Source organism: Planctomycetaceae bacterium, from assembly GCA_041398825.1.
Taxonomy (GTDB): domain Bacteria; phylum Planctomycetota; class Planctomycetia; order Planctomycetales; family Planctomycetaceae; genus F1-80-MAGs062.
The window spans coordinates 346,028-461,370 of sequence record JAWKTX010000002.1; the positions used below are offsets into that span (position 1 = coordinate 346,028).

Here is a 115,343-nt window from a genome sequence, read left to right on the forward strand (position 1 = left end):
AAAATGAATCATGAATGTCGGGCGATGTGTCCGAAACAGCACCTCCTGTGGGTTCTCTTTCTCTTCGAACACGGCAATCCTTGAAGAGTGTCGACGGTACTCCGGGGCCCTGATCGCGACGGCATCAAATTGATTGTTGGTTCCGTTTGCTCGCAGCGAGATATGTTTTGGCCCCAAACCCGGCGGTAGTGATTCTGACCATTCGATGACGTCCGCTGCGGTACCGGAGTAAAGAACTGAAAAATGGGCGAATGAAAGGACGGTCCTGGATGTGGATGGGCTGGATGTATTGCTGGTCATTTCCGGACCGGGACCGAACGTTCGCAGGCGGATTCTTCGAAAGGCCACTTCACCTGACTGATGCTGCAGTAGAATGTGGCCCTTCAACTGCGTTCCGGCACCTGGATTCCGTTCGGCGATTGCGGGATCACTTATCTGCTGTTTCCATTCATCGGAGCTGGAAGTGTATTCAACGACGAGTCGATCATTGAGCCAATGCTGGACACTGCTGCCGCGGCAAATAATGCGGGCTGTATTCCATTCCCCCAATGGTCGTTCGGCATCCTCTTTCGGTGCTGCAACCCCGTAGAAAGAACCGGTACGGTGCGTTGGGGATCGAATTACCGGATGGTTCGGGGCAATCAACTGATATTCATTTCCGTCCACCAGAGTTTCTTTTTCCTCGCGGTAATAGATCCCGCCGTTCGCCTGATCTCCGGAGAGTCGCCATTCCGCTTCCAGTTCAAAATCAGCAAACTCAGCTTCAGAAACTGCCATGCCGCGTTCTGCCGTCGCGACCAGAATCCCATCCCGAATCTCGAACGGCCCCAGCGCCAGCCATCCTGTCGCTTGCTGACCGTCAAACAGATCAATCCACGGCGAGGATTCTATACCCTGTTCAGCGGAAGCGTCCGTGTTCGATTTTTCGGGAGACGCCGCGAATTCAGACGTTGGACTTGTCGAGTTACCATTGCGTCTTCTCGTGGACACCAGTTGCATTTCGGAACTCGTAATCCGCAGGATCGACTGACCGTCTCTGACGATTTCAAAACGCTTAGGATCATGCACAAGAGTGTCACCGTGTTTGACCGAGAATTCGTGTTCACCAAGGGAGACAACAATTTCAAGATTCCTCGGATCACTGGCACCGGCGACACGAATTGTGTGTTCCGATCCATCCACCGTCAGCGTGAGTTCACCGCCCTGAGACTCGAGCCATTCGTCGTCCACTTCGACCGCAACCACATGCTCGCCGCTCTTCAGGTAGAAGATGGTGTATCCATAGACAACGAGAAATGTCAACACGGCCGTCAGCACCGCAGCCAGTCCCCATTGACGCAGCAGGCTGGGTTCCGGCACCGGTTGAAGTCGACCATTTTCAAAACGATACTGGCGGCGAAATGCCGGCGTCCTGCTGTAGGAATTCAGCGCCTTGAGTAATCGTCGCGCGTAGGTATTGCCGGGCTTGAGTTTCAGGAGACGGCGAACAAGCTGCTCCAGCCCTTCTGTCTGGTTTCGATGTTCTTTATCCCGGATTTCTTCCAGTATTTGTTCTGCTTCGAGCTCTCGCTTCCGCGCGACATTCAGGAGCTTGTCCATGTCTTCAGTACGCAGAAGTGACGGCACATCGTCCAGCAACTGAATACAACCTGGGTAGTCATGGCTGGCAAACATCTGTTGTGCGGTTTGATGTAGTGCCGCCAACCCCGCCGGACTCATGGCCCGAGCCTCTGCCTGCACTTCAGGTAATCGCGTGCGAGCCCAGGCCGCGGCGTCTTTTGCTGCAGGCGATGTCGCTGCCGCCAACTGTTTCAAGTCCTGAATCGCTGTCGCGTACTGACCTTTCTGGAGCATCATTTCAATGTGCGACTTCAGGACGTCAAAGCGGGAAGTTCCTTGTTTGATCGGTGGCGACAACTTCGAATGACCTGCCACAGGCTTTTCCAGCAGTTTGCCTATCGCATTGGCTACGTCACGCATCGACTTGAAGCGTCGTTCAGGTTCTTTCTGCAGCATCTTGTAAACGATGTCTTCGATCTCTTCGGTGACTTCACCGCGCAGCTGCTGCACCGATGGTGGACGATCTCGCAGAATCCTGACGAGAAGTTCGGGAAGAGTGCCCTCGAAGGGCAATCGCCCTGTCAGCATTTCGAACAGGATGACGCCAAGGCTGTAGATATCGCTGGCGACTCCGACTTTATCCTGCTGCCCACGCACCTGTTCGGGTGACATATAAGCTGGCGTACCAATCAGCAGTCCCTCCTGCGTCACTTTTGTTGAAGCCGAAGGAGTGATTCGCCGGGCGAGCCCAAAGTCAGTCACAATGGGTCGCTGTCGCTCGTCAATGATGATATTTCCCGGTTTCAGATCGCGATGGATCACTCCGGATTCGTGAGCGTGCTGAACGGCATCGGCAATCACGCGAACCATCTCTAACGTCGTATCCAGTGACAAAACAGTGGATGCCTGAATGAGTTCGTCGAGCGGAACTCCTTCGATAAAATCCATGGTGATGTAGGCCGTGCCTCCGATTTCACCGGCATCGTAGACTCGACAAATATTGTTGTGATTCAGCCCAGCTGCTGATTTGGCTTCGCGCGTGAATCGCGTCAGAAAATCAGCCTCCTTCGCAACCGCGGGTTTTGGCATCTTGAGCGCCACGCGACGATCCAGAGTCGTGTCCAGAGCCAGATAGACCTGCCCCATTGCTCCCTGGCCCAGAGGCCTCAGGAGATCGTATCGGCCAAATTTTCGAACTGTGAATTCCGAAGCGGTGTCACGTTGCCGTACACCGGGTGTGATCGTTTCTCGCCCCGACGAACCGGTTGCCCGAGGATCGATTCTGGTCGATGCCACCTCTTCATTCGACGAGGCCTCGTCACGGAAAACGCGTCGAAGCTCTCCTGCAAATTCGGGGAACGCGCGAAGCAACGCTTCCTGATCGACTTTATGTCCGTCGCGTTTTCGAGATTGGTACTGCTGAATCAAACGTTGCAACTTGCGCTGCCGAGCAGATTGTCCATCACTGCGATTCTGGTCACCCATTTGCATCACTCACAATCAGCCCGAAATTCCTCGTCCGGACCGGAACATTCCCGTGCAAGCCTACCCTGGGGACTGTTCGAAGACTCTCAGATCAATCGCCCAAAGCCCCGTGGGCAGGTTCACAATGCTCGTTCATGTTCAAATGCAGATGACACTCCCGCATTGCCCGGACAAACTTCAGTCGCGGCAAATCCGCCACCGGAAGTGGGTCGCGGAAATGACGGCGATCAAGCCAGACTCGTCCGGTAGGTATTACGACGGGTATCTACGCGGCACTTTTTTCCGGGAATTGGTTCTACTGACGCATCTGCCAGAGCTGGCCAAGCAGTTCAAACATGGCGGGGTCATGGACCTTCAACTGCTGCTTGTCAAACGGGAAAAAGTCGTTCCTGCTGAAGTACGCTTCGGTGGCTTCTGCGAAGTATTCCATTGGATTGTTCATTCCGTAGGCTCTTTCGAAAGTTCGCCGCCCCCCAACGCCGTGGAATCGTTCAACGCTGTCATAGCTCCCGCTGTTCTTCGCCCGGTCGTAGGCTTTCATAACCTCCGGATTATTGAAGCCCTTTGGAAGGAACAAGTTGTGGTATGCATGAGCAAGTTCATGAAGGGCAAAGTTGGGCATCCTGACAAGCTCCTGTTCAAAAATCAGGATGTTCGTAAATTCCACAGCTTTCGCCATTTGGGGATCGCGACCGTTATCGATCAGCCACTGCCGATTGGGATGGAACGCGGCCCCTGCCTTCCCGTCTTCGTAGGTGGGCGAAAAATAGAGCGGAACCGATGTCAGCGATTCCACAGCCTTCTTCGGGACGTTTTTTCGGATCTCAACAAGCTGTAGTTTCAATAGCTGCATCGCCTTGCTGGTTTCGCCGCTGTACCTGGAAAGCAGAATCGGGTGGACGTGCACCTTCCAGCCCTCGATCTCCTGCACAGATCGGACAGGAAAGGTATCTTCGACCGTTGCTGGCGTTTTCTTTTCAGACGCAGTGGCCTGCGTTTGCAGTGCGCGACCTGACAAATTCCAACCGGTCACGGCGAACATCAGGAACAGCACGACACATCGACGAAAAGACATCTGTTTTCTCTGTTTTATGAAATGGCGAATTGATCAAGCTTGTCACGAAGTAGCTGGCCACCATTGCCCGCTGTATTGGGAAAGACGACGCGGCCGTGGCTAATCTGCACGCCCGTGGCGGGTTGATCGGCCAGCAGCAATGCCCCATCCAGATCCGCGTAGTCGAGCAGTGGCAGTAACTGAGCAGCGCTGCTGATACCAATCGAACTTTCCACCATACATCCCAGCATCGTCTTCATGCCAAGTGTTCTGGCATACTGCAGCATGCGCAATGCGGGCGTCATTCCTCCGCACTTGCAGAGTTTAACGTTGATCCCATGGAAGTATTCGCGGCACCGGGCGACATCATGCTCCGTCTGGCAATCTTCGTCGGCAATAATCGGTAATGCGGACTGCTCGAAGACCAGTTTTTTTTCTGCCTCCGACGCTGATGGCGACATCGGCTGCTCAATAAATTCGACTCCCAGGTCGGCCAGATGTCCTGAATTTTCAATTGTTTGTACGGCGGTCCAGCCACAATTGGCATCGACACGAAATGTCGAAGAAGTCTGCCGACGGAGCTGTCTGATGACTTCTATATCGTCAGCGGTTCCAAGCTTAATCTTGTAGCAGTTCCAGCCATCCATCGAGTTCAGTTTGCTGATCATCATATCGATCGAATCGATCCCGATCGTAAAGCTGGATTCCGGGACATGATCGATCGAAAGACCCCACCGATTCCAGGTGGAAGTCTTCAGTCGTTTTGCGAAAAGATCGTGAGCCGCAGCATCCAGAGCACTGAGTGCAAAATAATCGTCTGCCAGAATCTGCTTCATGATCGACCAGGTCGACTCGGGTGTTCCCGTCAGATACTGGTCGAGGTGTGGTCTGACTTTGTCCAGCGACAGCCGGATGGATTCCAGCGAATGCCCGTAGTACCTGTTTGCGGTGACTTCCCCAAATCCGCTGATGACATGGACCGGCGAAGCGTGGCCGCCGTTTGCTGTTTCTGCAGCATTGGCATTCTCTGTTAGTTTCAGTTCAACAATCAGGCTGGATTGTTTGGTGATGGATCCACGAGAGATTGTGAACGGCTGTGCCAGTGGCATTTGCACCGAGTGGGTCAACATCCGGATCGAAAGCGACGTGTCATCTGGTGTCACAGGTTTGCCTCTCTGACTTGAGCTCGTCATTCCATTTCGTTCAACAATTCTTTTCGCAGATGAATACAGGCCTGTACCAGTTTTTGAGCTCCGGTTCGATAGACATCACAGGCGGGGAGTCCAAATCGTTGTTCGGCAGCATCAATGGCCGCCAGAGCATCCACGCTGGTCAGGTAGCGCGTATTCACGGCTATTCCGATGGTCCTGCAGGGATGTCGAAGCCGTGCCATCGCCTCAAATGCACTGAGTTGCTGTTCCAGAGGCGGGATAAGGACGCCATCCAGCCCCTTGACCTGTTCACGCCCCGCTTCAAAGCAGAATATCAGGCCATCTGGAGCGCTGCCGTGCAACAGGCCGACCGTGACGGCGGAAAAGGAAGGGTGAGAAATGGTTCCCTGCCCTTCAATCAGTAAGAAGTCATGGTGTTCGTTGCTTCGACAAAGTTCTTCTGCAGCGCCATTTACAAAGTCGGACACAACACAGTCGATGGGGAGACCATCGCCGGAGATCATCATTCCCGTCTGCCCGGTTGCCAGGAAACGAGCATCCTGTCCCGCTTCGGCCAAACCCTGCTGGACTTCGATCGCCGTGACCATTTTCCCGACACTGCAGTCGTGTCCAATTGTGTGGACTCGAACACACCCTTCGCGGAAGTTGTGACACTTTGCCGTCGATCGAAAACCGTTGCGTCGGACATCGATCAACAGGCAGCCGTGCTTCTCGGCGGCCGTGACATATTCAATGTCGTCGCAGAGAAAATCGTGCAGCCCTGAAACCAGATCCAGCCCGCGATTCAGGGCTCCCATCAGCAGCTCTCGCCACTGTTCGGGCAGACGACCTCCGGGGGGAGCGATGCCCAGATAGATCGAATCGACATCCGGGATTTCCTCCAGGGAGCCCACAACGGGTATGCCGCCGCCTGAGCCAAGCAACTGTTGGGCCGACTTTCCGGCTTCCTCCCGGTCAATGACCGCTACGACGTCACCAGTCCGATAGCGAAGCAGGCTCATTGCTGTTTTGGCGAGCCTGGGCGTCGAATAACCGTCCGTTAGAATTGCAATTCTCTTGTGTTGGCGAAGAGTCGTAAGGGCTTGTTCCTTAAACACAGATTTCTTCCTCGCCGGGATCCCCTGAACAGAAACGGACGGTGCATGGTAGATTGGTAAGACCTGATACCAAAGTCCGCCGTGAAAACTGAATTCTCGGACGGATTGCAGCGATTTCCGCAGGTCCCGGGAAGCCGGGGACAGTCCGAAAAAAATCCCGCCGGATCGGCCCTGCTGTGGTAGGTGCTGCGGAACGAGTCGTAGACAAACCTTGATTTCGTTAGTTTCGGTTCGGTTTACCCAGACCGAAAGGTCGAACGCTGCACGGTGGAGTCATGTCAAGTGTGCGGGTGTCGGAATCACGCAAGTGTCGGAATCTGCAATTTCCTGCCAATTGATCGATTGCCATTTGTTGCCCGGATGCATCCAATGGAGTCGGGGAAATGGGTCATACCCGGCTGGATGCCGGGTTCTTCGAGAATTCGTGAACTGAAGAATTGTTCGCGGTGAGGGGTCACTGCGACGCTGGGATTCAGGGTTCGCGATCATTCGTGTCAGACAATGGAAAAGCAATTCTTATTCGTCGACGTGGCTAATCCCACGTGGCTTGTGTATTTGGCCGTCCTGGTGATTGCTGTGTTCTTTCGCTTTTCGCGTTTGTTCACCGTGAGAAATCTGGATCTGGTGATGGTACTTGCACTTTCTGCATCTCTGGTAGTTGCCAGTGAGTGGAAATCACAGACGAAATCTGTGCCTGCGAATCCATACCAGCAGACTGCCATCAGCCCGGCATCAATCGAAGCGCAACAGCCAGACTCGGCAGATTCGAACGTGCTGCTCACATCCGCCGACGGCACTCTTCACCCTTCCGGTGCAGAATCGGTCAGTCTACCGTCAGCACGCGAAGAGAATGCTGAATCCGGGAAGATCGAATCCGACCACGCAAACGATGCCGCCGCAAAGCGAGACGGCAGTGTCACACCGGAAAGGGAAATTGCAGTTCCGGCCGGTCTGAATCAGACGGAACCGCAGCACGAGCGTCGCAGTCCGCAGTTTCATCCCGTCTATCACTGGTCTTCGGCCGTCCTGCTGGTCTTGTCCGTACTCCTGATGTTGCGGTTAGTATTTGACGAATCAATGACACGTCGCCCCCGGCTTGAACAGAATCTCAACCAGGCGGGACTGGCATTCCTGTGTGTCCCCGCGTTTGCACTGCTGATGGTCAGCGTATTCGTTGTGGAGCCGCCCAACAGTGCAATGGCCGCCGTGCAGCATGGCAAAGCATTACTTGAACGTCGTGAAGCTCCATCCGGCAGCAAAGCAGAGGAATCATTGCCACCAGCCCCCACCGAAACGCTGATTGCAGCTGGAGCGGCGGGCGTGGCACAATTATCGGGACAGTGGCAGCCTGAAGATGCGCGAGGTTACGCGCCTTCGGAATTTGAAAAGACCCTGGCGCAGACGCTTGTTGTCATTGCGCACACCATCGTTGTTCTGGGTCTGCTGCATATAGGCCGTCGGCATTTTGGAAGCCTGCAGCTGGGATTATCCATGTCCTGCCTCTATCTGCTCCTTCCATGCACTGCGTTCAATGTCCATCAGCTGAGTCACGTCCTGCCCGGCGCTTGTCTGACATGGGCGATTGCAAGCTATCGAAAACCAGTGGTGTCTGGTGTACTGCTGGGACTTGCCTGCGGGACGCTTTTCTTTTCCGTTTTCCTGCTGCCGGTTTGGGCCGCGTTTTATGGAAAGCGGGGCGGGCTGCGTTTCGCACTGTCGGTCATTTTCGTTGGGACCATTCTTGCCATCTGTTTGATGCTTACGTCCAGCAACACAGATTCATTCATCAGCAAAGTGTTCACGACGATGAACTGGACCGTGTACCGTTTGCTCGACGAAACAGGAGCAGCACCCGAAGCTCCCTTCGGGCAGTTGTTTGTCAGAATACCTCTGGCGGCGGTTTTCTTCGTGATGTTGACTGCAATGACTGTCCTGCCCAGAGCCAGAAATCTGGAAAACCTGCTCGCAAACTCCACAGCCCTGGTTGTCGCCGCACAGATGTGGTACCCGGAAGATATTGGAACATATGTTCTCTGGTATCTGCCGTTGTTGCTGCTGGTGGTTTTTCGGCCCAGACTGGATCGCTTCACGCCCCCGGATACAACGGACCGATCCCAGGCCTCTGCGTCGCCGCCCACAACCGCCGGTGCGCCTTCAAGCATAGCGATGTCGCGTTTGACGCTTTATCAGTGAAAAACCATCGCATCGACGCCATTCGCCCATTCAGACCGACGAGTACCCTGGATCCATAGTCATGGCGTCTCTGTGCCGATTGCAGCACCTTCCGTCACTCAGGGCAACCGAATTCCACCGTCACAGGCAGAATGTCGATCTCTCGAATGTCGGAGGCCGTTCAAGTGGCTTCCGGCCACGACTTGAAACCCCGGCGTAGTTGATTCAGAATGCACAGCAGACAGCTGCAGCGTGGATTCATCGAGGGTGGATCCGGCAAGAGATGAGTCTCAGCCGCTGGATTGTTCGTAGCTCTGGAAGTTGCCTGTGCCGGGCAGTGGAAAAAGTTGCGATCAGGCAAATGCTGAACGCTGTGCAAGGGTATGCGACTTCAAACAGGAACGAGCAAAGACGATGTCAATCGAACGTGCGGAACGACTGAAGAAAGAACTGACCGACAAGTGGGTTGTCGTGGCAGACGGTGTTCCTGAATTGAAGCGATTTGCAAAGTTCACCGGTCAGGTGAAGACCGTCAATATGAACTGCCGAGCTCTGGTGCAGTTCGATGGTCCGGTCGATATCGGCTGGTACGACATCGACCCAGGTTTTCTGACAGTCGTGGACGGGCCTCGACCAAAGGCCGCCCCTGCAAAGGTGGAAAAGCCCGAAAAAGCCCCGTCAGCTCCAAAAGCAGCACCCGCTGCTGGTGGCGGTTCTCCGCTGGATAAGATCCGCGCAGCCGGTGGGGCTGCGAAACCCTCTGGTGGCGGTAGTCCGCTGGACAAGATTCGAGCCGCTGGTGGTGCAGGGGCTGCCGCTGCTCCAAAGGCAACAGGCGGCTCTCCACTGGATAAGATTCGAGCCGCTGGTGCGGCCGGTGCTTCAGCAGCAGAGCCGGCCGCCACACAAGAGCAGTCACCAGCTCCAGCTCCCCCTGCCGCAGCAAAGCCTTCTGCGCCGGCCGCCGGTGGCTCACCACTGGATCGTATTCGAGCGATGGGTGCTGCAAAGAAGGACGATTGACCGTTGTGCTGCTGGGACCGTGATTCTGAGCTGTCGAAGAGTTCTGATGTTCCATCCTGTGTGAGTAACGGCTGTGCAGGCCACCTCGTGCTGAGCCGTGCGCAATGAGTCTTCGGTCCTGCTGAAGCCCTGAATACAAAAACGCCGGGCTGGTAATCGCGTGTTGCAGCGCGAGCATTGATCTTCTTTGACCGAGTTTGATCTTCCAGCAGAAACTGGTCTTTCAGCATAAAAGGGTGAACCTCATGCGGACGGCATGGATTGAATGCGCGACAGGCATCAGTGGTGACATGACGCTGGCAGCGTTAATCGACGCAGGAGTTGATGCAGGAGCAATCGCGTCGGCAATCGATTCTCTGGGGCTGCCAGACGTCCGGTTGCGAATCGAAACTGTCATCAAGAACGGTTTCCGCGCGAAACAGGTGTTCGTCGAACACCCGGAACAGCACTCCCATCGCAACTATTCTATCATTCGCGACTTAATCATCAGGGCAGGCGGGCTGAGCGATCGTCAGAAGCACCTCGCGTTGCAAATGTTTCTGTCAGTTGCCCAGGCGGAAGCCCATGTCCATGGAAGCACGGTTGAGGCGGTTCATTTCCACGAAGTGGGTGCGATTGATTCAATCGTCGATATCGTTGGCGTTGCTGTTGGATTTGATTTGCTCGGGGTTGATCGCATCGTCTGCAACCCGGTACCAACCGGGCGTGGCTTTGTTCGAATTGATCACGGAGTGTGTCCGATTCCAACGCCAGGCACGGTGGAGATTCTGAAAGGTATTCCGCTGGCCGACATCCCGATCAATGCCGAACTGACGACGCCGACCGGTGCAGCGATTGTGCGAGTGTTGGCAGATACTTTCGGTCCGCTGCCAGCGATGACCATTGAACAGGTCGGATCGGGCGCGGGTTCAATGACGTTTCCAAACCGCGCGAATGTTCTGAGAATCTTTGTCGGCACTCTGGTGTCTGATCCCAATCGGGACGTGGTTACGCTTCTGGAATCAAATCTGGATGATGTTTCAGCAGAAGTCATTGGATACACTCGCGAGCGTCTGGAAGTCTCAGGTGCGCTGGATGTGTTCACTACTTCGGTGCAGATGAAGAAGAACCGCCCGGGCGTCCTGGTCAGTGTGTTGTGCAAACCAGAACGAGCAGACCAATTGTCACAGATTCTGTTCAAAGAAACCGGAACGCTGGGAATACGCCGCACTCAGGTTGAACGTGCGGTCCAATCTCGGGAGCTGACGACGGTGCCGACAATCTGGGGACAGATCGCCGGAAAGCTCGCGTGGCATGGGGGCGGAGAGAAGCGTTTTGTCCCGGAATTCGAATCGTGCGCCTCCGCCGCTCGTCACCACAATGTTTCGTTACGTGATGTCTACCGACTTGCTGAATTTGCGTTTGCTGCGAGCGTAGCGAGCAGCCACGATCACAGCCACGATCACAGCCACGATCACAGCCACGATCACAGCCACGATCACAGCCACGATCACAGCCACGACGACGATACCCACCCGGGCAGAAGCGGTTCGCAACAGAACAACTGACTCGAAAGTCCGGCCTCATTCAAAAGCGAAGATGCTGCCCCGCACAGGTATCACCGGATTTCATCAGCGCGAACGATTCCGCTGCGAATCATCCCGTCCCCGCTTTGACAAACTGACCTGACCGGATCACATTGACTTCACATGCCTGTTGCCCGGCGAGAAGCATTTGCGGCCGGGCAATGTGCGGTCTTCATCCAGTCTTCAGATTGGCTTAATGTTCTCTTCAGGTAAGGACCTGATTTTAAAAGATTCTGCAAAAACAAGGCTTCCGGTGCAGGAACTTGCGATGCAAATTCGTTTCTCGACTCAGGCCTGCCTGCGAAGTCTTTTTCGCTTGTAATGCGGTGATTTATTTCCGTTGCTTAAGCGATGGTGTCGTCGCGGGCATGGCAAAACAGCAGGCATTTGACTTCGCCACGCTCACACGCAGTGGCGGATGCAATGCTCCAGGATCATGCGACATCCCTTCTGGCTTTGACTGCCTGACCATTCCCGTCTGATTCCTTTCTGATCGAGGAGTTCCCAATGGCTATTTCCTGGTTTCGCTCTGCGCGCCGTCAACGTTCCTCAAGCCCCTGGCAAGCAGTGATTCGTCAATGCGAAAATGTTGAAGAACGACTATTGTTATCTGCTGCCTCCGTAGATGGATCGGGCAACAATCTCACGAATCCGGAATGGGGAAGTGCTGGAGAAGATCTCCTTCGGATTGCTGATGCTCAATACCTGGACGGCATTGCAGAAGTCGCCGGGGCAAATCGCCCCAGTGCGCGTGCGATCAGCAACGACATCTCAGACTCCGGGGGGAATGACATCATCAGTCAGCGATTGCTGTCTGCGATGATCTACGCATGGGGCCAGTTTCTGGACCATGATATTACCCTGACGAAAACCGGAGACGGTGAAACCACGACAATTGAAATCCCTGAAGGGGATCCCTGGTTTGACCCGCAATTCACAGGAACTCAATCGATTACAATGCTGCGATCCGCCTTTAACCCTTTGACCGGTGACGACGTCGTGAATCCGCGACAGCAGTTCAATTCGATTTCTGCGTTCATTGATGGTTCGATGATTTATGGATCAGACCCGCAGACGGCGGGTTCTTTGAGAACATACGAAAACGGTCTGCTGAAAACGAGCGGTGACAATTTGTTACCGACCAATAGCGTGGAAGTATTCCCGGAGGGCCCCCTGCCGATGGACAACGCGAATCCATTTGTCAGTTCGGAGCAGTTATTTGCTGCCGGCGACGCCCGGGCAAATGAAAACATCGAATTAATCGCCCTTCAGACATTGTTTGTTCGGGAACATAACTACCAGGCAGGTCAGATCGCGCAGAAGGCGCCGTCACTTTCAGATGAAGAGATTTACCAACAGGCCAGATCCATCGTCATTGGAGAGATTCAGGCGATTACGTACAACGAATGGCTGCCCTCCCTTCTTGGTCCCGGGGCAATGACCCGGTACGACGGATACGATCCTCTGGTCAATCCAGGAATCAGCAACGAATTTGCAACCGCTGCGTTTCGTTTCGGTCACAGTCAGCTGGGCGATGATATTGAATTCCTGGATAACGACGGAATGGAATCCCGGGAAGCGGTTTCGTTGAGCCACGCGTTCTTTAACCCTGATCTGATACGCGAGACCGGGATCGATCCGGTATTGAAGTATCTGGCATCGGATCCGTCCGGTGAAGTGGATACTGAAATCGTTGACAGCGTGCGCAACTTTCTGTTTGGCCCTCCAGGTGCCGGCGGTCTGGACCTGGCCGCATTGAATATTCAGCGAGGCCGTGACCACGGTTTGGCTGATTACAATTCTGTACGCGAGGCCGTTGGCTTGCCACGTGTTCAGTCATTCTCCGAAATTACTTCTGACATCGGCCTTCAGCAGAAGCTCGAAAACCTTTACGGTGATGTCGACAACGTTGACCTCTGGGTTGGCGGACTCGCGGAAGACCATATCAGCGGCAGTAGCCTTGGCGAAACGTTTCAGACAATCATTGTCGATCAGTTTGAACGGCTGAGAGCGGGAGACCGACACTGGTACCAGAACCAGTTTTCAGGGCGTCTGCTGAACCAGATCAATCGAACATCGCTGTCCGAGATCATTGAACGCAATACGCAACTGACCAATCTGCAGAACAACACGTTCTTCTTCCGCGCTTCTATTTCTGGAACCGTTGCGCACGCAGGTAACGCCGGCGGCAGAAAAGTGCTGAATGAACGACCAGTCGCATCAGCAATTGTTCAGCTTATCAATGCAGAAAGTGGCGAGCTCACAGCATCGACCGTGACGAACAGGAATGGTCAGTATCGCTTCGCAGTGGAAGATGGTCTGAGGACCGGCGAATACCAAATCGTTATCGTTGACGACGATGGCACTGTCCTTACAGAGAGTAGGGTCATCTCGATTCAGAGTGGTGAAGACTTTGAACGTGCGAATCTGACGATTCGCTCTGCTCACCCGGTCAACCATCCGCACCCCGCGAATCAGCCACGCTCCGGTCGGCAACGTGGATCTGCGTCAGGGGCGAATCCTGCACAAACGCCGTTGGCCAGGGGATCGAAGGCCATGAAATCAGACTCGTCTGAAGCTGGTCCTGCTGATCGAAACAAAGTGTGTGAGAGCACTTTAGACACGAATCACACCATGCAGTCAGCAAAGAATCGAAGTGTCGTCGCACAGTCAGCTGATTTGCGCGTCATGTTGTCTGAAGAGAATTCTGCAGGCAGGAGTCCGTCAGGAGGGCTGGAATTGCTGGACCAGGTTTTTGGTCAGGGCTTACCCGACCTGCTGGCATAGACGTGTTGAAGCATGGCTGAATCGATATGAAGAATCCCGATTTCAGAAAGCGCCTCAACCACACTCAAGTTCACTCAACTGTTCGGAGGATGACCATGCCGGATGTAGCTCGATTCAGCTGTGACACAATGAACTATAAGTCACCTGTAATGTACGGATACCTGCGAGAATGGCGAAGAGCGAGCCAGAACACAAGTATTGATAACAGTCCGGACACAAGCAACTGAATCAGTCGTTCTGTGATCCTGACGAGAGCTTCTCCCCCGGCAATCACGGCCGCTCCGGCGTTGAAGCCGATATCTTCTCCTGAACGAACGTTCGCATCCCAGCGAAAACCCGGGCTCAGACGTTTGAGCTTATGGATCTCTGACTCAACCGCAAGGAATGTTGCCTTGTCCTCGACGTCAAACTGAATCAGTACACGGTCTGGCATTTCGTTGTCGCGCATCATGGACACGGAATGCACGCCGGGGCGTGCTTGAATTTCCGCCAGCCAGACGGTGTGCTCCCCAATAAACTCTGACACACGCAGGTTGCTTGCCACATACGTTGCCGCATCCCACACGAAGAAGACGACCGCCCATGTGAGCGGAATGGTGGCAATAAGGACCGCCGGTCGGTTGTCATCATACAATTTGCGAAGACGTCCCATGGGTCATCCGGAAAATCACGCCGAAAACTGTTGCGAGGATGAGGCTGGCAGTAGCAATCCGTCGGACCAATGTGAGACCTCAACTCTTATCGCAGAACGTTTCGAATAAACAGGGCAGCGACGGGTGATGCCGTATTCAGATCTGGTGAGATTCGCTGCTTCGGTTTATGCGGTTGTTAAGTCGCCTCAATCATCGGGATGAAGGTTCACAACGCAGGACGGCAGGGCCGCCTTCAAGCGAGTGGTGCCCGCTGGTGAAACAAGAGTATCCTGAATCCAGAGTTGTTTAAGATGAGTTGCGGAATAAAGCTGAGAGATACCTGTATCGTCGAGCTGCGTCTGCGCGAGAAACAGCCATTCAACGCGATCCAGCCAATGCAGATTCGAGAACGAATGCCCATTGATCGACGTCCCATCAAGGTCCAGGCACCAAAGGCAATGCAGCGAGTTCAAATGGTGCAATGACGTCTCGCTGATGCTTGTGCCATTGAGTCCGAGTACTTCGATCCTTTGGAGGCGGCCGATTGCTGGCACCGAACAGTCGGTGACGAGCGTGTTGCCGAGTTCCAGTACTTCAAGCGACTGGAGAGCGGACAAAGCGACCATGCCGGAGTCGGAAACGCGTGTGTTTGACAGATCGAGTTCGGTGATCGGCCCGATATCTGACAGGAGTCGAACGGTCTCGTCTGTTGCTTCTGTGCGGTAGAGGTCAATCTTCCATGCGTCAGCGTCGAGGTCCATCGCAAACGTGGCTCCGAGCGACTGCAACGCGTGCCGCGCCGCGAACGCTGTGCGATCTGGCGGTGGGTACGGCCACAATAAGCTGCCGCATTGTGGGCAAGTTGCGTCACCGAAATTCGATATCAGGAGCGGCGCGGAGTGGCCGCAAACATGGCACCGTCGTTTCGGGCTGTCGGGCTCCAGTGATGTCGACTTCATGCATGCGAAATCAACGTGCAAACCAGTTGATGCAATCGGATTTTGTGAATGAGAAGTTCAATGTTGAGTCAAGCATGTGCCGTCTGCACTTGCGTGGCAATGCCACGCCAAACGGATTGGCTCATGTGTTTGATGTCGATCATCTTTTAAACCGCCTGACTCTTTATCAGCGCAGTGAATCGCGTGATAACCTGAAATTGGCGGTACGAAAAACCGTTTTACGGTCATCTGGGAATATCACGCGCACTTCGAGGATATCGCGATATTGATACCGACATCCTGGCGGTCACGGTAATGCCCTGGAGTACGTGCGTCAAGGAGTTCTGCATCGGAGTGGGGAAGTCAATGCAGCGATTTGCGAACGTTGTGAGATCTGCTGAGCTTTCGGCAAGTGACGTGACCTGGTTTCCCCGTTCGCTGGAGCGGAATGCCTGAAGAATTTGAATCAAGCCAGAAGAAATCGTCGCCAGAGAATCCGCGGCATATTTTCCGCAAGGCGCGGTTGCCTCGGACTCTGAGTCGTCGGCGATAGTGGAAGTCACAGACGACAGAATGCTTGTTGGAAAAATCGACGCAGTGAGCCTCCCTTGCTGCAGGATACACAAAAGCTGATCCGAGCTCGTCACGATGCAGCTCGCACGGAACCAACCTATACGGGGCTTGTCGATTCGCGGCGTTCGTGGCAGCTGGGAGAAGATTGCGGCGACTTCCCGCGCGGGCACATCTATCGCAAATCCAGTTTCCCACACGCCTGTGACAGCCGTGTTGATTCGGAAAGTGATCTGTGTAGACTCAGCGGTATCAGAACAGCCTTTTCCTGTGGCGTCTGGCTTGTTCCGTCGCTGCGGTTGGCTCGTCATTGATCTGCGTGAAGAGCGGTTAGCAGCCTGTTAGAAAATGGGACTGGCTCGACAGGAGACTTCAAAACACGACGGTTTCAGCCGTTCAGCGTGCCTGTCCGAATTTTTTAACGGACTGTTCGGCGTTGGTGGCAGTTGAACGCGTTGCTGCGGGCAGCATTTTTTCCGAAGAGCGATCCGGCATCTTTATCATGAACAATTACAATTCTTCACGGCGTCAGTTTCTGCGAACCACGGCAGGTGGGCTGATCGTTTCCGCATCACTGGCTTCGCCGGATACCAGAGCGGCCGATGAAGCTCAGGCAACTCGCGTGAAGAATCCTGTCAGCGGGGATGTTCTGCAGACAAGAGGACAGTTGTCTGCTGATGGAACTCAGCTGCTTGAACAGCAACGGGCCATCCCGGTGGCCGGTCGGTCGGATGTGCTGGTGTGCGGGGGCGGCCCGGCGGGAATTGCAGCGGCACTGGCGGCGGCTCGATCAGGTGCTTCGGTGCAGCTGATTGAAGTGGCCGGGTGTCTGGGGGGCGTCTGGACGGCCGGACTGTTAACGAAGATTCTGGATGCGGAAAACAAATCGGGAATCATGGCAGAATTGCTTCAGGCGTTTGCTGATCGAGGCAGTTCTGTGGCCATTCAGACGCACGGAACCGTTTATGATCCGGAAATTGCCAAGCTGGTGCTGGAGGAACTGTGTGTCGCCGCCGGAGTGAAAATTCGACTGCATACTCGTCTGGTCGGAACAGTCACTGATGACCGGAATCGAGTCGTTGCTGTGTTGACGGAATCCAAATCCGGACGGGAAGCGTGGCGAGCTGACCGATTTGTGGACTGCAGTGGAGATGGCGATCTGGCTGCACATGCGGGCTGTCGTTTCGATGTTGGTATCGGAATCGATTGTGAGTGTCAGCCGATGTCGATGCTGGCACTGCTGACAGGTGTCGATCCGGATACCATCCGACCGTTCATTCGCGAATCCGGAGGTGCCGCGAAGTCGCGTCTGTTGAAGCTGATGGAAGACAACGGTGTGACGCCGTCTTATCGGGCTCCCACGCTGAGGCATCTTCATAGCGGCATCTACTCACTGATGACCAATCACGAATATGGTGTGTCCGCTTTTGACGCGAATGCCATTACGGAAGCGACCATTCGCGCCAGACGAGAGATCCACGAGATTGTTCAGGGGCTGCGGAAGCTGGGAGAACCATGGACGAACCTTGCTGTAGTCGCGACGGCCGAACAGATTGGAGTTCGTGAAGGGCGTCGCATCAAGGGACGCTATGAAATCACAGCGAAAGACCTGGCTGACGGACTGCAGCATCCGCAGGCCGTGTGCCGAGCGAAGTTTCCTATCGACGTGCACGCGCTGAGCGGTCATGGCAATATGGAGATTGACAGGGATTTCAAGAAAGGTGGTCTCAAACCCTACGATATTCCGTACCCGGCGCTCGTGGCGGCCGATGTCGATGGATTGCTGATGGCCGGCCGATGTATCAGCGGCGATTTCATTGCCCATTCCAGTTACCGCGTCACTGGAAATTCCGTGCCGATGGGAGAAGCCGCCGGGCTGGCTGCAGCAGTGTCCATCAAAAAGAACGTCATGCCCCATGAACTCGACTGGCAGCAAATCAAGCCATCCTGATCAGGAAGATGAGGCCTAACCTGTCCGTTGAAAAACCGGGACAGGCACGCAGGGCGACTGGAAACCGTCGTGCTTGAAGGTCTTCCGCTTGAGCCGGTCCCATTTTCAAAAGGCTGCAACGCAACGGAACCAAAGGGTTAACCTTTGGGGCGGCCGGTTTCTTATTCGGCCCCTGGAAGTGATTTGGATATTTTTCGGAAGTTGCCGCCGGTGTCAACAGCCACCAGCATCAGCGTGGACGCTTCACTTTTCAGCTCTCGCTTTGAGATTCGGAAGTGGACTTTCTCTTCGGCCTTTGTGAGCTGTTGAGCGTCGAGCATGATCAGGCCGTCTTCGGCAGATTCATCCACCACACAGGCAAATGCCAGTCCCTTGTCGTCCCTGATGTCCATCGATACGAGAATCTTATCTCGATTGACAGAGAGTGTTGATTCCATCTCTGGCTGCATATTGTCTGTGCGATCCACCTGCGGATTCAAAAACCGAGACGTCATCAGTAACCAGGTGTTTTCCCGAGAGAACTCTGCCTGTTTGCGCGGATTTCGCTGAAGTCCAACGTTCCAGCGAATGTCCCGAAACCCCCCGCCCATGATGTTGGTTTCCCTGCTTCGATGATGCCAGCACCCGAACAGGTGTCCCAGTTCGTGAACGATGGCACCATAGGCTTCTTCCATAAACTCACCTTTTGCGGCATTGGGTGTTGCCACGCCATAGGTGCTTCGGCCGACAACGGGAGTTCGATCGAAAAACTGTTGCCGCAGTGCATCGGGACTTCCTGCGCAGAACTCATCCTGCAGCATCCACGCGGTTACCACAACACGACCACCAAGAGGAGGCTTTGCAACGGCGACGTTGGTGACTCCGGGGAAAACTTTTTGGGATGGCCCGGTCTCCCAGGTTTCCGAAAAGATTACCACTGCATATCGGCGAGTATCTCCCATCCGGGCTTCGACAGCTTCGGCAACGAATTTCGCATGGTTGGGGGAGTCCTTCCGGGGCAGCTCACTGTAGTCCCGGGCATTTTTTTCTCCCCGAATCAGACGGACTGTCAGCCTTCCGTTGGCGTCTCGTTCAAACGCTGGCCCGTCTGTCGCTGCCCCCGCTGCCCTGAGCGCATTCGTGAACAATTCCAGGGCCAGTTCCATGGTCGCCTGAATTCGCTGTTCGTATCCGGGGATCGGCTCGCGATCCTTTGGCACGAAGTAGACGAGTCGGACCTTGTACTCCGACGAGTCTGGTGCGGTCGGAGCAATCCATTGACCGTCAGCGAACTTGCTGAAGTTTCCCCTACTATTCTTCTGGACCGTACCGCGATCAGCAAACAGTCTGTGAACGTTATTCGTTTCCAGATTGCGAACTGCAACGAACTCGTCAGTTCGCTCAACCTCCACGCATGCCGTTCTGCTTCCATTCGGAAAAAACAGAATCCACTGTCCATCGCCTGCGTTAACGAATTGCCGTTCACCGAATTGTGTCTGGAATACCCATTCCACCCGGTCGTCGGCAGCGCGTCCAGGTGAAGCCAACAGCAAGACAACAGCCCCCAGGAAAAACCTGAACATCATTGAAACTCCGCCCATGTTCCCCTGAAACCTGAAACCCGCACAGGGTGATCTGCACGATACCCGAGGTCGCGAGAAAAACAAAATGGTCTCAGAAGTTATGGGCGTTTCAGCCTTTTCGACCTGCAGATTCAAGGGGCGGTTCCGCAGGACTGCTGCGGGAACTGTTCATAACCTGCTGCAGTAAACAAGGCAGTGGCAAAACGCAGACAGGACCGTGCCCTGCGGGTATGGCGAGAGGATGCGGGCAACGCCATCCATCCAGATGGATTCATGAAAATGCAGCGTGGCCCCGGTTGCTTACAACCGGGGCCACTTAGCTTACCCATGTTTGCGACACCCATGTTTGCGACACCCATGTTCGCGCCGGCCGCGGCTTCATCCACTGAACCAGAATCAACATGCCAGTTGTGGCTGACACTATGGTTTGAGATCAAAATCGAAAGTGTTCTCACCGGGCTGAACTGTCACGGTGAGTTCGGACTGGATGTTGTAGCGGGCGGGGATCACGAACGTTTTGGACCTTGTCGGTGACTGTACAAGTTCATCACCTTCCAGTTCGGAATCGTCTTCGGCTTCCTCAGACCCTTCGCTTGCTCCGATCTCAACCCGATTCGGTCCGATTTTGCAGCCGAGAGTGTCCCGAATATAGGTCAATTGGTATCGACCGGATTCATCGGTTTTACCCATTGCTGGTCGACCATCTTCCGGTACAAATGTTACGGCAACACCCGGCAAAGGTTGACCACCAGCAGTGATGGTGCCTGACACCAGCCCCAGTTCCGGTTGGTCGCTTGCTGACTGACATCCGGCCGGGATGCAAAGTAGGGCGATGGTGAACAGGGTCGGCAAGACGACCCACGGCAAATTTGGAGATCGGTGGCGGGAGATATGTTCTGTCATCATGTTTATTCGGGATTTTGCAAAGAGACCCACAAACGCAGAATTCGCTTTTGTGGGCCGGTGATTGAATTTTGAACGGGACAGTGGCGTCGATCTAGAAATCGCCCACGACTTCACCGCCAGCCCTGGTGCTGATGCCCTGATAGATTGTCATGCTGATGTTTTCAGAAAGGAATCGAACGCTGCCGTCACCCATTAGGAACTGTGCCCCGCCAACGTGATGACTGCCAGCCGCTTCTTCGGTGTACTGGTTGATTGGGTCGTTGCCTTCGGCTGCAATCAGATATTCCGACATCTCTGTTGGGGGATTGCTGTCCGCGCCTCCGGAAAAGCAGTGCTTACGATCACTTCCGGCTCCGCCAAGCATATTGGCGTCACCGCCCGAATCGATGACTTCGCTGATGAAGATCGTGCTTGACAGCCCGTCCAGTACATCGCGAAAACGCACGCTGCTGCTGATGTAGAAAACGCCATTTGCGTTCATACATCCACCAGGCGAACGCATTCCAGCGGCAGTTGTGACCGAACCGCCGTAACAGTCGTCTCCGTTATAGCCAATCAGCGTCCCCATGTTTGCGTTATAATTTGATGGCGAATATCCACCTTTCTGTGGGCCCTGAGTGGAATCTGGTTGAGATGGACACCAAAAGATCGACATCACAGTTGCACCTGCGAGCATCTGCTTGGCACTTGTCGTGCCGCCAAGTTCGGAACCCAGCCCGCCATCGTTGGGCCCCTGGATTTGTTCATACATATTTGCCTGGTCGATAAACGGCAGGATGCTCGCATGCCATGTCCATCCGTGGCCATTGTAGGTCGTTCCGGCTGCGTTCAGGAGCACGATGCTTCCCGACGGAAGACATCGATGCACATCATGGTAGTTGTGCAGCGCCAGACCAATCTGCTTCAGGTTGTTCTTGCATTGTGTCCGACGCGCTGCTTCACGAGCTTGCTGCACGGCTGGCAGCAGCAGCGCTATCAGAATGGCAATGATGGCAATTACGACAAGTAGCTCGATTAGTGTGAATCCTCGTCGACGATTGAACAGAGATAAAGTCCTCAATTTCTCTGCAAATCCGCGCTGGACACATTGTCCATCGCAAGTACCCTGGCAGGCGAAAATGACCAGGACAGAAAGCCTCAGTGGCTTGTCCCTGATCGTCATATTTTCGCCCGACTCGGGGCGGAAATTTTAAGGCCCAATCGAGAAGAGTGTGTGAATGAAGAAGCATCCGACTGTTAATTTGATGTGAAGTGGAGGAATTAACTGTTTGTAATCTTTCAAAATTAATATGTCCGAGAAGCGTCGAACAGTTTCGAGGCGATGCCGGAGATCAGTTCACAGGATGGCCTGGAGCTTGCAATCGGGCCCGTTGACGTCAATGGCGGCTCTCCGTTTGGCGATAGATAATCGTCCACCACGGCCACGAAGAACTTCTTTTCGCCCCGTTTACCGTCGCTCGATTTCCACTCCATCGACAACACCCTGTGCCCATACACCAACGATGCAATTGGGGAGGTGATAAAACACACTCGCGTTCATCCTGGGATCGCTCGATGTCTTACCGTTGGGCAGTTTCCAGTGGCTTCAACTGAAAGCGAGTCATCTCGCCACTGTCGATCGCTGAAAACACGATGCCCCAGGCCGGGTGTTTCGCATCGTTGAAGACGCTTGCCAGATTCTGGGGCCGAGAAGCTTCGTCGTGAAAAGCCTGCGTCAGCACATCGGTTTCACTCATATCCGACTGATCATGGGCGTGAGCACGCAGCAGCACGTCAACAACTCTTGCCTGATCTGCTGAGAAGGAATACTTGGTGCCGCTCCACAGAAAGCGGTAGAACTGACCGGGCATGAATCTTTCGGCGGCCTCTTTGTTGAACCAGTCACTTCCCCGAGCAATCGCTTTTAAATTGCGTCTGACATCGACAGTGGCGAACTTGCCGGACTCAATCGTCAGGGAACCGCGTTGCGCATTGTATTGAGCGAACGTGTACGTGCCGGATTCCGAGTCGTAAACTGGTCTGTCGAGGTCGACATCCTTGAACATGTGATCAACCGTCTTGAAGATCTTTTCGTATTCGCCATTCGAGCTCGATCGAATGTCATTCAGCCAGCCGGCCTGAGTGTCAAACACCTGGACAAAGTATCTGCCGACTGGCAGTTTATGTTGTCCCGCTGGCAGCAGGACTGGCTGTCCGTCGATGACTCGGGGCCCCGCGCCAGTGATAGCGACAAACGTACCGGGATCAACCGATTCAATAATCAGACCCCCCCATTCATCATTGGCGGGGCCCAGCGTGTCGCCTTTGCCGATCTCAATCTTGGTGGCGTGGTGAGCGGGGTCAAGTTCCCATAAGCCGTTCGCTGCCTGAATCAGGTGAATTACGCCATCGCCGCCATCGTCGAGGCGTATCACGACAATTGCCTGGCCCTTGCCAATCGATTGGACGGAAATCACCGGCTTGTGAAATCGTTGAGCAACAAACTCAACCGCTTTTTGGCTGTCTTGCGGCGATAGAGCCACTGTATGTCGGGAGGAATTGGCATACAGCAAGTAGAAGGAAAACCCGATCACAAGAACCGGCAACCACCATTTTTGCAGCCCTGATTTTTGTGACGTTGGTACGAATAACGTCTGGAACTGCGGCAGGGTTCGACACTGACGCAGCACAAATCCAGCGTACGGAATCCAGCCAACTGTCGGAAGAATGGCAATTCCGATCAGAGTCTGACTGAAAGCGCTCGTTCGCAAAGCGGTCGCCCAGAAATACCCCAGAAAGATACAACCAAACAGCACGGAACTCAGCAGCCCCCAACTACGCAAAGGAAACTTCCCTGCATACCAGACTGCAACCGTTGCTCCACCCCACGCCGCCAACTGCACGACGGCAAATGTCGCGATGCGACTGATAAGTCCGTTGGTCGACTCGGCCCTCAGTAACGCCGGGGCCAGGGAAATCAGTGAATAGATTGCACCACCCAGAAAGAACAGAACGCAGATTAAGCCCAGACGTTTGGTTGCTGCATAGTGCAAGTAGTTTTCGAGCGGCACCTGAACAATCGCTGCACCAAACTGCACACCCACTGTTTGCGATGGCTGTGCCGGGCATGGTTGCTCCAGTTGCGACGAATTCGCCCCGACATTGTTGACGGGTGCCGCTGGATCATTCGCCGCAGCAGGCTGCAGACTATCTTTAATCAACAAATACATCAGCAAGCCCAGCGGCCCTAGTCCCAGAAACAGGGCGATCGCCATCACTTCTCGTGTGACCGCTTCGCGCGACAGCAGGATCGCCATCAGGATAGAGCCCGTGCTGCCGATCGTGAACACGATCATCAGCTCCGTCGGGCCGATTCCGACGTTGGGCGTGTTTTGGATCACGATCAGGAATGCAACAAACGCCGATGCCAGCAACAACCAGATTCTGCTTAGCGACCTCATCCAGTTTGGCACCAGCACTTTGCCGGACGGTCCCAATAGTCCGGTAGTCGTCAAAGGCGGAACCGAGGCCGAAGGTGCTGCCGCGGAATCGGCCGGCTGAACGGCAGCGGCAGCCTGAGCGGAAGTCTCACCAAACCGAGTTGGCATCTGCTGATTGATCAACGAATGTGAACCCGATTCCGTCGGATGCTGAATACGTGACAGGTGCTGGTCCAGAATCGCCACTACACCTTCCGCACTCTGAAATCGATGAGTCGCATCTTTCTGTAACAGGCACGTGATGATTTCAATCAGCCATGTGGGAATCTCAGGGTTCTGTCCGTCAATCGGGCGAGGCGTATCCTGAGTGACTCGCTTGATCACATGAGCAATACTGTCGCCTCGAAACGGACTATGTCCGGTACACATCGCGTACATCACACAGCCCAGACTGAACAGGTCGCTGCGATGGTCGACCCGTTCCCCGCAGGCTTGTTCGGGCGACATGTACTGCGGCGTACCACTGACTTCGCCCGTGCGAGTCACCGTAATGTCGTCGATGGCTCGAGCCAACCCGAAGTCGGTGATCTTGACTCGCTCGACACCGTTTTCCAGCAGAATGTTGGCTGGCTTGATGTCGCGATGAATCACGCCCTGCTTATGAGCGGCCGCCAGACCTTCGGCAATCTGCCGACCAACGCGCAGAATTTCCGCCAGCCGCAGCGTGCCGACTCGATCGAGCTTCTGCTGCAGTGACTGTCCCACCACGCATTCCATCACCAGATAGGGTGGCACCGGTTTGCCGTTGACGTCCTGATGAGCATCGTCAACCGCGTGAATGGTCACGACGTGCGGATGGCTGATGGCGGCGGCCGCCTGAGCTTCTCGCAGAAAGCGACGTCGAGAATTCGGATTGGCGGCCAGTTCGGGCAACAGCGCTTTCACAGCCACAATGCGGTTCAGTTTCAGATCGACCGCTCGCAGCACAACCCCCATGCCGCCGTGACCGATCACTTCCAGCACTTCGTACGGCCCAATCGTGCCCACCACACCTTCTTTGTCGGTCGGTTTCAGAAAACTGAGCGACACTTCGCTGGTTGGCCTGGGTCCGCCAGCAGGTTCTTCCAAAAAGCTGCCCGCGTCGTCGTAGGCTCGCAGCAACGCCTTAACTCGACGCATCAAATCCTGATCTTCGCCGCAGGATCTGCTGAGAAACTCGGCTCGGTCTGCGGGATCAGGCTGTTGCAAAGCCTGCAGAAACAGACCTTCGATCGAATCCGGGCTGATGGAAGAAGCAGCGGACGATTGACTGGGCGATACCGTTGTTTCGTCTGTGTTTGACTGGTCTGTGCCTGGCTGATCTGTGGCTGCCTGGCCTGCAGATGCGTCCGTGTTGAAGCCCGCGGGCTGCCGGGCAGAGTTTTCGGAATCGCCGCTCGCTGCGGACTTGTCTGGCTCAGTCATGGTCGTTCTCCGGTGAGGACTCTATTCCGTACACCACGCCATGCGATATCCATCCGTCGCGCGCCTCACGAAAGATACCGAAAGCACTCAAAACTTCACAAGTCCTGTGATTTCAGCTGCAGTGGCCCGAGTTCCGGCGGAACCGATCGAAGCCGCGCTAAGCGGCAGTCGCCGGAACGGCCTTCAGAATCCCGCACGATTCAGTCTTCGGTGGTCCGCAGCTTTTCGAACAACCATGCTCTGGCGAACGTCCACCAGCGAGAAGCGGTGGCACGCGAAATATTCAGAGCCAAAGCGACTTCCTGTTCGTTCAGTCCGGCAAAATAGCGTAGTCGGACCAGTTCGGCTTTGTTCGGATCGCTGGCTTCCAATTCCTGAAGCGCTTCATTCAAGGCGATTAAATCAACACCATCGGCGGCTGTTCGCTGAGCGACATCAACATCGGAAAGCTGTACCTGCATTCGATCACCGCCATGCTGAAGTTGCTTCTTTCTGCGTGCCTCGTCAACCAGAATTCTTTGCATTGCGATGGCCGCTGCTCCGAAAAAGTGGCGACGATTCTGCCATGTCGCCGTATGGCCATCAGCCACATCATTGGTGCCCACCAGCCGCAGAAACGCTTCGTGAACCAATGCCGTCGGCTGCAACGTATGGCCGGGCTGTTCGTTCTGCATCCGACTGGACGCCATGCGTCGCAGTTCGTGATAGACCAGCGGCAGTAGATCCGCAGTGGTGGCTCGGCCTGATTCAATCGCACTCAGAATGTACGTCACGTCTTCCATCAATGAAGCTGCTTTCGCTAACGCATTCGACTCAACTGATGATGTCCCTTGATTTGTCGTTGCAGCATGTGGGCGAAGCATACGAAAGCCGAATCGTTAGTGAGAGACTTCTCACTATCTTCTTTCGGCAATTGATCCCTCGCGGTCCCGTCGGATTCCTTTCTTCAACGGGTCGTTAGGTTAGTTTCTAATGGGGCTGGACAAGACAGAGTCAGAAAAAAAGGAGCGTTCTACGTTTTGTGTCGTTCTGCCCTGGCTCGTACACTCAGCGAGGATTCAGGGCTTAGCATCCTGTTGAAAACGGGACTGGCCCGAGCAGGAGATCTTAAAGCACGAAGGTTTCCAGTCGTCCTGCGCGCCTGTCCGGGCTTTTCATCGGACAGCTGGCATTGCGGCCGCCTTTTTTCTCCAGCGAGTATCATTGAATGGCGCGCGGCGGGCACGGCTGCGGGCAAGGTCCCATGCCGACGATTCCGGCCGAACAGCGATCGCCGATCCCGGCTGGCCTGGGTTCAAGTGGTTCCAGATAAAACGTCTGAATCAGTTCGCAAAGCTATGAGATCAGGCCTCAGGCGGCACTGCCGGCTTGAATACGAGGTCCACAGTTTGTCCTCAAGATTGCAACGCTAGTCGAGTCCGCTCACGTCAATGACGGCTGGAACTCCTTTCACAACTCGCCTTCGGTCGATTGATCGAGCAGATCAATCTGTATGGATCATCTGCGGAAGGGATCAATTTGAACCGGTTGAGCCCTCGATTCCGGCCGGATCCTGTCAGCCCGGTGGTTGTGAGTAAAACCCTGTGAACGGGGGTGGCGGTGGGGGCGTATCAGGAATTTTCCGGCCGTTCACCCCATCCCATTGTGTCTTCGTGGGTTGGTTCGAAAGTCCGCTCTTTCCGAAACAATTTTTAGTTTTATTCCGCCGCCACACGGCGAAGGATTGCTCATACCGGTTCTTCAGCGTAGCATCGAATTCGTTAGTTAAGCTGATTTAACCAATTCGCGCGGTGCGTCCTGTATTCATTCTCCCTGAGCGTCCTTAAGTGAATACCAACCAAGTGGAACTTTCACTGGTGATTCCGGTCTACAATGGAAGCCAGACCATTTGCGCCGTCGTCGATTCCATTCACGAAGTCTTCGCATCGCTCGCCCGTCGCAGCCCTCCAGAGCTTGAAGTGGTTCTGGTCAACGATGGTTCCGCCGACGACAGCGATTTGGTTTGCACCCAGTTGGTGAACCGTTTCAACGGGACGGTCGTCTTCGTCAACCTGGCACGTAATTTTGGAGAACACAGTGCCGTGCTGGCGGGCCTCGCAGAAGCACGAGGCCGTTACGTGGGAGTGCTGGATGATGACGGCCAGAATCCTCCGGCAGAACTGTTGCGGATGTGGGAACATCTCCAGGCCAGCGACCTGGATGTGGTCTACGGGCTCTATCGCGAGAAGAAGCATCACTGGTTCCGGAACCTTGGCAGCCGCTTTAATGACCGTATGGCCACATTGATGCTCAGGAAGCCGGCTGACATTTATCTCAGCAGTTTCAAAGTGATGAGCCGGTTTGTGGTAGATCAGATCATCCAGTACCGAGGGCCTTACCCCTATGTTGACGGTCTGATTTTCCGAACGACACGGCGCATCGGGCAAATCGAAGTCCAGCACGAAGAACGGCAGGCGGGTGCGTCGGGTTATAACCTGCGTCGGCTTGTCAGACTCTGGCTCAATATGTTCCTTGGTTTTTCTGTCACCCCGCTTCGCATTTCCGTCATCCTTGGATTGCTGACATCTGCGTTGAGCGTCCTGCTGATGGCGGGCATCGTGATTGATAAACTCTGGCTCAACCCGTCTGTTCCTGTCGGTATACCGACCATTCTGGCGCTGATCACGATGTTCAGCGGGATCCAGTTGGTCGTTCTGGGAATGATTGGTGAATATGTCGGCCGACTGTTCATGGACCAGAACGGGATGCCACAATCGATTGTACGCAGCGTGATCCGATCACCGGCGGCAACATCCTGCGAGAGTGCATGCTGTTCATCAATGCAAACGAGGCCCGAATCGGTCATCGTCGCTCATGATCGGCATAAAGAATCAGATGACATCACTTTGGAACTTCATGCAGGCTCTGCTGGAGTTTCCGAGTGATCCCTTCGTGCACGGACAATGCTCAGCCTCGATCATCCGAAGCGATTCAGAAAGTGCTTCGTGGAAAACGCATTCTGGTAACCGGCGGCCTGGGGTTCATCGGCAGTAACCTTGCGATTGAACTTGTTCGATGCGGGGCCAGGGTCACCATTGTGGATTTACCAAACGGTTCTTTCGGAGCGAACGAATTTAATATCGAAACTGTCCGCGGTGATATTCAACTGCTGGATTTTGATATTCGTGACAGCGAAAGACTTGCTCAGGCAGCACAAGGCTGCGACCTGATTTTCTGTCTGGCGGGGCAGGTCAGTCACGCCGAAAGTATGCGACAGCCTCTGCTGGATCTGGACCTGAACTGTCGGGCGCAGCTGGCAATTCTGGAATCCTGCCGACTGCAGAACCCGACAGCACGCATTGTTTTCACCAGTACTCGTCAAATCTACGGTCGACCAGAAACTCTGCCAGTCAACGAAAAACATCCCATCCGGCCCGTGGATGTGAATGGGATCAGCAAACTAGCGGCTGAACAATTCTACTGGCTTTATTATCGCCTGTACGGGATTCGTTCCACGTGTCTGCGGCTGACGAATACCTACGGCCCGAGAATGGATCTTCGTGACGCATCTAAAGGCTTCGTCGGAGTATTTCTCGCCAGGGCACTCCGGGGACAGTCCATTTGCATTTTCGGTGACGGTCAGCAAAGGAGAGACTTCAATCATGTGGATGATGTCGTTGATGCGCTGATTGTCAGCGGACTAAGCGAACATACGGGTGGCCGGATTTACAATCTTTCACATCCTCAGCCATACAGCCTGCTGCAGGTAACCGAGATTCTGTCGCGGCTATTGCCTGTGCCATTTGAATGCGTTCCTTTCCCTCCTGAACGCAAGGCGATCGATGTGGGCGATTACTTTGGCTGCTCAAGGCTGTTTCAGGATGTCACTGGCTGGCAGCCCCGAATTGATTTGCCGTCAGGACTTGCTTCAACAGTCGAATTTTTTCAGCAGCATCGACACAGGTATCTGGACGACGGGTGAAACGATGTGCCGTCATCCAGTATTTCCGTTGTCGAAGAATCTGACTCTTCAGAATCAGATTCGGAGAAATCTCACTGTCTGAAAGACCTGAATGAACCCAATGAATGGTGAACGTGCAAATCACTCGTCCGAACGGAGCTCACACGGTTCATCGTCCGCACGAAGTCAGCCTCCGCAGCAATCGCATGCCGGATCTGATCCGGTGCGTGCATTTGATTACCTGCGGGGCCATGCGAGAATGGAGCCGGAAATCTCAATGGCGATTGATCGCGTGATTCGTTCGGGCAAATTGATTCTTGGCCCGGAAGGCGAAGCATTCGAGAGAGAGTTCGCAGCATTTACTGGAAGCGAATTCGGAGTGGCCGTTGGTTCGGGAACCGATGCGCTGATTCTGGCGATGATGGCGGTTGGCGTAGAACCAGGTGACGAAGTAATCACTGTCGCAAATACGGCGGTACCGACGGCATCTGCGATTCGAGCGGTTGGGGCAGTGCCGCGTTTTGTTGACATTGATGCAGAGACTTTGCTGATGGATGTCAGTCAGCTGCCGAGCTGCATCACAGCAAAAACGCGGTGCGTGATTCCGGTTCATTTGCATGGGTTTCCCATGGATATGTCTTCGCTGACGGCTATCGCGAATGATCATGGCCTGAAAATTATCGAAGACTGTGCTCATGCACACGGAGCGGCCCGCGACGGTCGACACGCCGGCTGCGATGGTGACATCGGATGTTTTTCTTTCTACCCCACCAAGAACCTGGGCGCATATGGCGATGGTGGCATCTGCATCACCAGCGATCAGTTGCTGGCTGAGCGACTAAGGTCTTTGCGAATGTACGGTTTTCGCCGCGGACAGCCGGTCGCACACACGGATGGTCGCAATAGTCGCCTGGACGAAATTCAGGCCGCCATTCTGCGGGTCAAACTGCGACATCTGGAACATGCTGTCAGCAAACGACAGAAGAATGCACTGCAATACCGACGTCTGTTATCGCAGTGGCCGGAAATACTTCCACCAGCATCGAAAGCGGGAATTGCAGTTGCCTGGCATCAGTTTGTGGTTCGACTGGACGATCGCGATGCGATGGTGGCGGCCTTCGAGAAAAACGAAATCGGATACGGAATTCATTACGCCCAGCCTTTGCACACAATGCCGGCGTTCCAACGAAACGATGGACCAGTATCGCTTCCAGTGACCGAAGAAATGGCAAACCGAATTCTTTCACTTCCCATGTTTCCGGAACTTCGCTCTGATGAAATTCAAAGAGTCTGTCAGGAAATCACGCGCGTTCTCTGCGCAACTTCTGCCACCAAAGGCGCGATGCAATGAACCCGGATGAGTATCGGGTGATGGCGGAGGTGGAGCAGCGCCACTGGTGGTATCAGGGGGCACGCGAGCTTTGTGAGATTCTGCTGCAGTCGCCCCGATTTCAACTCCCCGAACGGCCGGCCGTTCTTGATGCCGGATGTGGCACCGGGCAGAATCTGGTAATGCTGAATGAACTGCTGAGTCCAGGGTATCTGGCGGGATTTGATATTGCTGAGGACGCCGTGACGAAAGCAGCACAGCGGGTTCCAGAGGCCGATGTTTATCGCAGCGATCTTTGCAGTCCCGGAACTCACCGCGAGACATTCGATTTGCTGTTTTCGTCTGACGTCCTCTACACCACGGGCATTGCTGCCGCGATGCCTGGACTGCGGATGCTGGTCGGTCAATTGTGTTCCGGGGGATTGTTTCTGCTGCATCTGCCCGCATTCAACTGGTTGTACAGCCGCCATGATATGGCAGTGCATACCGTGCAGCGTTTTCGCAAATCTGAAGTGCGAAGTTTGCTTGAAGACCTGGGGCTGCATTGTGAACTGTTGACGTACCGAATGTGCCTGCTGTTTCCGCTCGTTGTGCTTCAACGCCTGCCATTCATTGTGGGGCGCAGGCGGATGATGGAGAGAACGAGGGGCGGAGCGGGGACGCATCAAAACGTCACATCAGATCTTGCCATGCCTTCAAAATGGTTGAATTCCCTGCTGCATTCTGTCGTGCGACTGGAAAACCGCCTGATTAGACTCGGAATGCCCATGCCCGCCGGAAGTTCGTTAATTGCGATCGGGAGAAAGCCATGACTAGCGAGACTGAGTCTGTGCGGGCCGGGCTCGCTCGGACGTATTACCGGGGCGAGGTGAACGATACGGGTGAACGCCGAACGGCACTTGGGATTCTGCTGTTCGCGATCATCAGCGGCTGCGTTTTGATGATCCCCACGCTGACTGCTGGTCCACTGGTGCTGGACGAATACGGAACCTTCTGGATTATGGGGCACGATAATCCGTTGACCATGTGGCAGCGAAGTCTGGACTACGAAAACATTCCGCCACTGTCACCCGCGCTGCGAAGTGTTTCCTGTTATCTTCTTGGCCAGAATGAAGTGGCGTTCCGCCTTCCATCTGTTCTCTGGTACCTGGCCAGCATTCCCGCGGCCTGGTGGCTGGGCCGCCAACTTCTTGGGGTCGTCCCCGGATCCCTTTGTGCGCTGATCACTGCGTGGCACCCTCTGGCGATTGGCGAAGTACGAATCGCTCGTTGCTATAGTTTATCGTACTTCCTTGCTGGTCTGATGTTTGCCGTAACGGTTGCCTGGACACTTCGGCCCGAGTGCAAACGATTTGCACTGCTCTGGGTGACCTGTGCGGTAGGATTGGTTTGGTCGCACTACCTGAATGCCGGCGTCGTGATCCTTTCGCTGGCAATTCTGATCTGGGAACTGCGAGTTGAGTCCTGGACATCGCGTGGTCTGTTGTTGGCCGTTTCAGCCATTTTTACAGCATCACTGGTTCCACTTTGGAGGCCACTTTTGCGAATGTCCATCTGGGGTGAATCGTTTTCTTATCAGGATGATTCACCAATCCTGGAAATCATCAGCTCGTTTTGGTGGGCCGGTTTGCCTGCAGGTCTGCTTACCGGATGGCTGTTTAATAAACTCCTGCGGCGGTCGAAAGACAGACAGTTGCGACATAGTTCTCCTATGTTTCGATCTCTGTTCTTATGGGGGCTGATGCCCACCGTTGTTGTCGCGTTCTTGTGCCACGGAGATTTAGCCAGCCTAGCAAACCCCCGGTATCGGATTGGGGTTCAAATCGCCAGTGCCGGATTAATGGCAGCTTTGCTATCGCATCGTCGCAACGTTCGGTCATCTGTTATTGCTGTTGTCGTAATGCTGGCTGTTTCCTGGGGAACACAGGATCGGCTGCCCTGGGAAACAAAACGCCTGGGTACCGTGCAGGCGGCACAGTGGAAACGATGCGCGAACTACATTCAGGAGCATGGCGTGGCCCTGGAGCCGATTTATGTTCAAAGTGGACTTGGTGAAAGTTTTTTGATTCCGCAAATGTTTGACGACGATGTCCTGCTTGACTACGCAGGTTGTCGCATGGGACGGTTCTACATTCAGACGCCCCACCCAAGGATTGGACTGCCGTTTCTCTGGGACAAAGAACCTGAGATGGTTGCCAGTTACGCAGCTCGTCTAAAAGAACAGAAGGAACACGGCCCAAAACACCTGTGGGTTGCCAGCGCAGTCGACACGGATCTCAACCAAATCTCTCTGGAGGGATTTCAGAAGATCCTTGCAGCAAGTGGTTTTGAACTGGTGGAAACAATTCAGGAACCCACTGTTGTTCTGTTGAAATACGCGGCGGTCGAAGACTAATTACTCTGCGGCAGAGTCCGAACGAAGTTAGACCCACAAGTCATTCATTGACAGGGCTGAGGTTGTCTCACCGGGGCTGAACGCATAAGCAGGGAGTTTTCGTAGCCCCTGTTTGTTGAGGCGTCAGGTTGCGGGATGATCGGGATTCGCGTTTGGGCAAATCCGGTCATGCAGTTTGCGGGACGCAGAAGCCTTGTACGCTGCAACTGTTTCACGCAGCCTCAGGTGGAACCGCAATGACCTGATAGGGAACCTGCGGTGCCAGATGATCAACAGCGGCAGTGTCGTCAACAAACACAATTACATCCGAAGCGGGCAATGCACCGAATGACAGGTCTCCCGCCAGTCGCCATTCACGTTCAGAATCGAACTGTTCCCCCGATTTCCCGGTTCTCCTCTGGAACCATGGACGGTCGAATTCGTCCATTTCCTGCCAGTTGTTGTCATCACCATAGATGACCGGCCTTGCACCGAGCTCGAAAAGACAGCGTTTTCGCACAGCGATGCCCCAGGGTTCAAAATCAAAACGATGTCGATGTCGCCGGAAACAGTGTCGTTTGCGAAATTGTTCCAGTGGTACCTGGGTGAATGCGACCATCCGATATCCACCTCGAATCGCCTCGGATGATGCAAGAATCTTTCGATCCATCAGAATCCGCATTAATACGGCAAGTGCGGACCTGTTGGCCGAAGGTACACCAAGAATCAGTTCCTCGAACCAGGCCTGATCAGACTGATCAGGCCATGGGCCGCGTCGCGATCGCGTCCAGTGCAACAACCATTCTTCGGGTTTGTCCAACGGGCCGTCGTTCTCAGTCGCTGGCCCGCGAGAGCCCGAATCCCTGACCTCTTCAGCTGATTCCTGAGCCGACAGTGGATGATCGTCGACAATACCTGACGGAAACAGATACCACGGCACCAGAATGCGCCGGACCGGGTCGATTCTTTGCAGCGATTCGGAAGCATCCGGATGTTGAACGACATGGTGGATCAGGATGTCTGCTCGTTCATTGTCGACGGCATGGTGCCGCAGCAATTGTTGAGTGTGCCCTCCGGACCGCGCGTCCAGGACACAAAGTCGTTCGCTCACTACAAACAGAACCCGATCGATCAGGGGAAGCTGTTGCAGTCGGTGGATCGAAACGATCGAATCGCAGTCAGTACCCTGCAGACGATCCACTGGCTGAAGGATGCAGGAGAACTGCTCTGTCGCTATGCGATCTTCTGTTGGCTTGGTCTTTACGCTCGACGGATGCCTGCCGCAATCAATAACAATCTGCAGCACCGGAACTCCAAAAAGCCGGGCGGCCTGATGAACCAGTCGATTCACGTGAGTTCGGTGCAGATCGTGAGATTCAACAACGCAGACAATGTCCTGAACGGGATCCAGTCGCAACATCAGTGTTCGCAATCGCTCGAACCATTCTCCACAACGATCCAGTGCCGCAGGCAGGCGAGAAGAAACGACAGATACGCGTCGGGCCGTTGGTATGCCGCTCGGCCACAAACAGGAAAAATCACCCACCCACCGACGCCAGCATTCCGGGGAGACTCCGGTGAATGAATTTGTCACCTGAGGTGAAATGGGTGACTGGTCTTCTGCTGAGCTCGCCACTGAGTCGACCTGTTGACAAACGACCAAACTTCGGGGGCCCCTGGATTACGGTCCTGAAAACGTCTGAATTTCGAAGGAGCGAATTACCGTCCTACGCTGGTTGCCGGATATGGACCCAGGTATGAACATGCGGATCACCACGGAAGTACCAAACCACGTTTGGACCTTCAATTTGCCACACGTCCCAAACTCCATCGTTTCCGACATCCAGATTCTTGTACCAGGTGAAGTGAAGTCGATCAAAGCTACCTGCTTCGATGAGTTGCATTGATTCCTGAACGTCTTCACTGCGGAATGGTGCGAGGACGTCTGCCATGACTTTTCGGGCAAGGTCTTTCTGATCTGCGCTGAATTCCGAAACCGGAATTCCCGTGAGTTGTGCATCCTTTCCCCGAAGTCGAACGGTTTCTGAGGCCGCTTCGTCTCTTGGATCTGATCTCAACCCAAGGTTTCGCTGGCGGCCATCCAGGGCCTGGAACAGTTCGTTGGCCCGCTGGGCCTGATACCAGTAGACATTGCCGGGATGGTTCGGTTTCTCGTTAAACGATTCGTGGGCGTGTCCGTAAAAAATAGGGCCACCAAACGCTGCACCCTGGACGGAGTTGCCGTCCACGCGACGCGTGACGTGTCTACCGGTCAAAACGAACTCAAACCCGTCTCCGCTTGCGCCGTTCTCACCGGGTTGGCCAAAGACAGCGACAGTGCAACCACTGAATCCGTTCCTGCGATTGGTATTCCGATTGTCATGCTCGACCTGCTGCATGACGCGGTCCTGATACTCTTCACTGTGCAGACCTACAAAAATATCCCGAATCATTTGCTGCTGATCCGGAGTGAATGCATCACCGATGACCGCCTTCGTAATATGCCAGTTGTTGTCGACAGCGTTGCGCAGCGGGTGATCAAAATCAAACGCCATCAGCTTTTTTTGCTGGTCAGTTAATGTCTTGTAAAACTGTGCGACAAGCGTCTCACAGCTCTTCGTCTTCGGCGACGCAGCAGAACCCGCTGAGGCAAGAGGCAGGACCTGAAGCCCCGCCAGCGATGCGACTGCGACACTGGAAATCGCAGTGATTCCGGTTGCAGCCGTCTTCAGAAAACTACGGCGCTGAATAGGGTTGCGATCCGATCCGGAACATTCAGTCATGAAAAGTCTCCTCGGTTTGCAAACTGACGTCTCACACAATCAAGACAAGAATGGTCCCAGCATGGATGCGAACGCGGGGACTCAGGCATCGAGTTGCTGAATCCCCGGAACGATTCATTGCGACCTACCTTCCGGAAAATTGTTCCCACACTGCTGCAACGTTGCCGGCTTCGGTATCACCATCATGCAGGTAAACGCCGTAACGCAGGCTCAGTTTTTCCCCTTTCTTCAGATGAACCGGCATCGCTTCATGTTTACCGTTTGTGTACGCTTTTTCTCCAAACGGGCTCAGTGAGAATAAACCGTAATCGCGGACGTGGTAACGCGAAGGCCGAAAGTTGCCGGGATCGTCCATCAGGGTGACTCCCACGGTTTTCCCTTCAACTTCACCGACATAGTCAATCCATGGAAATGGCTTGCCCCAGCATTCCTTTGTTCCCTTTGTCCCGTCGCTGGAGACAACCCGGCCACCATTTTTTTCCTTCATGGACGGGGCGACACGAAATCCAAGCAGCCCTTCTTTGGTATCTTCAAAGATGGCCTCATTGAGATTCGTGGTGAATGTGATTTCGTAAACGAGCAGACGATTGCTGTGGATGGCGATGCGTGTCGTTTCGACAACCTGAGCCACCTTGTTTTCTGCGTCTCGCCACTCGTTGACGACTTCCAGGACAGCGGCAGGTCCGCCGGATTTCACAATTCGTGTGCTGGTGTTGACGATTGGGGCTTTCTCCGCCCAGTGCTTCTGTTCGTTGATTTCATCGACCGAGACCCAAAGTCCCTTATGGTGCGGATGGTCCGCATCCGACTGATCGTTCAATGCTCGGTTTATGACGGTACCTGAGGCTGTACGAATCGGAAGAAAGAAAGGTTTTGGCAGATCGCCGCCATAGTTGTACGTCGCAAATGCATCGCCATCGATTGCAACAGTGATCGTATCACCTTCGCCAACTTTGACAGTGACGTCACCCGCCATTACTTGTCCGTGAAGATTGGCAATGCCACCCAGAATCAACAGAACGAGGACCAGGAGTCGCCGTTTCAGGCATTGCCGGGTCAAAGCAGAACGGAGAGAATGGTTTGGTTGGGAGGCGGGAGAGATCACGGTCACTTGAGCACCCTTCATCAAAATTGCAGTTCGTCAACCAGGCCAATTCGTATTGGGCCTGCAGTGACTTTAACTTCTGGCTTGGGTAACTTCCAACGCAACGCGACTTCTGGAAGTCTGTCGGGAGGAGTTCAGGCTGATTCTGCCAGCCACTCGGACAACATTCTGAGCTCGCTTGAAGGGCATTGGTTCGTATGGCCTACATCGAAGACCTTTCCATCGTCTCCATTCAGCGTGAGGCGATTGAGATGGTACCCGAGTCACTCGCTCGTGAGTTGTTCATTCTGCCTGTTGCAATTCGTGATGGCTCGATCCACGTGATTCTCGCCGCAGACAGCGATGCTTCGGCTTCCGTCAACAGGCTTCAGCGTGTGTTGGATCGCCAGGTCACTTTTGATCTGGCGGACCGCATGGCAATCTGGTCAGCCATCGACGACCAGTATTCGCAGTTTTCGTCTGAAGGAACAGATCCAGAATCGAGGAAGGCGGAGCCGAGGAAGGCAGAGTCGACGGCTGCCGGGGGGCAGTGTCTGGAGTTGTCGGATCAGCAATTTCCCGCGGGGTTCCTGCAGTACCAGGCACGGATTGGATTTCGGTCTCAATCCTGTGTCTCTTTTGAGCTTTACACCGAACAGGATAATCTTGTTTTTGAAGATGGGAATTCGCGGTACATGGGGCCCGGGCGTGTTCGGATACAACATGGATGGCTTGATGTGCATTTTCCCTGTGATGGAATGCACAAGTTAATTGTGCGAGGTTCTCTTCCGGGAAACCAAATCTCACACGAAACCGCACTAAAGATCCTTCAGCAGGTTTGTCTGGTTTTTGACCTGCCCACTGAGACCGCTCACCGGATTCAGCTGCAATCGATCGGATACGGTGTCAATGTCGAGCAACCGGCGTCCTTCGTGCCCTGATTGCCATCTGTCGGCCGGAGAATCCAGCCTCGTTCGAGCTGCTCGACTGCGGATCGCGAGTGACACTTCTTTCGCTTTATCAAGACGCTCATTGGATGATCGGATTGGAAAGCCTCACATGAGCTTGCGCCCATCCGCACTGCGGCTAATGACGAATGGCTGCACCGGATCCACGTGAGTCGTTGCGCGTATTAAAGATGTTTGGCATCCGATTCAGGTGATCGGATTCAGGTGTTCAGTTGAGGGTATCGAATGCCGTCCCCATCTTCGTAAGTTTCCCCATCGTTAGATTGACGAGAATCGTCACAGCCTGCCATAGGTCTCCAGCTTGATTCTTTGTCGAAACATCTGACGCAGTTTTTCAGCAAGAGCAGGAACTGCTGACCGATCACGAAGCCGCAGAGGGCGACGTCCAACGTCTCCTGTTTGATCGTATTCGGGATTCCATTCGGTTTTCCCGGCGCTGAGGGTGCGAATGCTGGAAGTCATGGAAAGGTGATCATCCGTGGAAATGCTTGACGAAATTGTCAAAGAGTTTCTTGTCGAGAGTCATGAGAATCTCGATCAGCTGGACCGCGACCTGATGGCACTGGAAGAAGCGCCCAACGACAGGGATCGTCTTTCAAGCATCTTTCGAACGATCCACACAATTAAGGGAACATCCGGCTTTCTCGCATTTCCGACGCTCGAGCATGTAACGCATGTAGGCGAAAACCTGCTGGTGAAGCTCCGCGATGGAGAGATTCCGCTGACCGCTGACATCACCAACGGTCTGCTGGGAATGGTCGATGCCGTTCGCTCAATTCTGTCGAACATCGAAGGCAGTGCCAGCGAGGGTGGCGAAACATACGAAGAGCTCGTTGAAACTCTCGAAGCGCTCAAGTCCGGCGATCCGGGTGCTGTCGTAAGTGGTCCCGGAGAAATTCCTGTTGAGTCCGTTGTCGCGGAACTACAACCAGCCAAAAAAGACCCCGAAGCAGAAGCCAAAGCCGATGAAGACGGTGCGTCAGGGGCTACGTCTGCTCTCGCAGAATCCGTGTCAAAGGATACCGCCGCGGTATCTCTACCGACTCCGGCAGCAACGTCCGCCGCGCCATCCCGGACGCCTGCAAAACCGGTTAAACCAGCGGCAGAAGCCTCCGAATCTTCTTCCGCGTCCATCGCAGATTCGTCTGTTCGGATCGATGTCCATCTGCTGGACAAGTTGATGAACCTTGTTGGGGAGTTGGTGCTCGCAAGAAATCAGATTCTTCAGTTCAGTCAAAGTACCGAAGACGCAGGTATGGCGGCTGCGTCGCAGCGTCTGAACCTGATTACAACAGAGCTGCAGGAAGGAGTCATGAAGACTCGAATGCAGCCTATCCGCAATGCCTGGAGCAAGTTACCTCGGGTCGTGCGGGACCTGTCCATATCCTGTGGCAAAATGGTGCAGGTGAAGATGGAAGGGGCCGAAACGGAGCTCGACAAGACCATATTGGAAGCCATCAAGGACCCGTTGACTCATATCGTGAGAAACTCCGTTGACCACGGAATCGAACCTGCGGAAGTTCGTAAAGCAGCGAACAAACCGGAAGAAGGAACTCTCTGGCTGCGTGCCTACCACGAAGGCGGACAGGTCAATATTGAAATTGCAGATGACGGCGGCGGTATCAATGGCGAACGGGTCCGCAGCAAAGCGGTCGAGAAAGGTCTCATCTCCGCCGAAGCGGCTGCCCTGATGTCTGATCGTGAAGCGATGCAGCTCATTCTGCTGCCGGGCTTCTCCACAGCAGAAAAGGTGACTAACGTTTCCGGTCGCGGTGTCGGCATGGATGTCGTGAAGACAAACGTTGAGAAAATCGGCGGCACACTCGACATCCAAAGCACAATGGGGCACGGCACGACACTTCGAATCAAGATCCCGCTGACACTTGCCATTGTGCCAGCGCTTGTCGTGACGTGTTTTGAAGATCGGTACTGCATTCCGCAGGTGAGCCTGCTGGAACTGGTGCGTCTGGAAGGTGACCGCGCGCGACTTGACATCGAACTCATGCATTCCGTCCCCGTCTACCGTCTGCGAGGACAACTCTTGCCTCTCGTTTACCTCGACGAGGAACTTGGCCTTCGCGCTCGCCGCAACGATGATGAACACCGTTCGGCTGATGTGGTCAACATCGTTGTGTTGCAGGCCGAAGATCGTCAGTTCGGACTCGTTGTGGACCACATCAACGACACGCAGGAAATTGTCGTCAAGCCGCTTGGTCAGCACATAAAGTCCATCAGCATGTATGCCGGATCGACAATCATGGGTGACGGCACAGTATCTCTGATTCTGGATGTACTTGGAATTGCACAGCAGTCGCACGTTCTGGACGAACACACTGGCCGCCAGTTTATCGATGCAAACTCGTCCAGGGCTGAGCATAACCGCCATGGCGAATCATGGCTCATCGTGGATCCCAAAGACGGAACACGCGCGGCGATTCCACTATCGACCGTGGCAAGGCTTGAAGAGATCAATACCGAAACCATCGAAAAGACCGGACGACAGCAGGTCGTGCAATACCGTGGCCAGATTATGCCATTGGTTTCCATCAGCGAGTTCGGTCAGGTGGAACCGGATGAGAACAACGCCATTTCGCTTGTCGTCTACAACGATGGTCGCCGGAATGTGGGTGTCGTTGTAGGGCAGATTGTTGACATCGTAAATCAGGCCGAGATTCCAAACGACGGCACCAGCGATCAGGAAACCCGGATTATTGCAGGTCGCGTCACGCGAGTTGTCGACCTGGCTCAAATTGCGATGAATGCCTGAAAACTTACAGGCGACCCCAGGGATCTTCGAATCAAAGTCATCTCGTACCGGACGCAGAAACAATGTCAGAACAACGATCATACTGCACATTCCGTGTGGGCTCACTTTCACTGGGTGTGGAAGTGCACCGTGTCCAGGAAGTGATTCGTGCTCAAAGAATGACTCGCATTCCGGGAGCTTCACCCGTTGTGCGGGGCTTAATGAATCTGCGCGGCCAGATAGTAACCGCGCTGGATCTGCGGAGGCGTCTGAATTTGCCGGAGGTTGAGGCAACAGACCGATTAATGAATGTCGTCGTGCGGACCAGCGATGGTCCTGTCAGTCTGCTTGTGAACGAAATTGGCGATGTCCTGGTCGTCGACAAAGACCAGTTCGAACCGCCCCCCGAAACATTACAGGGGTCGACCCGGGAGCTGATTTCCGGCACCTACAAACTCGAAAACCGTCTGTTGCTTGTATTGAACCTGGACGCGGCACTTAAGCTGGCAGCGTAGTTTCGAATCTGTGTATCTAACTCGTTTACCCCCGGCCTATGATTTTCCATGACAGGTCTACAGATGCCAAAGTCAGAACAAAGGAGTTTGCTGCTGGTCATTCTGGCAGTGCCAGTCATCGGGTGCGCAGCACTTCTCATCCAGAGATACGCCGGCAGCGCGATCGAAACGCAGATTGTTGCGCTTCAAGATGCCTCTGCAGCCCTGAATGATCAGGTGATTGCATGTAACCAGACAATTGCACGCGTACACTCCGCAGACTTCTCAGATCTCGGCCGCCGCGGCACGCTGGAACAAACAGCGATACTCATCGAAGCCCTCAATTCGGGTGGCCAGGTTCGGACGTCTGATGGCTATCACGTCACTATTCTTCCTGAATCAGATCGGGATATACGGGCAGCTATATCATCCCTCGAGATCGCATTTAAAGACTTCGAAACATCAGCGGAACATTGCCGCGACACAGCGGAAACTCATGACTTTGTGCGGGATTCGATCAGCCTGAACTCCTGTTTTCGCGAAACGCTTGATGCCTATCGATCGCGGATCGAATCGCAACGCCAGGATTTCAAAAGCAGTCAGGCACTGAGCTTCTGGGTTCTCCTCACGGTCATGACTGTGACGGGTGTTCTTACCAGCCGATATCTGTTGAATCGACTGGTCGACGCAAACACCGCAGGCACCGCCCCAACGCTTGAGATTGCGCAGAGAATTCTGCAGTTCGCACGGGAGTTGAGTTCTGCAACGGCGGAATCCATTTCCAGTATCGACGAAATCTCCAAGTCTTCCCAGGTCGCTGCCTCTTCTCTTGGAACAGCGCTGAACACTGCACAGGAATCCTGTCAGATTGTTGGTTCTCTGGGGGAATACACCGACTCGGTCGCAAGGCTGATTTCGGAGATCACATCCATTTCGGAACAGACCAACCTGCTGGCCCTCAATGCCACCATTGAGTCTGCCCGTGCAGGAGACGCAGGGAAGGGATTCTCGGTCGTAGCAAACGAAGTCAAGCAACTCGCCAATGTCACTCACGCGACCGCGGACAACGTCATCAAACAGGTTAAGGGAATTCAGGCATCTTCGGATGCAACGATTCGGTCGACGCAGAATGCTCTGGAACTGATGCGGAAATCCAATGATTCGCAGAGCGATATCGCGAATGCAGTTGAGCAACAGCGTGAGATTCTCCGTCAGCTGGCCTGTCAGGCAACCGCATTAGCCAGTGAGGCAGAGTCTTTTGCGGAAGGGACCAGGCCGGTGAAGATCGCCAGGAACAGTGATGTGCAATGGTCACGGAGTTTCGGGCTGAGCTGAATCAAACACTCGAACACAAGTAACAACGAATCGCCAGTCATGGCCAGTCAGCACAACACGTCTTCGACGCGGAGCAGCTGGTCAGATTTCGAAAACAACCAATGACCGACAACTTAAAAATCAATTTTCATATGTCTGTACTCGGGCAAGCGTCATGAAGCTGATCACAGTGTATCTTCGTCGACTACCGCAATCCGCAAGAATCCTGATCGCAGGTACGGCCGTTCCTGCGTTGGTGATGATCGTAATGGCCCTGTCGTATTATCACCATTCTCATTCTGCTGCCGTGGATGCGTATGTTGACAGAGCTCGCACGATATGCAGGACTGGTGAATCGGTTCGCGAGAATGCGGAACACCAATGGGCCAGGGAAGTGTTTAGCCGTAAATCGCTCTCAGAGTGGGCCGAAGCCGGTAGGCAGGAAGATTTATTATCAACGGTACCTATCGTAACGGCGATGAACTCAATCTCCATGCACTCCGAAGAATCTGAGTTTGAATTTAAAGTGCCTGCGATTAACGCAAGGAATTCAATGAATTCCCCTGATGATTTTCAGTTGAATGCCCTGCAGGAACTACAGGATTCCGGGGCCAGTGAGCTGACGGTGAGAAACTCTCAGGACAATACGATCCATTATTTTCGGCCAGTGCATCTCCAGCAATCCTGTCTTATGTGCCACGGAAACCCAACTACATCACAAGAGCTGTGGGGGAACAACGAAGGAGTGGATGTGCTTGGCTATCAAATGGAAGGCTATAAAGAAGGAGACTTCTATGGAGCGTTTGAGATTATTCAATCACTTGACCCAGCCGATGCTGATGCTCGTTCTGCCTTGAGCAATGCCGGGTTACTGGCGATTCCAAGCCTTGCCGTTTGCGCTGTCTTATCTCTGCTTGTTCTGTCGACCGTACGGGATGACATTCGCTGTAATACCGCTGCGATTGGGGAAGAGGTCAGCATCGAAGTTTCGAACAACACTGCAAGTATTGCGTCTGCAATTGAACAACTGTCAGCCAACATCAGTGACATCGCAGGAGGAGCCGCCTCGGCGTCCGGATTTGCACGAAACGTCGTGGAACGGGTTGAAACCACGAATGAAAAAGGCGTCGCACTGCATCAGAACAGCGAAGAAATCGGAAACATTGTTCGACTCATTGAAGGCATCGCAGAACAGACCAATCTGCTGGCTTTGAATGCCACAATTGAAGCGGCCCGTGCGGGCGAGTCGGGGAAAGGTTTTGCCGTTGTCGCAGGTGAAGTCAAAGAGCTCGCACGAGAGACCTCAAAGGCAACGTCGACAATCACTCAAAAAATTTCCTCAATCCAGAACGCCTCCGGGCAGTTGCTTCAGGAGCTTGAGAATGTTCGACAGGTGATACGCCAGATCGACGACTCCCAGAGCGCCATTGCAACAGCTGTACACGAACAGCAGTTCACAACCGAAGAAATTGGTCGCACGATTCATGCCGTACTTGAATCGAGCCGAAGGCTCTCTGATCGCCTGACACGACCAGAAGCCTGATCTGAATTTGAACCGTCCTGAAGAAGTCAGCCTCTACACATCGGCAACCTTTCATTACAGAGATTCGACCGGAGCAAATTTGATGTTCACCCGTCGCCTTTCACTCACCGCCAGAATCTATGTTCTGACAGGTATATTCACGGTTTGCATGGTTGCCAATGCCGCATGGTCTTACAGAACCACCAACAGGATTCGAATTGGCGGTGACGAATATTCCAAAGTGTCAGACATGAAGGACCTTCTGGCAGACATCCTGCCTCCCACTCATTACCTCATTGAAAGCTACGTCGGGGCGTTTGAGCTGCTTCATTCTCTGGAGGACGTCGAATCGGATGACATTCTGAATTCAAAGATCCGAAGAATTGAGGAACTGGAATCGGAGTTTGATGCGCGGAATGATCATTGGCTGGAAACCCTGGCAGAATCGGAAACGCGTGACCTTCTATGTGGGCCAACCACCACGACAGCACGCGAGTTCTATTCAATTTGTCGCTCTTCATTGCTCCCCGCCGCAAGAAAGCGCGACACAGGAGCGGTTGAATCCGTTTTCTATAAACAGCTCAAACCGGCTTTTGAAAGCCATCGAAATGCCGTTGAGACACTGGTTACTTCGGCTCAGCGGAATTCCGACGCATTAGAAGCCTCGGCCATGACGCTCGTCAGCAGTGCGACATTCTGGCTGGTCACCGTTGCCGGGGTCCTGCTGGCAGCGTGCGTTGCCTTCGGTCACTACACCGCAATTGTTGTGGCTGTTTGCCTGCGAAAGTCTGCATTCGCATTGCGCGACGTTGCCCGCGGCGATCTTTGTTCTGTTGGCGAAAAGATGCAGAAGAACGCCATCGAGACGACACACCAGGCCACGCTGGCCAGCGGCGCCGCGGAAGAGGTCAGCACTAACGCTCAGGCTTTGGCAACGGCCGTTGAGCAGTTCAACAGTAGTATTAAAGAAATCTCCGGCAATACGTCCAATGCCGCCTCCGTTGCAGGTGCTGCAGTGGAAGCGGCCAATCGTACCAACGCCACTGTCACCAAGCTGGGTGAAAGCAGTGCGGAGATTGGGAACGTTATCAAAGTCATCAACTCCATCGCAGAACAGACAAATCTGCTTGCCTTAAACGCCACCATTGAAGCCGCGCGAGCAGGTGAAGCAGGGAAGGGATTCGCTGTCGTCGCAAATGAAGTGAAAGAACTTGCGAAGCAGACAAGTGAAGCGACTGAAGACATCATTCGCAAAATCGCCATGATCCAGGACGATACACACCACGCAGTGCAGGCGATTGGTCAGGTCACAGGTATTATCAGGCAGATTAGTGAAACCCAGAACGCAATCGCGAGTGCCGTGGAAGAGCAGTCAGCCATGACTGGAGAAATCAGCCGAAACATCTCGGAAGTTGCTTCAGGAAGTGGCGAAATTGCACACAACATTACCCGTGTTGCCGCGGCTGCTGAATCAACATCTACCGGCACTACGGAAACACTCAGGGCTGCCAGTGAGATCGAATCAATGGCAGATGACCTTCTTGAGCTTGTTGGTGAAATCAGTGCGAAGATAAACCGCTCGCACGATTACCACGCTGCAAAACAAAGGTCGATCAGTAACAGCAATACGAGCAGATCGAAGTCGGGTGCGAACCAGTTCTTCTCGCTGGATTAGTACGATCCTGGTCACCGCGTTATGGCGACTGTTGCGAATTGCGGAGACCCGGAATTTGAAGTGCTGTCACCTTCGGCTTTGGAGAAACGCAAGAGATGTCCGTCGGCGACAATCTCAGCCAGGCAAATCCTTTGTCGCGCACCCAGCAAACTTCTGTTCCCGGACGAAAATTGACCACATCTCAAGACAGCTGATCGAATTCATTCTGTCGACCTCGTTGCCTGATAGCATCACAGACACCGCGGGCCGCTGATCGCAACGAAAGATTCAGTTGGCAACCAGAAAATGACTACTACAGGACCATGAAATGCTAGCTATATTCAAAAGTCAGACGGCGGCAGGTCGACTCTATCGCCTGACAGCGGCACTCATCGCATTGATGCTGGTCAATATATTCTACCTGGCCAATGTTAGTCGGTCCCTTCTGGTTAATGGTGAGCACTATCAATCGATCATCGAAGGGAAAGATGTTTTCGCGGATATACTTCCACCACCCGAGTTCATCGTTGAGTCGAATCTGATCGTTCACGAAATGCTCATAGCACAGGAGTCTGATAACACGGAGCAGTTCCTGCGGCTGAAGGGCGAGTTGGCAGAGCGTCAGTCAGAATACTTTGATCGACACAACTACTGGAGTGAAAACCTGACGATAAGTGACCGGGATGTTCAGGATGGGCTCCTGCGTGACTCGTTTGATCCCGCAAGACGGTTTTATGAAACTGTTGAGAATGAACTGCTTCCGGCTCTTGAAAAAAAGGATCTTGCAAGGAGTCGGGAACTTCTGGCCGGAAGCGTTGACGCTTTGTACCAGACTCACCGCATCGCTATTGCCAAACTCGCCAAGACTCTGGAACTGAAGCACGAAGCCGTCGAAAGCAAAGTGTCAAGTTTATTGAGTGGTGTTTATACGATTTCAATTACAATCGTCTGCCTCACTGTGATTCTGGCGGTCTATATGACACGCCGAATGGTGACTGGCACGCTGAATCCGATTCTGAATACGGGCTCCTTCGTTTCGCGGCAGGCCCATGAACTGGCTGATACTGCTGTCTGCATATCAGGAGCAGTTCATCAACTGGAATCGAGTATCCGGGAGATCTCCTGCAATGCATCGGAGGCGGTTTCCATCACTCACCGCGCATCTGACTCTGTTGGTGAAACCAGCAAGGTCCTGAATAACCTCGGCTCCAGCACGACCGAAATCGGGGATGTTGTTCAGGTCATTCAGCAAATCACTCACCAGACGAACCTGCTTGCATTGAACGCAACTATCGAGGCTGCAAGGGCCGGTGAAGCGGGTAGAGGGTTTGCAGTCGTGGCAACAGAAGTCAAGGAACTTGCACAACAGACGAGCGAAGCGGCTCATTCTATCGTGCGCCATATCGAAACGATACAGGCAGAATCCATGGCAGCGATTACGGCTGTTGAACTGGTCGACGAGGTGATGCGTTCGATTCGCGACAGCCAGTCCGCAATCGCAGGTGCTGTTGAGCAGCAGTCTGCCATGACCGCCGACTTAGGCCGGACGGTTTCTCAGGTGGCCTCCAGCAGCAATAAAATTGCGACAACGGGCGAAGCATTACAGTCTCAGGGACTTCTGGCAGTTTGCTGATACCTTTCTGCCGCGTCAGCCGGATTCAAACTGCGAATGAATTGACTCCATTTCGAAACTGTAATTTGCGGTACGCAGTCTGCGGGAATCTCGTGAACTCAGTTTCGAAACTAGCTCGGCGGATCGGGTATTCACCCGGTGTTGCAGGCCATCAGCCTGTTGAAGAACGGGACTGACTCGAGCAGGAGACTCTGAAACACGACGGTTTCCAGTCGTCCCGCGTGCCTGTCCCGGTTTTTCAACGGACAACTATCGGCTCGCTGACGAACTCCCCGAAGGTCAATCTGACGCGTCAGTGAGGCGAGCTTTCACCGGGGAGTGCTGGCTCTCCGGATGCTTTTTTCAACAAGCTCTCCTCGATGATGCCGGTGCGAGATCCTCGGCGAGATCAAATTTACAGCCGTCCGGCGTGGCTGTCCCGATTCTTCATCGGACAGCTAAAGGTTCACGCACAGAAGTGTCGGGTTTTTACTTACATGATCCTGTGTATTCCTGATGCCAAATGAGAACAAACGAGACTATTTATGCTACTTTTTAACGCTCTCAACTAGTGTATTGAGCTAAGTAATAGTAGTGAAGGACGTAGGTCAATAGCTAGATATTCCTGGTGCGGGTTGTGATTCAGAGGCCAGGAACGCACTGCATAACAGAGACTCAATTCATCCACGAAGTTCTTTAGGCTTTCGTCACTTCGCTTGCATGGTTTGCCTGCGTTGGCTATGGCGAATATCGACTGATTACGAAGGACACATATATGCATGCCCTGATTATTGATGACTCCCGGGCAATGAGACGAATTCTTCGGCAGATCGTAGAACCGCTTGGTTTCAGTATTGTCGAAGCCGGAGACGGTGCAGAGGGGCTGGCTGTGCTCCGGGGATACGCAGACATTGAAGTCACTCTTGTCGACTGGAATATGCCAGTCATGAATGGTCTCGATTTCGTCAAAGCTGTCAGGGCTGACAGCGGCTGGCGGGATATGAAACTGGTCATGGTGACAACGGAAACGGAACCCGGGCAAATGGCCAGAGCACTGATGGCGGGTGTCGACGAGTTTGTAATGAAGCCATTCACCTCGGACATACTTCTGGACAAACTCCGGCTGATTGGGGTTTCCGGGGTTCAGGTTACCAAATAACTCGACAAATGAAGGGTTTTGAAATCGGGAGTTTACGATGAAATCCGGCAGTACCGTGGAGGAACCAGTCATTGCAGAGACTCTGCGGGAGCTGATTCGCGAGAAAACCAGTGATCTGCGAATGCTGCCGGACAACGCGCTACTTGCTCTGGATATCGTCAATCGGCCCGACTGTGACATTTCTGAGTTCAGTGCTGTCATCGAACGCGATATGAAACTGGCATCGGATGTTCTTGCGATGGCAAATTCTGTTGCGTTCTGCCGCGGGCAGAAAGTGTCAAGCCTTCGCATGTCGGTCGTGAGACTTGGCTTCAGGCAGTGTAGAAACCTTATCGTGAGCACGAGTTTGTCGTCGCTGATGAAGAGTATTTCGCTGAAGGATCAGTGGACGCGAAGTGCTCTGTGGAGACACAGCCTGTTAACCGGGGTGGTTGCGATAAATATCAACAGGACTCTGTGCGTCGGGTTTCAGGGAGAAGAGTTTGCCGCCGGGTTGATCCATGATTTTGGTCGATTGCTGTTCGCCATCAGTTTACCCGATCGGTTCAGCATTATTGACCCGCTGGAGTTTGATGAATCTGAAGATGTCGTCCACAAAGAGAATCAGTCGACCGGATCGAATCACTGTGATCTGGGTGCCTGGTTTGCGCGAGGATGCCATCTTCCGAGTGAACTGGTTGACGCAATTCAGTTCCACCATACACCGTCGGACGCGGTGCGAAATAAACGACTGGTTGCACTGACGGCGGCGTGTGATCACCTCGCAAATCATATCCAGAGGCTGGGCGGGCCGGATGGCTATGACTTCCGGCAGAACAGTGCTCTTCTGGTGCTGGAGTCTTGTGGTGTTGCCGATGCTGCTGAGCGGTTGTTGCAGTCATCTGAAGAGCTGATGGAAACAATCATGTGTGATGCCCTGACAATGGGTGCACTCTGATGCAGTCGGTTTCAGTTGTCTACGGATTAATGGGTGATGTTATTCACTGGGTGCGGCGCACCTATGGAGATTTCTGATGTCAAGATTCATTCGGGTTCTGCTTGCAGATGACTCGACGGTCACGCGGCGGATACTGATGGAAGCGATCTCCGGCGAAAGCGATATGGAAGTAGTCGGTGCTGCTCAAAACGGTGAAGAAGCTGTCGCTCTTTTCAATGCTCACAAGCCGGACGTCGCTCTGTTCGACGTGGATATGCCGAAACTCAATGGAATTGAGGCATTGAAAGCGATTCGGATGACGTGTCAGTCTGTTCCAGTCATCATGTTCAGTACGTTGACAGTCAGGGGGGGCGAAGCGACTCTGGACGCCCTTGCTTCCGGGGCGTCAGATTATGTCGCGAAACCCACAGGTGTCGGGCACGTCGACAAGGCAATGGAGTATCTACGGAGCGACGTGATTCCAAAATTGCGACAGTGGGGCAAGGTCTACAAATCAAAGCGTGAAAGTGCCCCGTCAGCGCCAGTGTCTTCTGCCGCTTCAAGGCCGTCAGCTGCCGTGGCGATTCGCCCGGCTCGGTTATCTGACGGGCGACCACCGATCAAAACGTCGGGAAAGAAGAGGAACGGTCCAATTCATGTTCTGGCCATCGGTGCGTCAACCGGTGGGCCGAATGCACTGGCAGAAATCGTTGCAAAGCTTCCTGCTGATCTGGGCGTGCCGGTCCTGATCACCCAACATATGCCACCGTTATTTACGCAGCTTCTGGCTGAACGCCTGGACCGTTGCTCCGGCCTGACTGTCCGCGAAGGATATGACGGAGCTGTCGTCAAACCCGGCCAGGCGTGGGTTGCTCCCGGCGACCATCATATGGTTGTCGCACGCGCACCCAGTGGGGTTGTCCTCAGGCTGAATCAGGCAGCGCCGGAGAATTCGTGTCGACCGGCAGTTGATGTCATGTTTCGTTCCGTCGCTCAGGTGTATGCCGGAAATTCGCTGGCCGTTGTGCTCACAGGTATGGGCAAAGACGGCGCCGCGGGATGTCTGCAGCTGAGCAACGCGGGTGGTGGGGTCATTGTTCAGGACGAAGATACATCCATCGTCTGGGGTATGCCCCGCGCAGTGGCTGAGGCTGGAGTCGCAGACGCTGTGCTTCCTCTTGGCGAAATTGCACGGGCAATTGTAAGTCGTATTCGTGGCTCATCGCCGTTGCTTGCATCTGCGGCGGGTGCTTAGCAGATATTAAGTATACCTATATCGACTGGTTACAAGACCTGATTAAACACGGAATGCCCTGATTTCCGGTACAGAGAACAGTCGGAGATTCTTCTGTAGTGCCAACCAAAACGATGCTGCACTTTGTGCTTGCTGCAATACTGGATTGATACCATGCCTTTGGCTCCACCAGATATCAGTTTCCTGAAATCTCTGATTGAGGAGAAATCCGGAAACATCATTTCAAACAATCAGGACTATCTTCTTGAATCAAGACTTGCCCCTGTTGCTCGAGACATCGGGCTGAACGATATCGAAGGCCTTGTCGCGGAACTGCGAAGGCGGCCTTCAGGCTTGTTGCACGATAGAGTCGCCGAGGCGATGACGATCAACGAAACGAGCTTCTTTCGTGATATGCTTCCGTTTGAAGCATTGCGTTCGGAAGTTCTTCCCCGCCTCATTCGGCAACGGTCTGTGTCAAGAAAACTCAACCTCTGGAGTGGAGCCTCGTCCAGTGGGCAGGAAGCCTACAGCCTTGCAATTTCTATTCGTGAACACTTCAACGAGCTGGCATCCTGGGATATCCGTATACAGGCGACTGATTTATCGGAGCAAATGGTTCAGAGGACACGTGAAGGGATATATAGCCAGTTTGAAGTGAATCGTGGATTGCCGTCTCACTATTTGTTGAAGTACTTTAAACGGAATGGAACCCAATGGCAGGTGAAAGAAAATCTGCGTGAGATGGTTGATGCCCGGAAAATGAATCTTGCGTCGGCGTGGCCGAGTACAGTTCAGTTTGATGTAATCTTTCTCAGGAACGTTCTGATCTACTTCGATCAGAAATCAAAAGAACGGATTCTCACTCGTATCCATCGGGCCCTGCGCCCGGATGGTTATTTATTTCTGGGTGGTGGCGAAACGTTGATCACTTTGAACATTCCGTTCGTGCGTGAATCTGTAGGTAAGACCGTCTGCTTCAGACCGGTCACAGCTTAGGACCCAATCCTTATGTCGATCGATGCTCATACTTTGCAGCAGGTGGTCAATGACGTCTGCGCAGGCATGCTGGGCCTGTCAATGGAGCCAGCAGAGGCTGTTTCATGCGATGAGGCAGATGCGCTGTCTGCTGTCATCCGAATCTCGGGTGGCTGGAACTCCCTGGTTCAGGTCCTTACTCCGATGACAACGGCCCGCGTCATTGCATCCCGGATGTTTGCCACAGATGAATCGGACCTGACAGAAGCAGATATCCTGGATGCGGTGGGAGAAATCGTAAACATGGTTGGCGGGAATCTGAAAGGAATCGTGGAAGTCGATTCAAGTCTTTCCCTTCCATGTGTTGGGCAGGCAACCGGCGAAGCGCCGTTCGGTGATGACTTTGAAGGTATCTCAGTCACGAATCGGTGCGAAGGAGATTCCCTCGTCGTTCGACTTCTGGATCCGACAGCCGTTGGCTAGTCGCCGTCCGGACCGGGATCACACTCTGTTTTTTAAACACTTAGTTCACAAAACCCGCGAATCAGCCGGGCCATTTTGGGGGGAGTCAGGGGTATGAAAATTCTTGTCGTGGATGACAGTAAAGCAATGCGAATGATCGTGATCCGTACATTGAAGCAGACTGCTTTGGGTACGTTCCAGACTCTGGAAGCAAACAACGGTGCAGAGGCGCTTGCTGTGATTGCTGAGCACAAACCAGATCTGGTTCTTTCGGACTGGAATATGCCGGAAATGAAAGGCATTGACCTGCTGAAGAGCCTTCGGTCATCAGGTAACACAACAACGTTCGGCTTCATCACATCTGAAAGCAGTGCTGAAGTCCGGAAAGAAGCGGAAGACGCCGGCGCATCCTTTCTGGTCACCAAGCCTTTCACACCAAACTCATTCGAAGCGGCGATTAGTCCGGTTCTCGCGTAGAGATTCTTTCGGCTGCATCCCACGCATTTGTTTTCGAAGAACTGAGGTTATTCCATGTCTGACAACATCATTCCTACACTTGATTCCGTTGAAAAAATGCTTCAGTGCCTGCTTGGCGAGAGCGTTCAGGCGAAGTCAGCACCGGAGGGTCCGGATTTGTCAAAGCCCTACGTCCTGGCTCAGTACGCCGACGAAGCGGGTAATGTTCGACGGGTTGTGCTGTGTGACTTGTCACTTGCCAATTCCATCGGAGCGGCATTTTCTATGATTCCCGCAGCAGTGGCAGCAGATGCCACAAAGGCCGGAAACGTTGCGGACAATATCAAGGTGAATCTGCACGAAGTGCTTAACGTTTGCGTGAACTTATTCACGGAGAATTCGAAGGAACGACTCACGTTAAGCAATGTGGAGGTGCACTCATCACCAGATGCGACCCCGGCACTCTCCACGTCGGCGCCATTCACTGTGAATGTGCCTCGATACGCAAATGGAACTATGCTTGCCGGAGCACTGTGAGCCAGTTGACTGATTTTGGCAGCAGAACGCCGGCAGTTTGCCGAACTTCTGCTGTGTGAATTTCGGGCAAAGCGTTGAGAAGCCGCTGGATATGAATTCAGACAGCTTTGCCCGAGTTCATCCGGAGAATGTAAGACGCACCTGGTAACAGTTTCATTACCAGGCTGGACGTTGGTTTCTCTCTCTCAGTGGATACTGAGCCGGGACATCCCGGCTTGCTGGCTGGTGAAATCTGTGCCGGGCCAGGACGCTCTGTCAGGCAGCGTTTTTGTCGCGTTGTCTTGACACAAGTTCTGCAGCTGAGAATTCCTGAGTCTCGCAATACGGGCACTGCGCGGAATAAACGACTCGCGCACACGTTGGACACTCCCGCGGTCCGACGGTAATGACCGCTTCTCTGACGGCAAGCCGTCGGCCGATTCGATAAAAGAGCACACTGACAAGCAATGCCATGATACAGGACAATCCGCTGAAGAAGTAATTCAGCAGCGCAAAGTCGATGGCAGCGGCGCAAACAAGGCAGATGGCCATTGCACCCAGAAAAGTTTTTTTCCGCGGGGTTGCGTCGGTTTGGCTGTAACGGGTACTCAGATTCGCCAGTGCCTTCAGTCGCAGCGATCCTGCTGCACTGGCCGCCGGACTTTGAATTGCATTCAGCAGGCGTTCGACATCATCCAGAAACCGGTAGACATCATCGTCGCTGAAGACTCTCTGGTGGGCCCATCGATTTCGGTACTCACGCAGTTCGCTCACCAGACATCGCTCTGCGAATGACAGCTCATGCCGGAATAAATCGTTCCAGTGGTCCCACATGTAGACTAGAATCGCATGCGGATCGGAGAAGCTGGCGATAATTCGATCTGCGTCTTCGGCGCGCAGTGTCCTCACGCGGGCTGCAACGTAGGGTTGCAGTCCGGCGACCAGCTGATTCAGACCTGACGAAATCATGTCATTCATTGGGGCCCACCGTAGCTGAAAGTTGAATTGACCGCAAAAACTTCAGCTACGACAAACGTCGATTTCTTCGCATTCTATTCGTCAAATGTTGCCTGAATTCAACATTCAGCAGATTCTGCGCGGCCGGTTCTGACGGCTATAACGATTGCACAGATAATGCCTGCTCAAAACGGCTCCACAATTCCTCAATGGGCTCAATTCCAACACTGAGGCGGATGAGCCAGCGTGATACACCACAAGATTCGACAAACGGAAGTTCGTCATAGTGGGCCAGAATTGTATAGGGGCACGCGAGTGTGAAGACGGTTCCAAGATTCGGCCCTTTGCAGACACTCAGGGCATCGAAAACGGCGGGAGCTGCGGTTTCCGCATCGTGCAGAAGAATCGACATTAAGCCGCCAAATCCACCATCGGGTCTGCGCAACTGTTCGTAGTTACTGGCAGGTGCGCTGCAATCATCAGAGTCATTCATCAAGGAATGATGCAGGGAGGGGTGCCAGACAAACTTCACTCGAGGATGCTCAGACAGTCGCCTGGCAAGTTCTGTGGCATTTTGATTGATTGCGTTCACACGGTCTGCCACATCGCGGGAATTCGCTTCCAGTGCGTCGATATCCACGTCTGCAATCAGGCATTCGTAGTGTTCGTCCAGTGCCTGTTGGAGTTCTTCGGCTCGGGCTCCATTGGGGTTGAGCGTCAGGCTGCCTGCAAGCAGATCCCCATAACCACTGAAGTACTTTGTGAGGCTTGTCACCACAATGTCAGACAGGTGCAGGACGTCCAGATTCAGACATGCGGCGAGTGTGTCGTCAATAACGATCAAAAATCCGAACTGATCGGCCAGATTGCGGAGACGATGCAGATCCGGGCAGGTGAGCAGTGGATTGGCTGGGGTTTCGCAGAATACTGCGCTCACGGGACTTCTGCGCAGGACTGTTTCCAGCTGGTCGATGTCGCCGGAACTACCAACCGGGAAGAACTCGCAGCGGGACGGATGGAAACGCTGCTGGATCTTCAGAGTGTCGACGTAGGGAAAGCCGAACTGCACGCTGGGGGCACCAGTATAGACCTTTTGAACGGTCCGCCACGCTGACATCATCGCTGACATCCCCGAGGGATAAAGACGGACATTCTCCGCGCTTGTTCCTTCGAAGTCAGCGACGCGTTGCCGAACGATGTCTGCTGAAGGAGACGTTCCAAATGTGATTCTGGTTCCCTGAGTGATCTGCACAGCCATTCGTGATGAAATGATTTCACCTGTGTGCTGCCAGTACTGCTTGAGTAACTTTTCGTCACCACCGCTGGCGGCAACCCCCACGACATCCTGACCAGGTATGGGAACGACACGGCACTGCCCACCGCCTCTGTTTGCAACGTACCCGGCTGCTTCCAGGGCGGAATGTCTGGACGGGAAGATGAAACCTGCTTTGCCAAGCGGCTCGAATGTCTGTCGAAACAATTCGCGAACCATCGGATTCAGGCAAAACCGTGGGTATGCCGATTTCAGCTGGCCGATAACCGACTGATCGCCTTCTTCGTAGGCGACATTATGACGCCAAAGCGGAAGGCATGCTGAAACAGCATGGATCGAATCCGGCATCGGAAGGCCGAGATGTTCGGCCTTGAAACGGGGGGATTTAAGCAAATCGACAGGCATGAATGGGATTCAAAGAGGACAAATCTGAAGTCAACGGCACGATGCTTTGTGTTCACTGCGCGACATGTTAGTCGATAAGACGGTCAGTGTCGTTACAGCCAACGACCACAAGACCCGGCTTCCGAATTGAAGCAGGATCAAATTGCCACGGGAAACCATTCCCTGCAGGTCCAAAAGATTTCGGGATCGCAAGGACTGCCCACAACCGGTAAGTGTTGGCTATTGCACTTTCTGGTTGTGAGCAACCCGGTAGCCGCTTGAAGAATGGAACCCGATGCATCAGCGATAGACCGATGGCCTGTAAAACGTCTCTCGCTCACTCAGGATTGCCTTCGCAGGTTTGATAAAGGCGGCTAAATTCGGTCTGCCAGACGTTCCGCCAGTCGTTTGAGAGCGGGACTCACATCCAGTTTTTCCAGATGAACGTTCAGAAGGCTGAAGGAATCCTGATTGGCGATCGCCGCTTTGATGGCTTTTTCCAGATCCCCTTCTGTTCGAACTTCAAATCCCCAGCCAGCCCCAAGCAGTTCCGGCATCCGGTGATAGTTCCAGTTGTGGATGTCGTTAAACGGCCCTTCCTGAATGAAGCGTTCTGTCGAATAGCCCTTGTTGTTCAGGACAATGACGATGGGGTTGAATCCACGCCTGACGGTGGTGGAAAGTTCCATGCAAGTCATTTGAAATGCGCCATCCCCTACCAGAACGAGGGGCCTGAGGTTGCGGTTCGCAACCTGAACTCCGACGGACGCCGGGATCGAAAACCCCATCGAAGTGTAGTAAGCGGTGCTCAGGAATTCTGTGTGTCGGCTGATTGACAAATCAGCTGCGGCAAACATGGAATCGCCGGTGTCGGCAACAACGACCATGGATTGGTCCAGAAGGCTGTTGATCTTCTGAAATAATCTCCTGATTGTAATTGGTTGATCGTTCTTTGGGGACCATGCAGGAACTTCGGGAGGACGAACTTTCGGAGCAGCTCGCACCGGGCCAATCTTCTTCGAAGCCAGGTGTGTGACGAAGTCGGTGAACAGGACATCATGGAAGTGGTGATGCCGGATTCTCAGTTTTTCGCTGGTCGCATAAATGCACCGGCCGGGATCCAGTCGTGCTGTAAAGATCCCCAGATTGATATCAGTCATAAAAGCGCCCAGCAGGATGACGCAGTCGCTCTCTTCCACATAACGTCTTACCTCATCACGGCCCATGGCGCCTTCGTAGACACCCAGGTAGAGAGGGTGTTTTTCGCTGACAACAGACTTTCCGAGCAACGTTGCACAGATCGGGATGTTATTTGCTTCCGCCAACTCGAGAACCTGCTCGCGCAGACCGAAACGATGTGTCTCAACTCCCGCGATGATGACAGGGCGTTTTGCGGCGTGGATGCTTTCCCTCGCTTCCTTCAGGCATTCCTGCAACGCATCGGGGTCACTGACCAGCGGAGTAACAACCGGAACGTGTGCGTGGGTTGCTTCTGCCAGGACTTTGTCCCGAGGAATCTCAAGAAATACAGGCCGTTTGAAGCGAACACAGGCTTCCAGGCATCGATCAATTTCACGAAACGCTGTCAGTTCATCTTCGAGCGAAGCGGTTGCAACGGTGATTTTTTCAAAGACATCACGTTGCGTGTTGAAGTCCCGCACGCGGTGATGAAGCAACGGATCCGAACGCCGTTCCGACATACCGGGCGAACCGCTGATCACAATTACCGGACTCTTTTCTGCGTATGCTCCGGCCACCGCATTACACAGACTCAGGCCCCCGACGCAATAGGTGACACAAACCGCACCGATACCATTGATCCGAGCATAACCATCGGCCGCATACCCGGCGCAGGCTTCGTTTGTGGTTCCAACGACATTGATGGGGCTGTCTTCCAGCATCCCGTAAAACTGCAGTACAAAGTCCCCTGGAATGCCGAAGATATCTCGCACACCATAGTCCTGAAGTCGCTGAATCAAATACCCCCCGATGGTCATTCGGGCCGCCGCTGTTGTGCTGTTCGAGGAAGGTGTAGAATCGGAGCTCCTGCGTGAATTTTTCCTGTTTGCGACAGCCGGTGCCTGTGACGCATTGGAACTTCTGGCTGCCCTGGTGGGTTTCTTCTTCGGAGCCATTTTTCTGCCTTTCGGGGTACGAACAAACAGGGGGCGGCCGCGGACATTGCTCGCTTTCGTTCCGCGCGCCACCCTAAACAACCGCCATTCGATTCCAGCGTTACTTGATTCTAGGCAGTTCCGTGACCGTCGACAGCGTCAGACTTCGTGATTCGGATTCGAAGCCAATGGATTTCGCCTTTGCCCTCAATGAGCCATAGTGGCTGCCGTTCCATTCAGCAACGGTGCCTGAGGGAGTTGAATCACGAGTGACTGTTGAGCAAATCGATGATCTTCTGGCGCGACTTCGAGCGTCGGTCAACCATGTCCAGAGCTGTCTTGCCATTTCTGTTCTTCAACCCGGGGGCGGCACCATTTTGAAGTAACAGCTCGACAGACAGTAATGCTCCAACGGAAGCTGCCCGCATCAGGGCAGTGACCGTATGAGTCGACTCACAAACGCGGTTTACATCGACGCCATGCTTCAGCAGGATCTGAATCGACTTCGGATTGACGGCAGCCTGAATCAACAGGGAGTGACGTGAAACGTCGGTTGTATTTGGCGGGAGGCCTGCGTCCAGCAGCAATCGCAGAAGCTTCGGGTTCTGGAAATTCATGTTCGGCAGCTGACCATCCACAACGGAGCTCAGATCATTGCCAACACGATCCAGTTCGTTTTTGATTTGCGGGATCAGTTGATCTCGCTCTGGTTTCGCCAGCAGTTGAAACAACTTCTGGAAATCGGGTCTTGCCCTGCTACTTTCGGGTTCGGATGGCGCAAGTCTCCCGGGTCCAGTTGTCGATGTTGGCAACTTTGCCTGGGGTGATTTTGCTTTTGCCCGAGATGACCGCGCCTTCGGTGAGGCTGACCGCGCCTTTGGTGAGGCTGACCGCGCCTTTGGTGAGGCTGACCGCGCCTTTGGTGAGGCTGACCGCGCCTTTGGTGAGGCTGACCGCGCCTTTGGTGAGGCTGATGGCAAGGTTTCGCCTGGCGGTGACTGCTTTGCGGTGTTGACGTCCGGAGGAAGGGATTCCAGCTTTTCCATCTGCTTCCGGACAGCGTCAATGCGGCTTCTGTTTCCGTTTTCCGTCGTTCTTCCCGGTCGCCACGCGGTTCCGGCGGCTTGCTGGCACTTTGATTTGGCAGATGCGGCGATCTGAATGCTGAGCCCTGTTGCCGCGGTAAGTTCGTCGAAGCATCCCGCGCCGATGCCATCCAGCATTTGCCCGTCCATTTCGAGCTTCAACGCAGCGAGTTCCTTCCGTGTCAGATTCCGGGTGGCATCGAACTCAAGGCTCAGAAGCAGCTTTCCGCCGGGGGAGAGAACGATTCTTGGGTAGCCGCCCCGCAAACCGGCTTCTTCGACGAAGGGAAGTTCGGTGTAATTCAGGGCCGAGTCTTGATGACAGGCGAAGCCATTGACTGCCCGAAATACGCTCGCCGATGAAATTGCCGTTCGGTCAAAACGGGCAATTTGCGCAGGCAGGACGTACTGAATCCTGGTTCTCATTGCTCTCTCCTTTCCTGTTTCGTCAATCGCCGGGGTGATTCTAACAAACCCAAAATGAACTGCGCTCGGCGGCAGATACATGCAACAAATGACCAGGCGGCAATCTGTACAGGAAACATTCTCCGGAATGCAGCTCCGAAATGGCCATTCTTCAGATGCTTTCAGGGATTTTGCCGGGCGACTTTAGACTTTGAAATGCGGTTGCTAGACTGCCCGGCTTTGATAAACCCAGACCAGTGGCGACATTACGCAGGTCGGCGATGCCTGGAATCAGGCCGCTCTGAACATGACGCGATGCCTGCACTTTGACGGCGACTTTACTGGAACAAACTGTTCATATGTTTTTCGGGAAGCTTGGAAACCTGGCCGCCAAACGGGCGCCGCTGATTGCGGCGTGCTGGATGTTGCTGCTGCTTGTTTCTTTTTTGGCTGCCCCCGAATGGTCCACAGTTGTTCAAAACGGCGAATTTGCGTTTCTTCCGTCGGATTCTCCGAGCCGACTGGCCGAATTGGGATTTCGAACGGCCTTTCCGGATGACATGCTCGAAAGCAGTGTTGTCCTGGTTGTGCGTCGCGAAGACGGCAGCGTTGATCGGGACAATGCCGAATTCAAAGCAGGGCTTCAGAATTCTGACAAGCTATTCATTACGGATGTCCTGGTTCCGGAACTTTACCTGCTGACGGGACTGAAGCGAGAAGCGGATGAGCTGTTATCGGAGGAAATTGAAGAGCAGGAACGGCGTTCGGCCGCGCTGACGAAGGAGCAGGTCGCAAGACAGGATCGACTGCGCGAGATCGTTCATGATATCCAGTGGTTTCAGGATCCCAAAATCGGCGACCTTCTGAACAGCGAAGATGGCAAAGCGTCGTTGATTGTTGTGCAGCTGAAGACTGAGTTCCTGGATCAGGCCAATTCTGAACTGGTCAATGCGATTGAGGAATTCATTGATCGGCTTTATCGCACCCCCGTACAGAATCCGGGGACTGCGACAGGAAACAATCAGTCTTCGTCTCCCACGATGCCAGCGGGCCTGGATGTTGCGATCAGTGGTTCGGCCACTTTCGGTCGTGACATGATCATGGAGTCGCAGAAGAGCGCGAAGGCCACCGAGAAATGGACCGTGATTCTGGTCGTCATTCTTCTGATCGCCATCTACCGCGCTCCATTGCTGGCGCTGATACCACTGATCACGGTTGCTGTTTCGACCACCGTTGCCATCAGCCTTCTGGCTATTGCCGCGGAGTATGGGTGGGTCAGTCTGTTCAATGGAATTGAAACTTATGTGACGGTCGTCGTCTACGGAGCGGGCATCGATTACGGTTTGTTCCTGATGGCTCGCTATCGAGAAGAACTGGATGACGGCGCAACCATAGAAGAAGGGGTCTCTCGTACACTGAAGACAATTGGCCCGGCACTGGCGACGAGTGCGGGTACATCAATCTTTGGTATTGGCATGATGATGTTCGCCGAATTCGGCAAGTTCCGTCAGGCGGGTTACGCCATCACGTGTGGTCTGTTCATTTGTCTGATCGCCAGTATTACGCTGACCCCTGCTGTGATTCGTTTGTTTGGTCGCTGGGCGTTCTGGCCAAGCATGATGACGCTGCACAACCGTGGTGAAGGTGGCTTTCTGGTAAAAGCCAGTTGGTTGACGCGGCTACAGAGAGCCAACTTGATGCAGACAGGCTGGCAACGCATCGCAAATCTGGTTCAGCAGCGTCCGGGGCTCACCTGGCTGCTGAGCATTCTGGGAATGCTGCCGTTCGCCATGATTGGTGTTATTTACTTCAGTCACCTGAGTTATGGTCTGTTGTCTGAATTACCGGATGATTCCACCAGTTTGCGCGGGATCCAGGCGATTCAGTCTCACTTCCCGGCAGGTGAAGTCGGCCCGGTTTACGTATTGCTGGAAGCGGAAGGGATCGACTTTCGCGAACTCTCTCGAGGTCCGGAGAGGCTTATCGAAAAGCTCTCCAGTTCACTTGAGGCGGACAAGCAACGTCTTGGAATTCACTCAGTTCGGTCATTGTCCTCACCCAGGGGAAACCGTGGATCAGTCAGACTGAACGCCGCTCAGGCCATCGGGCAACGAAAACTGGCGCGAGACTACTACGTGAGCAAAGAAAATCACTCCGTGACGCGTCTGGATCTGATTTTCGAAAACGACCCATTTTCCACGAGCAGCATTGCGGAATTCAGAAAACTGCGCGATGAACTGCCGACCATGCTGCCTGAAGAGCTGGCCAACGCCCGGTTGTCATTCAAAGGTCCCACTGCCAACGTCAGTGACTTAAAAGACGTTACCGACCGCGATCAGATTCGTATCGACCTCCTGGTGTTGGTCAGCGTCTATGTGGTCCTGGTCGCGTTACTGCGAAAACCGGGGATCTGTAGCTACCTGATTCTGAGCGTCTTTTACAGCTACCTCGCAACTCTTGGTATTACCTTCTTTGTCTTCTGGGCGATGGATCCTTCCGGCTTTACCGGAATGGACTGGAAGGTGCCACTGTTTCTGTTCACGATCCTGATTGCCGTGGGAGAGGACTACAACATCTTCCTGATGACGCGCATCGACGAAGAACGCAAGACGCATGGCCCGATTCGCGGCATCACGGTGGCTCTGGAAAAGACCGGAGGGATTATTTCCAGCTGTGGAATTATCATGGCGGGTTCCTTTTCGTCGCTGATGGCCGGCAGTCTTCTGGGCATGGATCAACTTGGCTTCGCACTGGCACTGGGCGTCTTGCTGGATACGTTTGTTGTTCGACCCATCATGGTGCCAGCGTTCATGGTGTTGCTGGCCCAGGGACGCTTAGGCCCCATGAGCCGTCTTGCAGGATTCCAGCCGGAAACCGTGGTGGAGCGTGAAGGAATGGCCAGCGATGGTTTTGACTCCAGTGGCATGGTTTCGGGCAGGGACAGCTCAGACAGTATGAATCCGATCGATTTCGATCAGGAAAAGACCGATGCGGTAAAGCATTCATGAGCAGTTTTAAGTTTCACCTGGATGCATCAGATTCGCAGACATCCGGTCGAGCTGGCCGATGGGTAACGCCGCACGGCGTCGTTGAGACGCCCGCATTCATGCCGGTGGGCACGCTTGGAACGGTCAAGGGGCTGCTTCCTTCGCAGTTACGGGATGCGGGGGCGCAAATGGTTCTTGCCAACACCTACCATTTGGCGTTGCGCCCCGGAAGCGAAATTGTGGCCGAACTGGGTGGTCTGCATCGATTTATGGACTGGGACGGTCCAATTCTGACTGACAGCGGAGGGTTTCAGGTCTTCAGTCTGGCCGCTATGCGAAAGCTCACCGATGAAAAAGCGGTCTTTCGATCCCACATCGACGGCAGCCTGCTGGAGCTTTCTCCGGAAACCGCCGTGAGGATTCAGGAGAATCTGGGGGCCGATGTCATTATGTGTCTGGACGAATGCCCTCCGTCCGGCGAATCAATTGAAAAGATCCGCAAAGCTGTCGATCGCACGACTCTCTGGGCAAAACGCTGTCGGGATGCCAAGGAGAGGTCGGACCAGGCCCTGTTCGGAATTGTTCAGGGGGGCGTGCACGAAGAAATGAGGCTGCGATCTGCAGATTCCCTCGTCAGCCTGGCATTCCCAGGGTACGCGATTGGTGGTTTAAGTGTCGGGGAGCCTCCTGAGGCGATGTACCGCACCCTGGATTTCACGGTTCCTGCCCTGCCTGTCCAAAAACCGCGATACCTGATGGGTGTCGGGCGGCCGGAAGACATTCTGGAAGCGGTTTGTCGGGGAATTGACCTGTTCGACTGCGTGATGCCCACCCGAAATGGCCGTAATGCAATGGCATTCACGAGTTCCGGCCCGGTTCGTTTACGAAATGCCGTCCACCAGCGGGATGACAGTCCACTGGACCTGGAATGCAGCTGTGTTGCGTGCACTCGCTACAGCCGGGCGTATCTGAGGCATCTGTTCGTTGCGAAGGAAATGCTGGGCCCGATTCTGCTGTCGCTTCACAACATCACATTTTACCAAACCCTCGTCCGTAATCTCCGGAAGGCGATAATCGCGGGTGTTGCGGGGGAGTTCCGTTCGAATCAACTTGCCCGCTGGCACTCGCAGCCCTAATATGCCGCGTTTTTCCCTGACAAATCGCCCACAGCTGGGTGATTACGTCGTAGAACGTCTGTTGTTCGTTGCTGGTTCTGCCAGTACTGAGCGGTAACAGGCGAACTTTGATGGCGAAGTCCGGACGTATCCGTGGGAAAGTTTCCTCCAGCGTGCAAAACATCAGGCAAATCGAGTGCTGAATTTTCAAACGTCGATCGAGAATGTTATCCCGCAGCTTTGGCGAACCTGCATTCTTGCTCAGGACGCCGTGAAGCCGGGCGAACCAAATCCTCTGGTGACCATGGGCCCGTTCCTGATCATTGGTGTGATGTTCTATCTGTTGTTCATGCGACCTCAGCAAAAAGAACAACAGAAGCGAGCCGCTGTGTTGGCAAACCTCAAAAAGAACGACAAGGTTGTCACCGCGGGTGGCATCATTGGAACGGTCGTGGAGGTGTCGTCGGACAACGCCAGGATTACTCTGAAGGTTGACGACAACACGCGAATTAAGTTCCTGCGATCCAGCATTCAGGGATTGCTGGAAGACTCCACAGATTCAAATTCTTCGACCTGATGGACTAAGTTCCAGCGGGCTTTTCGATATCCCCCTTTTCAACGGCTGACATCCTCAGGAACTTCTTCGATGTATCAATTCCTTAACGGATTGCTGACTCTGGCCTTGCAGGATTCTGAAGCGGTCGCAGCAGCAGCTGACACCGCTGCAGAAGCCCTGGAAACAGCCTCGAAAGTGGCTGAAACGACAGAGGCAGCTGCACCATCGTCCGGCATGACAGGAGTGCTGGTGCTGTTTGGTGTTCTGGCTCTGATTGTTCTTCCATTCGTGCTGGGGCAACTGCTCGCCAATGCACTCAAGGTGAAAGAGTGGGGCTTCCGAATCGGCGTCAGCCTGTTTGCACTGGTGCTGGGTCTGGCACCTTTTATCGGCTCCATCATGGCCGGACGGCCCGTCACTGAGACCATTCGTCTTGGGATCGACCTGAAAGGCGGGACCAACATCGTTTACAAGGTGAACGGAGAAGGTAAGGAAGTCACCAATGAAATTATGGACCGGATGGTGGGGGCCGTTGGCAAGCGAATCAACCCTTCCGGGGCAGAGGAAATCATGGTTCGTCAGGTCGGTACAGACCGGCTTGAAGTGATTGTGCCGGGCGAAGACCCGCAGACCGTGGCTGAGCTGAAGCGCAAGCTCACTACACTGGGTAGCCTGGAGTTCTTCATTGCAGCCGATCCCGTCGACGATCGTGAAATCGTGGAACAGGGACGCTCTCTGGATGTGGAAACAAAAGAACTACTGGACGCCACTGGCAACATGATCGCCGTCTGGCGACAAGCTTACGAAACCAATGGTGTTCCCAAGCCTCAGGAGGCACTTGTCAGCCGACCTGTTGAAAAGCTTCGATCTGTTGACGGAAAAACGGAGAAGTATCAGACCTTCGAGTACCTGCTTCTTGTCGACCCACCAGCTCAGCGAATTACTGGTGAGTACCTGGTTTCAGCAACGCCGGGGTATGCCCCCAACGGTGAAATTATCGTGAACTTCGTCTTCAATCAGGCGGGGGGGTTCCTGTTCCAGAACATGACCAGTGAGAACCTTCCGATCGAAGGACGGAGTCCACGCAAACTGGCGATCGTCCTTGACCGCAAGGTGTTTTCGGCGCCGCAGATCAATTCGGTCATTGCAGAGCGTGGTTATATCGAAGGTGGTGGGACCGGGTTTTCCGTGGAAGAAGCTCAGGAACTTTCTGATGTCCTGAACGCAGGTGCCCTTGAAGTTCCCATTGATCCAAAGCCATTGAGTGAAGCAACCGTCGACCCGACGCTGGGTGCTGATGTTCGAAATAAAGGCGTGAATTCGGTGATCATGGGCGGCGCGATCGTGGTCGTCTTCATGCTGTTTTACTATCGACTCGCCGGTGTCGTCGCTATTGTCTCTCTCGCCCTGAATATCGTCCTGGTACTTGGCACGATGGTGCTGATCAACGCGACATTCAGCCTGCCGGGGCTGGCTGGTATCGTTCTGACGATCGGTATGGCTGTTGACGCGAACGTTCTGATCTACGAACGCATGCGTGAAGAACTCAGCCGTGGATCCAGCCTGAGGATGGCCATCCAGAATGGTTTCGCCAAGGCCTTGTCGACAATTGTTGACGCCAACGTAACAACGCTGCTTACCGCCGTGGTTCTGTTCACGATCGGTACCGATCAGGTGAAGGGGTTTGCCATCACCCTGTTCATCGGTATCGTGATGAGCATGTTCACTGCCCTGTTTGTGGGTCGATTACTGTTCGACATTATCGAAAAGAAGCGATGGGCATCAAAGCTCAGTATGATGTCGATCGTCGGCAGTACCAACTGGGACTTCCTGGGCAAGCAAAAGCTTTGTGCCGTGATCTCGGTCGCCCTGATCGGAACAGGTCTGGTCGCATTCTTCTCACGTGGTCAGGAGAACTACGACATTGACTTCACCGGCGGAACCATGGTCACCATGCAGTTCACTGAAGATGTGAAGACGGAAGATGTTCGCGAAGTCCTCGCGACGCAATTCACAGACGCCTTCACACTGGAACGTCTGGCTATGGACGCGGACACCACAGAAGGAGTCGGTCGCCATTTCCGCCTGCGAACCACCGAAAGCGATTCCGGAATCACCAATCAGGATGATACCGCAGAAGCATCGGCCGAAGAACGCGTTCGCGGAAAAGTCTTTGAAGCATTCAAGGGCAACGGCGACATGAAGCTTCGGATGGTGACGATGGAATTCAGCGATATTCAGCCGATCGAGATCGCGGAAGGCGACGATTCCGTCGAAGCACTTCAGTTGAAGCGATTCGACGGTGGTTCTTCAGCCGATATCACGCTGTCTGACGAAGTTGCCGCCGGAACGGTTCTGGATAACCTGTCTGCCGCACTCAGCAGGATCTTAAGTAACGGCCAGCCCAGATATGGTGAACCGTCTGCATTGATTGAGATCGCAGGCGTTGAGGGTTCCGGAATGGAAGCCGCTGAAATGGCGGTACGCAAGTACTCAAAGGTGACTGTTCGGGCGATGCCCGCTGTTGAGCCGGATGATCTGAAAACCGCGCTGACAACCATGCAGGACAGTATGGCCAGAAGCCCGCTGTTCGACGAAGTGAACACGTTTGCCAGTGCTGTTGCCAGCGAAATGAAGAGCCGGGCTGTCATCGCGATTCTTCTCAGCATGCTGGTGATCACGGCCTACATCTGGTTCCGATTCCAGCATGTGACCTTTGGTCTGGCCGCTGTTGCAGCGTTGATTCACGACGTACTGTTCGTGATGGGCATGCTGGCACTTGTTTCCTACATCAATGGCACGCCGATTGGCAACCTGCTGCTGGTGAATGATTTCCGTATCAATCTGCCGATGATTGCCGCATTTCTGACTCTGGTCGGATACTCGCTGAATGACACCATTGTCGTCTTTGACCGTATTCGCGAAGTAAGAGGCAAGAATCCTCAACTGACAGCGGAAATTGTCAATCAGTCGCTCAATCAGACCCTGTCACGAACATTGTTGACCTCTTTGACAACATTCCTTGTTGTCATTGTCTTGTACGCGTTTGGTGGCGAAGGGATTCATGGTTTCGCATTCTGTCTGACTGTCGGTATCATCATCGGTACGTACAGTTCTATCTATGTTGCGAGCCCGATCCTGGTCTGGCTGATGAACCGCAGTGCGAAAGTTGCTGCAGGCAAGTAGTCTTTCGGGGCAGGTTGTTAAAATCGGCAATCAATATCGAAGCCCGGCTTTCTGATTGAGGCCGGGCTTTTTATCGTGAGCAATATTGCATCGTTTGCGTCTCATCCAGTCCACGCTCTTCGCAGCGTGGGCTTTCTTCATTTAGGTGCTCCTTTTCCGGATTGGAGTTCAGGTCGGAATGATCGAACCTACGCCACTAAACTGGTCGACTGTTGATGCAGCTGAAATGTACGAAGTTCCCCGCTGGGGGAACGGCTACTTCTCTGTCAGCAGCAAAGGCACGGTACTGGTCCATCCCGATCGTGATCCGTCACGCGGGGTCGATCTGAAAGAACTGGTCGAACGACTTCAGTTGCGCGGGCTGGATGTGCCGGTTCTCCTTCGGTTTAACGGCATCATCAAGGACCGGTTGAGCATGCTGCATCGCGTATTCAGCGATGCAATCCGTGAACACAACTACAATGGCACTTATGCCTGCGTTTACCCCATCAAAGTGAATCAGCAACGCGAAGTTGTTGAGAAGGTCGTCGAGTACGGTCGGGAATTTGGTTTCGGCCTTGAAGCGGGCAGTAAGCCGGAACTGCTGGCCGTCGTTGCGATGACGGAAGCACAGACTCCCATCATATGTAACGGCTTCAAGGATGCCGAATTTATCGAGATGGCGTTGCTGGCCCAGAAAGTCGGACGCCATGTGATTCCCGTCGTGGAAAAATACACCGAGCTCGAATTGATTCTGAAGTATGCAGAACGACTGGGTGTCCGGCCTCAAATCGGCATGCGAGTGAAACTGGCAGCGCGGGGGGCCGGCCGATGGCAGAGTTCGGGTGGATATCGATCCAAATTTGGTTTGCGTGCGAATGAAATTCTGACTGCACTGGATGAACTCAAGCGTCGCGGCATGGAAGACTGCTTCACGCTGCTCCACTTTCACCTGGGGAGTCAGATCACCAACATCCGGCAGGTGAAAGCTGCCCTGAATGAAGCGTCCCGTGTTTACACCGAGCTTGTGCATCGTGGAGCCGGCCTGAAATACATGGACGTTGGTGGCGGACTTGGGGTGGACTACGACGGTTCGCAAACAAACTTCGAATCCAGCATGAATTACACGCTGGAAGAATACGCACGCGATGTCGTCTACAGCATTCAGTCTGTGTGCGACGATGCCGGTGTTGCACACCCAAACATTATCTCGGAAAGCGGTCGAGCGATCTCAGCGTTCCACAGTGTGCTGGTCTTCAGCGTGCTCGGTGTGTCACAGCAGGGGACAGAAAGTTCTGCAGAATCGCTCTGCCCGGCAGACGACTCGTCACAGGCGCTGCAGGAGCTTTACCAAACCTATCGCAGCCTGAACCAAAGGAACGCTCTTGAAAGCTTTCATGATGCACAACAGGCTATCGATACCGTAATGACGCTGTTCAATACCGGGCATATGCCGCTGGATGAGCGTTGCCTTGGCGAAAATATCTATTTCGCGATCTGTAATAAGATCTGGGATCTGACGCATTCCATGGAATACATCCCGGAAGAGCTGGAGCGTCTCGACCGAATGCTGTCGGATAACTATTTCTGCAACTTTTCACTGTTCCAGTCGATCCCCGATTCATGGGCGATCAAACAGCTTTTCCCGGTGATGCCAATTCATAAACTGAATCAGGCGCCGACTCGGCATGCTGTCTTAAGCGATATCACATGCGATTCGGACGGGAAGATTGATCAGTTCATCGATCGACGCGACGTTCGTCGCACACTGATGCTGCACGACTTCAAGAATGCGCCGTATTATCTTGGAATCTTTCTGATTGGTGCCTACCAGGAAATCCTTGGCGACCTCCATAACCTTTTTGGGGACACCAACGCGGTGCACGTTGATCTGTCGGAAACCGGTGAGGTGATACTGGATACAATCATCAAGGGCGAAACGGTCAGCGAAGTGCTGGACTACGTTCAGTTCCGGGGCCGCGACCTTATCCATCGACTTCAGGTTGCTGTCGAAGTTGCCGTCCGGGAAGGCCGGATCGACCATCTGGAGGCTGGCAAGTTCGTCAAGTTCTACGAAGAAGCTCTCAATGGTTACACCTACCTTGAAGAACCCGACGGAGAATAAGATGACCGATTCACTCGACTCACTGCATCACATTGCAATCTCAGTCCCCAATATCGCGGAAGCCGTTGACTGGTACACAAGTACATTTCGATGCGAAATCGCCTATCAGGACGAAACATGGGCGTTCCTGAAGTTTGCCAATCTGCATGTTGCACTCGTGATTCCTGATCAGCATCCGCCTCACATTGCATTCGTGACGCCGAAAGCTGGCAGCTTTGGTGAGCTGAAAACGCATCGTGATGGAACGCGATCGCTGTACATCAGCGACGTCGGTGGCAACGCTGTAGAATTGATGGACCCCGACAGCGTCTGAGCAGTACTCAAAACCTCTCTGCCGCAATGAACGCTGTTCGTGTCGCCAGGTTCGTGTCGTTCTGTTCGCAGGAGCTCCAGCGACATCCAGAAGACAGGCGATTCTTGTTGCCTGTTTCAAAATCACCGTCGCCTGGAAAAGACCGCACTTCAGCGCATTCGGAAAGTTGACTACCTGCTGGCCGACCGTACGAAAGGCCAGCCGAGGTCAGGTTTACTGAATCGTCCGGGGCATACTGCTCGCGCTGATGTCATTGGTGGTTCTTCAACGGACTGTTCACGAAGAACGCCTGTTAAGTACCCGGCGCTTTGCGTTCGGCGGACGTGTAGTCGCAATTCGGTGACGAATGTGCGTTGTGTTGGATAGATCCGCGAAAGTCTCGACTATTCTGATGAACGGCCGAAGTACGCTTTTCGAAATCTGGTTTGATGACCATCATTCAGTCGGCCTGATGCTGACCCGTTGCCGTGGCAAATTAGAATTGCTTCTCTGGCTCGTCGTCTTTAATTGTCATTTTCGTATTCGCACTCCGATTCTGAAATGCACGATTCATGAAACTGCTTTCTTCTTCCCTGCCGGTTTCCATCGTCATGATTCTGGTGATGGAATTTACCTCGACCGATGTACTGGCGGGACAGGTTTCCAAAACGAGCGAGGCCTCCAATGCGAACTCGAGACAGGTTATTTCCCCCGACGGAATTCACGGTACGCTTGTCCTTGTCGGTGGTGGAGCAGTGCCTGAATCTGTTCGGGAGCTGTTGTTCAGGAATACAGCAAAGACAAACGATTCGGAATCTCGTTCGTTTTCCATTGTTGTGTTGGGTATGGCAGCAGACAACCCGTCGGCCGCCGCAGATCGCGCCGTTGTGTGGCTGTTGGAATCTTCTGCAAATACTGACCAGAAGAGCGATATCACTGGGTACTCGACCGTCGACGAGGAATTGATACAAGCGATCGATCAAGCGGATGCCGTCTGGATCTGCGGTGGGCAGCAGAGCCGACTGGCAAAGTCGATCGAAGGCAGTGGCGTCGAAGAGGCTCTGCATCGGTTACTCGACCGCAATGGAACGATTGCAGGGACGTCAGCCGGCGCGGCCATCATGTCCAGGGTCATGATAGCCTCCGGAAAGGATCAACCGCAGATTTCAAAAGGGATGGATCTTCTGCCGGGAGCCATCGTCGACCAGCACTTTACGCAACGGAATCGCATAGGACGCTCAAAACTGGCGGTTGCGGCGAACCCACACTGTTTCGGGCTTGGAATAGACGAAGATACGGCTGTGATCGTATCCGGACGCCAGATGAAAATCATTGGCCGCGGCGCAGCCACCTGTTTGCTGGCAAAGTGTGATTACCGGGATGAGGAAGTGGTTCGCCTGCAGGCCCCGGCGATCGCTGATTTGACTCAGTGGCGGCGGGCTGCAGCTTGTCGAACCCGGAATGCTGACCCTGGGTTGCCCCGTCTTGGACCGCCTCAGGTCAAAGAGGGCGCTTTGGTCATCGTTGGAGGCGGATCGATGCCGCCGGACATCGTCAATCGCTTTATCGAACTTGCCGGTGGGAAGGACGCGAAGATTGTTGTGCTTCCCACCGCCGTTCCTCGCGACGTCGCACGCAGACAGCGTATTCCCGGCTTTCTGGCCAACAGTTCCGCTTCAAGCGTCAGGATTCTTCCGCAGGTCTGGCCTGAAGAGATTGCATCCGAAGAATTCCAGCTCTCTTTGAAAGAAGCAACCGGCGTCTGGTTCGGAGGGGGACGTCAATGGCACTTTGTGGATGCCTACGAAAACACGAATGCCATATCCTTGTTCACCGACGTTCTTAAGAGGGGCGGGGTGATCGGCGGAAGCTCTGCCGGTGCAACGATTCAGGGTGAATTCCTTGTTCGAGGGCATCCGATTGGCAATACGGTGATGATGGCGGAAGGATACGAACGCGGTTTTGGTTTCCTGCCAGCAGTTGCGATTGATCAGCATTTCGTTCAGCGCGGTCGAATGCCCGATTTGATCCCGGTGATCCGGAAGCACCCTGAGCTGCTTGGTATTGGGATTGATGAAGGAACCGCTTTGGTCGTACAGGGGACGAAGGCTGAAGTGATCGGCCAGCATTCGGCTCACTTTCTGACCAGCGAGGCCATTCGGCAGATTGATGCCTCCGGCGTTTCAGAGACTCCGGCTCAGTCGTACTATCGCACGGTGGAAACGGGCGGAGCGATTGATTTCGGAGAGCTGATCCCTTCAGATGCCAAAAATTAACGGTCGTTGATGAGTCGGGCAAGACGCAACTCAAGGCGTCAGAAAGGCACGTTTCGCAGGTTCCTGCCTGGCAGCGATTCCTCACCGCCACTTCGGGTTCTTTTTCAGCGGGCTGCTCAGTCAGGTCAGGTGATCGACCAATTGATTATGGCGGTGGAACAGGAATCGCCCTGATCCTGGCAACGATTTGTGGCCATTGTTCGTGATTGTGCAGGACATTCATATCCGGGTCATTTTCGAGGTGGTCGAGATCATCGAAGCCACCATTAACGGACTTTTGCAGCAATTCCATCGCCTTCTCAATTCGCTGTTGGTGCAGGTCTGCGTCGGAAGTGGCTTCCGCAGCCCGCGCGACAGTACATGCCGTGTTGTATTGGTTGCTGAAGTCGTCCGGGTCAAGGGCGAGCGTTTCGTTGGCCAGTTTCAGACCTTCTTCGATTTGCCCCAGTCGAACCATAGTCAAGGCCAGTGTGTTCATCGTCGCCGGTTCTTCGGGATTTAACTGGTTGGCTCGAACAAGATCGTTCAATGCATCGGTGAGGCGATCAGCGCGAAGTAAATACGAGGCTCGTTGCAACAGTGCATCTCCGAGCATGGGATCAGCTCGCACGGCCTGTTCGGTGAATTCCAGCGCTTCATCATACTGGTGTTCTTTTTTCTTAACGTGAGCAGCCTCCAGTAACGACCACGCTGGTGATCGGCGAGTCGCGGTCACCATGGAAGTAACCGCATACCGCTGTACTTCCTTGTTCCTGTGCCGCAACGCTCGATTGAGTACTCGGTGAATTTCCGGGTGCGGCAATGCCGAGCATTTGCGGAGCATTGTGTCTATGTGTTGATAATCACTGGCGTGATCATCCGATTCTGTGGCCGCTTGGAGTTCACCATCGACAAGTTGGGCGATCATCAGGATCGATTCTTCGGATGCGTCCACGGCAAATATGTCCAGCGCGGTGGAAAGAACTTCACGTCTTGACGCACCAGGCGCACCTTTCCAGTTCATCACCAGGTTTCGCCAGCCTGGGAATTCGATACTCATCAGGTATCGAAGGAAATCCGTTCGCGTATGAACGGGCAATTCGTCAAATTGATCAACAATCTCCTGCACCTGAGAAGGATTCGCACATTTCAGGACCGCGCGGATGGTCAATGGCTGAGAGTTCTTCTGACTTCGGAGATGCCGCAGAAGATGAGACGTCCATGCTGGGTCCGGATATAAGGCGGCAAGGTCTGACGTCGTCGAATCGATCTGTTCAGCAGTCAGTTGAACGGCCAGATACTGCTTTATCAGTGAAGCATCTTCATCCGATTGAGCGCGGGAAATGTACTGAGCCACAATCTCCTGCGCGGCTGGATCCCTGATTTCCAGTAACGATGCCCGTGCGGCGGCATGAACTGCAGGGTTTGTGACTGCGGCAAGCCTTCCAAGAAGCAGACGCAGTGTCACCAAAGAGGCATTGTCCGCGACCGGATGGTCGGCAGATGTCGCTGAAGGCTCCGAATCGGGTGAACCGCTTAACCCGGGTGGCGCTGGAGCAACCTCGTTTGCGATCGAATTGCCCGGAGTCGCAATGACGCTTTCTCGTCCTGATGATACACCCAGCGGATTCGGTTGTTGTGCCGCGAGGAAGTACATTAACTGGCAGGCACTGTCGATCAACATGGGAGTCCATCGAGAGTCCCCGGACTTGACGGCCGCGTTCAGGATTTCGGTCCGAACATTCCGCTTATTGTCATTCCAGAGTTGTTCGACTCGTTCATCGACCGAATCGTGTTCGTTTGCCAACAAACTTACAACAGCCATGTCCGCTTCGTCATCTGATTCGATGACATCGACAATGGTATCAACCACATCCTTTCGACAGACCCGCGCGAGAAAGGGAAGGATGGTATCGCGCTGTTGCGGTTCGGAATTGCGGACAACCTGCAACAGCTGCTCGAGTTGATTTTCCGTCAGCGTGTCGATACCGGATTCCAGAGCTGCCGCACGAAACCGATCATCTTCTTCAATCATGGCTTTAAAGACATCGGGTTGTGGCATGTACAGGAACAATGACGAAGTTGCTGCCTGAATCGCTTCATTCTCAGTTGAATATGGACGCAACCCGGGATAGGCCCCCAGGTTGTCGCCCTGCTGGATCACCCCAACGAGTTCAATATTGCGAAATGGTTTCAGAGGTGACGTGTTGATGACGACGGTAGCCGGTGCCTCTGTGAGTGACCTGGATTGAAGAGCATCCAGCCAGTGAACAGCTGCGGTTGTAAACGACAGAATCCTTCCGGCGGATTTGTCGCGAGTGTTGTCAGCAGGATCTTCACCATTTCGGATTTCGGATTCATATTGGCGCGGGTCGTAAAATGGTGAACGCACACCGGTCCCCACAGGTTCGTCTGCGTCAGGTTCACCGGAGCCTATAGCGGCGATTACCAGGCGTCCTGTACCGTCTGCCTGCAGTCTTTGCAGGTGATCGTGGAGTGGCCACATGGCCAAAAGATCGAGCGACCTGGCAGAGCGAATAATGGCGACTGCATTACCGGGTCCGGAGCGTTCGACATCGAATGGATATGCGTCTCTTAGTTGTCGATTCAAATCGACGAATTCGCTCCTGTTTTCAAAGCTCCATTTGAGAACCAGAGGCCATTCGGAAGGTTCATACCGAATGGAATTGAACGACAGGACAACCGTGAAATTCTGTCCGGGCTGCATGACATGATTGGCTTGTCCAGAAACCTGAGCCCGCACACAGCGAACATTGGCCTCTCCTGTCAGCAATTCAAACTGAGATGCATCCACAGAGAGTGTTTGTTGAGATGTGTTTGTGACATCCATTGTCACGTTCAATGCAAGGGTATATCTGGCCGGAAAGATACTTAATGCACACTTGGTTTCCAGAAGCCGCATCGACAGACTGGATTCAGCGGGTTCCTCCGAAGCAGTCGTTGTCGATTGGTCGTTTGGCGACGCGGGATTAGCTGAGCTTAATCCGTCGGCATCTTCATCGAAGTTGGGCTGCGTTATCGTTGCCGGAGCCGCGCTTGGGGCGTACGCCGTAAACAGACTCGCTGTCGCCTCTGCTTGCAGAAGAGCTCCCAGGCAGACGGCCAGTCGCCAGTGCACAGCTAATTCCCGAATCGGTATGTGCCGAAGCCTTTGCACAATCAGTCCCTCACTTGTGGTCCACCACAAACGCACATCCCTCTGGTACCGAAATGATACCAGAGGGACGATTGTTTTCACTGCCAGTCTTGAAGTACCCCAACATTTCGCAACGAAGTGGACAATTGGGTGCGTGCAGGCTGACGTGTGGATGAAGCGGGGCGTTGTTGGCTGGACAATTCCCTTAGGTTTATCTCGCGGCTACGGAGTGTCGGAGAAAACAGTGACGGATTCAGATACATACAGTGGGTCCTTCATTTGACTGTATCTGACGACAGCGCTGATCACACCATTTCGGACGGGTTGATCTCCCTGCAGAATCAGTCGAAGTCTCATCTGTTCGCCCGGCTGAACTTTACTGATCGCGTTATAAATGACCATGTTCTGAGACTTGCTTTGCTGTGCAGGCTTACCATCTGCTGCGTCTGCAGACAGCACTCGAACCTGCGGCGGAAGCTGCACTCGTACTTCAACGTTGTCCGCGTCTGCTGTTCCTCGATTATCCAGTGTGATGGCAAACGTGAATTTCTCTCCCACCTGAACGGGGCCTTCCAGTGGGCGTATGTCCGCGCCGATGTTATGGATGTCCTCGACAGAAACGGTTCGTGTGGCCTGAGAACGGAAACCTGCATTTTCGATGACGTCAACAATACTGTTGAGTTGCCCCGACCGCTGGGCCTTCAGTTGAACGTCCAGAACGCGTTGTTTGCCGGGCGCAATGCGATCAATTTTCCATGTGATGATTCCCGTGCGATCATCATAGCTCCCCTCCGGAGCAGAAACGAAAGTCATCCCCGCGGGAATCTGTTCCTGAACGATGCAATTGGTTGCTTCGAAGTTGGAGTTGTTCGTGATAATGTTTCGGAAGTCAGCCGGGCGGCCAACAAAACGACGCTCGGGACCATGTCTTTCGACAGTAAGCTGAGCTCCAACAATTTCAATGACAGCATCATCCGTCGCTGTCGAAAGTCCGCTGCTGGCGACTTCCGCGGTCGGCCGGAATTCGCCCGGTTCAGACGCCACGACTGTTAACACAATCTCTTTCTTTTCACCTGCGGGCAACAAGGGAATCTCATACTCCAGATCATTGCCTTCCGGGTGCTTGAGTCCTGACGGAAGGACGCTTCGCAGTATGACATTCCTGGCATCACCACTGCCGTCGTTTCGAATCTCAAAGCGAAAATCAACTTCCTCACCCAGGCGAACCTCACTGGGCCCCGAAAGATCCAGTGCAAGGCGCGGCGCTGTAATCACTGTGGATGCACGCACCTGCGACTTGAAACGCACGGATGCAACCGAATCAATCGTACCTTCACCCGTCGGGACGACGGAAACTCGAATCTGCTGACGTTCATTTGGCTGAAGGCGGTCGAATACCCATCGTAGTTTTCGTGACGTGCGATCGTATTCTCCCTGCGGCACGGTCTGGTCGAGCGTCACGCCGCTTGCCATTTCATCTTCGACCGTCACTTCGTAGGCAGCTGTCTGACCATCGTTTGAAACCGTGATCACGTATTCCATGGGAACGCCAACAGTTGCCTGTGCCGGTGCATCTTTCCGCAGCGTCACGTGGGGCCGCATGGAATTTGTGAGACGATCGTCGTTGTTCAGACCAACTCCATCGGATGGCCCTGTGATCGGAGATGCGTTATCGCCCGGTGCGGGGAAGTCCAGTCTGTCGTTCGGCCGTCCCGTCGAGAAATCGCCAGATGGGGCATTGCCGTTTTCCTGAGTGCCACGATCTGGTGCGAAAGGATCAGACAGCGGGGTTCTGCGATCATTTCCCGATGGATTTCGCGGCGTAGGATCAGCTGGCTGAGAATCGAATCCCGGAAAATCATTTCGAGACGGAACATCGACGGGAGACATGTCGACGGGGGATCGAGTCCTGTCGGGCGTGGTTCGCGCGCCGTCGTTGAAGCGATCCTGTGGAATCAGAATGTCGTTGTCCGGCGAACTGCTGGATGGCCGCGCGTCTTCCCGGAAGAAGTCGATTTCGGGTTCGGCGTCCAGGTTCCCCAAAGGTTTATTGCTGTCCGGGCCAGCCGGTCTCGAAAACCTGGGATCCGGATTCTGGCTGGGAACGGGAGCTGGCGGCTGTGAATTATCCAAACTGTCAGGCCGTAAGACAGGATTGCCACTGCCATTTGGACGCGGCATCGGAACCGGGTCGAATCCTTGGAACGGATTCTCCTCAATGCCAGGTTGACGAATGGGGGGCGAAGCGCCGGATGAAGGTGATGAGGTCGGATCTCCCGTCGGAAACGGTTCCTCCGCTTCAAATGGATCGGGCGTAAATCCGCTGTCAAAATTATCGCCGGTAGTCCCGGGTTGTCGGGTTCCGTTGGGAATTGAATTTTCAATAGGTTCCAACCCCGGGGCCGGTCCAGGAATGGGGGCCGGACGAGTACCTGGGGCAGGACGAGGATTGGCAGTCGCCGATTCGTCTGCGCCGAAAAAGAGGATTGGCTCTCCGCCTCCAGTTCGAGGAGATGAACCTGCAGGCTGAGATCCGGCCCCGTCCTGTGCTGCGGCGGGGTTTCCCTGTGCAGGTTCGCCGAACGGATCAGGCTCGCCGTCGAAAGTAAATGCAGGCAACTCAGGCTCAGATGGCTCGTTCCCATTCAGATTCAGGGATTCAAAACGCGACCCATTGCTGGTGGATGGCGAACCATCAATTGGAAATGGCTGATCCTGCTGAAATCCAACAGTCTTGATTTCTGCCGTCTGATTATTGCCTGATGCAAGCATAACACCCGATGCATTTTCCTGCACGGGATCCTCCGCGTGAGGATGCTGGTGCGAGTGCCCATCTTCCTCCGCAACATCGCCGAATGGATTATCACCTTCGTACAGCTGGTTGCGTCGTACGGTTGTGTCCACAACTGCCATCGCGCCAGCGGGAGGTGTATTCGGAGTCGGTTCTGTCAATGATGTATCTGCGAATGTCGCATCAGAAAAACCAACATCCGCAGGGTCCTGCTGAGACATCAATCTGTCGAAGTCCGTTGTGGAATCGGGTGTCAGATTTGACTCGATACCGCCGGTTTCGATACCGGCAAATTCCTGGGCGTCCGGAGGCAGCGGGGTCTGCTGCCCTGCGTTTTGCAGTTGAGGCAAACGCTGTTGAACCTCAAGAACCACCAGGGTGCCAATCCCGATAATTCCGACGGCTGCGACGATCTTCCAGATTGAATTCTGCATTGGGAATCCCTTCCCCACCATGACGAGCGACAAGCGCAGTCCATCCCTGAATTGCGCGCATGTTCTTGAACCGACGTAGAAGTAGCAGAAACTGCCGATTTAGCAAAGACGTGTTTTTGGCAGGAAAATTGCTGGGTTTTCCTTCTCTGGTCCTTATCACTGCGGGCCAAACCATGAAGGATAATCGGGGTTGACGTCTTGAAGATGCCCGTCTGCGTCCACGGGAAAGTCCATCGGTTCACCAGCGAAGCTCAAGTGTTCGCTGTTGGCAACCTCGTCGAAACAAGCCTCCGAAACGCGTACCCTCGAAAGGTGCAACGTATCGGAGATCTGCACAACTCGGGCATTTTGCGGCTCAATCAGTCCAATCGTCTGCAACGCACACTCGATGGTCTCCCTGTCGGTGGGGAGAGTAATGGGAATCATGGCAGCTTCCGGGTGAAGCCCGGTCACGCAATTGATACGCGTAATATCGTGATTGATCTGGGCGACACAACGAGCCGTCGTAAACTCGGACATGCCGATCCCTGTGCCGTTTCCGTGTGTCGCCTGGGTAAGTGAACGGATCATAATGCGGCGACATCGAGCCAGATCACGGTCCGTTGCAAGATGATCATTGAATTTGCGACCAACCACATTTGCATCCATGCCCACACCACTGATGTCTTTTCCAATGCGATCGACGATGAGCAGATCACACTCCGGCAATGGCAGTCGTGGCAACCACTTGTTCGCCATTGTCAGCAATTCTGGCTCACGGCGGGCAAAGTTCTCCGGGGCAACTGCTTCAATCAGTCCGGTTTCATCCCGGCAGTTTTCCAGAATAGCCATCCCGCCGACGATGCGGCAAACCTGAAGAACCTTCTCTGCTACCGAAGCAAGTATTTCCGGAAAGCTGGTGTCCAGAATGCCCCGGTGGTAGATCTTTGCCCCTTCGTGTTTGCCCAGGCCAATCAGCATCATTTTGTGCAGACCAGATTCGACAGGGCCAACGAAGCGAGTATGCGGCTTCACGCGGTTGCATACAAAGACATGGTCAGCCTCCGCCGCATATCGATCAAAATGAACCGGCATGCCGTGACTGGTTTGAGCAACGACAACCGTTTCCATGGTCGCTCGAAACGGAATGCCGATGAATTCTTCGGTGATTCCAAAGCTGGCCAGCAATGCGAGCTGACCTTCCGGCGTTCCACCGCCATGACTGCCCATGGCCGGTACGATAAAAGGTTTCGCCCCAAGACGAAGGAAATGCGCGGCGACCTCTTTCAGAATGATGGCGATGTTCGCGATACCTCGACTTCCCGCGGTAATGGCCACTGACTGCCCTGGCTGAATCCGCTCGTTCAGAGAAAGCGAATCCATCTGTTGCCGGACAGTGGCAGGAATGTCGACAACCGTTGGGCTTTCAAATACCTGGTGGACATCACACATTCGGGGCAGTTGGGGCATTCGAAGACATCCTGCATTTGCGGAAGTAACTCAGCGCGGATAGCGTTGATGGGATCAGCATAATGCATTGCCTCTTCTCGGAACAGTAGACGACTTCTGTTTGTCGGCAACTGAATTTCCGGCCCGCGGGCCTTTCCGCGATCACGAATAGACAAGGTTAACTTCGGCAGGTCGCGGATGGATGCCGCTGAGGGCAATCAAGCGGGATTCGGAGGTTGCACTGCAGCGGTGTTGGATTCCGAGGGCGATGCAGATGGCGTGTCGGGCGTTTCTGAAGCTGCCGGAGTCACTGTCGTGTCGGGTGTCGCTGCAGATTCGAGGGCGGGGTCGTCTGGTGGCGCGGTGTCTGGTGGCGCGGTGTCAGCAGTTCGCGTTTCCGTCTCTGAATCGAGGGCTGGTTCGGGACTTTTTGTCGTCATTTCGGACGATTGGGATTCGCTGGTTTCCTGTTGGAATCCTGCCGGAGATACGAACTCTGCTGTGTCAGCAGCAAGCATGGACGGGGAAATACCGCCGTTTGCGACGTGCCTTCGCAGGGCATCGAAATAGCTGGGAATCGATTTTTCCACCAGAGGCATCAGTCGTGGCGCCGTCGAACTGTTGGCAAGGCTTGCCAGATAGTCCACCAGCACGGCTTTTGTTTCCGGGGAAGAGTGCAGCAAAAAGTGCACCCAGGCCCAGGCTTCTGCATAGTCTTGTCGGGTGAGTTTCTGGAAATCATGTTTCAGTTCCAGTTGGAACAGGTTGGGACTCCATGGCCTGTCCGCTTCGGCAGCAGTCGCACGATATCGGCTCGTCAGTTGAGCGACGTGGTCCGCATGAATTCCGCCTGGAGTTGTTCCTTCGACTTCAAAATACTCGGCTAACCCTTCGTCAAGCCAAAGGGGTACCGTTTGGAGACTAGCATGCAGGACACCGTGGGTGAATTCATGTCGCAAATCCTCCATCATTCGAGGGCTTCGATAAGAATACACGGCCAGCTCACGGTTTGTACCGACGAAATAGGCGCGACGAGGAGGTAGCTGGCTCCACGTTGACTGCATGTAGTAGCGATAGGTGGATTCGTCGCTGAAAAGATAGAGAACAACAGGGTCACGCTGCGGGGGCAGTTGCAGTGTCTTGTTGATCTGAGTGTGCAGAGTGTTCAGTTCAGTCAGGATAGGATCATCAGCTTCGATGGGTGAGTCTGACTTGATGACGAAGTACCTGGTTGTGAATGAATGCTGAGATGGCTTGTCCGCAGAAAAAGTCGTCCTGGGTGTCAGTTGGCATCCCGCAGTCAGAATGAAACCAAACGCAACCAACAGCCACCCTCCCCAATAGCGTGTATTCGCCCGAATCGACCTGATTCGACGAACCGGTTGCGCACTGGAAGGTGGTAGACGCGTCTGCATTCCGAAGAGTAATCAAGCAATATCTGAAGGCAGGATGGAACGACCCGTTTCGCTCGACTGTTGTTGGTGGCACAAGCGAGTGCTCTGAGGCAGGAGTCGAATCGTGGCAGAACAGGACCATTCGATCAAGCCACGTTGATCCATCCGAATACAGATGCGAACAATAGGATGAATAGGCAGTTTGCTTGGGTTGTTCGATCTGCGTAGATTGCCTGCGCCGTGTGGAATTCTTTCATTCGCATGAGTGAATTTAAAAGTCCATCGGAAAACGAACCCATTTTTTTGGGCCAGCGCCGGACCGACTGATGCGTTCGACATCGGTATGACCGTCAAGGTCTACGTCATCGGACCGACTGTGAAGGAAATGTCTACTGGATTCACCGGACAAATCAGGAATGCCCTTCCCATTGGTCGAATTGAAGGATGCTGATTTTCGGGAATGCGATTCCGGGCGATGCTGGTCAGAGCGAACCCCGGGATCGCACTCCTTTTGTATTCTTCCGGCCTGAACAGCCAACTGGTTAAAGGATTAACCTCGTGGGCGAAGTGAACCAATGTTGCTCCGTAAGCGAGCCAGATGGAATGAATGGAATGCCCCGTTCATTGCACAGGGATTGGTTCCGAAGAAGTCCGGTGGAAACCCGTACGCAGATTCATCTGGAATTGCTCGCCTTTCGGGATACGGCGCTGCGTACACTCGCCATGATCGCTCTTTGGTGGCTGGTCGTTTCTCAATGCCCTGGCGGCGAGTCACCGACGGCCATTGCCGGGCAACCAGTGAATCCCGGGCCGCGAGTTGATCCGGGGCAGACAGCGGGAAATTCGAAGGGGCCCGTCGATGCAAACGCTCCGCAGTTGCTCAAAGAACCTGCGCCGACTTCCGCATTCGCGTTTCCGCCTGAAGCTGAATCATCGCCACTGGTCGATTCCATCCTGGACCAACGTGGAACCACTCGACTGGACTATTTCCCGTCACTGGCGGAACGCTCGAACGATTCTCGGGTTCCTGTTGACCAGACATCGTTGAGTCAGATCATTCCCGAAACGACCAATGAGGTCCTTCCGACTCACGGGACACATACGAATTTCGTTTCGTTTCGGCAGCTCTTTGATGATCCGGCCAAATACAGTCCCTGCGAAACCGGATGGCAGCTACTTCCGGACGGGCTGCTCTACAAAACTTATCTGGCAGGCTACAAAGAACCGCGAATTCAGTACACGAATCTTTTCGACACGCATTCGAAGCGGCGTGTGACAGAAGCAGTTTTAGGTGGTCGTGTAGGCATCGTTCGCTATGGAACTTTTGGAGCGAACAATCCTCAGGGATTCCAACTGGATCTGGACGGAGCTGTGTTTGCTCGCGTACTGCCGGATGAAGTGAGCACCATGCTGGAAGGAGCGGACTTTCGGGTGGGGCTTACCGGAACCTGGCGACATGGTCCATTAGCTGCTCGAACAGGTTACTATCATATCAGCAGTCACGTTGGTGACGAATTCCTGCTGGCCAATCCGATGTTCAATCGCATCAACTACGTACGAGACTCACTTTTGTTTGGTCTGAGTTATGATGTCAACAGTGACATCACTGTCTACAGCGAACTGGGCGCTGCGCCAGGGACCCAGGGCGGTGCGAAAATGTTTGAACTGCAGTTTGGTGGCCAGTACACGCCCATCGCGACTCGTCCCTCGAATGGCGCCCCCTATGTCGGTATCCACACACACCTCCGTGAAGAATTCAACTTCAATGGAAGTCTTAATGTCGTCGCTGGATGGGGATGGCAGGGGCCGACCAGTCGCCGCCGTCTTCGAGTGGGAATGATGTACTACACTGGACCGTCGATGCAATTCTCGTTTTTTGACCGCTATGAGAATCTGCTTGGCGGCGGTATCTGGTTCGATTACTAACTCAGACCCCATGTTTCAATAATTCCAGCGCGTGATCTGATTCGCCGTCGCAGCCTTTGGCGTGAGCGGATTTGGGAGTTTGCTGACCGTTGAAACACCGGGACAGGCAGGCACGACGACAGGAAACCATCGTGCTTACAGGTCTCCTGCTCGAGCTAGTCCTGTTTTTCAACAGGCTGCTCAGCTCAGTGCTGTTTGAACACGACGAACTGATTCGAAGTCGTCGCCTTTCAGGGATGGCTGCTCACCCCATCACTGGGTTTTCGCACGAACCACCAGAACAGAACGCCCACGACCAGTGTGATCACTGTCCCCAGAATGCGAGCCGGGTAAAGTACGGTCATCATCACCGCAAAAGACAGGGTTGCTGCAACATAAATCACCGCAGCAAACAGACCGGGCAGTCGCGGTTTTGAGATATCGGCAGGGGTCGGCAACAGAAGACAGGCAACCGTCAGTGCAGAAGACAGGGCCAGAGTTGTCCCGAGGTACTGAAGGAGTTCCAGCAGAGTGGACCAATAGACCAGAAACAGCGAGATCCCTGTTTGAAGGAGTACCGAGCGGGGCAGTCCGTTGCGGTCTGATCGGAACGCGGCTGGAAATACTCCATCCAGCGCCATTCGGCTATAGACACGCGGGCCCGTCATAATCATGCTGGCGACGGATGAAAACGTGGCAATGATAATCACGATGCGAATCAGCAGCTCGAGCCTGTCGCCGCCCATACGTTGTGAGGCGATCGTCGCGATTTCCGGCTGTCCGGCGATTTCTTCCGAAGCACTACCTGCGAGAAAAAGGAAGTTCAGCAGCAAATAGACAATCATCGTTGCAAGCGTGCCGAGCAAGAGACTTTTCGGCACTGTCACCGATGGAGACGCCGCTTCAGAGGCGATATATACCGCCTGATTGAAACCAGCATAGCTGAACGAGATCCACATCACAGATGATGCAAATTCATAAAGAATATTGGACGGCTGGGCTTGCGCAATGGGCTGCCACTGGATTCCATTCGCACTGACCCAGAATGAGCCGACGGTGATGAACAAACCCATTCCCAGCAGCTTGACAATGACGACCGCATTCTGGAGTTTGGCCGTTTTCATCTGCAGAAACGAGTGCCCGAGACCACAAAGAATGATGATGGTCGCGGCAATTGAGTGTGGCGGAACCGAATTGGGCAATGGAACCAATGGCGCTGCGTAGGTCTCGCAGGTCATGGCCGCCAGAGCGACCGGACCGCTGAATCCAGCCGTCAGCGAGATCCAGCCAGAGACAAACCCGGCAAGGGGATGCAATCTTTTCGACAGGTACAGGTATTCTCCACCTGATTCCGGCAGCTGGCGTGCCAGATCACCGTATGCGACTGCGCCGCACAGGGCGATGAGACCGGCAACGAACCATGCCAGCAGAACGATCGGAGCAGAACCAAGAGAGGCCAGCGAATAGCCAGACGTGGTAAAAACGCCTGAACCGATCATCCCTGCCACAACAGTACAGACCAGGGTGACCAGGCCGAACTGGCGAGAGCCCTGATTCATTCTTCACTCGATGCTGTCGGTCGCCGAAACCGAAGGAAGTAGTTTTCGTGGAATTCCGGGATCTTGACTTCTTCCACGAATTCAAACCCAGCCGCTACAACTTCGTCTTTCACGGTTCCTTTGCCAGCTCGGACATGGGTGAGTAGCCAGTCGCGTGAAACTCCGGGAATTCTGTTGAAATCCACAAGCACCAGCTGCCCGCCGGGTTTCAAACCCGCCCGAATGGACTGCAGCATTTCCGGATAGTATTCGAAGTGATGATAGGTATCGCAGACAAAGACGAAATCAACGCTCTCCGGCAACAGTCTGGCAGATTTCTCTTCCGACTGGATCACTCGGACGTTGTTGAGCTCATCAGCTTTGACGCGGCGCTGAATATGCTCGATCAGACGCGGGGAAATATCGACGGCGTAGACTCGACCGCTCTCCCCAACTTCCCGGGAGAATAGTCCAAGATAGAGTCCAGTCCCGCTCCCTACGTCCGCGATCGCACTACCCTTTTTCAGCCCAATCGCTCGAATCACAGATTTCCGCCCCGCGAATACTTCCCGGCTTTCGATTTCGAATCGTTTCAGCCACTCCTCCGGATTCAAATCCGGACTGAGAAATTCCTTATTGATATCAGCAGGAACCCTGGATTGATCTTCGGCCGGGGCATCAAGAGTTGCCAACGCTCCGACGTTGTCTGACGGAACGACAGGATTTCGGGGTTTTTCATCGGCAGATGCACCCTGACCGGTCGGTAAAATCAAGAGGACCAGCAGGGACACCTGACATAGACGTTTTACGAGAGTGTCGTGACAAGCGAAACTGTCAATTCCGGATTTCGTGGATAGCATCTGGTGATGACCTCGAATGAAGGCGTTCAGGAATTCAAATCGCCCGGCAACGGTGCGTTCCGTTCGATCCGATATGGGACCAATGCAGCATGACAAAACAGGATCAGACGTTCCAGGCAGAAAGGCCAAATTCCCGCCCTCGATCGGTTACGTGGGTCATTGTTTCCCTCACCGTGATTATGTGTGCGTTTTGGGTGACGTACCGCACACTTTTGAGTCGTTTGGATTTGACGGATACGACGGACGCGAAAAGCGTCGGAGTGCTCTCATTCCGTCAGCGATTGCCAACCAATGGAGAATCAGATCTGGTTAGTGTCGAAGCAGCAGCTGTGGTCGGCAGAGTGACGATTGCCGGAAAGGAGCCGGACAATAATTCCAATGCACTGCGATTCAGTAACATCGTGATCTACATCGATGGTCGCGACCAGCTGCAAACGGGTGAAGAAGCAACATCAGTTGTGCTTGATCAAATCGAAATGGCGTTTGTCCCTCACGTTGTCACACTTCACGTGGGGCAAAGTCTGGAAATCAGAAACAGCGATTCTTCACTGCACAATGTGAATGGGCTGGCAAAGCGAAATCCGCCGTTCAATGTGGCGCTCACGCCTGGAGCTTCGGATTCGATTTCATTTGTACGGGACGAATTTATTCCCGTCGCATGCAACATGCATCCCCGGATGGCTGCGTGGGTTGCCGTCCTGCCGAATCGATTTCATACCAGGCCCGATGCGCGAGGTCAGTTTAAATTGCCAATGCTACCGCCTGAGGAATCTCAGCGGGATGGAGTTCGACGTCTTCTTGTTTGGCTTGAAAATCCCTATCCACCAAACAAACCACACAGGCTAAGCATCGATATCCCACTGAAACCTGGTTACGTGACGGATGTCACGCTGAACCTGAACCGATAGAAGCTTCATAAAGATACAATGTGAAGTGTCTGCAGGGTGAAAAGCGAAGTGTGGTACGTTGAGGTTCCTGCGTTTTCCGACTGATAGCGGGCCCAGTCGCGCCAGAAACAAAAAGCGTACCAGGAACGAAAATCGTACCGGGAACGTTGGCCAGCCAGGTCGCGCGACTATCCGCCGACGGTCAATTGTATTGCAGCTATCAGCGTATTTCTCAGCAGCATTGCAATAGTCATCGGCCCAACGCCACCAGGAACGGGTGTGATCGCCGAAGCAATTGCAGCGGCCGCTTCAAATTCGACATCGCCCACCAGACGGTCCTGAACGCGGTTGATTCCGACATCAATCACCACTGCCCCGGGTTTCACCATGTTGCCCTTCACGAATTCCGGGATACCTACCGCCGCAATAAGAATATCTGCCTGCCGAGTGATAGAGGCGATGTCACGTGTTCGACTGTGGCAGATTGTCACAGTCGCGTCTGTACCTTTCTGCAGAAGCAGGGCGGCCATTGGTTTGCCGACAATATCACTGCGGCCGATCACGACAGCGTGAGCGCCACTGGTTTCAACGCCTTCATACTCCAGCATCTTCATCACACCATGGGGAGTGCAGGGAAGGAATCGAGGGCGTCCCTGAAGCATCAGACCGACATTCTCCGGGTGAAACCCGTCGACATCTTTGGAAGGCAGGATGGCGTCCAGGATCAGAGTTTCATCCAGATGTCCGGGCAGTGGCAGCTGCACCAGAATTCCGTGCACCGAGGTGTCGTCATTCAGTTGCTCAACCAGAGACAATAACTCCTGCTGAGTGGTGGTGTCCGGCAAACGATGAAGGACGCTGCCTAAACCCGCTTTCTGGCATGCTCGTTCCTTGTTTCGCACGTAGACCTGGCTGGCGGGATCGTTACCCACAAGAACTGCTGCCAGTGTCGGAATCACGCCGGTTGATTCAATAAAAGCGGCAGCCTCAACGGCCACTTCATCCTTCACCACCTGCGATATCTTTTTTCCATCAATCATTCTTGCGGACATAACACCGACGGCCTTCGATTGGCAACAGACGAAGTGGACGAAGCAAACTTGCGATGGTTGCAACAGCAAAGCCCGACTCGTGAGAGTCGGGCTCAACCAAAGCTAACCGATGCCATCAGTCATTGATGCTTGTTTCAAGAAACCGAGCCAGTTTGTGGAAGTCGCTCCCTGCCGGAATGAAACGCACTTTCGTCACCAGGGTTTCAGGGTCAACCAGTTTTTCGAAGGGTACGTAGTGCAGGTCCAGCTGCCCTGAAACGGACACCATCACTCCGTTGTGCTTTTCTTCACACAAAGCTCTGTAGGCCCCAACCCCCAGCTGGCTTCCCAGCATCACGTCGAATGCGTGCGGTCGAGCACATCGGCATTCGTACCCAAGCTGCAATCCGGTGACTTTTCGTTTAACGCCTGTCTGAGATTCGTACCGAGCGGCGGCGCGTTTCGCAAACATCTTGCCGAGGTCAACATGCGCAACTGAGATGTGACCATGGTCGTCTCGCGGCACGTCTTTCAACGCTTCGTCCGGCAGGTATTCTGCCAAACCTTCGGCAAGAACAATGACACCGTATTCCTTGCCCTCTTTCTCCTGTCGATATCGCATAACACGGACAATCTTGTCAACTACCTTGTCGATGTCCATCACTTTGCGCGTCGAGGTGGAATCCGCAGACAGGTACTTCTCGTTGATATCCTCCACACTGATCACGAGGCTGGCTTCACCAGCAATGGCCGCACCATACGCGAGCCAGCCGGCGCTTCGCCCCATCGATTCCACCATAAAGTAGGCTCGAGCGGCTTCGGCATCAGCGTGCAGATTGCTGATTTCTGTTCCCAGTGTTTCGACTGCGGTAAAGTAACCAAAGGTAAAGTCGATCCCCATGTAGTCGTTGTCGATTGTCTTCGGCACGTGAACAACCGGCATCCGTTTCTGATCTGCCGGCAGTTTGTCCTGGTACATCTTCAGTTTATTCGCGGTCTTCAGAGTGTCATCGCCACCGATTGACACCAGCGCGTCGACGCCGATTGACCGTAACCCCTCGTAGACTCGTTTCATCGGTGCAGATTTTTCTGCATCTTCAAGATGTTCGGGAGCAGTGATATGCTTCCCCGGATTGGCTCGGGCTGTGCCGATCAGGATCCCCTGCTTGCTTCGTGTCCGTCGAAGCATAACTTCAGTCAGCTTCATGTAATGGACACCTTCGATCAGCGGCTGACTGGGGGCAAAATCAATCAGGTTTGAATAACCATATTTGATGCCAACAACTTCAATGCCGTTTTTGATGCAGGAGATCGCACAAGTTGAAATAACTGCATTGGCTGCCGGAGCCGGGCCACCTGCAAACAGCAACGCAACGCGCTTAATACCGTGAGACATTGGGAACTAAATCCTTGAAGGCAAAAAGTAACGAGAGGTCATTTCGCAACCCTGCTCCCTGTAGTGATTCCGGAGAATCCAACGAGTTTCCAGAAGCCTCTCAACTTCCGCGATGGGTTGTGACTTGAATGTGTTGCCGGGAAGGTGGCGGCTGGAAAAGTTTTCCTCCGTCACACAGAGTCGTCAGCGTACGACCTGCCTGTCTCCGTCCCATGCGATTTGTTTCTCACGGTTCACCACCATGTCCCAGTCCATACGGTGTGGCGGATTCAGGTAGTGACGGAATGCCGCCGACATTTGTCGTGCAACTTCCCAGTAACTGACACCACCAAATCCTGCACCCAGGGCCGGAAACACAATCGTGTTGATCCGATTTGAATCGAAGTGCTGAGTATTGTGCCGATAGACGGCAAGAAATGCTGCCCAGGTGGCAACATAAACGTGACCAGTCCCGTCAATCGATCCCGGCACCCTCATTGTTGGAGTGTGAGCGACAAACGGATAATCAGGCGTACCTGTGCTTTGTACGAAACTTGTCCCGACGGGTTGTTCTCCCAGATATTCATCCATGATTCGAAACTGAATCGACTTCATCAGTTCTTCACCATGGAAACCAACAACTGCGGCGTCAATTCCCGCGGTCATGATTCCGTAGCAATTACCAGCCGTCACAAAACAGTCGTGTGGCGGCAACTGCTCAAATCGTGTGTTCAGAATCCGCACCTCCGACAGGCCCGAAAAGTGATTCCTCCAGGCCGAACACATGTGCTCGTCCGGATGGACTAACCACACTTCAACTGGTAACGGCATTTGAAGGGTTTCTGATGATCCTCTCGATCGTTTACCAGGTTCGTTCGACAAACGTAGTGTCGACAGTTCCTTCAACGAACGCCGAATGGTTAAACATTTTGCGAGCCAGTGGCAGCGTCGTCTGAATTCCTTCGACCACAAATTCTCTCAAACAACGCTTCATACACTGAATCGATTCGTCCCGCGTGGGTTTGTGGACAATTAGCTTTCCGATCATTGAATCGTAATACGGACTGATGCGGTATCCTTCGTACACGTGCGAGTCAAACCGCACTCCCAGACCGCCCGGCAGGCGAAGTTTTGAAATGGTTCCCGGACTTCCTCGGAAGTCATTGTCCGGGTCTTCTGCATTCACACGCAGTTCGATCGCGGACCCGGTGCACTTGATGTCTTCCTGAGTAAACGGCAACGGTTCTCCGGCTGCTACCAGAATCTGCTGCTTGATCAGGTCAATCCCCGTCACCATTTCCGTGACGGGATGTTCCACCTGGATTCGGGCGTTGACCTCAATGAAGTAGAAGTTGAAATTCTTATCCAGAATGAATTCCACCGTACCGGCATTCTGATACCCAGCCTCTTGAATCAGCTTCACGCGCAGTTGCAGATGTTCATACGAACTTCGTGCGGCAGATTCGGGGCGGGGCTTTCCTCAATCAGTTTTTGGTGGCGACGCTGCATTGAGCAATCACGTTCCCACAGGTGCACGGCGTTACCATGCGAATCCGCAAGAACCTGAACTTCAATGTGGCGTGGCTTTTCGATGTATTTTTCCAGATAGACACCGGCATTCTTGAACGCTTTTTCAGCTTCGGCAGATGCAGCCTGCAGACCGGCTCGCAATGAGATTTCATTGCCGGCCACTCGCATACCCTTTCCACCTCCACCCGCCGTAGCCTTAATCAGAACCGGATATCCGATTTTGTCCGCGATGCGTACAGCTTCTTCGACATCCGTGATCAGACCATCGCTTCCCGGAACGCATGGCACGCCAGCCTGCATGGCGATTTCGCGTGCGCTCACTTTGTCTCCGAGCTTTGCCATGGCTTCATGGGGCGGGCCGATGAATTCGATATTGCAGCTTCGGCACACTTCGGCAAAGTGGGCGTTTTCAGCGAGGAATCCATATCCCGGATGGACGGCCTGAACGTTGCCGACTTCAGCCACACTGATAATCCGATTGATCAGCAGGTAGCTGTCTGATGCTGCCGCCGGGCCGATACACCAGGCTTCATCAGCAAGTTCGAGATAATGGGCACCTCGGTCGGCTTCACTGAAGACCGCAACCGTTTCGATACCCAGCTCACGACAGGCACGAATAATTCGAAGGGCGATTTCGCCGCGATTCGCAACCAGAATTCGTTGAAACATGAACGGTTATCTTCCTTGCAGGAGTCGTTAGATCGCTTCCAGGCGAAACAGCGGCTGTCCAAATTCGACAGCAGCGCCATTCTCTACCAGGATCTCAACAATTCGTCCTGACTTTTCAGCCTTAATTTCGTTGAATACCTTCATGGCTTCGATCGTGCAGACCACTGATTCAGGCTTCACCACGGTTCCGATTGTCACGAACGGCGGCTCTTCCGGATTCGGAGCCGCATAGAATGTGCCAACCGTCGGGGCTGAAATTGTAATCCCCGCAGGTTTTTCTGCCGGGACCGCAGGAGCTGCCGCCGGTGCCGTTGCTTGTGGTGCGGCAGGAGCCGGTGCGGGCGTCATCATGGGAGCAGCCATCGGCATAGCAGCACCGTAATTGACCGTTCGAGGACCGCGTCGGACCTTCCATGATTCCTGCTCGTTCTGCAGATTGGCTTCGGTAACGCCAAACTTCTCCATTAACTGCAGCAGCTTCCGGAATTTCTCCAGATCAAACGATCCACCTTTGTCTTCGTTTTCGCCGGGCTTTGCCATTGAGTCCATTGCCTCCAGAGACGCCAAATCTTACCCCGTCAATGCGGGGGGAATGAATTGCTGAAACGCCCAATTGCGGGATGCATCGGCGGCGGATGATTCACAGCCAGCGTGCAGTGTGTGCACGTCGAACCGCGCGGAATTCCTCCGCAGACCGCCGATACGGTGCAAAGCTTCGTGGAGTTTGCCCATTTATGCAAGGAATCAGACGATTGACGACTCGAAATCCCGAGGAACGGAGGACATAACCTCACATCCATCCTGCGTGACCAGTACATCGTCCTCAATCCGGACACCAAACTTGCCGGGAAGATAGATGCCCGGTTCCACCGTCACCACCATTCCAACCTCGAACACCTGAGTCGCAAGGGGGCTCATGCGTACAGATTCGTGGATCTCAAGACCGAACCCGTGGCCCAGTCCGTGACCAAAATATTTCCCGAATCCAGCGTCAGCAATCATTCCCCGGGCGATCGCGTCAACCGCCCGGCACTCCACACCGGGACGAATGGCCGCGATTGCGGCCTGCTGGGCCTGCAACACCGTCCCATAGACCCGCTGCATCTGCCGAGTTGGTTTAGCGGTAAAGAAGACGCGAGTAAGGTCGCTTCGGTAGCCACTGGGAACCGCTGCGCCCCAGTCAATCAGCAGTGCAGGACTATCGCCTACGCAACGATGCCCCGCATGCGCATGTGGCAGTGCGCCAGTGGGACCGACTCCAATGATTGGCTCGAAGGCCGGTCCCGTTGCCCCGAAATCGCGCATGGCGGCTTCCAGAGCGTAACGGATTTGTATTTCTGTCAGATCCGGTCGCAAAGTGCTGCGGACCACTCCGATCCCGCGCTCGGCGATCCGAATGGCTTCACGTGTTTGCTCCAGTTCCCATTTATCTTTCACAGCCCGCAGCGTCTCAACGACGCCGCTGCACGCCGTCAGTTCCGTGGATGGCAAATGTTCCGAGATCGTCTGGTGCTGAGCAAATGAGAGGTGGTCAGATTCGAATGCCAGCCGGCTTACTTTCGCTTTTCGGCAGACGTCAGCAATCACGTCGTTCATCGTGCGCGATGCATCACGAATGATGACCTCCAGGTCTGCACATTCTTCGGCCAGCTGAGTTTCATACCGAGTATCGCTGAGCATGAATGCATGCGAACCGGTCAGCAGTAACCACGACGAATCTCCGGTGAACCCTGTCAGATAGCGGACATTAGCCAGACCGGACACCAGAATCGCATCGACCGAAAGGGACTTTAACTGACGTGTGACTTTACTGCGGCGAGCGGAATGATTGGGAGACGACATGAAGAGGGTCTTTCAGACTCGAACCAGACATAATAGGTCAGTGCACTTAACCCGTGGCGCAAAAAGATCTCTTCAGGCCGAATGGCTCTGCTTTTCCGCCACGGGTCAATCCATCCAGCAGGCGACCTGGTTTCGGCCGCCTGATCTCTGGATCAACAATGCACCAACTATTCTTTGGCCTCGACCGGGCCGGCAGATTTTTGAGTGCCAGCAGTGCCTTCCGCGCCTTCCACTGCAAACTGATAAGCCGTTGTCGATTCGAAGGTTTCCCCGGGCTTCAGGATCGTGTTCGGGAAGTTAGGATGGTTGACGGAGTCCGGATAATGTTGCGTTTCCAGGCACAGTGCAGAGCGGTGGGCGTAGACCTTGCCCCCTTTGCCCTTTTGGCCTTTCAGAAAGTTGCCCGAATAAAACTGAATCCCGGGCTGATCGGTCATGACACGCATAATTCGGCCTGAAGTTTTCTCTTTCAGGACGGCAGCCAGGCCCAGCCTCTGGTCAGCTTCCTTTTCGTTCAGGACGAAGTTGTGGTCATACCCAATCGCGCCAGTATCGTTCAATGGCTCAATGCGTTTGCCGATCGGCGTCGGCTTGCGGAAATCCAGTTCCGTTCCTTCGACAGATTCGATCTTACCCGTTGGAATCAGCGTTTCGTCGGTTGGTGTGTATCGATCTGCATTCAGACGAAGCACATGATCAAGCACCGTCGCGCTGCCTTCACCCGCCAGATTGAAATAGGCGTGGTTTGTCAGATTGACAGGAGTGGCTTGATCTGAAGTCGCCTTGTAGCTGATAGCGATCCGATTTTGATCGGCCGGGACAAAGAAACTCACAGTCACGTCCAGGTTGCCGGGATACCCTTCTTCTCCGTCCGGGCTCGTGTAGGAGAATCGGACGCCCTGGCCTTTGTCATTGCTGTAAGGCTTTGCCTTCCAGACGACCTTGTCCAGACTTCGCTCTACTCCCCCATGCAGATGGTTGGGTTCATTGTTGATGGCCAGAGTATATTCTTTGCCGTCCAGAGTGAACTTGCCTTTTGCGATGCGATTACACACCCGACCTGTTGTGCACCCGAAGTACTGGTTATCTTCAGATTCATAGCCGCTGACGTCGTCAAAACCCAGCAAAACGTCGGCGTTTTTGCCGTCTTTGTCCGGCACGTGCAACTGAACCAAAGTGGCGCCTCGAGTCATGATTCTTGCAACCAGACCCTTGTCGCTTTTCAGGGTAATCAAATCGACGGCTTCACCCGACTTTGTCTTGCCAAACGGTTCAACAGTCGGTTCAGCGCCAGAAGAAACGGATGACATCCAAACAGCTCCGACAATCAAAGAAAAACAGAAAGCTTTCATCGAGACATTCGCCTTTCGTGGAAGAAACATCTTTGCAGGCGGATTAGAAGCGACCTGCGTCAGCCTGGCAAGCGATGCCCTGGAATGGTGAAAACGCCCCACGCATTGCCAGAGCCTAAGGTTTCCGATCCGCGTTCGACATTCGAGAGCCTCGAGCGTCACTGGCGCAGCCTGCCAGCACCTGGCATCATTCTGAACTCGTGAAATGATCGGCCCGAGAACTGAGGCGATGGAGCCGTGTCAAATCGGACCGAACGATTTCATTGGTGGCTGCTCGGTCGGTGCCGGAGAATGGGCGACCCATTCTCCGGAGCAGACTCAACCCGGCGACATGCCACCGACGCATGGCATCGAAACTAACTTAGCTGTCCGTTGCAAAACCGGGAGCAAAACCGGGACAGGCAGGCAGGACGACCGGAAACCGTCGTGTTTTAAGGTCTCCTGTTCGAGCCAGTCCCGTTTTTCAACGGGGGCCACTAAACTAACGGTCGCATCTGTGGTCAGGAATGCACCGTTGTGATCGCTGGCGTCATCAATGAACGCGCTGTCCCGGGACGGATCCCGAATCCGGCGAAAGAAGAAAGACTTCTGTGCCGCCACTTCCGCTGGCACAAACCATCCCCTGGCTCAATCCAAACTTCATCTGCCGCGGTTTCAGATTAGCGACGCAGATCACCAGGCGGCCAACAAGATCTTCCGGTTTGTACGCCGCTTTGATACCGGCAAATACATTGCGAGTTTCGCCGCCTCCGAGAGAAAGAGTCAACTGAAGTAACTTGTTGGCACCTTCCACGTGATTCGCTTCAATGACGCGAGCCACCCGCAGGTCCACTTTGACGAAGTCATCAATGGTGCATTCATCAGCCAGTGGTTCGTTCGCCAGAGCATCTCCGGCATCCTTCCATTGGTCGGCTGCGTGAAATGTCGGGCCGGTAGCTTCTGCTTCGGAAGCGTTTTCTTCCTTACTTTCTTCGATCATGGCTTTAACCTGAGTTTCCTCAATCCTTTTCATCAAGTGTTGAAACGCACTGACCGGAGAACCAGTCAGCGGCGTTTGTGAATCGCTCCAGTGTTTGATCGGTGCATTCAGCAGCTCAGCCGTTTGCTGCGCCAGATTTGGCAGCACAGGTGCCAGATACGTGACGATCTGCCGAAACAGGTTTAGTGTCACCGTGCAGACATCACGCAGTTCAGCCGATCGTTCGGCATCTTTACGAATGACCCATGGCTGTTTGTCGTCGACGTATTTGTTGGCTCGATCAGCCAACGCCATGATTTCTCTCATGGCTGCGTTGTAATTGCAGTCTTCATAGAACGCTGCAATCGCATCCCCCCGCTCGGCGGCGTGGGTGAACAGTTCGTCGTCGTCCGGGTAGACGTCAGACAGGTTCTGGCCTGAAAGAAACTTTGCACAACGGCTGGCCAGGTTGACAACCTTGCCCACCAGATCCACGTTGACCTTGGTCACAAATTCATCCAGGTTCAGATCGATATCATCCAGTCCGGAACCAAGCTTGGTCGCGTAGTAGTAACGCAGTGCCGCCGGATCCAGATGATTCAGATACGTCGAAGCCATGACGAACGTACCCCGCGACTTGCTCATCTTCTCCCCGGCCACCGTCAAAAATCCGTGGATGTGAACCTTGCAGGGAAGATTGTGCCCGGCCGTTTTCAGCATGCCCGGCCAGAACAGAGTGTGGAAGTAGGTAATGTCCTTGCCGATGAAATGGTGAATCTCTGCTTTTGAATCCTGCCCCCACCAGTCGTCCAGGCGTTCTCCCCGGCGTTTGCACCATTCCAGGGTCGAAGCAATATAGCCAATCGGTGCATCGAACCAGACGTACCAGTAGTTGCCGGGGCTGTCGGGGATTTCGAAACCAAAATAGGGAGCCGGTCTGGAAATGTCCCAGTCGCGCAGCGGATCACCCAGAAAGTGGCCCTTCAGATAATTAGCAATTTCCGGTTGAAGATGTTCACCCGACTGGCTCCATTCATTCAGAAAACCATGCAGCTGTTCAAGCTCAATAAACAGGTGCTTAGCTGTGCGAACTTCCGGTGTCGCGCCGGATAAAACGCTTCTGGGATCAATCAGATCGGCGGGAGTATAAGCCGCGCCACACTTGCTGCAGTTGTCCCCGGCTGATCGGTCGTCCTGCACTTTGGGCATGTGCCTCGAACAAAGCGGTCTGCCAGAAACGTACCTGCATCCGGGTCAAACAGCTGCTCAACATCTTTCTCAACGACCAGGCCAGCCTTTCGGATTTCGCTCCAGATTCGGTCGCAGCATTCGCGATTCTCCGGACTATTGGTACTTCCGTAGTTGTCGAATTCGATTGAGAATCCACCAAAGTCTTTCAGGTGCGATTCTCGCATATCGGCAATGACCTCTTCTTCGCTGCGACCTTCACGGCGCGCCCGGATCATGATAGCCGTTCCGTGGGTATCATCTGCGCAGAAGAAACGACAGTTGTTGCCTCGCAGCTTCTGAAATCGTACCCAAATGTCGGTTTGGATATATTCCACAAGGTGGCCAATATGAATGTGCCCGTTCGCGTAGGGCAACGCGGCAGTCACCAGAATTTGTCGCTCAGACATGAAGTTAACCTGTTCCTGATCAATCGCTCGACGATTCGCCTGCAACGGTATTACGACGCAAATTCACGCGTCCCGGCGAAAACCTGACCTGGCTGCATTCGCCGTTTGATTCGGGAAGCACCAATTTCCGCGCGAATTGAACAGAACACGACACGGTGGGTCAACCGGCGTTCGGATTTCTTTGATCATGCACGAAAACGGATGAAGCTGACCGTGTTGAAATTTGCCGGCGCCCTGCCTGCATCGACGAGTGCTGACATTCATGTCGGGGGGCCATCCAGTTTCGGATCCAGCCCGAACGGAATGCGTGGGAATTCTGCGGCGAAACTCTGCCTCTCTATCGAACGGGATTTGAATTCGCCACCGAAAACAATCGAATCATTCAGGCAGGATATCCTGCCTGAGTGTCCAAATCTGGTTATTACTTGCCGGGCTGCGGCGTTTGGGGAGTTGGTAAATCACGGGATTAGCGTTAATCTACCCTACTGCAGCCTTGACGAACGACATTTGACGATCTCAATCCGGATTCACCTCACTGGAAAGTTATGTCGATGCCAGGGCCCCCAACACTGACCGTCACCATCAGTCCTGATTGCGCTCTCGTAATGCTGTATGAGATGAATGGACTGTACTACTTCGAAATTGGCGACTGTCCTGATGAAATCATCACTGGCTGGGGCGTTGCCTCGACACCCGTTCCGCTGGGATGTGACGGGGACGAATGCCTTTCGGAGATCGAGCTCTGCAGCCTGCAGGTCCAGCAGGAGAATCAGGTCCAGCAGGAGAATGAGGAACCGCTGGACGGCAAACCGGGCAAACCGGGAAATGTGAAGGTCCAGGTGAAGCATAGCCCGCCACCAGGCACCCCTGCCGAAAAGAACCGTTACCGACAGGAATGGAATGCGTTTAAACGTCGGTTGGATATCTCGAATGGTTCGCATCGCAAAGTGAAAGAAGCCGGGACCGGTCGAGACTGGTTCGAAGCGGTGCTGTCGTCGAGCGATCCAATCGTTGAGGAAGACTGGAACAAGGCCATGAAAGAATTCTCCACAGTTTATTTTGAAGAGAGTTCGACCACGGGAGTAAAGCGGAAATTTCGCGTGCATGACACCGGTCAAAAGTACCAGACCAATCCTGTCATGCCGGCAACGGCTCCCACAGCGGTGAACGCAGCCGCGGTTGACCCGTCTCACGTGGCCGTCCCATACACAGACTTTGGTATTTACGACGGATACGTCCGAGCCAGCGCTGATACGGGTGGCCCCGTGTATTTTATTCTGTATACAACACGCTTGGTTTCCGGGCACACGCTTCGATTCGGTCAGCAGATACGCAGATCAGATATTCCGGGGGGGGCCACCATTAAAGCTGCCGTCTTCAGTGATCGTCATCAATTCTGCCACGTCGTCAAGCCAATTGATGGCTCTTCCGTTGCAAACGTGCCGTTCCTGGTGACAACATTTGAAGAACACCCGGGGAGTTCAGGCGTGTTCCGATAATCCTGTTGACGGTACTCATCCGGCTATTCGAACAGCGGCTTGTCGCTGACACAGCATCGAAATCCCACTTTGGGATCGGACATTTCGGCATCCAGTCGTCGCCGAAACCGCGAGACGCGAATGGCCATTTCGCGGGGAGCATCTTCCGGAGCCGCTCCCCGAATCACCCTGCTTTCGTGCATCAATCGATGGATTGCGGGAGCCTTTGTTTGGGTCCCTGGGTACGGTGCTGGCGTATCCCAGGTCCATTCTGACGCGTTTGAACAAAGTCCCCTGATGGGCCAGTTGCGGCAGATATCTATGGTATTTGTCTCTACCGAAATCACTCCGGTTGGCGGGATCAAGTCCGGATTGTCGCCCCACGGATATTCCGTGGTGCCCCCGTTTGTGGCGACGAATTCAAACTCCGCCTCAAGTGGTAGTCGCTTGCCGATGGCTTCTGCATAGGATGCTGCTGTGAGCCAGGAAATTCCCGTCATTGGCATCCGGGCCTGATCTTCTGTGAATTCAGTTGAGGAAATACGCGTCGCCCGAAAATCCCTCAGAGTCACTTCTGCAGGATCGATGTAAAAGTCGTCAACCCGCCGCCGATGAACGGGAGAAACCACTTCAATATCAGCGCCCATACTAAACTCCCCGCCGGATACCTTCACCATTCCGGATGTAATGAGTTCTCGCTGCCAGATATTCACTGGTGGCAGCACCACTTCCCCCTCAGCGTTCATCGACCATTTTTCAACGCTGTAGACCTGTGATAGCTCCGTGGGATCCTCCGGAACTCTGCGAAACACTTCATGGAAACCAAAGTCAGATATGGAGACGACAAAAAGATAGCGACCAGGTTTCAGAGGCATCGTCAAATCACCATCCGACTCGAACCTGACGATTTCGGATTCAATGGGCTGGGCAGCTTTTGGTTCCAGTGGAACGACAGTCCACTTCGCCACGGGTCTTCCCGGAATCTGCCCCCCGCTCATCGTGAAGGCCATGCGAACGTTGTGAGTTTTCACGGGAGGAGCCTCGATGCGAATGACAGGAGGCAGAACCTCAGGTTCCCGCGAAAGCAATGCCGCAGTTGCAACTGCCAGAATCCCAATCACCACCGACAACGCCGCCACCCACGGATTTCGTTCGCACCAGCGACGGGCCTTCAGGCCGATGCCGGCCGGCCGAGCTGTGATGGTGTGGCCGTCCAGATACCGCTGTATATCGTCGGCCATTTCGCCCACCGAGTCGTATCGGCAAGCAGGGTCCTTTTCCAGAGCCTTACAACAAATTGTATCCAGGTCTTTCGGTACGGATGCATTGACGGACCGTGGACTGCGAACTTCATCCGTCAGGATGCTGTGCAGAAGCGTCCGGGAATTCGTCGCACGAAACGGACGATCATTGGTCAGCAGTTCGTAGAAGATCACCCCCAGAGAATATTGATCGCTGGTCGCGGTGGTTCCCTTCACGTCGCCTCGAGCCTGCTCCGGAGACATGTAGGCGGGTGTACCAATAATTTTCCCCGTTTGCGTAACGGTGATTTCCTGCGGGTTTTCGCGGCGGGCAAGACCAAAGTCAGCAATATGAGGTTCGTAGGATGTATCTATCAGGATGTTGCCCGACTTCAGGTCGCGATGCACAATTCCCTTGTCGTGAAATACCTGAACGGCTCGCAGCAATTTGATCATCAGTTGCCCGGCCTCACGGGGCGGGAACGTTCGTAACTTCAGGACTTCGGAAAGTGCGATGCCATCAATGAACTCTGAAGCGATATAGAATCCGTCTCCATATTGCCCAACTTCATAAACGCTGATCACATTCGGGTGATTGATTGCTGCCGCCGCTCTCGCTTCACGCATGAACAATGCCGCAGAATCCTGAGAGACTCGACCTTCGCGGGGGACCTTGACCGCGACAAATCGATTTAGTTCCGTATCCAGGCATTTGTAGACCGTCCCGAATGCACCTTCCCCCAGGACCTGTCGTACATCAAAATGCCCGATAGACATTCCTTTTTCAGGGATGTAAGTCGTCGTTTCTTCGGCCGAAAGACTGAACTTACTGTTGCAGGATGGGCAGGTAATTGCGTCAAGTGTTGCCTGAGATGCACCCACCGACTCGTCGTGTTCCTCGATGACAATTGGATTGCGACAGTTTGGACAACGGAATTGCATGCTTGGTACTGGCCCTTGACACTCTACATCGAGAACGACTGTTGAACCCGAGTTCTGCGGATCGACCGAGAACAGTTATGTAGTAGGTAGTCCCCTTGTGAGATGGATTCGGGTATCGCGGTCGGTTTCGTAGTTACCAAATCTTCATACGAACCACGTTCTAATCATGCTGGATGACTGATGAGCATCTCAGGAAAATCACAGGCATGCAACCACGATTTGCTCCGGATCTGTGACTATCCCGCACTCGACGATCCTTATTGTCTGGTTCTTTCAGTCTGTAAAGAAAATGCCGTCAAACAGAAAGCTCCCTGCAGCCGGTTTCGAGACAGTGCGACGGAGCCCGCGCGGAGCGCTGTCGTTCGCGATCCCTCAAGTGTAGGCGTTCAGTTCGCACTTGATCCAGCATCGCCGAATGAGGCCGGGCGTCAACGGTTGGCAGGTTCTTCGAACAATCGCGAATGCCCCTCCACGATCGATAAATGCCGGTCTGCCACGACTTCCGTGAAAGTTTGCACCAGCCCGGACGGCCATCGTACACTGAGCTCATCGACCGACGACTGATTACCTAGCCCAAAGATCAGCACTCTTTCGTTGCTGGCCTGGTAGCCGGAACCGGCAGTCAGTTGCCGTGTCCATGTGTTTTCTCCACTTCGCATCGTGACGAAACAGCCAACCGCGTCACGCGACGAATCTGTACCCCACAGCCGCACTTTCAACCAGTGACCACCTTCTTTGGTTTCGTTGGTGAGTAATGCGACTGGGGTTTCGATGTGAGTGATGACCAGGTCGGGGTGTCCATCGTTATTCCAGTCCACGCAGGCGACACTGCGACCGAGCAGTTTTCGAGTAAAATATTCGCCTGCATGCTGCGAGATCTCCTGAAACTGGCCCAGACCCGGATTGCGAAACAGCTGCGGCGGCATTCGATAAGGGATATCCATGTAGCTGAAGTCGTCGAGATGTCCGTTCGCGACCATCAGGTCAACGGCCCCGTCCAGATCAGCATCCAGAAACTGAGTCCCAAAACCCAGCTGATGCAGACCTGGCTGATAAAGCCCCGTGGGGCGTGAAGATTCCACAAAGCTGCCGGGGGCCATCTGCAGGTAGATCGAATTTGCTTCTTCGAAGTAATTCGTCACGAAAATATCAATCATACCATTTCCATCCACATCATCCGCGGCAACACCCATGCAAGCCTGAGCGCGTCCATCACGGTCGAATGCCAGCCCGGCATTCAGCCCGATATCCAGCAACCGCAGTTCATCACCATCGTCTGGTGTCCTGTTGACCAGAAATGCATTGGCAGTGACATCATTTGCCACGAACAGACTTAATCTGCCCGAGCCATCTGTGTCTGCCGCGACAATACCAAGTCCCGGCCGGGCTGGCTCCAGCGCTTCTGCCGCTTGCCCGGACAATTCTTCCAGGCTTTCATCCTGAAGACTGAGGTAAATTCGATCCCTCTCTGCCGGAAATACGCCAGGGACACACGCTCGCAGGACACCTTCCACCCGACAAAGGCGTTCGAACAGATCTTCGCCTGCCAGATAATTGACATCGTAAAGATCCGGACAGCTGTCATCGTTCAGGTCTGCAATCAGGCAACTGGTTGTCCACTGCGTCCCACTGATTCCGACTTCTGCCGTGACATCCCGGTATGTCCCGTCGCCGTTGTTGTAGTACAGGCGGTTCCGTCCAATATTTGCGATATACAGATCGGGCCAGCCATCGCTGTTCATGTCACCGACGGCGACGCCCTGACTGAACCAGCCATCTCCCAGTCCCGCCAGCGTTGTGACGTCCATGAATCGACCAGACCCATCTAACCGAAAGAGTCGGTCGCGATGTTCGGTTGACTCTGTTTCGGGAGGCCATCGACAACCCTGAGTGAGATAGATATCCGCGAAACCATCCAGGTCGAAGTCGGGAATTCCAACGCCGCCGCCAGCGAATTCAAACATCTTCGTTCCAGGTTCCAGTCGATCACGACCATGGAAATACGTGAAATGAAGCCCTGCCTCCTCGGCACGATCCGCAAAATAAATTCCTGTGCCAGACGCAGCTGTCTGGAGCATCTGTTTCGATGGAGATACCACTGTCCAGTCCGGTGCAGGAAACTGCGCCAGGTTCAGATCGATCATCGGTATAGCGTCTGATGCCGTCTGCGGCAGCGTTACGGAAAGCTGTCGGGCCAGCGCCTGCATTTGTTGTCGAGCCTCTTCCTGCGTGGGATCGTTTAACAATACCAGACCACACCAGCCATAGGCTTCCCAGTAGCGACCCAATTGTTGCAGCAAATCGGCGGCTGTCATCATCGTGGTCGTTTCCGATCGATTCAGTGATAACTGGCTCATCGTTGCTGCCAGCTTCTGCAGGAGTCGGGCTCTTTCGGCACAACGCAATCCGGCGGCTGCCAGATCGGGTGACTTCCGGAATTCCTCTGTCGAAGACAGCTGTCCAAGTTGATACAGCGCTGTACGCTGATCCGGATCAATCGTCGCGGCTCTTGCGAAGCAGCCGAATGCCGCCTCGTTTTGACCAGCGTGGATGCACCACAAACCCAGTGTCGTCTGGATATCAGGATGATCCGCCGCCGCTAAGGGAAGCTGAGCACGCCATGCCGGAATCTCTGAAATCCGTTGATCGGCCAGAAGCCGGCCAAGACGCGCCTGCGGCTCAATCCAATCCGGTTTCTGTTGAATCACGTCTCGCAACAGCACCTCCGCCTTCTCTGTCTGCTGTTCGGCGAGCAGGCTGACAGCTTCGGCCAGCGTCACTGCGGTACGTGCATTGTTCGTCTGACGAATTCTTTCCAGTTCCTCCGGAAAAGGAATCAGTGAGTCTCTGGTTCCCAGGCGAATCAAAGTCGAAAACGAAATACGATCCTGTCGAAGTTGTTCGAGAAGATGCGGCGTGGATTCCCAGCGACGCCCCTGCAGGTCAAGGAGGAACGCCAGTCGTTCGTGAGCCATCAGATGATCGGGACGCCGTTGGATCACCTTCCGCAGGGTGACCTCGGCGTCTTCAATGCGTCCCAGAGCCCTGAGTACTTCCGCAGAGGCAAACTGTGCGGTGATGGAACTATCGGAATTGGATTCCGGAACACCGCCGAAAAAATTCAGAGCGTCTTCGAATCGCTCTGTACGCATGGCTGCGTCCCCGGCGATTAAAAGGGTTTGTACGTGGGAGGGATCCTGTCGCAGAGCCTGATCGCAAAGCAAGGCCGCGGCCGGGTAGTCTCCCGCTGCCAGAGCTTCTCGAGCCTGCTGATTCAGAGTCTCCACTGGAACCCTGGACACCACCCCGTTCCACAGTAACACGGCGACAAACGCAACCGCGATGGTAGCAATGAGCAGAGTGAAAGGTCGCCAACCAAACCAACGCGTCGATTTGAGTTTTTCTATTTCTCCCGACATGTCAGCGGGCGTTCTTTCTCACTGCGGGTTGAAGGTCTCCGGGAACAGTTCCACGTTTTACTTGCCAATGCGGTCTGATGGCGTTCGATGCAGCTTAGTCCGGAAGAATTCGCAGCGGTCGGCCTTCGACGACCAGCAATTCCTGATCCAGAGCCGGGGCTGCGAGTGTCTGTACAATACCCGACGGCCAGTGAATCTCCAGTTGATCGATGTGTTGCAGGTCGCCGAATCCGAAGGTCAGTTGTTTCTGATTGCTGGCCTGAAAGCCATCGCCCGCCGTCAAATGGTTGTACCAGACTTTTTCACCCGCAGAGATTCGGACGCGGCTTCCGATGGCATCACGACTGCAGTGGAGCCCACGCAAATGAATCGTCAGGTAATGACCACAGCTGGATGTATGATTTTCAAGCAGCGCCACGGGGTCATCGACGTGAGTCACACACACATCAGTGGCTCCGTCCCGATTCCAGTCGACTCGGGCAATCGCTCGTCCTGCATGCATCTTCTCAAAGTAGGGACCGAGACTACGGGCTGACCGCTCAACAAAACGGTTGCCATCCAGATTCTGAAAGAACTGAGTTGGCATCTGGTAAGGCATGTTTCCGGCCGTGTTCTGATCGAGATGACCGTTGGCAACAATGAGATCCGGCAAACCATCCAGGTTCGCATCGAGGAACTGTGTCCCCCAGCCCATATATCGAAGGCCTGGCAACTCGAGCCCCGCCTGAGCTGCACAATCAATAAAAAACAGGCCCGACTGCTGGAGATAGAAGTTGTTCGGTTCATTAGTGAAATTCGTGACAAATACATCCAGACGACCATCGTGATTAATATCAGCAACAGCCACTCCCATACACGACTGAGCGTCACCAAGACTTCCGAAGGCCAGTCCTGATGAGACACCTTGTTCCGAAAACGTGCGCGTGACCCCGGAAGTCATTCCATCGGGGACAAAGAAGAAATTGGGTTTGTCATCGTTAGCGACAAACAGACTCAATTGGCCAGAGCCGTCGAAGTCTGCCGCGACAACCCCCAGTCCTTTTCCTTCCGGGTGTGTAATCCCTGATTCGCCCGTGACGTCCAGAAACTGACCGTCCCCCTGGTTCATCAGCAACTGATCCTGCTCTGATGGAAAATACTGCAGCGGACATTGAATGGGACGGCCCTGCCGATCACATCGCCGTGTGTAGACGTCATCACCGCCAAGATAATTGACGTGGTAAAGATCAGGAAAAGTGTCACCGTTCAGGTCTGCCAGAACACAACCTGAAGTCCAGACGTCCCCAACGATGCCGGCGTCTATTGTGATGTCAGTGAATGTGCCATCACCATTGTTGTGGTACAGCCGATTCGCTCCGATGTTCGCTAATGCAAGGTCTGCGAAACCGTCGTTATCAAAATCCCCGATCGATGGGCCCTGACTGTAAGCATCGTCACCCAGGCTCGATCCTGACGTACAATCCAGAAACTGCCGGCCACGGAGGTTTCGGAACAGGCCGTCGCGATATTTCGCGCTGGGCGGTGGCCATGTCGTGCCCTGAGTCAAATACAGATCGGGCCACAGGTCACCGTCAAAATCGGTGACGCCAACGCCGCCACCGCTGAATTCAAACATGCGCGCAAGCCCGGACTCCACGTCGTTGCCATTTTGAAATCGAAACAAAAGCCCGTGCGACTGTGAAATATCCCGAAACGACACCTGTGATTCCGGTTCAGCGGCCATGTTTTCTGGAGGCATGCTCCCTGTGGTGTTCCCTGTGGCAGCGGTGACTTCAACTGAATTCCCTGAAACGTCCCGGAAGGCAACCAATGGATAAGAGGCAAGGTCGAAGTGACTGAGCGGTTGTGACTTCGGGAGCGTGAGCGGTGTGGACGGCGCGGGACGCTGAGCCTGATCCAGCAGCGACGGCTGCGACACCCCCTTCTGCGGATCTCTATTCAATGCCTGTTGACACCATGCTGCCGCTTCCCACAACCGCCCTAGTTCTAGCATCAGAGACGCAATTCTGTACATCGTCTCCGCCGATATTGTGCTGTTCGACAAGTCATTGCCCCGCGTTGCCAGGCGGGCCACTTCCTCAAGCTGCTCAAATCGATTCGTAAAAGTCGTTGCCGATTGCGGCTCGCCCGACATCACCAGTGCCTGAGCCATAGAGAAATTGGCTCGCCGATGGTTGGGGTCTCGCAACAGCGCCTCTCCGAAACAACGAATTGCAGAATTCAGTTGCTTTTGTCGGACGGCCCAGGAACCCTTCAGAAACCAGATTTCCGGGTGTGTCTCAGCGGTCTCAGGCAGTTGATTCAGCCACAGCAGGAATGCAGACCGGTCATCTTGCTGAAGCAGGTTGGTGCCCAGCTGCGCCTGGGCTTCGATGTTGTGCGGTGCATCCTGAATGATCTGTTCCAGAATCTCCCGGGCCTGCTTCAATTCCGAATTCCATTGCAGGTAGCGGGCCGGGCCCAGTAAAGACGACATGTCATCGGGTGCCGCCGCTCGACAGAATTGCGCCTGCGAGAATTCCGCTTCTGTCAGTGTGATTCCATCAGGTGCCGCAAGAGGAATCAGGAATTCATTGCCTGAATCGCCGGAACGCAGCAACGCCTCGGCATGTGACTGCAGGTCGTAATAGCGTCCCTGCATCTTCATCAGTCGGATCAGCGACAGATGCGCTTCGGTGCAGGCTGCATCGACGGCGCCATCGCACGACAGCACCTTCTCAAAAGATTGTTCCGCATCGGTACAACGGCCCAAAGCCAGAGATGATCGTGCATCGACCAGCAGGGCCTCCACATTTTTGGGATGGCGTCTCAGTAACTGTCGAGCAAGATCTCGCGCCGTAAGAAAGTCTTCCTTTGCGAACGCATCGCCTGCCTTCGCCAGCATCGCATCCGGGGAGCGGGCGGATGTGATCGACCACCAGGCAACCAGGCAGGCCACCATCCCGAAGACAAGGATCAGGATTGCGACGCGCCCGCATCGAACGACATGAGGTCCGGGAATCACTTGACTGCATCGGGCAGAGAATCGCATTGGTCAGCCTGCGGCTTCTGGTTGTCAACAATTGGCGATTGGTCCCATCGTTCAGGAATAGCCCCTGAAATTTCAGGCGATTCTCCAGCGAGCCGTTCCAAATGGGCATTTCGGTAACAAGTGGTCATTCAAACACATTGTGAACGACTTGCCAATCTGCTGTCACACTTCAGATCCGAATTCGCCCGCTCATGAACTCTGGTTCGCCGTGCAAATTCTGTCAGAACTCTTTCGACTTCAGCTGCCATCTGATTCAGACCCACCCGGCGCCAAGCAATCGGGAACTTCCATTCCCTCAATGCTTCATCGGTCAACCGCGCTTGCCATTCAACTTTCGTATTGACCTGTTTCGAACAGATTGGGTGTAATCCGTCTGCTGAATGATCGGAGATCTCTGCGCGCGGCGTCCTCTTTTAACAATCGGACGCATATTCTTCACTTCGTTTACTGGTTCAATGTTCACAACCTTCGACCGTTATCTTCTGGGGCGACTCCTGCACACATTTGGTGTGTTCTTTATCGCTGCCTACGGTTTGTTTGTGGTGATTGACTTGTTTATGAACGTGGACGACTTTCAGAACGATGCTGCCGGCCTGGTTCAGGTGGGCGGCAGCATTCTGGAATACTATACCTATCGGTGCGCAGAATTTTTTGAGATTGCCGGACCGGTTCTGATCGTGATTTCAGTGATTACGGTGCTTGGTCTGTTGCAGAAGAATTCTGAAACTTATCCGATTCTGGCTGCGGGCATCCCTGCCTTTCGCCTGTTGAAGCCGCTTTTGATCGCTGCGGCAATTCTGAATGTTCTGCTCATCGTCAATCAGGAATTCATCATCCCTTCGATTGCAGTGCAGCTTCAAACTGCCCGGGGAAGTTCAACGGCCAAATTGCAGAAGGTGGAACCTGTTTACGATTTCTCAAACCACCTGATGCATATTGATGGTGAATTTGTGAAGGTAGAAGAACAGAAACTGCTTGCCGCAACGTTCACATTGCCCGCGCCCGAGTTGTCGACATCTGTCAATGCGCTGACGGCAGAGTATGCAGTTTACATGGATGCAGCCGATAAACGTCCCGCTGGCTGGATGCTGAAGAATCTGACAGGCGTTTTTGATTCTGACATCCTGACAGAAGAAGGTCGGCGTCGAGTGATCCCCCATCCCAACGGCCGCGACCTGTTCATTGTTTCGGCGGTCAGTTTTGACCAGCTTTATAACCGCGGTCGCAATCTGAAACTGCTTTCGTCGTCGCAGCTGGTGCAGCGGATCCGGAATCCATCAACTGGTCTGGTTCCGGTTCGCGGGCAAAGCCTGGCTCTGCATTCCCGAATCACTCGACCACTGCTTTGCCTGATCAGTATTACAATTGCTCTGCCGCTGGTGATGAAAAAAGAATCTCGCAGTCTGATCATGAACATGGCCGTCTGCGCTGGTGTTCAGGGATTCTTCTATGGCGTGACGCAGGGATGTTTTGCATTGGGCAGCACGGGAGCCATCGCACCGGATCTGGCGGCATGGCTGCCGGTGATTGTCTGCGGAATTGCCAGCACTTGGACGGCGGGATACGTTCAGACATAGACTCCAGGACTCGATTTGAACAAGTTCAGCGTAGATCAAAGGGCAAGTAATGTCGGATGATGTTAAGAACGAAATTCGCCAGCTGAATCGCACTCAAAGGCGCGTCATTGGCGTCCTGATGGAGAAGGCATTCACGACACCGGACCAGTACCCATTAACACTGAAAGCAACGACCACCGGCTGCAACCAGAAGAATAACCGCGATCCAGTCACCGATTACAGCGAATCGCAGGTGGCGGATGCTCTTGAGGCGTTAAGGCAACTGGGGCTGATCGCCGAAGTCTTTACCGATGGTGGCAGAGCAGCACGCTATCGCCACTACATGCGGCACAAATTTGACTTCTCCGAAACACAGTTTGCTGTCATCGCGGAATTGCTGCTCAGAGGTCGTCAGCAACCTGGTGAATTGCGCACACGTGCCAGTCGGATGGTCAAAATTGAAAGTCAGGAACAGCTGAAGGCGGATCTGCAGGACCTTCAGGAAAAAGGATTTATTCAGGCCAATGGCGCGCTCGAACGACGTGGGGTGGAAGTCGATCACACGTTCTACATGGATCGAGAAGGTCAGAAAATGGAGCAGATGGCGGACGAACCGACCGTGTCTGCCTCACCAGCGACTCCCACTCGTGTTTCAACGCCTGTTGCTGCGCCCGCAAGCACGCCTGCGAACGAAAGAACTGCCAGCGGTCATGGGGATTCTGTTGCCCTGAATCAGGCCATGCTGAGGTTAACCGAACTCACGGCACAGTTTTCCGCGCTGGAATCCACGGTCGAAGAATTACGAGACCGACTCGAACGACTTGAATCTGACCTCGGCGGTTAAACCAACGGGAGATCGCTGAATACAGTTTCAACGCGCAAGGCCGCAAACCATCAGATCCCGTCCAATCGTCGATTTCATTCCTGCGACCTCACGAGCCAACTGGTGTCTGCAGGCAATGTCGTTTCGGAATTGAGGATCAGAATGCCGCCAGTACTCAGCACTAATCGAATCCAGACACGGCCAGAATCAATCTTTACGCTGGCCATCTTTCTGGTAAGTTCGTCGCAACGGGCCGTTTATCGGATACCGAGGTTGGCCTGCATGTTTTTCTTGTATGCTTCGACCCCTGGCTGCCCATAAGGATTGGTTCCCACAAGCCGTCCCTCAAGAACCGTTGCCAGCATCAGCATTTGGAACACCTGGCCGATCGTGTGTTCGTTGATTTCCGGAAGCATGATATCCGCGGTGGGTCGTTTGTCGTCAGCATAGGCCTGATTGGTGCCGTCAATCGCAGCCTGCAGAATGCGGGGGAATTCGACTCCTGCCAACTGATTGAGCTGGTCCTGATCAAGACTGTGCGATGGTAGTGTCAATGGTGGTTTCGATGGAGTTCCGGGCAGTAGATTCGTGATGAGCTTATCGCGACGACCTTCCTGATGCTGCTGACCTCGACTATGCAGATCACGCGTGTTGACCACCGTGATGGGAGTCGCCCCTCGTTCGTGCTTGCCGAGACTTTCGCTCAACAACTGATCGTACCACAACCCCACAGCTTCCAGCTTGCTGCCCCATGTCGACAGGAGCCGAATAATCATGCCGCAATCATTTTCGAATACGTGCCCGACTGCTGTGTAGTCCATGACTGCGTTGTTGCCGAATGGAGCGGATCGGAAATGTTCCGTCATATCTGCAGCACCCTGCAACAGTTGCCGAATATCCATCCCCGAAATGGCAGCAGGCAACAGACCGACGGCAGTCAGCACAGAAAAGCGTCCGCCGATACCTTCCGGGATTGAAAATACATCCTGGTAGCCCGCAGCGTTGGATAGATTTCGAAGTCTGCCGGCGTCACCCGTGACCGGAACAATCAGCTCGGCTGCTTTGGTACCGAATCGACGTTCGATCAATGCACGAAATGTTCGAAAAGCGGCTGCGGTTTCGAGCGTTCCACCAGATTTACTGATCACAACCACAGCAGTGCGACCCAGCGGCGAATCTGCCGGATTTGCGGCAGCCCGGTGTTCAAGCAATTCAAGAAGAGCTGACTGGTTATCAGAATCGACATTCCACCCATCGAAGTAAATTCGCGGAATGCCGTTGCGTTCCTCTCGGCCAAGCTCATTGTGATAGGGATTTCGCAACGCCTCCATCATGGCTCGCATGCCCATGTAGGAACCTCCGATCCCAAGGACGACAACTGAATCAACTTCGTTTCGAATGCGCGCTGCGCATTTTTCGAGCCGAACGACCAGACTCGTGTCGCCATTGTCTTTCAGGTCCTGAAGAAGTTCTTCCGGCCATTGAATGAATCCTGCATCCAGCGGCTGCTTCTCCGCAGGGACCTCCGCACCACTTTGCCACAATTCAACATCGTTCAACGTTTCTTCACGGGCTTTATCTATCGCTGGCTGAACGGACCTGAGCCGATCCGCAGACAGTAATTTCAGCGCAGCTTCCGGAACGTATTGAATGATGGGTTTCGTCATGGTTTCAGGCTTCTTTATGCTCGATGCTTTTTCGTGTTTGATGAACTGTGTGCTTGATGAACTGTATGTTTGATTCAATCGGGACTGGATTTCTGTGCCATCAATTCATTGATGACAGCGAAGACGCAGACACTGCGGCTGTCTTCAATTGCGGATACGGTCGATTCTTACACGTTTCCGCGTTTCGAAGTAAACGCCGCCATGGTTCCTGTTGTGTCTGAATGACTGGCGATCCGCACAACCCCAGGCTCCAGACAAATCCGGCGGAACATCGCTTTCGATGAATCCGAAGTCTAGCAGGGCATCGAAAGAACCGAAGCGTGACGCCAACAACCATTGACTTCAAAATCCATTCTGAAAGCAGTTCCGAATTGATGACCTTGTGCGTTAAGTGCTGACAGGTTCGCCCGAACACTCGGGACTGGGTGGGGAGTCATTCTCCGACAGAAAGTCGACCAGTCGGGGAATGAGCAGTCCCGGAACATCTTTGGTCCAGCATTCCCAAACGGTCAGCACCTTCCAGCCTGCGTGCCGCAATTGCTTTCGATTTCGCTGATCACGCTTCACATTTTCGCTGCGTTTCGTTTGCCAGAATTCAGTATTCGTAGCGGGCACGACTCTGCCATACCGACACCGGTGCATGTGCCAGAAACAGCCGTGTACGAAGATAATCCTGCCGTGCCTTGGCAGGACCAAATCCGGCTTTCCCGGCAGATCTCTGCGGTGCAGCCGAAATCGATACCCAAGGCGATGGACGACTGAACGGACAATGATCTCCGGCTTCGTATCTTTTGATCGAATGCGGGACATGTTGAACGATCGCTGTTCAGAATTGTGAACGTCCACCATGTTGCATTCCTTCGATTCAAATTGCTCCCAGTGTCAGGCAATTGCCTGGCCGTCGGAGGATTCGCCAATTCGGACCACGACCTTCCCGAAATGACTTCCGGACTTGAGATACCGATACGCTTGCCTGGCTTCCGAAAAATCGAAAACACGATCGACGATTGGTTCAAGCTTGTTGGCCGAAATGGCTTGATTCATATCCTGGAACATCGATCGACTTCCGACATAGATTCCCTGCATCGTAACCCGATTGAACAGCGCGAGCATTGGATTGACATCGCCTGCCGCACCGGTGAGTACGCCAATCATGGAAACCCGACCACTGACCCGCGCACACGCCAGAGACTTCGGCAATGTGCCCGGGCCACCCAGTTCAATAACGTTGTCCACACCTCGACCGTCGGTCAATCGCAGTACTTCGTTTTCCCACTCCGGCGTAGTGCGGTAATTAATTGTCTCATCCGCACCGAGTTGTCGCGCCTTCATGAGTTTGTCATCACTGCTGGAAGTAATAATCACTCTGGCTCCGTGCATCTTTGCAAATTGCAGCGCAAAGAGTGAGACACCACCGGTGCCGAGTGTCAACACGGTCTGGCCGGCCTGAAGTCCACCCAGAGACACCAGCGCTTGCCAGGCCGTGACAGCGGCGCATGGTAGAGTCGCTGCCTGCTCGAAGCTGAGGTGCGATGGAATTGGCAACAAGGCTCGTTCGGAAAAAACCACCTGTTCGGCTAAAACGCCATCGATTCCACCGCCGCGAGCCGTCTGCATTTGAGCTTCGTCAACGTCGCCGGATTCCCAGTCTTCGAAGAAGCAATTGACAACGCGGTCTCCCGGCTGGAGACCAGTGACGCCTTCACCAACAGCCAGGACTTCGCCTGCCCCATCTGACAATGGAATCACCGGACAACGATCATTCCGTGGGTATCCACCACGTGTGATAATCAGATCGCGAAAATTCAGGCTGGCAGCTTTCATTCTGACAACAACCTGGCCAGGTCCGGGATTCGGTTCGGCAACGTCAATCAGCCCGATGGCATCGATGCCTCCATCACTCTGGATCTGGTATGCCTTCATTGATTTCTCCCTTGTACGTGCGGCTTGATTGTCTGACTTTCCTGTTCCACCGATCGCAGCAGCAGGCAACGCCAGCCCTAAACTCCACTCACAATTGCTCCACCTGCGGCCTGAAACACCCCGGATAGAGTACTGGGCCGTATCAAGTCAGGCAAACACACCACCGTCGCATGGGTGCGATATTCAGGCTTATGACAACTGCGAACGGGAGGCCGAATTCAAACTTCGATTGCCGCCGTCGGACACACCGCAGTCGATCATCGAAAATGCCATTCAGGTTTCTGCGTCCCTGGTCGCGGTCCGCCAACGCAAACTGTGGGCGTCACCAACAGTCGGAAAGCAGTGGATTTGGACACCCGGTTGGGGACCCTTCACTCGGCATTCAATCAGTCTCGGTATTCGGCGGGGCATCAACCTGACTGTCTTCCGGTTAAATGTGATCACGCCAGAATTGATTGTCGCTTTCTGAAGCACGAACACACGGGATTTTCAGCAGGCTTTGCAGGTGCGAAGGTGTCGCTGCGATCAGCCAGATTTTCTGACTTGTCGTGGCCGCTCAGTTTCGCCCCACTGCAGTAAGAGTGAAAGGAAATTCTATTTCTCGGATGAATCCGAGCCGGGACTCAAAAATTCCCGCAGTTTGAGCCAGTTTGCGGCTCGCCCTGGCCAGTCTTCTGCAACGGGACTTCCTTTCACAGGTCGCATCCCATAGCCATGCCCACCTCGTTCATAAATGTGAAGTTCTGCGGGTACTTTTTTGCTGATGAGTTGGGAGTACAGTAGAAGGGTTCCATTGACTTTTGATGCCGGATCGTCGGCCGCCTGAGCAATGAAGGTGGGAGGCGTCTTTTCGTTGATTTCGATGTTGCCGCGAAGATGCGTTCCTTCCGGGTTCGAAACCTGATACGGGTAGATCAGCAGCAACAGATCTGGGCGATGATTCAGTCTCTTCTCACCCCCGTCGAATTGAACTTCGGTGGTGGCGGCGACCAGAGCAGTCTGGCCACCTGCGGAAAATCCAAGGACTGCAATCCGATTTGGCTGGATTCCATAATCGGCCGCCTTCTCGCGAATTTTCATCACCGCCATTTGCGTGTCCATTACGGGGCCTGCGTTCGGTTCTGGTTGCTTGTTTGTGGGTGTTCGGTAGGCCAGCTGAAAGGCGACAAGCCCCTGATCTGCGAACCAGTGACCGAGATCTTTGCCTTCGTGCTCGTCCGACAAACGGCCGAATCCTCCGCCGGGAACAATAATCACGCATGAACCAGTTCGTGGCACCTCCCGGGCTGGCTCGTAGACAAAGACCCGGGGCCTGGAAACGTTGAAACGACGAGTCTTGCCGTCCTGTCCCGTCACCTGAGATTCTTCGGGTTCGGCTGGCACAATCGGTCCCGGAACTGGTCCGTCCCAGATGGCAATTTCCGGGCGTTCTCCGGGACGCTGTGCCATTGTTACCGGTGTGGAAAGCAGAGCCAGCAGGAGAACGACAGGGGTTTGCCAGCGGCGAGAATGGGTCATTTCCATCGTGATCAGCCTGCGAGGAACAGAGGGCAAAGATGAATCGGGACTCAGGTAGAACCAACTTTGGCGGATATTCCAGCAAAGTCATCCCGACTCTGGTACCGACTTGACAAACGAAGGCTGGAATAAATGTTTAGGGTTGTCAGTCAAAACAATTCCTGTAGACTTCCCGCCAGCGGCTGAAAGGCAGTCCCTGTCCCACGCCAAAATGCACTCGTAGCTCAATTGGATAGAGCATCGGTCTACGGAACCGAAGGTTAGTGGTTCGAGCCCACTCGAGTGTAGTTAAATGAAGCCAGTGTTTACCGTGTTATGCGGAACGCTGGCTTTTTTTCGTTGCTGCTCTGTGCCCAAAAGATCATTCCAGAAAGGCATCCCGAGCGTTTTCTGAGGTTTCCCGGCAGCATCAACCAGATGGATTCGGCAAGGGAGTGACTCGTGCCGGTCGTTGTTGACCCGGAACTGAATGGTTCCGGTGTCGGCCGCGGTGAGCTGCCCCGCAAACGAAGCAACCATAGCCCACGCTACACAGACGCAGGACACAGCGCAGCCAGAACGAGCGATGGCAGCAGGCAAACTCCACTTGATTATTCGAGCAACTTCAGCAGTCGGTTGGCGGCGGCTCAGTGATCAAGCGGCTGGTCAGCTGCGTGTCGGACAACTTGGCCTCTCGGCCACGGGTTAAACACAATACCGTTCACCGAACCGAGATAATGTAGTGGATCTCGCCAGAGATCCCTGTATTTTTCCAGGAGAAGTCTGGCGACTCCCACTACATTTTGAACGGCATTGGAGTTGAACAAGACAGAACAATCCGTTCATGAAGAGCCTGTCTGAACGAGACAGAATACTACCAATACGCAGCATCGCTCAATGCCGCGACACATTGGCAGTGACCGCGAAATTCTTCCACGGGTGTCGAATTGAGTGACTGACCCAGCCAGCCTTCCGGCTGTGAGAGTTCAAACGGGGGACGAATCGTCTGCGGAGAAATCGACCGGAACCCGACCTTTGAATAGAACGCGGGATCCCCATAGGTCACGACCAACTCGACGTGCTGATCCTGAAGCTGCTGACAGCCGACAAGACTGAAGACTTGATCCACACGGTCTTCAACAATCCGGGGCATGATCACAAGCAGACTCGCAAGGACGTGAGCCAAACGCCGTGAGCGCCCGAAGTGAATCAGCGGCTCGAACGCGCGAGCAATTGCTCGATGAAGCGTTGACCTTGTTTTCGCAACGCGGGTATGTCGCCACAGGCATTCGGGACATTTTGCAAGCGGCTGGAGTAACTCAGCCCACTCTTTACCACCATTCTGCCGACAAAGCATCCTTGTTGC

Annotated in this window: 80 protein-coding genes and 1 tRNA gene (2 of these 81 running past the window's edge); 38 read left to right on the forward strand and 43 right to left on the reverse strand. The window is 54.0% G+C overall.

The features are described 5' to 3' along the window. The 4 genes from R3C20_05235 to R3C20_05250 all read right to left on the reverse strand — a co-directional run. Positions 1-3,045, reverse strand: partial view of an SUMF1/EgtB/PvdO family nonheme iron enzyme gene (locus tag R3C20_05235; GenBank protein MEZ6039887.1) — the 5' portion only. It extends 1,596 nt beyond the left edge of the window; 3,045 of the gene's 4,641 nt are visible here — the first part of the coding sequence; the start codon lies at positions 3,043-3,045; its stop codon lies off the left edge, out of view. A 295-nt stretch (positions 3,046-3,340) separates the two neighbouring features. Then, positions 3,341-4,120 carry a hypothetical protein gene (locus tag R3C20_05240; GenBank protein ID MEZ6039888.1) on the reverse strand — a complete coding sequence of 260 codons (780 nt, stop codon included), beginning with the start codon at positions 4,118-4,120 and terminating at the stop codon, positions 3,341-3,343. A 14-nt stretch (positions 4,121-4,134) separates the two neighbouring features. Then, the gene (locus tag R3C20_05245) at positions 4,135-5,262 is read right to left on the reverse strand and encodes a dipeptide epimerase (protein MEZ6039889.1); all 1,128 of its coding nucleotides are present in this window, start codon (positions 5,260-5,262) and stop codon (positions 4,135-4,137) included. Between the two features lie 26 nt (positions 5,263-5,288). After that, positions 5,289-6,368: a DUF1611 domain-containing protein gene (locus R3C20_05250; protein ID MEZ6039890.1), complete on the reverse strand. Its 1,080-nt coding sequence runs from the start codon at positions 6,366-6,368 to the stop codon at positions 5,289-5,291. Positions 6,369-6,869: 501 nt separating this feature from the next. Between R3C20_05250 and R3C20_05255 the strand changes: the two genes are divergently transcribed. The 4 genes from R3C20_05255 (at position 6,870) to R3C20_05270 (ending at position 13,915) form a co-directional block, all read left to right on the forward strand. Further along, positions 6,870-8,561 (forward strand): hypothetical protein, encoded by a 1,692-nt coding sequence (locus R3C20_05255; GenBank protein ID MEZ6039891.1) that lies wholly within the window; start codon positions 6,870-6,872, stop codon positions 8,559-8,561. A 393-nt stretch (positions 8,562-8,954) separates the two neighbouring features. Beyond that, positions 8,955-9,563, forward strand: a complete 609-nt coding sequence (locus R3C20_05260) for a hypothetical protein (protein MEZ6039892.1) — start codon at positions 8,955-8,957, stop codon at positions 9,561-9,563. 245 nt (positions 9,564-9,808) lie between these two features. After that, positions 9,809-11,110, forward strand: a complete 1,302-nt coding sequence (larC, locus tag R3C20_05265; GenBank protein ID MEZ6039893.1) for a nickel pincer cofactor biosynthesis protein LarC — start codon at positions 9,809-9,811, stop codon at positions 11,108-11,110. A gap of 525 nt (positions 11,111-11,635) precedes the next feature. Continuing rightward, positions 11,636-13,915: a peroxidase family protein gene (locus R3C20_05270; protein ID MEZ6039894.1), complete on the forward strand. Its 2,280-nt coding sequence runs from the start codon at positions 11,636-11,638 to the stop codon at positions 13,913-13,915. A 133-nt stretch (positions 13,916-14,048) separates the two neighbouring features. Here the strand turns inward: R3C20_05270 and R3C20_05275 are convergent, their stop codons facing one another. Continuing rightward, complete coding sequence (locus R3C20_05275) at positions 14,049-14,567, reverse strand: hypothetical protein (protein MEZ6039895.1); 519 nt, start codon at positions 14,565-14,567, stop codon at positions 14,049-14,051. A gap of 186 nt (positions 14,568-14,753) precedes the next feature. After that, entirely contained in the window at positions 14,754-15,308 is a 555-nt protein-coding gene (locus R3C20_05280; protein ID MEZ6039896.1) for a hypothetical protein, read from the reverse strand. Positions 15,309-16,494: 1,186 nt separating this feature from the next. On the opposite strand from R3C20_05280, the gene R3C20_05285 reads away from it, so the two are divergent. Next, entirely contained in the window at positions 16,495-18,006 is a 1,512-nt protein-coding gene (locus tag R3C20_05285) for an FAD-dependent oxidoreductase (GenBank protein MEZ6039897.1), read from the forward strand. Between the two features lie 161 nt (positions 18,007-18,167). Here R3C20_05285 and R3C20_05290 read toward each other — a convergent pair whose 3' ends face one another. The 5 genes from R3C20_05290 to R3C20_05310 all read right to left on the reverse strand — a co-directional run bounded on the left by R3C20_05290 (position 18,168) and on the right by R3C20_05310 (position 26,220). Next, positions 18,168-19,571, reverse strand: a complete 1,404-nt coding sequence (locus tag R3C20_05290; GenBank protein MEZ6039898.1) for a hypothetical protein — start codon at positions 19,569-19,571, stop codon at positions 18,168-18,170. A 417-nt stretch (positions 19,572-19,988) separates the two neighbouring features. After that, on the reverse strand, positions 19,989-20,471 hold the full coding sequence (locus R3C20_05295) for a carboxypeptidase-like regulatory domain-containing protein (GenBank protein MEZ6039899.1): 483 nt from the start codon (positions 20,469-20,471) through the stop codon (positions 19,989-19,991). A gap of 94 nt (positions 20,472-20,565) precedes the next feature. Then, a complete protein-coding gene (locus tag R3C20_05300) occupies positions 20,566-21,534 on the reverse strand; it encodes a DUF1559 domain-containing protein (GenBank protein ID MEZ6039900.1) in 969 nt (322 codons plus the stop codon). A gap of 499 nt (positions 21,535-22,033) precedes the next feature. Then, entirely contained in the window at positions 22,034-25,357 is a 3,324-nt protein-coding gene (locus R3C20_05305; GenBank protein MEZ6039901.1) for a serine/threonine-protein kinase, read from the reverse strand. 200 nt (positions 25,358-25,557) lie between these two features. Then, the gene (locus R3C20_05310) at positions 25,558-26,220 is read right to left on the reverse strand and encodes an ECF-type sigma factor (protein ID MEZ6039902.1); all 663 of its coding nucleotides are present in this window, start codon (positions 26,218-26,220) and stop codon (positions 25,558-25,560) included. Positions 26,221-27,183: 963 nt separating this feature from the next. On the opposite strand from R3C20_05310, the gene R3C20_05315 reads away from it, so the two are divergent. The 5 genes from R3C20_05315 to R3C20_05335 all read left to right on the forward strand — a co-directional run bounded on the left by R3C20_05315 (position 27,184) and on the right by R3C20_05335 (position 33,022). After that, complete coding sequence (locus R3C20_05315) at positions 27,184-28,281, forward strand: glycosyltransferase family 2 protein (GenBank protein ID MEZ6039903.1); 1,098 nt, start codon at positions 27,184-27,186, stop codon at positions 28,279-28,281. Beyond that, positions 28,278-29,318 (forward strand): NAD-dependent epimerase/dehydratase family protein, encoded by a 1,041-nt coding sequence (locus R3C20_05320; GenBank protein MEZ6039904.1) that lies wholly within the window; start codon positions 28,278-28,280, stop codon positions 29,316-29,318. Before R3C20_05315 ends, R3C20_05320 begins: the two co-directional genes overlap by 4 nt. Before the next feature lie 202 nt (positions 29,319-29,520). Then, a complete protein-coding gene (locus tag R3C20_05325; GenBank protein ID MEZ6039905.1) occupies positions 29,521-30,648 on the forward strand; it encodes a DegT/DnrJ/EryC1/StrS family aminotransferase in 1,128 nt (375 codons plus the stop codon). After that, positions 30,645-31,439, forward strand: a complete 795-nt coding sequence (locus tag R3C20_05330) for a methyltransferase domain-containing protein (protein ID MEZ6039906.1) — start codon at positions 30,645-30,647, stop codon at positions 31,437-31,439. The genes R3C20_05325 and R3C20_05330 overlap by 4 nt, the downstream gene beginning before the upstream one ends. Then, positions 31,436-33,022 (forward strand): glycosyltransferase family 39 protein, encoded by a 1,587-nt coding sequence (locus R3C20_05335; protein ID MEZ6039907.1) that lies wholly within the window; start codon positions 31,436-31,438, stop codon positions 33,020-33,022. Before R3C20_05330 ends, R3C20_05335 begins: the two co-directional genes overlap by 4 nt. 211 nt (positions 33,023-33,233) lie before the next feature. Here the strand turns inward: R3C20_05335 and R3C20_05340 are convergent, their stop codons facing one another. From R3C20_05340 to R3C20_05350, 3 genes are all read right to left on the reverse strand, one after another. After that, the gene (locus tag R3C20_05340) at positions 33,234-34,637 is read right to left on the reverse strand and encodes a hypothetical protein (protein MEZ6039908.1); all 1,404 of its coding nucleotides are present in this window, start codon (positions 34,635-34,637) and stop codon (positions 33,234-33,236) included. Between the two features lie 91 nt (positions 34,638-34,728). Beyond that, entirely contained in the window at positions 34,729-35,784 is a 1,056-nt protein-coding gene (locus tag R3C20_05345) for a DUF3500 domain-containing protein (GenBank protein ID MEZ6039909.1), read from the reverse strand. 124 nt (positions 35,785-35,908) lie between these two features. Further along, positions 35,909-36,910, reverse strand: a complete 1,002-nt coding sequence (locus R3C20_05350) for a PmoA family protein (GenBank protein ID MEZ6039910.1) — start codon at positions 36,908-36,910, stop codon at positions 35,909-35,911. A 176-nt stretch (positions 36,911-37,086) separates the two neighbouring features. Here R3C20_05350 and R3C20_05355 point away from each other — a divergent pair, with 176 nt between their 5' ends. Next, positions 37,087-37,809: a hypothetical protein gene (locus tag R3C20_05355; GenBank protein ID MEZ6039911.1), complete on the forward strand. Its 723-nt coding sequence runs from the start codon at positions 37,087-37,089 to the stop codon at positions 37,807-37,809. A gap of 303 nt (positions 37,810-38,112) precedes the next feature. Here the strand turns inward: R3C20_05355 and R3C20_05360 are convergent, their stop codons facing one another. Then, on the reverse strand, positions 38,113-38,298 hold the full coding sequence (locus R3C20_05360) for a hypothetical protein (protein ID MEZ6039912.1): 186 nt from the start codon (positions 38,296-38,298) through the stop codon (positions 38,113-38,115). Between the two features lie 22 nt (positions 38,299-38,320). Between R3C20_05360 and R3C20_05365 the strand changes: the two genes are divergently transcribed. The 13 genes from R3C20_05365 (at position 38,321) to R3C20_05425 (ending at position 52,920) form a co-directional block, all read left to right on the forward strand. Beyond that, the gene (locus R3C20_05365) at positions 38,321-40,603 is read left to right on the forward strand and encodes a chemotaxis protein CheA (GenBank protein ID MEZ6039913.1); all 2,283 of its coding nucleotides are present in this window, start codon (positions 38,321-38,323) and stop codon (positions 40,601-40,603) included. Between the two features lie 62 nt (positions 40,604-40,665). Next, positions 40,666-41,097, forward strand: a complete 432-nt coding sequence (locus R3C20_05370) for a chemotaxis protein CheW (GenBank protein MEZ6039914.1) — start codon at positions 40,666-40,668, stop codon at positions 41,095-41,097. Positions 41,098-41,160: 63 nt separating this feature from the next. Continuing rightward, on the forward strand, positions 41,161-42,411 hold the full coding sequence (locus tag R3C20_05375) for a methyl-accepting chemotaxis protein (GenBank protein MEZ6039915.1): 1,251 nt from the start codon (positions 41,161-41,163) through the stop codon (positions 42,409-42,411). Positions 42,412-42,565: 154 nt separating this feature from the next. After that, entirely contained in the window at positions 42,566-43,933 is a 1,368-nt protein-coding gene (locus R3C20_05380) for a methyl-accepting chemotaxis protein (GenBank protein ID MEZ6039916.1), read from the forward strand. Positions 43,934-44,015: 82 nt separating this feature from the next. After that, positions 44,016-45,587 carry a methyl-accepting chemotaxis protein gene (locus tag R3C20_05385; protein ID MEZ6039917.1) on the forward strand — a complete coding sequence of 524 codons (1,572 nt, stop codon included), beginning with the start codon at positions 44,016-44,018 and terminating at the stop codon, positions 45,585-45,587. A gap of 307 nt (positions 45,588-45,894) precedes the next feature. Next, positions 45,895-47,199, forward strand: coding sequence for a methyl-accepting chemotaxis protein (locus tag R3C20_05390; GenBank protein ID MEZ6039918.1), 1,305 nt, complete (start codon positions 45,895-45,897; stop codon positions 47,197-47,199). 754 nt (positions 47,200-47,953) lie between these two features. Continuing rightward, entirely contained in the window at positions 47,954-48,337 is a 384-nt protein-coding gene (locus R3C20_05395; protein MEZ6039919.1) for a response regulator, read from the forward strand. Positions 48,338-48,374: 37 nt separating this feature from the next. After that, on the forward strand, positions 48,375-49,274 hold the full coding sequence (locus R3C20_05400) for an HDOD domain-containing protein (protein MEZ6039920.1): 900 nt from the start codon (positions 48,375-48,377) through the stop codon (positions 49,272-49,274). 76 nt (positions 49,275-49,350) lie between these two features. After that, on the forward strand, positions 49,351-50,508 hold the full coding sequence (locus tag R3C20_05405) for a chemotaxis response regulator protein-glutamate methylesterase (GenBank protein ID MEZ6039921.1): 1,158 nt from the start codon (positions 49,351-49,353) through the stop codon (positions 50,506-50,508). 153 nt (positions 50,509-50,661) lie between these two features. Then, on the forward strand, positions 50,662-51,486 hold the full coding sequence (locus R3C20_05410) for a protein-glutamate O-methyltransferase CheR (protein MEZ6039922.1): 825 nt from the start codon (positions 50,662-50,664) through the stop codon (positions 51,484-51,486). A gap of 12 nt (positions 51,487-51,498) precedes the next feature. Further along, on the forward strand, positions 51,499-51,948 hold the full coding sequence (locus R3C20_05415; GenBank protein MEZ6039923.1) for a chemotaxis protein CheX: 450 nt from the start codon (positions 51,499-51,501) through the stop codon (positions 51,946-51,948). A gap of 93 nt (positions 51,949-52,041) precedes the next feature. After that, on the forward strand, positions 52,042-52,404 hold the full coding sequence (locus R3C20_05420) for a response regulator (protein MEZ6039924.1): 363 nt from the start codon (positions 52,042-52,044) through the stop codon (positions 52,402-52,404). A 54-nt stretch (positions 52,405-52,458) separates the two neighbouring features. Then, positions 52,459-52,920, forward strand: coding sequence for a hypothetical protein (locus R3C20_05425; protein ID MEZ6039925.1), 462 nt, complete (start codon positions 52,459-52,461; stop codon positions 52,918-52,920). Between the two features lie 255 nt (positions 52,921-53,175). Here the strand turns inward: R3C20_05425 and R3C20_05430 are convergent, their stop codons facing one another. From R3C20_05430 to R3C20_05445, 4 genes are all read right to left on the reverse strand, one after another. Then, positions 53,176-53,877: a Swt1 family HEPN domain-containing protein gene (locus R3C20_05430; protein MEZ6039926.1), complete on the reverse strand. Its 702-nt coding sequence runs from the start codon at positions 53,875-53,877 to the stop codon at positions 53,176-53,178. Between the two features lie 136 nt (positions 53,878-54,013). Then, on the reverse strand, positions 54,014-55,534 hold the full coding sequence (locus R3C20_05435; protein ID MEZ6039927.1) for a PLP-dependent transferase: 1,521 nt from the start codon (positions 55,532-55,534) through the stop codon (positions 54,014-54,016). Positions 55,535-55,887: 353 nt separating this feature from the next. Further along, positions 55,888-57,648, reverse strand: a complete 1,761-nt coding sequence (locus R3C20_05440; protein MEZ6039928.1) for a thiamine pyrophosphate-binding protein — start codon at positions 57,646-57,648, stop codon at positions 55,888-55,890. A gap of 242 nt (positions 57,649-57,890) precedes the next feature. Next, on the reverse strand, positions 57,891-59,138 hold the full coding sequence (locus R3C20_05445; protein ID MEZ6039929.1) for an ankyrin repeat domain-containing protein: 1,248 nt from the start codon (positions 59,136-59,138) through the stop codon (positions 57,891-57,893). A gap of 338 nt (positions 59,139-59,476) precedes the next feature. On the opposite strand from R3C20_05445, the gene R3C20_05450 reads away from it, so the two are divergent. The 7 genes from R3C20_05450 (at position 59,477) to R3C20_05480 (ending at position 71,633) form a co-directional block, all read left to right on the forward strand. After that, complete coding sequence (locus R3C20_05450; protein ID MEZ6039930.1) at positions 59,477-62,125, forward strand: MMPL family transporter; 2,649 nt, start codon at positions 59,477-59,479, stop codon at positions 62,123-62,125. Then, complete coding sequence (gene tgt, locus R3C20_05455) at positions 62,122-63,240, forward strand: tRNA guanosine(34) transglycosylase Tgt (GenBank protein MEZ6039931.1); 1,119 nt, start codon at positions 62,122-62,124, stop codon at positions 63,238-63,240. The genes R3C20_05450 and tgt overlap by 4 nt, the downstream gene beginning before the upstream one ends. A gap of 175 nt (positions 63,241-63,415) precedes the next feature. Then, complete coding sequence (gene yajC / locus R3C20_05460) at positions 63,416-63,796, forward strand: preprotein translocase subunit YajC (GenBank protein ID MEZ6039932.1); 381 nt, start codon at positions 63,416-63,418, stop codon at positions 63,794-63,796. Positions 63,797-63,865: 69 nt separating this feature from the next. Continuing rightward, the gene (gene secD / locus R3C20_05465; protein MEZ6039933.1) at positions 63,866-66,961 is read left to right on the forward strand and encodes a protein translocase subunit SecD; all 3,096 of its coding nucleotides are present in this window, start codon (positions 63,866-63,868) and stop codon (positions 66,959-66,961) included. A gap of 178 nt (positions 66,962-67,139) precedes the next feature. Then, positions 67,140-69,065 carry a biosynthetic arginine decarboxylase gene (speA, locus tag R3C20_05470; protein MEZ6039934.1) on the forward strand — a complete coding sequence of 642 codons (1,926 nt, stop codon included), beginning with the start codon at positions 67,140-67,142 and terminating at the stop codon, positions 69,063-69,065. A 1-nt stretch (position 69,066) separates the two neighbouring features. Beyond that, positions 69,067-69,378 (forward strand): VOC family protein, encoded by a 312-nt coding sequence (locus R3C20_05475; protein MEZ6039935.1) that lies wholly within the window; start codon positions 69,067-69,069, stop codon positions 69,376-69,378. A 551-nt stretch (positions 69,379-69,929) separates the two neighbouring features. Next, positions 69,930-71,633 carry a cyanophycinase gene (locus R3C20_05480; protein ID MEZ6039936.1) on the forward strand — a complete coding sequence of 568 codons (1,704 nt, stop codon included), beginning with the start codon at positions 69,930-69,932 and terminating at the stop codon, positions 71,631-71,633. A 145-nt stretch (positions 71,634-71,778) separates the two neighbouring features. On the opposite strand, the gene R3C20_05485 is transcribed toward R3C20_05480, so the two are convergent. From R3C20_05485 to R3C20_05500, 4 genes are all read right to left on the reverse strand, one after another. Then, a complete protein-coding gene (locus R3C20_05485) occupies positions 71,779-74,871 on the reverse strand; it encodes a hypothetical protein (GenBank protein MEZ6039937.1) in 3,093 nt (1,030 codons plus the stop codon). A 120-nt stretch (positions 74,872-74,991) separates the two neighbouring features. Next, positions 74,992-77,994: a hypothetical protein gene (locus tag R3C20_05490; GenBank protein ID MEZ6039938.1), complete on the reverse strand. Its 3,003-nt coding sequence runs from the start codon at positions 77,992-77,994 to the stop codon at positions 74,992-74,994. Between the two features lie 156 nt (positions 77,995-78,150). Next, a complete protein-coding gene (locus R3C20_05495) occupies positions 78,151-79,443 on the reverse strand; it encodes a lactate racemase domain-containing protein (protein ID MEZ6039939.1) in 1,293 nt (430 codons plus the stop codon). Positions 79,444-79,640: 197 nt separating this feature from the next. Next, a complete protein-coding gene (locus R3C20_05500) occupies positions 79,641-80,747 on the reverse strand; it encodes a DUF1570 domain-containing protein (protein MEZ6039940.1) in 1,107 nt (368 codons plus the stop codon). Between the two features lie 723 nt (positions 80,748-81,470). Between R3C20_05500 and R3C20_05505 the strand changes: the two genes are divergently transcribed. Further along, entirely contained in the window at positions 81,471-82,742 is a 1,272-nt protein-coding gene (locus R3C20_05505; protein ID MEZ6039941.1) for a DUF1207 domain-containing protein, read from the forward strand. A 230-nt stretch (positions 82,743-82,972) separates the two neighbouring features. Here the strand turns inward: R3C20_05505 and R3C20_05510 are convergent, their stop codons facing one another. Beyond that, complete coding sequence (locus tag R3C20_05510) at positions 82,973-84,280, reverse strand: amino acid permease (GenBank protein MEZ6039942.1); 1,308 nt, start codon at positions 84,278-84,280, stop codon at positions 82,973-82,975. Continuing rightward, on the reverse strand, positions 84,277-85,119 hold the full coding sequence (locus tag R3C20_05515; GenBank protein MEZ6039943.1) for a methyltransferase domain-containing protein: 843 nt from the start codon (positions 85,117-85,119) through the stop codon (positions 84,277-84,279). The genes R3C20_05510 and R3C20_05515 overlap by 4 nt, the downstream gene beginning before the upstream one ends. Before the next feature lie 89 nt (positions 85,120-85,208). On the opposite strand from R3C20_05515, the gene R3C20_05520 reads away from it, so the two are divergent. Further along, complete coding sequence (locus R3C20_05520) at positions 85,209-86,027, forward strand: hypothetical protein (GenBank protein MEZ6039944.1); 819 nt, start codon at positions 85,209-85,211, stop codon at positions 86,025-86,027. A gap of 167 nt (positions 86,028-86,194) precedes the next feature. On the opposite strand, the gene folD is transcribed toward R3C20_05520, so the two are convergent. The 10 genes from folD to R3C20_05570 form a co-directional block, all read right to left on the reverse strand. Then, complete coding sequence (folD, locus tag R3C20_05525) at positions 86,195-87,058, reverse strand: bifunctional methylenetetrahydrofolate dehydrogenase/methenyltetrahydrofolate cyclohydrolase FolD (protein ID MEZ6039945.1); 864 nt, start codon at positions 87,056-87,058, stop codon at positions 86,195-86,197. Positions 87,059-87,173: 115 nt separating this feature from the next. Beyond that, positions 87,174-88,433: a 6-phosphofructokinase gene (locus R3C20_05530; GenBank protein ID MEZ6039946.1), complete on the reverse strand. Its 1,260-nt coding sequence runs from the start codon at positions 88,431-88,433 to the stop codon at positions 87,174-87,176. Between the two features lie 183 nt (positions 88,434-88,616). Beyond that, the gene (locus R3C20_05535; GenBank protein MEZ6039947.1) at positions 88,617-89,243 is read right to left on the reverse strand and encodes a macro domain-containing protein; all 627 of its coding nucleotides are present in this window, start codon (positions 89,241-89,243) and stop codon (positions 88,617-88,619) included. A 31-nt stretch (positions 89,244-89,274) separates the two neighbouring features. Beyond that, on the reverse strand, positions 89,275-89,835 hold the full coding sequence (locus tag R3C20_05540) for a hypothetical protein (GenBank protein MEZ6039948.1): 561 nt from the start codon (positions 89,833-89,835) through the stop codon (positions 89,275-89,277). Next, positions 89,832-90,611, reverse strand: coding sequence for a biotin carboxylase N-terminal domain-containing protein (locus R3C20_05545; GenBank protein ID MEZ6039949.1), 780 nt, complete (start codon positions 90,609-90,611; stop codon positions 89,832-89,834). Before R3C20_05545 ends, R3C20_05540 begins: the two co-directional genes overlap by 4 nt. 27 nt (positions 90,612-90,638) lie before the next feature. Beyond that, positions 90,639-91,151, reverse strand: a complete 513-nt coding sequence (accB, locus tag R3C20_05550) for an acetyl-CoA carboxylase biotin carboxyl carrier protein (GenBank protein ID MEZ6039950.1) — start codon at positions 91,149-91,151, stop codon at positions 90,639-90,641. 204 nt (positions 91,152-91,355) lie between these two features. Further along, a complete protein-coding gene (locus R3C20_05555; protein MEZ6039951.1) occupies positions 91,356-92,453 on the reverse strand; it encodes a Xaa-Pro peptidase family protein in 1,098 nt (365 codons plus the stop codon). A gap of 167 nt (positions 92,454-92,620) precedes the next feature. Next, positions 92,621-93,763, reverse strand: a complete 1,143-nt coding sequence (locus tag R3C20_05560) for an aldose epimerase family protein (protein ID MEZ6039952.1) — start codon at positions 93,761-93,763, stop codon at positions 92,621-92,623. A gap of 574 nt (positions 93,764-94,337) precedes the next feature. Next, positions 94,338-95,972, reverse strand: a complete 1,635-nt coding sequence (gene metG / locus R3C20_05565; GenBank protein ID MEZ6039953.1) for a methionine--tRNA ligase — start codon at positions 95,970-95,972, stop codon at positions 94,338-94,340. After that, a complete protein-coding gene (locus R3C20_05570; protein MEZ6039954.1) occupies positions 95,894-96,400 on the reverse strand; it encodes a class I tRNA ligase family protein in 507 nt (168 codons plus the stop codon). Before R3C20_05570 ends, metG begins: the two co-directional genes overlap by 79 nt. 551 nt (positions 96,401-96,951) lie before the next feature. Between R3C20_05570 and R3C20_05575 the strand changes: the two genes are divergently transcribed. Next, positions 96,952-97,899: a hypothetical protein gene (locus R3C20_05575; GenBank protein MEZ6039955.1), complete on the forward strand. Its 948-nt coding sequence runs from the start codon at positions 96,952-96,954 to the stop codon at positions 97,897-97,899. Between the two features lie 23 nt (positions 97,900-97,922). On the opposite strand, the gene R3C20_05580 is transcribed toward R3C20_05575, so the two are convergent. From R3C20_05580 to R3C20_05590, 3 genes are all read right to left on the reverse strand, one after another. Continuing rightward, on the reverse strand, positions 97,923-100,061 hold the full coding sequence (locus tag R3C20_05580) for a bifunctional serine/threonine-protein kinase/formylglycine-generating enzyme family protein (GenBank protein ID MEZ6039956.1): 2,139 nt from the start codon (positions 100,059-100,061) through the stop codon (positions 97,923-97,925). A 428-nt stretch (positions 100,062-100,489) separates the two neighbouring features. Beyond that, positions 100,490-103,480, reverse strand: a complete 2,991-nt coding sequence (locus R3C20_05585; protein ID MEZ6039957.1) for an FG-GAP-like repeat-containing protein — start codon at positions 103,478-103,480, stop codon at positions 100,490-100,492. A 94-nt stretch (positions 103,481-103,574) separates the two neighbouring features. Beyond that, the gene (locus tag R3C20_05590; GenBank protein MEZ6039958.1) at positions 103,575-106,511 is read right to left on the reverse strand and encodes an FG-GAP-like repeat-containing protein; all 2,937 of its coding nucleotides are present in this window, start codon (positions 106,509-106,511) and stop codon (positions 103,575-103,577) included. A 455-nt stretch (positions 106,512-106,966) separates the two neighbouring features. Between R3C20_05590 and R3C20_05595 the strand changes: the two genes are divergently transcribed. Together R3C20_05595 and R3C20_05600 are read left to right on the forward strand one after the other, a co-directional pair. Continuing rightward, a complete protein-coding gene (locus tag R3C20_05595; protein ID MEZ6039959.1) occupies positions 106,967-108,088 on the forward strand; it encodes an LptF/LptG family permease in 1,122 nt (373 codons plus the stop codon). A 49-nt stretch (positions 108,089-108,137) separates the two neighbouring features. Beyond that, on the forward strand, positions 108,138-108,911 hold the full coding sequence (locus R3C20_05600) for a DUF480 domain-containing protein (GenBank protein ID MEZ6039960.1): 774 nt from the start codon (positions 108,138-108,140) through the stop codon (positions 108,909-108,911). Positions 108,912-109,147: 236 nt separating this feature from the next. Here R3C20_05600 and R3C20_05605 read toward each other — a convergent pair whose 3' ends face one another. The 4 genes from R3C20_05605 to R3C20_05620 all read right to left on the reverse strand — a co-directional run bounded on the left by R3C20_05605 (position 109,148) and on the right by R3C20_05620 (position 114,004). After that, positions 109,148-110,557: a glucose-6-phosphate isomerase gene (locus tag R3C20_05605; GenBank protein MEZ6039961.1), complete on the reverse strand. Its 1,410-nt coding sequence runs from the start codon at positions 110,555-110,557 to the stop codon at positions 109,148-109,150. Between the two features lie 387 nt (positions 110,558-110,944). Then, on the reverse strand, positions 110,945-111,406 hold the full coding sequence (gene vsr, locus R3C20_05610) for a DNA mismatch endonuclease Vsr (GenBank protein MEZ6039962.1): 462 nt from the start codon (positions 111,404-111,406) through the stop codon (positions 110,945-110,947). Positions 111,407-111,439: 33 nt separating this feature from the next. Next, a complete protein-coding gene (locus tag R3C20_05615) occupies positions 111,440-112,480 on the reverse strand; it encodes an NAD(P)-dependent alcohol dehydrogenase (GenBank protein MEZ6039963.1) in 1,041 nt (346 codons plus the stop codon). A 594-nt stretch (positions 112,481-113,074) separates the two neighbouring features. Continuing rightward, a complete protein-coding gene (locus R3C20_05620) occupies positions 113,075-114,004 on the reverse strand; it encodes an alpha/beta hydrolase (protein MEZ6039964.1) in 930 nt (309 codons plus the stop codon). 207 nt (positions 114,005-114,211) lie between these two features. Between R3C20_05620 and R3C20_05625 the strand changes: the two genes are divergently transcribed. Both R3C20_05625 and R3C20_05630 read left to right on the forward strand, forming a co-directional pair. Next, positions 114,212-114,285 (forward strand) — tRNA-Arg (locus R3C20_05625). A 154-nt stretch (positions 114,286-114,439) separates the two neighbouring features. Further along, a complete protein-coding gene (locus R3C20_05630) occupies positions 114,440-114,631 on the forward strand; it encodes a hypothetical protein (protein ID MEZ6039965.1) in 192 nt (63 codons plus the stop codon). Between the two features lie 220 nt (positions 114,632-114,851). Here R3C20_05630 and R3C20_05635 read toward each other — a convergent pair whose 3' ends face one another. Then, on the reverse strand, positions 114,852-115,343 hold the 3' portion of the coding sequence (locus R3C20_05635) for a hypothetical protein (GenBank protein MEZ6039966.1). It continues 93 nt past the right edge of the window; the window shows 492 of its 585 coding nt (coding positions 94-585); the start codon falls outside the window, past its right edge; it ends in the stop codon at positions 114,852-114,854.

What these genes read in the sequence shown, in the direction of transcription:
- R3C20_05295 (MEZ6039899.1), bottom strand. Translation starts at nt 20,471, where the DNA reads ATGACAGAACATATCTCCCGCCACCGATCTCCAAATTTGCCGTGGGTC.
- R3C20_05310 (MEZ6039902.1), bottom strand. Translation starts at nt 26,220, where the DNA reads ATGCTTCGCCCACATGCTGCAACGACAAATCAAGGGACATCATCAGTT.
- R3C20_05605 (MEZ6039961.1), bottom strand. Translation starts at nt 110,557, where the DNA reads ATGACGAAACCCATCATTCAATACGTTCCGGAAGCTGCGCTGAAATTA.
- R3C20_05450 (MEZ6039930.1), top strand. Translation starts at nt 59,477, where the DNA reads ATGTTTTTCGGGAAGCTTGGAAACCTGGCCGCCAAACGGGCGCCGCTG.
- R3C20_05400 (MEZ6039920.1), top strand. Translation starts at nt 48,375, where the DNA reads ATGAAATCCGGCAGTACCGTGGAGGAACCAGTCATTGCAGAGACTCTG.
- R3C20_05360 (MEZ6039912.1), bottom strand. Translation starts at nt 38,298, where the DNA reads ATGACTTCCAGCATTCGCACCCTCAGCGCCGGGAAAACCGAATGGAAT.
- R3C20_05375 (MEZ6039915.1), top strand. Translation starts at nt 41,161, where the DNA reads ATGCCAAAGTCAGAACAAAGGAGTTTGCTGCTGGTCATTCTGGCAGTG.
- R3C20_05445 (MEZ6039929.1), bottom strand. Translation starts at nt 59,138, where the DNA reads ATGAGAACCAGGATTCAGTACGTCCTGCCTGCGCAAATTGCCCGTTTT.
- R3C20_05535 (MEZ6039947.1), bottom strand. Translation starts at nt 89,243, where the DNA reads ATGCCGTTACCAGTTGAAGTGTGGTTAGTCCATCCGGACGAGCACATG.
- R3C20_05365 (MEZ6039913.1), top strand. Translation starts at nt 38,321, where the DNA reads ATGCTTGACGAAATTGTCAAAGAGTTTCTTGTCGAGAGTCATGAGAAT.
- larC (MEZ6039893.1), top strand. Translation starts at nt 9,809, where the DNA reads ATGCGGACGGCATGGATTGAATGCGCGACAGGCATCAGTGGTGACATG.
- R3C20_05575 (MEZ6039955.1), top strand. Translation starts at nt 96,952, where the DNA reads ATGCCAGGGCCCCCAACACTGACCGTCACCATCAGTCCTGATTGCGCT.
- R3C20_05435 (MEZ6039927.1), bottom strand. Translation starts at nt 55,534, where the DNA reads ATGCCTGTCGATTTGCTTAAATCCCCCCGTTTCAAGGCCGAACATCTC.
- R3C20_05335 (MEZ6039907.1), top strand. Translation starts at nt 31,436, where the DNA reads ATGACTAGCGAGACTGAGTCTGTGCGGGCCGGGCTCGCTCGGACGTAT.
- R3C20_05620 (MEZ6039964.1), bottom strand. Translation starts at nt 114,004, where the DNA reads ATGGAAATGACCCATTCTCGCCGCTGGCAAACCCCTGTCGTTCTCCTG.
- R3C20_05530 (MEZ6039946.1), bottom strand. Translation starts at nt 88,433, where the DNA reads ATGTCTCACGGTATTAAGCGCGTTGCGTTGCTGTTTGCAGGTGGCCCG.
- R3C20_05520 (MEZ6039944.1), top strand. Translation starts at nt 85,209, where the DNA reads ATGACAAAACAGGATCAGACGTTCCAGGCAGAAAGGCCAAATTCCCGC.
- vsr (MEZ6039962.1), bottom strand. Translation starts at nt 111,406, where the DNA reads ATGGTGGACGTTCACAATTCTGAACAGCGATCGTTCAACATGTCCCGC.
- R3C20_05515 (MEZ6039943.1), bottom strand. Translation starts at nt 85,119, where the DNA reads ATGCTATCCACGAAATCCGGAATTGACAGTTTCGCTTGTCACGACACT.
- R3C20_05615 (MEZ6039963.1), bottom strand. Translation starts at nt 112,480, where the DNA reads ATGAAGGCATACCAGATCCAGAGTGATGGAGGCATCGATGCCATCGGG.
- R3C20_05305 (MEZ6039901.1), bottom strand. Translation starts at nt 25,357, where the DNA reads ATGACTGAGCCAGACAAGTCCGCAGCGAGCGGCGATTCCGAAAACTCT.
- R3C20_05590 (MEZ6039958.1), bottom strand. Translation starts at nt 106,511, where the DNA reads ATGCGATTCTCTGCCCGATGCAGTCAAGTGATTCCCGGACCTCATGTC.
- R3C20_05405 (MEZ6039921.1), top strand. Translation starts at nt 49,351, where the DNA reads ATGTCAAGATTCATTCGGGTTCTGCTTGCAGATGACTCGACGGTCACG.
- R3C20_05275 (MEZ6039895.1), bottom strand. Translation starts at nt 14,567, where the DNA reads ATGGGACGTCTTCGCAAATTGTATGATGACAACCGACCGGCGGTCCTT.
- R3C20_05390 (MEZ6039918.1), top strand. Translation starts at nt 45,895, where the DNA reads ATGCTAGCTATATTCAAAAGTCAGACGGCGGCAGGTCGACTCTATCGC.
- R3C20_05370 (MEZ6039914.1), top strand. Translation starts at nt 40,666, where the DNA reads ATGTCAGAACAACGATCATACTGCACATTCCGTGTGGGCTCACTTTCA.
- R3C20_05495 (MEZ6039939.1), bottom strand. Translation starts at nt 79,443, where the DNA reads ATGCCCCAACTGCCCCGAATGTGTGATGTCCACCAGGTATTTGAAAGC.
- R3C20_05595 (MEZ6039959.1), top strand. Translation starts at nt 106,967, where the DNA reads ATGTTCACAACCTTCGACCGTTATCTTCTGGGGCGACTCCTGCACACA.
- R3C20_05350 (MEZ6039910.1), bottom strand. Translation starts at nt 36,910, where the DNA reads ATGAAGGGTGCTCAAGTGACCGTGATCTCTCCCGCCTCCCAACCAAAC.
- R3C20_05380 (MEZ6039916.1), top strand. Translation starts at nt 42,566, where the DNA reads ATGAAGCTGATCACAGTGTATCTTCGTCGACTACCGCAATCCGCAAGA.
- R3C20_05395 (MEZ6039919.1), top strand. Translation starts at nt 47,954, where the DNA reads ATGCATGCCCTGATTATTGATGACTCCCGGGCAATGAGACGAATTCTT.
- tgt (MEZ6039931.1), top strand. Translation starts at nt 62,122, where the DNA reads ATGAGCAGTTTTAAGTTTCACCTGGATGCATCAGATTCGCAGACATCC.
- R3C20_05585 (MEZ6039957.1), bottom strand. Translation starts at nt 103,480, where the DNA reads ATGTCGGGAGAAATAGAAAAACTCAAATCGACGCGTTGGTTTGGTTGG.
- R3C20_05475 (MEZ6039935.1), top strand. Translation starts at nt 69,067, where the DNA reads ATGACCGATTCACTCGACTCACTGCATCACATTGCAATCTCAGTCCCC.
- R3C20_05480 (MEZ6039936.1), top strand. Translation starts at nt 69,930, where the DNA reads ATGAAACTGCTTTCTTCTTCCCTGCCGGTTTCCATCGTCATGATTCTG.
- R3C20_05420 (MEZ6039924.1), top strand. Translation starts at nt 52,042, where the DNA reads ATGAAAATTCTTGTCGTGGATGACAGTAAAGCAATGCGAATGATCGTG.
- R3C20_05260 (MEZ6039892.1), top strand. Translation starts at nt 8,955, where the DNA reads ATGTCAATCGAACGTGCGGAACGACTGAAGAAAGAACTGACCGACAAG.
- R3C20_05510 (MEZ6039942.1), bottom strand. Translation starts at nt 84,280, where the DNA reads ATGAATCAGGGCTCTCGCCAGTTCGGCCTGGTCACCCTGGTCTGTACT.
- secD (MEZ6039933.1), top strand. Translation starts at nt 63,866, where the DNA reads ATGTATCAATTCCTTAACGGATTGCTGACTCTGGCCTTGCAGGATTCT.
- R3C20_05330 (MEZ6039906.1), top strand. Translation starts at nt 30,645, where the DNA reads ATGAACCCGGATGAGTATCGGGTGATGGCGGAGGTGGAGCAGCGCCAC.
- R3C20_05430 (MEZ6039926.1), bottom strand. Translation starts at nt 53,877, where the DNA reads ATGAATGACATGATTTCGTCAGGTCTGAATCAGCTGGTCGCCGGACTG.
- R3C20_05345 (MEZ6039909.1), bottom strand. Translation starts at nt 35,784, where the DNA reads ATGACTGAATGTTCCGGATCGGATCGCAACCCTATTCAGCGCCGTAGT.
- R3C20_05410 (MEZ6039922.1), top strand. Translation starts at nt 50,662, where the DNA reads ATGCCTTTGGCTCCACCAGATATCAGTTTCCTGAAATCTCTGATTGAG.
- R3C20_05440 (MEZ6039928.1), bottom strand. Translation starts at nt 57,648, where the DNA reads ATGGCTCCGAAGAAGAAACCCACCAGGGCAGCCAGAAGTTCCAATGCG.
- R3C20_05270 (MEZ6039894.1), top strand. Translation starts at nt 11,636, where the DNA reads ATGGCTATTTCCTGGTTTCGCTCTGCGCGCCGTCAACGTTCCTCAAGC.
- R3C20_05415 (MEZ6039923.1), top strand. Translation starts at nt 51,499, where the DNA reads ATGTCGATCGATGCTCATACTTTGCAGCAGGTGGTCAATGACGTCTGC.
- speA (MEZ6039934.1), top strand. Translation starts at nt 67,140, where the DNA reads ATGATCGAACCTACGCCACTAAACTGGTCGACTGTTGATGCAGCTGAA.
- R3C20_05490 (MEZ6039938.1), bottom strand. Translation starts at nt 77,994, where the DNA reads ATGCAGAATTCAATCTGGAAGATCGTCGCAGCCGTCGGAATTATCGGG.
- metG (MEZ6039953.1), bottom strand. Translation starts at nt 95,972, where the DNA reads ATGCCCAAAGTGCAGGACGACCGATCAGCCGGGGACAACTGCAGCAAG.
- R3C20_05255 (MEZ6039891.1), top strand. Translation starts at nt 6,870, where the DNA reads ATGGAAAAGCAATTCTTATTCGTCGACGTGGCTAATCCCACGTGGCTT.
- accB (MEZ6039950.1), bottom strand. Translation starts at nt 91,151, where the DNA reads ATGGCAAAGCCCGGCGAAAACGAAGACAAAGGTGGATCGTTTGATCTG.
- R3C20_05290 (MEZ6039898.1), bottom strand. Translation starts at nt 19,571, where the DNA reads ATGATGTTCAGGTTTTTCCTGGGGGCTGTTGTCTTGCTGTTGGCTTCA.
- R3C20_05555 (MEZ6039951.1), bottom strand. Translation starts at nt 92,453, where the DNA reads ATGTCGTCTCCCAATCATTCCGCTCGCCGCAGTAAAGTCACACGTCAG.
- R3C20_05545 (MEZ6039949.1), bottom strand. Translation starts at nt 90,611, where the DNA reads ATGTTTCAACGAATTCTGGTTGCGAATCGCGGCGAAATCGCCCTTCGA.
- R3C20_05600 (MEZ6039960.1), top strand. Translation starts at nt 108,138, where the DNA reads ATGTCGGATGATGTTAAGAACGAAATTCGCCAGCTGAATCGCACTCAA.
- R3C20_05280 (MEZ6039896.1), bottom strand. Translation starts at nt 15,308, where the DNA reads ATGGACCTCGACGCTGACGCATGGAAGATTGACCTCTACCGCACAGAA.
- folD (MEZ6039945.1), bottom strand. Translation starts at nt 87,058, where the DNA reads ATGTCCGCAAGAATGATTGATGGAAAAAAGATATCGCAGGTGGTGAAG.
- R3C20_05385 (MEZ6039917.1), top strand. Translation starts at nt 44,016, where the DNA reads ATGTTCACCCGTCGCCTTTCACTCACCGCCAGAATCTATGTTCTGACA.
- R3C20_05560 (MEZ6039952.1), bottom strand. Translation starts at nt 93,763, where the DNA reads ATGTCATCCGTTTCTTCTGGCGCTGAACCGACTGTTGAACCGTTTGGC.
- R3C20_05240 (MEZ6039888.1), bottom strand. Translation starts at nt 4,120, where the DNA reads ATGTCTTTTCGTCGATGTGTCGTGCTGTTCCTGATGTTCGCCGTGACC.
- R3C20_05570 (MEZ6039954.1), bottom strand. Translation starts at nt 96,400, where the DNA reads ATGTCTGAGCGACAAATTCTGGTGACTGCCGCGTTGCCCTACGCGAAC.
- R3C20_05580 (MEZ6039956.1), bottom strand. Translation starts at nt 100,061, where the DNA reads ATGCAATTCCGTTGTCCAAACTGTCGCAATCCAATTGTCATCGAGGAA.
- R3C20_05355 (MEZ6039911.1), top strand. Translation starts at nt 37,087, where the DNA reads ATGGCCTACATCGAAGACCTTTCCATCGTCTCCATTCAGCGTGAGGCG.
- R3C20_05425 (MEZ6039925.1), top strand. Translation starts at nt 52,459, where the DNA reads ATGTCTGACAACATCATTCCTACACTTGATTCCGTTGAAAAAATGCTT.